Origin of the sequence: uncultured Pseudoteredinibacter sp., from assembly GCF_947500695.1 — a bacterium.
Classification (GTDB): Bacteria; Pseudomonadota; Gammaproteobacteria; order Pseudomonadales; family Cellvibrionaceae; genus Pseudoteredinibacter.
The window spans coordinates 115,343-230,685 of the sequence record NZ_CANMSS010000008.1 but is presented as its reverse complement, the minus strand read 5'-3'; the positions used below and the strand labels follow the sequence as shown (position 1 = coordinate 230,685).

At 46.9% G+C, this 115,343-nt stretch carries 96 protein-coding genes, 1 tRNA gene and 1 pseudogene (2 of these 98 running past the window's edge); 79 read left to right on the top strand and 19 right to left on the bottom strand.

Translation table 11 applies throughout. The annotated features are described in order from the left end of the window. The 12 genes from mazG to Q1A08_RS15280 form a co-directional block, all read left to right on the top strand. A protein-coding gene (gene mazG / locus Q1A08_RS15335) for a nucleoside triphosphate pyrophosphohydrolase (RefSeq protein WP_299774437.1) crosses the window boundary here: on the top strand, positions 1-8 show its end. The gene continues 787 nt to the left of window position 1, outside the view; only the last 8 of its 795 coding nucleotides appear in the window; its start codon lies off the left edge, out of view; the stop codon is at positions 6-8. A 345-nt stretch (positions 9-353) separates the two neighbouring features. Next, positions 354-1,004, top strand: a complete 651-nt coding sequence (gene adk, locus Q1A08_RS15330) for an adenylate kinase (RefSeq protein WP_299774435.1) — start codon at positions 354-356, stop codon at positions 1,002-1,004. Between the two features lie 179 nt (positions 1,005-1,183). Beyond that, complete coding sequence (gene hemH / locus Q1A08_RS15325) at positions 1,184-2,203, top strand: ferrochelatase (RefSeq protein WP_299774434.1); 1,020 nt, start codon at positions 1,184-1,186, stop codon at positions 2,201-2,203. Between the two features lie 365 nt (positions 2,204-2,568). Further along, positions 2,569-3,468: a hypothetical protein gene (locus tag Q1A08_RS15320; protein ID WP_299774433.1), complete on the top strand. Its 900-nt coding sequence runs from the start codon at positions 2,569-2,571 to the stop codon at positions 3,466-3,468. A 203-nt stretch (positions 3,469-3,671) separates the two neighbouring features. After that, the gene (tsaB, locus tag Q1A08_RS15315) at positions 3,672-4,430 is read left to right on the top strand and encodes a tRNA (adenosine(37)-N6)-threonylcarbamoyltransferase complex dimerization subunit type 1 TsaB (protein WP_299774432.1); all 759 of its coding nucleotides are present in this window, start codon (positions 3,672-3,674) and stop codon (positions 4,428-4,430) included. Between the two features lie 81 nt (positions 4,431-4,511). Then, positions 4,512-5,306: an undecaprenyl-diphosphate phosphatase gene (locus Q1A08_RS15310; RefSeq protein WP_299774431.1), complete on the top strand. Its 795-nt coding sequence runs from the start codon at positions 4,512-4,514 to the stop codon at positions 5,304-5,306. A gap of 122 nt (positions 5,307-5,428) precedes the next feature. Then, positions 5,429-6,313: an NAD(P)-dependent oxidoreductase gene (locus tag Q1A08_RS15305; protein WP_299774525.1), complete on the top strand. Its 885-nt coding sequence runs from the start codon at positions 5,429-5,431 to the stop codon at positions 6,311-6,313. 146 nt (positions 6,314-6,459) lie between these two features. Continuing rightward, positions 6,460-7,761 carry a M18 family aminopeptidase gene (locus tag Q1A08_RS15300; RefSeq protein ID WP_299774430.1) on the top strand — a complete coding sequence of 434 codons (1,302 nt, stop codon included), beginning with the start codon at positions 6,460-6,462 and terminating at the stop codon, positions 7,759-7,761. A 232-nt stretch (positions 7,762-7,993) separates the two neighbouring features. Further along, positions 7,994-9,055: a cyclic nucleotide-binding domain-containing protein gene (locus Q1A08_RS15295; protein WP_299774429.1), complete on the top strand. Its 1,062-nt coding sequence runs from the start codon at positions 7,994-7,996 to the stop codon at positions 9,053-9,055. Positions 9,056-9,119: 64 nt separating this feature from the next. Beyond that, positions 9,120-10,292, top strand: coding sequence for a DUF3524 domain-containing protein (locus Q1A08_RS15290; RefSeq protein ID WP_299774427.1), 1,173 nt, complete (start codon positions 9,120-9,122; stop codon positions 10,290-10,292). 80 nt (positions 10,293-10,372) lie between these two features. Then, positions 10,373-11,401, top strand: a complete 1,029-nt coding sequence (locus Q1A08_RS15285) for a tryptophan--tRNA ligase (protein ID WP_299774426.1) — start codon at positions 10,373-10,375, stop codon at positions 11,399-11,401. A gap of 80 nt (positions 11,402-11,481) precedes the next feature. Beyond that, on the top strand, positions 11,482-11,664 hold the full coding sequence (locus tag Q1A08_RS15280; protein WP_299774423.1) for a hypothetical protein: 183 nt from the start codon (positions 11,482-11,484) through the stop codon (positions 11,662-11,664). A gap of 96 nt (positions 11,665-11,760) precedes the next feature. On the opposite strand, the gene bioA is transcribed toward Q1A08_RS15280, so the two are convergent. After that, on the bottom strand, positions 11,761-13,062 hold the full coding sequence (gene bioA / locus Q1A08_RS15275) for an adenosylmethionine--8-amino-7-oxononanoate transaminase (protein ID WP_299774421.1): 1,302 nt from the start codon (positions 13,060-13,062) through the stop codon (positions 11,761-11,763). 158 nt (positions 13,063-13,220) lie between these two features. Here bioA and Q1A08_RS15270 point away from each other — a divergent pair, with 158 nt between their 5' ends. Together Q1A08_RS15270 and Q1A08_RS15265 are read left to right on the top strand one after the other, a co-directional pair. Continuing rightward, positions 13,221-14,063, top strand: a complete 843-nt coding sequence (locus Q1A08_RS15270; RefSeq protein ID WP_299774419.1) for a DUF547 domain-containing protein — start codon at positions 13,221-13,223, stop codon at positions 14,061-14,063. 96 nt (positions 14,064-14,159) lie between these two features. Further along, on the top strand, positions 14,160-14,378 hold the full coding sequence (locus Q1A08_RS15265) for a hypothetical protein (RefSeq protein ID WP_299774417.1): 219 nt from the start codon (positions 14,160-14,162) through the stop codon (positions 14,376-14,378). A gap of 21 nt (positions 14,379-14,399) precedes the next feature. Here Q1A08_RS15265 and Q1A08_RS15260 read toward each other — a convergent pair whose 3' ends face one another. The 4 genes from Q1A08_RS15260 to Q1A08_RS15245 form a co-directional block, all read right to left on the bottom strand. After that, positions 14,400-16,775, bottom strand: a complete 2,376-nt coding sequence (locus tag Q1A08_RS15260; protein WP_299774415.1) for an EAL domain-containing protein — start codon at positions 16,773-16,775, stop codon at positions 14,400-14,402. Positions 16,776-16,793: 18 nt separating this feature from the next. Further along, positions 16,794-18,038: a hypothetical protein gene (locus Q1A08_RS15255; RefSeq protein WP_299774413.1), complete on the bottom strand. Its 1,245-nt coding sequence runs from the start codon at positions 18,036-18,038 to the stop codon at positions 16,794-16,796. Between the two features lie 104 nt (positions 18,039-18,142). Next, the gene (locus Q1A08_RS15250) at positions 18,143-18,826 is read right to left on the bottom strand and encodes a hypothetical protein (protein WP_299774412.1); all 684 of its coding nucleotides are present in this window, start codon (positions 18,824-18,826) and stop codon (positions 18,143-18,145) included. A gap of 201 nt (positions 18,827-19,027) precedes the next feature. Then, positions 19,028-19,816 carry a flagellar brake protein gene (locus tag Q1A08_RS15245; protein ID WP_299774411.1) on the bottom strand — a complete coding sequence of 263 codons (789 nt, stop codon included), beginning with the start codon at positions 19,814-19,816 and terminating at the stop codon, positions 19,028-19,030. Between the two features lie 326 nt (positions 19,817-20,142). Here Q1A08_RS15245 and ttcA point away from each other — a divergent pair. Both ttcA and Q1A08_RS15235 read left to right on the top strand, forming a co-directional pair. Further along, positions 20,143-20,964: pseudogene (ttcA, locus tag Q1A08_RS15240) on the top strand (tRNA 2-thiocytidine(32) synthetase TtcA); the annotation flags it as partial. A gap of 212 nt (positions 20,965-21,176) precedes the next feature. Then, positions 21,177-21,587 (top strand): hypothetical protein, encoded by a 411-nt coding sequence (locus Q1A08_RS15235; RefSeq protein WP_299774410.1) that lies wholly within the window; start codon positions 21,177-21,179, stop codon positions 21,585-21,587. 66 nt (positions 21,588-21,653) lie between these two features. On the opposite strand, the gene Q1A08_RS15230 is transcribed toward Q1A08_RS15235, so the two are convergent. Continuing rightward, positions 21,654-22,139, bottom strand: a complete 486-nt coding sequence (locus Q1A08_RS15230; protein WP_299774409.1) for an Lrp/AsnC ligand binding domain-containing protein — start codon at positions 22,137-22,139, stop codon at positions 21,654-21,656. A gap of 213 nt (positions 22,140-22,352) precedes the next feature. On the opposite strand from Q1A08_RS15230, the gene ald reads away from it, so the two are divergent. Together ald and Q1A08_RS15220 are read left to right on the top strand one after the other, a co-directional pair. Beyond that, the gene (ald, locus tag Q1A08_RS15225; protein WP_299774408.1) at positions 22,353-23,465 is read left to right on the top strand and encodes an alanine dehydrogenase; all 1,113 of its coding nucleotides are present in this window, start codon (positions 22,353-22,355) and stop codon (positions 23,463-23,465) included. A gap of 262 nt (positions 23,466-23,727) precedes the next feature. Continuing rightward, positions 23,728-26,163, top strand: coding sequence for an EAL domain-containing protein (locus Q1A08_RS15220; RefSeq protein ID WP_363323540.1), 2,436 nt, complete (start codon positions 23,728-23,730; stop codon positions 26,161-26,163). 25 nt (positions 26,164-26,188) lie between these two features. Here the strand turns inward: Q1A08_RS15220 and Q1A08_RS15215 are convergent, their stop codons facing one another. Both Q1A08_RS15215 and Q1A08_RS15210 read right to left on the bottom strand, forming a co-directional pair. Next, the gene (locus tag Q1A08_RS15215) at positions 26,189-26,911 is read right to left on the bottom strand and encodes a 16S rRNA (uracil(1498)-N(3))-methyltransferase (protein ID WP_299774406.1); all 723 of its coding nucleotides are present in this window, start codon (positions 26,909-26,911) and stop codon (positions 26,189-26,191) included. A gap of 56 nt (positions 26,912-26,967) precedes the next feature. Continuing rightward, positions 26,968-27,042: transfer RNA gene (locus Q1A08_RS15210), tRNA-Arg, on the bottom strand. A gap of 166 nt (positions 27,043-27,208) precedes the next feature. Here Q1A08_RS15210 and arsS point away from each other — a divergent pair. From arsS to Q1A08_RS15195, 3 genes are read left to right on the top strand one after another with little or no spacing between them, the layout of a single operon-like run. Beyond that, positions 27,209-28,189 carry an arsenosugar biosynthesis radical SAM (seleno)protein ArsS gene (arsS, locus tag Q1A08_RS15205; RefSeq protein ID WP_299774405.1) on the top strand — a complete coding sequence of 327 codons (981 nt, stop codon included), beginning with the start codon at positions 27,209-27,211 and terminating at the stop codon, positions 28,187-28,189. After that, entirely contained in the window at positions 28,186-28,968 is a 783-nt protein-coding gene (locus tag Q1A08_RS15200; RefSeq protein WP_299774404.1) for a TIGR04283 family arsenosugar biosynthesis glycosyltransferase, read from the top strand. The genes arsS and Q1A08_RS15200 overlap by 4 nt, the downstream gene beginning before the upstream one ends. Beyond that, a complete protein-coding gene (locus tag Q1A08_RS15195) occupies positions 28,969-29,628 on the top strand; it encodes a TIGR04282 family arsenosugar biosynthesis glycosyltransferase (RefSeq protein WP_299774403.1) in 660 nt (219 codons plus the stop codon). Positions 29,629-29,732: 104 nt separating this feature from the next. Here the strand turns inward: Q1A08_RS15195 and Q1A08_RS15190 are convergent, their stop codons facing one another. The 3 genes from Q1A08_RS15190 to flgA form a co-directional block, all read right to left on the bottom strand. Beyond that, positions 29,733-30,251 (bottom strand): flagellar protein FlgN, encoded by a 519-nt coding sequence (locus Q1A08_RS15190; RefSeq protein ID WP_299774402.1) that lies wholly within the window; start codon positions 30,249-30,251, stop codon positions 29,733-29,735. A gap of 115 nt (positions 30,252-30,366) precedes the next feature. Further along, the gene (gene flgM / locus Q1A08_RS15185) at positions 30,367-30,687 is read right to left on the bottom strand and encodes a flagellar biosynthesis anti-sigma factor FlgM (protein WP_299774401.1); all 321 of its coding nucleotides are present in this window, start codon (positions 30,685-30,687) and stop codon (positions 30,367-30,369) included. Between the two features lie 184 nt (positions 30,688-30,871). Then, positions 30,872-31,582 (bottom strand): flagellar basal body P-ring formation chaperone FlgA, encoded by a 711-nt coding sequence (gene flgA / locus Q1A08_RS15180; protein ID WP_299774400.1) that lies wholly within the window; start codon positions 31,580-31,582, stop codon positions 30,872-30,874. Positions 31,583-31,806: 224 nt separating this feature from the next. On the opposite strand from flgA, the gene Q1A08_RS15175 reads away from it, so the two are divergent. The 13 genes from Q1A08_RS15175 (at position 31,807) to flgL (ending at position 47,613) form a co-directional block, all read left to right on the top strand. After that, the gene (locus tag Q1A08_RS15175) at positions 31,807-32,748 is read left to right on the top strand and encodes a chemotaxis protein (protein ID WP_299774399.1); all 942 of its coding nucleotides are present in this window, start codon (positions 31,807-31,809) and stop codon (positions 32,746-32,748) included. An 88-nt stretch (positions 32,749-32,836) separates the two neighbouring features. Continuing rightward, the gene (locus tag Q1A08_RS15170) at positions 32,837-33,682 is read left to right on the top strand and encodes a protein-glutamate O-methyltransferase CheR (protein WP_299774398.1); all 846 of its coding nucleotides are present in this window, start codon (positions 32,837-32,839) and stop codon (positions 33,680-33,682) included. Positions 33,683-34,226: 544 nt separating this feature from the next. Continuing rightward, positions 34,227-34,631, top strand: a complete 405-nt coding sequence (gene flgB, locus Q1A08_RS15165) for a flagellar basal body rod protein FlgB (RefSeq protein ID WP_299774397.1) — start codon at positions 34,227-34,229, stop codon at positions 34,629-34,631. 11 nt (positions 34,632-34,642) lie between these two features. Continuing rightward, on the top strand, positions 34,643-35,083 hold the full coding sequence (gene flgC / locus Q1A08_RS15160) for a flagellar basal body rod protein FlgC (protein WP_299774395.1): 441 nt from the start codon (positions 34,643-34,645) through the stop codon (positions 35,081-35,083). Positions 35,084-35,115: 32 nt separating this feature from the next. Further along, positions 35,116-35,853 (top strand): flagellar hook assembly protein FlgD, encoded by a 738-nt coding sequence (locus tag Q1A08_RS15155; RefSeq protein WP_299774393.1) that lies wholly within the window; start codon positions 35,116-35,118, stop codon positions 35,851-35,853. 164 nt (positions 35,854-36,017) lie between these two features. Then, on the top strand, positions 36,018-38,468 hold the full coding sequence (locus tag Q1A08_RS15150) for a flagellar hook-basal body complex protein (RefSeq protein ID WP_299774391.1): 2,451 nt from the start codon (positions 36,018-36,020) through the stop codon (positions 38,466-38,468). Between the two features lie 282 nt (positions 38,469-38,750). Beyond that, complete coding sequence (locus tag Q1A08_RS15145; RefSeq protein ID WP_299774389.1) at positions 38,751-39,506, top strand: flagellar basal body rod protein FlgF; 756 nt, start codon at positions 38,751-38,753, stop codon at positions 39,504-39,506. A gap of 55 nt (positions 39,507-39,561) precedes the next feature. Then, positions 39,562-40,347 (top strand): flagellar basal-body rod protein FlgG, encoded by a 786-nt coding sequence (flgG, locus tag Q1A08_RS15140; protein WP_299774387.1) that lies wholly within the window; start codon positions 39,562-39,564, stop codon positions 40,345-40,347. A gap of 20 nt (positions 40,348-40,367) precedes the next feature. After that, positions 40,368-41,081, top strand: a complete 714-nt coding sequence (gene flgH / locus Q1A08_RS15135; RefSeq protein WP_299774385.1) for a flagellar basal body L-ring protein FlgH — start codon at positions 40,368-40,370, stop codon at positions 41,079-41,081. A 14-nt stretch (positions 41,082-41,095) separates the two neighbouring features. Further along, positions 41,096-42,199, top strand: a complete 1,104-nt coding sequence (locus tag Q1A08_RS15130; RefSeq protein ID WP_299774523.1) for a flagellar basal body P-ring protein FlgI — start codon at positions 41,096-41,098, stop codon at positions 42,197-42,199. Continuing rightward, positions 42,199-43,251 (top strand): flagellar assembly peptidoglycan hydrolase FlgJ, encoded by a 1,053-nt coding sequence (gene flgJ, locus Q1A08_RS15125; protein ID WP_299774383.1) that lies wholly within the window; start codon positions 42,199-42,201, stop codon positions 43,249-43,251. The genes Q1A08_RS15130 and flgJ overlap by 1 nt, the downstream gene beginning before the upstream one ends. A 24-nt stretch (positions 43,252-43,275) precedes the next feature. Continuing rightward, a complete protein-coding gene (gene flgK / locus Q1A08_RS15120) occupies positions 43,276-46,341 on the top strand; it encodes a flagellar hook-associated protein FlgK (protein ID WP_299774381.1) in 3,066 nt (1,021 codons plus the stop codon). Between the two features lie 18 nt (positions 46,342-46,359). Continuing rightward, positions 46,360-47,613 (top strand): flagellar hook-associated protein FlgL, encoded by a 1,254-nt coding sequence (gene flgL, locus Q1A08_RS15115; protein ID WP_299774379.1) that lies wholly within the window; start codon positions 46,360-46,362, stop codon positions 47,611-47,613. 172 nt (positions 47,614-47,785) lie between these two features. On the opposite strand, the gene Q1A08_RS15110 is transcribed toward flgL, so the two are convergent. The 3 genes from Q1A08_RS15110 to fliS all read right to left on the bottom strand — a co-directional run bounded on the left by Q1A08_RS15110 (position 47,786) and on the right by fliS (position 50,999). Further along, positions 47,786-49,882 (bottom strand): methyltransferase domain-containing protein, encoded by a 2,097-nt coding sequence (locus Q1A08_RS15110; protein ID WP_299774377.1) that lies wholly within the window; start codon positions 49,880-49,882, stop codon positions 47,786-47,788. A 318-nt stretch (positions 49,883-50,200) separates the two neighbouring features. Further along, positions 50,201-50,542 (bottom strand): hypothetical protein, encoded by a 342-nt coding sequence (locus tag Q1A08_RS15105; protein WP_299774375.1) that lies wholly within the window; start codon positions 50,540-50,542, stop codon positions 50,201-50,203. Positions 50,543-50,615: 73 nt separating this feature from the next. Further along, positions 50,616-50,999, bottom strand: a complete 384-nt coding sequence (fliS, locus tag Q1A08_RS15100; protein WP_299774373.1) for a flagellar export chaperone FliS — start codon at positions 50,997-50,999, stop codon at positions 50,616-50,618. A gap of 800 nt (positions 51,000-51,799) precedes the next feature. On the opposite strand from fliS, the gene Q1A08_RS15095 reads away from it, so the two are divergent. The 9 genes from Q1A08_RS15095 (at position 51,800) to Q1A08_RS15055 (ending at position 66,934) form a co-directional block, all read left to right on the top strand. Then, positions 51,800-54,307 carry a flagellin gene (locus tag Q1A08_RS15095; protein ID WP_299774372.1) on the top strand — a complete coding sequence of 836 codons (2,508 nt, stop codon included), beginning with the start codon at positions 51,800-51,802 and terminating at the stop codon, positions 54,305-54,307. 74 nt (positions 54,308-54,381) lie between these two features. Further along, positions 54,382-54,759 carry a flagellar protein FlaG gene (locus Q1A08_RS15090; RefSeq protein ID WP_299774370.1) on the top strand — a complete coding sequence of 126 codons (378 nt, stop codon included), beginning with the start codon at positions 54,382-54,384 and terminating at the stop codon, positions 54,757-54,759. 404 nt (positions 54,760-55,163) lie between these two features. Next, the gene (locus Q1A08_RS15085; RefSeq protein ID WP_299774368.1) at positions 55,164-57,647 is read left to right on the top strand and encodes a flagellin; all 2,484 of its coding nucleotides are present in this window, start codon (positions 55,164-55,166) and stop codon (positions 57,645-57,647) included. 74 nt (positions 57,648-57,721) lie between these two features. Continuing rightward, on the top strand, positions 57,722-58,099 hold the full coding sequence (locus Q1A08_RS15080; RefSeq protein WP_299774366.1) for a flagellar protein FlaG: 378 nt from the start codon (positions 57,722-57,724) through the stop codon (positions 58,097-58,099). A 210-nt stretch (positions 58,100-58,309) separates the two neighbouring features. Further along, entirely contained in the window at positions 58,310-58,663 is a 354-nt protein-coding gene (locus Q1A08_RS15075; RefSeq protein WP_299774364.1) for a flagellar protein FlaG, read from the top strand. Positions 58,664-58,875: 212 nt separating this feature from the next. Next, the gene (gene fliD / locus Q1A08_RS15070) at positions 58,876-62,295 is read left to right on the top strand and encodes a flagellar filament capping protein FliD (protein WP_299774362.1); all 3,420 of its coding nucleotides are present in this window, start codon (positions 58,876-58,878) and stop codon (positions 62,293-62,295) included. A gap of 252 nt (positions 62,296-62,547) precedes the next feature. Further along, complete coding sequence (locus Q1A08_RS15065) at positions 62,548-64,005, top strand: sigma-54 dependent transcriptional regulator (RefSeq protein ID WP_299774360.1); 1,458 nt, start codon at positions 62,548-62,550, stop codon at positions 64,003-64,005. A gap of 238 nt (positions 64,006-64,243) precedes the next feature. Continuing rightward, on the top strand, positions 64,244-65,446 hold the full coding sequence (locus tag Q1A08_RS15060) for an ATP-binding protein (RefSeq protein WP_299774358.1): 1,203 nt from the start codon (positions 64,244-64,246) through the stop codon (positions 65,444-65,446). A 39-nt stretch (positions 65,447-65,485) separates the two neighbouring features. Next, positions 65,486-66,934, top strand: a complete 1,449-nt coding sequence (locus Q1A08_RS15055) for a sigma-54 dependent transcriptional regulator (RefSeq protein ID WP_299774356.1) — start codon at positions 65,486-65,488, stop codon at positions 66,932-66,934. Positions 66,935-66,992: 58 nt separating this feature from the next. Here Q1A08_RS15055 and Q1A08_RS15050 read toward each other — a convergent pair whose 3' ends face one another. Then, positions 66,993-70,988, bottom strand: coding sequence for an Ig-like domain-containing protein (locus Q1A08_RS15050; protein ID WP_299774354.1), 3,996 nt, complete (start codon positions 70,986-70,988; stop codon positions 66,993-66,995). Between the two features lie 574 nt (positions 70,989-71,562). Here Q1A08_RS15050 and Q1A08_RS15045 point away from each other — a divergent pair. The 32 genes from Q1A08_RS15045 to Q1A08_RS14890 all read left to right on the top strand — a co-directional run bounded on the left by Q1A08_RS15045 (position 71,563) and on the right by Q1A08_RS14890 (position 103,334). Further along, complete coding sequence (locus Q1A08_RS15045; protein WP_299774352.1) at positions 71,563-71,727, top strand: PA3496 family putative envelope integrity protein; 165 nt, start codon at positions 71,563-71,565, stop codon at positions 71,725-71,727. A gap of 217 nt (positions 71,728-71,944) precedes the next feature. Beyond that, the gene (gene fliE, locus Q1A08_RS15040; protein WP_299774350.1) at positions 71,945-72,313 is read left to right on the top strand and encodes a flagellar hook-basal body complex protein FliE; all 369 of its coding nucleotides are present in this window, start codon (positions 71,945-71,947) and stop codon (positions 72,311-72,313) included. 38 nt (positions 72,314-72,351) lie between these two features. After that, positions 72,352-74,037 carry a flagellar basal-body MS-ring/collar protein FliF gene (gene fliF / locus Q1A08_RS15035; RefSeq protein ID WP_299774521.1) on the top strand — a complete coding sequence of 562 codons (1,686 nt, stop codon included), beginning with the start codon at positions 72,352-72,354 and terminating at the stop codon, positions 74,035-74,037. 2 nt (positions 74,038-74,039) lie between these two features. Beyond that, on the top strand, positions 74,040-75,065 hold the full coding sequence (gene fliG, locus Q1A08_RS15030) for a flagellar motor switch protein FliG (protein WP_299774348.1): 1,026 nt from the start codon (positions 74,040-74,042) through the stop codon (positions 75,063-75,065). A gap of 69 nt (positions 75,066-75,134) precedes the next feature. Then, positions 75,135-76,031, top strand: a complete 897-nt coding sequence (locus Q1A08_RS15025) for a FliH/SctL family protein (RefSeq protein WP_299774346.1) — start codon at positions 75,135-75,137, stop codon at positions 76,029-76,031. Positions 76,032-76,082: 51 nt separating this feature from the next. Next, a complete protein-coding gene (gene fliI, locus Q1A08_RS15020) occupies positions 76,083-77,438 on the top strand; it encodes a flagellar protein export ATPase FliI (protein ID WP_299774344.1) in 1,356 nt (451 codons plus the stop codon). After that, positions 77,431-77,880 carry a flagellar export protein FliJ gene (fliJ, locus tag Q1A08_RS15015; protein WP_299774342.1) on the top strand — a complete coding sequence of 150 codons (450 nt, stop codon included), beginning with the start codon at positions 77,431-77,433 and terminating at the stop codon, positions 77,878-77,880. The genes fliI and fliJ overlap by 8 nt, the downstream gene beginning before the upstream one ends. 103 nt (positions 77,881-77,983) lie before the next feature. Further along, positions 77,984-78,325, top strand: a complete 342-nt coding sequence (locus Q1A08_RS15010; protein WP_299774340.1) for an Hpt domain-containing protein — start codon at positions 77,984-77,986, stop codon at positions 78,323-78,325. Positions 78,326-78,562: 237 nt separating this feature from the next. Then, on the top strand, positions 78,563-80,146 hold the full coding sequence (locus tag Q1A08_RS15005; RefSeq protein ID WP_299774338.1) for a flagellar hook-length control protein FliK: 1,584 nt from the start codon (positions 78,563-78,565) through the stop codon (positions 80,144-80,146). Between the two features lie 281 nt (positions 80,147-80,427). After that, positions 80,428-80,979, top strand: a complete 552-nt coding sequence (locus Q1A08_RS15000; protein ID WP_299774336.1) for a flagellar basal body-associated FliL family protein — start codon at positions 80,428-80,430, stop codon at positions 80,977-80,979. A 29-nt stretch (positions 80,980-81,008) separates the two neighbouring features. Then, positions 81,009-82,058 carry a flagellar motor switch protein FliM gene (gene fliM / locus Q1A08_RS14995; RefSeq protein ID WP_299774334.1) on the top strand — a complete coding sequence of 350 codons (1,050 nt, stop codon included), beginning with the start codon at positions 81,009-81,011 and terminating at the stop codon, positions 82,056-82,058. 39 nt (positions 82,059-82,097) lie between these two features. Continuing rightward, positions 82,098-82,592 carry a flagellar motor switch protein FliN gene (gene fliN, locus Q1A08_RS14990; RefSeq protein ID WP_299774332.1) on the top strand — a complete coding sequence of 165 codons (495 nt, stop codon included), beginning with the start codon at positions 82,098-82,100 and terminating at the stop codon, positions 82,590-82,592. A 33-nt stretch (positions 82,593-82,625) separates the two neighbouring features. Next, complete coding sequence (gene fliO / locus Q1A08_RS14985) at positions 82,626-83,090, top strand: flagellar biosynthetic protein FliO (RefSeq protein ID WP_299774330.1); 465 nt, start codon at positions 82,626-82,628, stop codon at positions 83,088-83,090. A gap of 67 nt (positions 83,091-83,157) precedes the next feature. After that, positions 83,158-84,060 (top strand): flagellar type III secretion system pore protein FliP, encoded by a 903-nt coding sequence (fliP, locus tag Q1A08_RS14980; protein ID WP_299774327.1) that lies wholly within the window; start codon positions 83,158-83,160, stop codon positions 84,058-84,060. A 10-nt stretch (positions 84,061-84,070) separates the two neighbouring features. Then, positions 84,071-84,340: a flagellar biosynthetic protein FliQ gene (locus tag Q1A08_RS14975; RefSeq protein WP_299774326.1), complete on the top strand. Its 270-nt coding sequence runs from the start codon at positions 84,071-84,073 to the stop codon at positions 84,338-84,340. Between the two features lie 3 nt (positions 84,341-84,343). Then, the gene (gene fliR, locus Q1A08_RS14970; RefSeq protein ID WP_299774324.1) at positions 84,344-85,123 is read left to right on the top strand and encodes a flagellar biosynthetic protein FliR; all 780 of its coding nucleotides are present in this window, start codon (positions 84,344-84,346) and stop codon (positions 85,121-85,123) included. Positions 85,124-85,147: 24 nt separating this feature from the next. Then, the gene (gene flhB / locus Q1A08_RS14965) at positions 85,148-86,281 is read left to right on the top strand and encodes a flagellar biosynthesis protein FlhB (protein ID WP_299774322.1); all 1,134 of its coding nucleotides are present in this window, start codon (positions 85,148-85,150) and stop codon (positions 86,279-86,281) included. Between the two features lie 176 nt (positions 86,282-86,457). Beyond that, positions 86,458-87,564 (top strand): SMP-30/gluconolactonase/LRE family protein, encoded by a 1,107-nt coding sequence (locus Q1A08_RS14960; RefSeq protein ID WP_299774320.1) that lies wholly within the window; start codon positions 86,458-86,460, stop codon positions 87,562-87,564. 317 nt (positions 87,565-87,881) lie between these two features. Next, entirely contained in the window at positions 87,882-90,092 is a 2,211-nt protein-coding gene (gene flhA / locus Q1A08_RS14955) for a flagellar biosynthesis protein FlhA (RefSeq protein WP_299774318.1), read from the top strand. Between the two features lie 56 nt (positions 90,093-90,148). Next, positions 90,149-91,744 (top strand): flagellar biosynthesis protein FlhF, encoded by a 1,596-nt coding sequence (gene flhF, locus Q1A08_RS14950; protein WP_299774316.1) that lies wholly within the window; start codon positions 90,149-90,151, stop codon positions 91,742-91,744. Between the two features lie 124 nt (positions 91,745-91,868). Beyond that, on the top strand, positions 91,869-92,696 hold the full coding sequence (locus Q1A08_RS14945) for a MinD/ParA family protein (RefSeq protein ID WP_299774314.1): 828 nt from the start codon (positions 91,869-91,871) through the stop codon (positions 92,694-92,696). A 26-nt stretch (positions 92,697-92,722) separates the two neighbouring features. Continuing rightward, a complete protein-coding gene (locus tag Q1A08_RS14940) occupies positions 92,723-93,451 on the top strand; it encodes an RNA polymerase sigma factor FliA (protein ID WP_299774519.1) in 729 nt (242 codons plus the stop codon). Positions 93,452-93,828: 377 nt separating this feature from the next. Further along, a complete protein-coding gene (cheY, locus tag Q1A08_RS14935; RefSeq protein WP_299774312.1) occupies positions 93,829-94,215 on the top strand; it encodes a chemotaxis response regulator CheY in 387 nt (128 codons plus the stop codon). 21 nt (positions 94,216-94,236) lie between these two features. Then, positions 94,237-95,034 carry a protein phosphatase CheZ gene (locus Q1A08_RS14930; RefSeq protein ID WP_299774310.1) on the top strand — a complete coding sequence of 266 codons (798 nt, stop codon included), beginning with the start codon at positions 94,237-94,239 and terminating at the stop codon, positions 95,032-95,034. Between the two features lie 10 nt (positions 95,035-95,044). Then, the gene (locus Q1A08_RS14925; RefSeq protein ID WP_299774308.1) at positions 95,045-97,192 is read left to right on the top strand and encodes a chemotaxis protein CheA; all 2,148 of its coding nucleotides are present in this window, start codon (positions 95,045-95,047) and stop codon (positions 97,190-97,192) included. A gap of 153 nt (positions 97,193-97,345) precedes the next feature. Next, positions 97,346-98,401, top strand: a complete 1,056-nt coding sequence (locus Q1A08_RS14920) for a chemotaxis response regulator protein-glutamate methylesterase (protein WP_299774306.1) — start codon at positions 97,346-97,348, stop codon at positions 98,399-98,401. Then, positions 98,401-99,147, top strand: a complete 747-nt coding sequence (locus tag Q1A08_RS14915) for a flagellar motor protein (RefSeq protein WP_299774304.1) — start codon at positions 98,401-98,403, stop codon at positions 99,145-99,147. The genes Q1A08_RS14920 and Q1A08_RS14915 overlap by 1 nt, the downstream gene beginning before the upstream one ends. Positions 99,148-99,167: 20 nt before the next feature. Continuing rightward, positions 99,168-100,157 carry a flagellar motor protein MotB gene (locus tag Q1A08_RS14910; RefSeq protein WP_299774302.1) on the top strand — a complete coding sequence of 330 codons (990 nt, stop codon included), beginning with the start codon at positions 99,168-99,170 and terminating at the stop codon, positions 100,155-100,157. Between the two features lie 261 nt (positions 100,158-100,418). Next, positions 100,419-101,273, top strand: coding sequence for a ParA family protein (locus Q1A08_RS14905; RefSeq protein ID WP_299774300.1), 855 nt, complete (start codon positions 100,419-100,421; stop codon positions 101,271-101,273). A 193-nt stretch (positions 101,274-101,466) separates the two neighbouring features. Continuing rightward, on the top strand, positions 101,467-101,964 hold the full coding sequence (locus Q1A08_RS14900) for a chemotaxis protein CheW (protein ID WP_299774298.1): 498 nt from the start codon (positions 101,467-101,469) through the stop codon (positions 101,962-101,964). 43 nt (positions 101,965-102,007) lie between these two features. Beyond that, positions 102,008-102,814, top strand: a complete 807-nt coding sequence (locus Q1A08_RS14895) for a DUF2802 domain-containing protein (RefSeq protein ID WP_299774296.1) — start codon at positions 102,008-102,010, stop codon at positions 102,812-102,814. 55 nt (positions 102,815-102,869) lie between these two features. After that, positions 102,870-103,334, top strand: coding sequence for a hypothetical protein (locus Q1A08_RS14890; RefSeq protein WP_299774294.1), 465 nt, complete (start codon positions 102,870-102,872; stop codon positions 103,332-103,334). Between the two features lie 174 nt (positions 103,335-103,508). Here Q1A08_RS14890 and Q1A08_RS14885 read toward each other — a convergent pair whose 3' ends face one another. The 3 genes from Q1A08_RS14885 to ubiG are packed head-to-tail and all read right to left on the bottom strand — an operon-like array spanning position 103,509 to position 105,735. Next, positions 103,509-104,294, bottom strand: a complete 786-nt coding sequence (locus Q1A08_RS14885; RefSeq protein ID WP_299774292.1) for a YciK family oxidoreductase — start codon at positions 104,292-104,294, stop codon at positions 103,509-103,511. A gap of 49 nt (positions 104,295-104,343) precedes the next feature. Beyond that, positions 104,344-105,009: an HAD-IA family hydrolase gene (locus Q1A08_RS14880; protein WP_299774290.1), complete on the bottom strand. Its 666-nt coding sequence runs from the start codon at positions 105,007-105,009 to the stop codon at positions 104,344-104,346. A 9-nt stretch (positions 105,010-105,018) separates the two neighbouring features. Next, the gene (gene ubiG, locus Q1A08_RS14875) at positions 105,019-105,735 is read right to left on the bottom strand and encodes a bifunctional 2-polyprenyl-6-hydroxyphenol methylase/3-demethylubiquinol 3-O-methyltransferase UbiG (protein ID WP_299774288.1); all 717 of its coding nucleotides are present in this window, start codon (positions 105,733-105,735) and stop codon (positions 105,019-105,021) included. A gap of 148 nt (positions 105,736-105,883) precedes the next feature. On the opposite strand from ubiG, the gene Q1A08_RS14870 reads away from it, so the two are divergent. Further along, complete coding sequence (locus Q1A08_RS14870; RefSeq protein ID WP_299774287.1) at positions 105,884-107,251, top strand: DUF11 domain-containing protein; 1,368 nt, start codon at positions 105,884-105,886, stop codon at positions 107,249-107,251. Between the two features lie 207 nt (positions 107,252-107,458). Here the strand turns inward: Q1A08_RS14870 and Q1A08_RS14865 are convergent, their stop codons facing one another. Further along, positions 107,459-108,778 (bottom strand): TRZ/ATZ family hydrolase, encoded by a 1,320-nt coding sequence (locus tag Q1A08_RS14865; RefSeq protein WP_299774285.1) that lies wholly within the window; start codon positions 108,776-108,778, stop codon positions 107,459-107,461. 526 nt (positions 108,779-109,304) lie between these two features. Between Q1A08_RS14865 and gyrA the strand changes: the two genes are divergently transcribed. The 3 genes from gyrA to Q1A08_RS14850 all read left to right on the top strand — a co-directional run. Beyond that, positions 109,305-111,878: a DNA gyrase subunit A gene (gyrA, locus tag Q1A08_RS14860; protein ID WP_299774283.1), complete on the top strand. Its 2,574-nt coding sequence runs from the start codon at positions 109,305-109,307 to the stop codon at positions 111,876-111,878. Between the two features lie 244 nt (positions 111,879-112,122). Beyond that, the gene (gene pheA / locus Q1A08_RS14855; protein ID WP_299774282.1) at positions 112,123-113,250 is read left to right on the top strand and encodes a prephenate dehydratase; all 1,128 of its coding nucleotides are present in this window, start codon (positions 112,123-112,125) and stop codon (positions 113,248-113,250) included. A gap of 23 nt (positions 113,251-113,273) precedes the next feature. Further along, a protein-coding gene (locus tag Q1A08_RS14850) for a bifunctional prephenate dehydrogenase/3-phosphoshikimate 1-carboxyvinyltransferase (RefSeq protein WP_299774280.1) crosses the window boundary here: on the top strand, positions 113,274-115,343 show its 5' portion. The gene runs 174 nt beyond the window's last position; the window shows 2,070 of its 2,244 coding nt (coding positions 1-2,070); its start codon is at positions 113,274-113,276; the stop codon falls past the right edge of the window.

Below are 115,343 nucleotides of genomic sequence, written 5' to 3'. Positions count from 1 at the left end.
CCAAGTAATTCGGGGCGCGAATTAAGTGCCTGAGAAGCTCGACTAATGTCCACTAATCCCGTGCGAGCTATCCTTATATAGTGACAACTATATGAGGCCGCCATTAAAGTTGTAAAGACAGCCAAAGCGCAGCTAAAGCTTCTAATTTGTAGGCAATTTGTAAATTTGTTCAAATATTGAGCGATAAGGCTGTCCCTTGGCGCTAATTCCCTTGTGATTGAAACGGCCTAAGTGTATGGTTACGGCCCTCTCAATCCCGTATTAGAAGAAGCTCCCAAGATGAGCCTCGGGAAGCCGAGCCGCTAAGCGGCCTCGCTATGAACAAGTTTCTACATAATTAGGAGAACTCCGTAATGCGAGTCATTTTATTAGGTGCTCCAGGCGCTGGTAAGGGTACGCAGGCCCAATTCATTATGGAACAGTACAATATTCCACAGATTTCTACTGGGGATATGCTACGTGCGGCGGTTAAAGCAGGCACCGAGCTGGGCTTGAAGGTTAAGGATATTATGGCCAGCGGCGGTTTGGTATCCGATGAAATTATCATTGCTTTGGTGAAAGAGCGTATTGCACAGGACGACTGCGCAAATGGTTTCTTGTTCGATGGCTTTCCTCGCACTATTCCACAAGCCGAAGCCTTGTTAGAGTCTGGAGTAGATATCGATCATGTTATTGAGATCGATGTTGATGATGAGGAAATTGTTTCTCGTCTAAGTGGCCGCCGTGTACATGAAGCTTCCGGTCGTGTTTATCACTTGGTTTATAACCCACCTAAAAACGCAGGTGTGGATGATGAAACTGGCGATGCCTTGGTTCAACGTCCAGACGATCAAGAAGATACTGTGCGTAAACGCTTAGCGGTTTATCACGATCAAACTAAGCCACTGGTTAACTTTTACCAAGACTTATCAAGTGCTGGTAAAGCTGATACTAAATACGCCAATGTTCCTGGTGTAGGCAGTATGGAAGATATTAAAGACAAGGTCTTCGCGGCTTTAGCCTAAGCCTTTTGTTGTCTCTAAAAACCCCGCCTAGCGGGGTTTTTTTATGTGTGTCGAAAACAGCAGTCCGATCTTGGGCTCTGACTCATAGTAGGCGAGAATTTTAGCCATATAATTGCACCAGTGTATGGCTTTTCGATAGTATGCAGCTTGAAAGAAAAGTACCTTTAAAGGAAGCCTATATGCCCTCTGATACAAAGCATCCAACCGCGCAAACTTCTAAAAATCTCGCTGTGTTGTTGGTAAACTTGGGCACACCAGAGGCTCCAGATGCACCTTCAGTAAGACGCTTTCTGTCAGACTTTCTAAGTGACTCTCGGGTCGTGGAGATACCTAAGCCTATTTGGTGGCTAATTCTCAACGCGTTTATATTGCCTACTCGCCCAAAAGCGGTCGCAAAAGCTTACCAAAGTATCTGGTGGCCAGAAGGTTCGCCATTACGGGTGATAACTGAGCGACAGTGCGGTGCATTGGAACAAAAACTAAACGCCCTTTATCCCGCCCAAAATATCATCGTCCGGCACGCTATGAGCTATGGCAAGCCAAGTATCGCTGAGCAGCTCCAAGATCTACAGCAAAAGGGGTTCGAACAAGTTGCGATAATACCTTTGTACCCACAATATTCGGCAACGACGACGGCGGTTGTTTATGATCAGCTTGCGGCATTTCAGCTAAAACAGAGAAATATCATTGATGCCCGAGTGAATAAACAATATTTCGAACGCCCTTCCTATATACAAGCTCTTGCACAGTCGGTTATCCAACATCGTCAGGAGCATGGCTCTGCTGAGAAGCTGTTGATGTCATTTCACGGCATACCACAGCGCTGTGTCGACCTAGGTGATCCTTATTACCAACAATGTTTGGCCACGGCAGAATCTTTGGCCCAGCAGTTGGGTTTATCAAAGGAGCAGTGGGGCATTAGTTTTCAGTCTCGTTTAGGAAAAGCGCAATGGTTGCAGCCATATACAGTGGATGTAGTAAAGCAGTGGGGTAAGGATAAACTAGCATCACTGGATGTGATTTGTCCGGCGTTTGCTGCGGATTGTCTCGAGACTTTGGAAGAGATCTCAGAAGAAATTCGAGAAGATTTTCAACATGCAGGCGGAGGGCGCTTCTCTTATATCCCTTGTCTAAATGACAATGAAGAGCATATAGATTGTTTGGCCGAGATATCTCAGGAATTATTAGCTTTAAATTAGATGCGATTCTCAACTCTCATTATCAGCGGCTAATAACAATTGCCTGTGATTAAGGCTCTGCATTTTCTTTTTTTGCAGTCCTTAAATGCTATTTTCTAAAACCTAAAAGATCTTTTTTGATGTTTTTATTAAAAAGCTCTTGTTAGAGTTTCTTCTTTTAATAAGAAAATTCTTAGAAACAGCCTGTTCTACTCCCTAAATTTTTAAAAAAATACAAAATTTTCTCTTCAAAACACAAAAAAACGTTGTAAAAACGTGCAAATTGGTTTTTTTTTAAATAATATCGGCTTTAGCCCTTGGGCTGTTGAATTTTTGTGCTATTGTTCTAATTGCTAGTGGACTGGCAAATATCGAGGAGAAACCTTATGGCCAAAGTTGCAAAAAAGACAGCAAAACGTAAAGCTGCATCAACAAAAGCAAGTGCAAGCAAAGCAAAGGTAGATGTATCGCCTGCAACCGCACGCGCACAAACCTCATTAGACAAATTAATAAAGGAGCTAACCGCGCAAGCCAAGAAAGTTGCTGCTGCTCGTAAGAAAGCAGTTGCTGCTAAAAAGAAATCAGCGAAAAGTAAAAAAGCAGTCGATAAGCGAGCAGCAAAATCAGCTGCTGCTGCGGTAAGCAAAGCGGCCGATAAGGCCAAAGCGCTTCGTGCTAAAGTGTCAACTTCCAAGCAAAACTTGGCGAAAGCTAAAAAAGCTGAAGCTGCCAAAGCTGCACAAGCGGCTGCTAAGGCAAAAGTTGATGATTTAGAGGCCAAACTGGCCGCCAAATCTGAAGCTGATTTAGCAAAAGCCATGAAAGCGTTCCAGAGTAAGTGGGAAGCTAAACGCAAAGCGGCTGATAAGAAGAAGGTGAGTTCTTTAGCTAAAAAGCTAGCGTCTAAGTTGAAGGCTGCTGAAAAGAAAGAAAAGGCAAAGACCAAAGCGGCAGAGAAGAAAGCGGCCGTCAAAGCTAAAGCTGCAGAGAAAAAAGCGGCAGCAAAAGCTAAAGTCGCTGCCAAGAAGGCTGCTGCTAAGGCAAAAGCCGCTGAAAAGAAAGCTGCTGCTAAAGCAAAGGCTGCTGAAAAGAAGGCTGCCGCTAAGGCAAAAGCCGCTGCTAAAAAAGCTAAAGCCAAAGCTAAACCTAAGGCGAAAGCCAAGCCAAAGCCAAAGGCGAAAGCTAAACCTAAGGCGAAAGCCAAGCCAAAGGCCAAAGCTAAGCCAAAGGCCAAAGCCAGCAGTGCAAAATCCAAAAAGCGCGGTCGTCCTGCTAAAAAGAAGTAAGCTCGCCTAGCCTATAGGCACTGACAAGCCCGCTGCGCTTAAACGCAGTGGGCTTTTTTATGCTTTTCCTCGCTCAAGCCTGCAATACCAGCTTCCAACTCCTTTTCTCTAGCGGCATTGTGGCTATAAGGTCCAATTTGGGGGTGAACAGTACTGCGTATTTGGAGTAAAATTGCTTTTTTAATTCCTTATTTGAATACCCTATGAGCTACATTCTTGCCCTGGACACAGCTTCGGATTATTGCTCCGTTGCCCTCGTGAACCCTTCTGAGCCAAGCAATCAATTGTTGGAAATTCGTCGCCAGGCACCAAGACAGCATACTCAACTGCTCTTGCCCATGGTTGATGAGTTACTCAATCAGGCGAATGTCGCTCGTAAAGATTTAATCGCTATCGCTTTTGGTGCTGGTCCAGGCTCTTTTACTGGTTTGAGAATCTGTTTCGCTGTTGTGCAAGGCTTGGCCTTTGGCTTAGGTATCCCGGTAATACCTGTTTCAACATTAGCGGCTATGGCTAATGCGCAACATCAACAGCTCTTTGATAGGCCACTTGATCAATCTTTAAGTGAAGACGCCCTCTATTTCAGTTGTTTGGATGCCAGAATGAATCAGGTCTATTGGGGCGCTTATCGCTTTGATGGTAGTGAGCTTGTCGCACTGCAAGATGATGCCCTAGACGATCCGGCTATAGCGCTAGAAAAAATGCAGACGCTCATTAAACAGCAGCAAGGCCAAGCAAAGTTGTATTGCAGTGGGCCAGGTTGGCACTACCCTGAATTAAATGCATTTTCCCAGCAGGCCGAGGGGCTAGATCAGAGCATTGAACCTTGGGCGGCCGATGTTTTAAATATTGCCTGTAAAGATTGGGCCGCAGGCGTGGCTGAAAATATTCGCCAGGTGCAACCAGTATATTTAAGAAATGAAATCAGTTGGGAAAAAAGAAAAAGAATCCGCCAACCCTAATTTGCTGATCAGGTGCTTAACTAGCTAGTTAAGCAAGTTGCTTACAAGGAAGACAACTTACTATTATCGTCAGGAGACAATATGGATAGCTTACAGGCTATTTTACTCGCTTTACTTCAGGGGCTAACGGAATTTTTGCCCATTTCAAGCTCGGGGCATTTAATTCTGCCCTCAGTTTTATTGGGGTGGCCTGATCAAGGTTTAGCTTTTGATGTTGCTGTGCATGTGGGCTCTCTGTTGGCTATTGTGTGGTTCTTTCGCGGGGAGCTTATTGCAATAGCCCTGGGCTCTGTGAATACCCTAAAAACTCGTCAACTCAATGAGCATAGCCAATTGCTACTGTTTTTGGCGATTGCTACTGTGCCGGCAGGTTTATCCGCTTTGAGTTTTAATGATTACATTGAAGCTCAGTTGCGCTCGCCGCTCGTTATAGCAACAACCACTTTAGTTTTTGGCTTGTTATTGCTGCTCGCCGATAAAACGGGTGCGCGACGTAAATCCATTATTGAAATGAGCCTGTGGGCAGCCTTTATTATTGGTTGCGCCCAAGCCATTGCGCTAATTCCAGGTACGTCCCGTTCGGGGATTACTATGACTGCCGCATTGCTGCTTGGTTTTCAGCGAGATGCGGCAGCACGTTTCTCATTTTTAATGTCGATTCCGATTATTTTTCTTAGCGGTGCTTACAAGGGCATAGAGCTGTTATCCATGCCTGCGCCAGCTTGGGACTTAATCGCTATTGGGGTAGTGGTTTCGGCGGTCTCAGCTTATGCCTGTGTTTACTGGTTTATGGCCGTTATAGAACGCATGGGAATGCTACCTTTCGTTTTATATCGAATAGTTTTAGCGGCTATTCTTTTTGCTCTGTTTCTATAATAGAAAGGCAGAAGAGGAGGCTTAATCAAGGCGAATCCTCTACGCTAGTCTATTATGAAATGAAATAATCCATTTATCTCTGGCCGTTCAAGGGGCGGCTGGTGAAGCTGACTTGCTTTTTATTGGAGGATGTTATGCATCAAAAAGTCGCATTTATAGGTTTGGGTGTGATGGGCTACCCGATGGCGGGACACCTGCAAAAAGCAGGCTGCACGGTAACTGTTTACAATCGTAGCAGCCAAAAAGCTGAACGCTGGGTTGAAGAGTTCGGTGGCTCGATGGCGCTTACTCCAAGAGAAGCTGCTGAAGGCGCCGAAATTGTCTTCACCTGCGTTGGAGATGACAATGATGTTCGGCAGGTATGCTTAGGTGAAAATGGCGCCTTTGCAGGCATGAAAGTGGATTCAGTGCTGGTAGATCACACCACCGCATCGGCAGAGCTCGCGCGCGAGCTTTACCAGGAAGCCAAGAATCGTAAGTTGCACTTTCTTGACGCCCCAGTATCTGGCGGCCAGGCTGGTGCTGAGAACGGAAGTTTGACCGTCATGGTTGGCGGTGATACCACGGTGTTTAATCATGTTGACCCGGTTATCGATCACTATGCTCGTTCTTGTCGCTTACTAGGGCCTAGTGGTTCAGGGCAGCTCTGTAAAATGGTAAATCAGATTTGTATCGCTGGCCTAGTGCAGGGCTTGGCGGAAGGTTTGAATTTTGCTGAAAAGGCTGGCTTAGATCCTCATCAAGTTGTCGATGTGATCTCTAAGGGCGCCGCGCAATCATGGCAAATGGAAAACCGTTACCGCACCATGTTGGCGGGCGATTACAATCACGGTTTTGCGGTTGACTGGATGCGCAAAGACCTTTCGATTGTTTTGCAAGAGGCCGCTCGAATCAATGCCTCTTTACCAGTAACGGCCACGGTTGATCAATTTTACAACGATGTACAAATCATGGGCGGTGGTCGTTGGGATACTTCGTCATTGTTGGCTCGCCTAAAACGCGGCTGATTTTGCTTAAGTCAGAAGAACGAGCCGCTTAACCCTAGAGATTAGCGGCTCTTTTGGTTTTATCTCTCTGATTTGCTGAGTCTTGGCGCCAAAGCTGCTAAGATCCATAAGCTTAGTTTTTAGTGATTTTCCTAAATTGAGGGCTTATGACTGCTCATGACTCTACCGCTGCGGCGGACTTTCTAAAGCGCTGTATCGCGTTTCTTGATGAATCTGTAACTCCTTTCCACGCTGTAAAAGCCATGGCCTCCCGTTTGGAGCAGGCAGGTTTTAATCAATTGCATGAGTCAGAGCATTGGCAACTTAGCCCTGGCAACAAATACTACGTTTGCCGCAATGACTCTTCCATAATCGCCTTTGTTTATGGCACTGAAGATCCCCTTGAAAGTGGCCTAAGAATGATCGGGGCTCACACAGATAGCCCTTGTCTAAAGGTAAAACCTCAGCCTGATTTGCACCAACAAGGCTATGCCCAGCTGGGCGTTGAAATCTATGGCGGCGTTTTATTGAACCCTTGGTTTGACCGTGATTTATCCTTAGCTGGTCGTGTCAGCTTTAGCGATAAAGATCAGCAGTTACAGTCTGCCCTGGTAGATTTCAAGCGCGCTGTGGCGACGATTCCAAGCTTGGCGATACACCTTGATCGCGGTGTTAATGACAAGCGTAGTGTCAATCCGCAAACCGATATGCCACCGCTGTTATGCCTTAGTGAAGCGGCCATATCCTTCGAAGATCTATTACGTGCAGAACTATTGGCGGCACAGTCAGATTTGGACATCGATAAAATCTTAGATTTCGAGATCAGTTGCTATGACTGTCAAGGCGCCGCTCAAATCGGTTTACATGGTGACTTTTTGGCCAGCGCTCGATTGGATAATCTACTGAGTTGCTTTATCGGCTTAGAATCAATGCTGCAAGCGGGCAGTGAGCAAAGTACTTTGCTGGTGTGTAATGACCATGAAGAGGTCGGCAGTGCTTCGGCCTGTGGAGCGCAAGGTCCAATGTTAGCGAGTTTCCTAGAGCGAATTTGGCCTGAAATAAATCCTCGCGAACAGATTATCAGCCGAAGCCTGATGATCTCGGCGGATAATGCCCATGGCATCCACCCGAACTTCCCCAATAAACATGATGGAAACCATGGGCCAAAGCTCAATGCAGGACCAGTGATCAAGATTAACGCAAATCAGCGCTATGCCAGCAATAGCGAAACCTCTGGCTTGTTTAAACTACTGGCTGAAGAGCTACCGGTACAAACTTTCGTAACACGTGCGGATATGGGCTGTGGCAGCACCATTGGGCCGATCACAGCAACTGAGATCGGTGTCAGAACCGTTGATGTTGGCGTGCCGACCTTTGGTATGCACTCCATTCGAGAGCTCGCCGGTAGCGAAGACTGTTATACCTTGCATCGTATTTTTAATAGATTTTTAGACAGACAAAGGGTATAACCTGAACCACAATATGGCATGGAAAGTGGTAATAACTGTGTAGTTACCCATGCAGTTACCAACATAAATTACTTGTGTAGTGACCTATGTAGTAACTGATTGAGTTACCTGGCCGGGCAAAAGCCAATGGAGTGGCCGTTTTAGCTAAGCTAGCTATTATTAAGTGTAAGTACCGTTGTTGGGGCAAACCTGGCAGCGGTGATCTCCACGGTTATGGATGTACGACTAAGTAATGACAATAAGTAAAGAAATATTACAAGAGTTTTCGCCATTTGATAGCCTTTCTAGTGATTTTCTAGAGCGTGCTTTGGGGCGTATCGGCGTCAGAGAGTTTAAAAAGGGAGATGTGCTGTTTCAGCGTGGTAAAAAACTCTCTGAAACCTTTTACCTGCTCAAAGGTGGCGTCGATTTATTGGCCGCTGATCTATCTCGTATTAGTGTAAACCACACCAGCCCCCAAGCTCGACACCCATTGTGCAATACTCAGCCCGCAAGAGTGTCAGCATTCGCAAAAACCGATGTTACGGCGTTGGTTATCGAGCGTGACTTTCTCGATCTTGTTATGGTGTGGAGTGAGTCGAGCCTTGTGGATGATGGCCTGTCGATTGATCCTGATGATCAAGTCGAAGCCGACCCTATTATCGAAGAGCAGATGAGCAAGGACTGGATGAGCGTTTTATTATCGGCGCCCTTGTTCTCGCGAATTCCCCCCGGCAATATTCAGGCCTTGTTTCAGCGTTTTATTCCACGAAATGTCACAAAAGGCGAAAAGGTCGTAGTGGTGGGCACCCAGGGTGATTATTTCTATGTCATCAAATCTGGTACAGCTCAGGTCTTAGATTCAGCCGGTTATTGCAAAGCTAATCTATCAACGGGCGATTACTTTGGTGAAGAAGCGCTGATCGGTAATACCACCCGCAATGCTACGGTTGAAATGAGCAGTGATGGGGAGCTAATGTGCTTAGGTAAAGAAAGCTTCGCGGAGCTGCTGCATAAGCCTTTAGTGAGCTATGTTTCCGTCGCTGAGTTTTTTAAGCTGCAACAAACAGGGCGCTCGATTCGCCTAATCGATGTTCGCCTACCTATCGAATTTAAACAGCAGCAGCTGTCGGGCTCTGTGAATATCCCACTATCTTATTTACGACCAAAACTCAGTGAAATGTCGAAAGATGTTTTGTACGTGGTCAGTGATTACGGTGGTCGTCGCTCAGAGGTGGCGGTTCAGTTAATGGTTCAATCGGGCCTGGATGTGTTATTACTGCGCAGCAGTGATGTACAGGAAGTAGAACTGTAACGCTGGCATTTTTCCATTAAAAGCCATGCCTCAAACATAAGCAATTATACGATTTGACCCTTAAATGACAGAGCCATGTGCAGCCCCTAAAGCTTTACTGTTGTCGGCTTATGATGCCCAAAGTCACGCCTATTGGAGAAGACAACTCAGCGAGGGTTTGCAGCAATGGCAGTGGACACAGCTGAGTTTAGCGCCGCGCTATTTTAGCTGGCGCCAGCGTGGCAATAGCTTGAGTTGGGCTTTTAATCAGCGTGAAACTCTGCAGCAGAATTACCAGTTTCTATTAGCCACCTCGATGGTGGATCTTTCAGCATTGCGTGGTTTTGTGCCTGAGCTGAGTCGTTTGCCCACTATTTTATACTTTCACGAAAATCAATTTGCCTATCCTAAGAGCGCCAAACAGCACAGTTTGCTGGAGCCGCAGTTAACCAGCATTTACAGCGCCTTGTGCGCAGACCGGCTGATCTTTAATAGCCAATACAATCAGCAAAGCTTTTTAAGTGGCGCAAAGAAGTTGCTTAAAGCGATGCCAGATAATGTTCCAAAAGGGCTGCTAGAGCTTTTAAGTTCAAAGTCAGAGCTTATACCTGTACCTATCGCAGCAGCCACAATTAGCGATAATGTGAGGTCCACGAAGCCGGGGGTATTGCGAATCCTATGGAACCACCGCTGGGAATATGACAAGGGGCCAGATCGTCTGCTGGCCTTAATCCAAACGTTACAGGCTAAGCTTGTGGCGCTACCTGTGGATAGGCGCCCAAGTATTGAGTGGTATATCGTCGGGCAGAGCTTTCGACAAGTGCCCCCTGAGTTTGAACAGATAAAAAAGCTTCTCAGTGCTCACGATAGCCCAATGAAACTGGCGGCTTGGGGCTATCAAGAGTGCCTTGAGAGTTATCGTGCCTTAATGGCGGCGGCGGATGTGGTCTTGTCTACCGCTGAGCATGATTTTCAAGGCCTGGCCGTACTAGAGGCCTGTAGCTACGGCTGCTTGCCATTGCTACCCAATCGTTTGGTCTATCCAGAATGGTTTGCTAAAGAGTGTTGTTATCAATCTGGTGATATTGAGCAAGAAGCCCGTGATCTGGCGGTCAGGGTGCTGGATATGGCCTTGTGCCGAGCTGCTGGCCAAACACTTGAGGTCGCCAAAGCTGCGGTCGATTTCAGCTGGTCGAGCCTTGGCCCTAGGTATCTGCGCTGTATCACTGAGCTGCTTGAGGGAGATAGTCCCGAGTGACTATGCGCCATGCTCTAAGCCCTGTATCATAGCGGCGCCCGGCGGCTATGGCTGCCCCTAAATAAGATTTTGGACCAAGCATGAGCAGCAAAGAAAAACAGCGTATTCTCACGGGGATTACAACTTCAGGTACCCCTCACATCGGTAACTATGTTGGCGCCATTCGCCCTGCCATTGAGGCGAGCCGCAACCAGGATAATCTTTCATTTTACTTTTTGGCGGATTTTCACGCGCTAATTAAATGTCAGGATCCAGACCTTGTTGCACAATCTACCAAAGAGATTGCTGCTAGTTGGCTGGCCCTAGGTTTAAACCCAGAAGAAGTGGTTTTTTATCGCCAATCTGATATTCCCCAGATCGCTGAGCTGTGTTGGATGCTTAATTGTGTGTGCGCCAAAGGCTTGATGAACCGAGCACATGCTTATAAAGCGGCTGTTGATCAAAATGCCGAAGCCGGTGAGGATACCGATTACGGTATCACCATGGGTTTGTTTAGCTACCCTGTATTGATGGCAGCTGATATTTTGATTTTCAATGCGAATAAAGTTCCGGTTGGGCGTGATCAGATTCAGCACGTAGAAATGGCTCGTGATATGGCCCAGCGTTTTAATCATTTATTCGCCAGTAAAAAACAGCCTGTTTTTACTTTGCCAGAATATCAAGTCGATGATGATGTCGCGGTTTTGCAGGGCTTGGATGGCCGTAAAATGAGTAAGAGCTACGGCAATACTATCCCTCTTTTCTTAGGTGAAAAGCAGCTGCGTAAACACATCAACAAAATTAAAACCAATTTGCTTGAGCCTGGTGAAGCGAAAGATCCAGATACCTCAACGGTATTTCAAATTTGGAAGGCCTTTGCTAATGAGCAACAGCAAGTGGAAATGCGACAAGCCTTTGCTGACGGCATTGCTTGGGGTGAAGCTAAGAAGCAACTGTTTGAGCTAATTAATGCAGAGCTGGCCGAGCCACGCGAGCGGTATAATGAGTTGTTGGCGAATCCTTCTTATATTGAAGATGTTTTACAGGCCGGAGCTGAAAAGGCCCGAGGGTATAGCGAGCCACTATTAGATAAATTGCGCAGCTCGGTTGGTATTCGTAAATTGTCTTAATAACTAGGGCACCTCTGAATAATGCAGGTTTGCTCAGCGGAGCCCTGAAGCGCTTAGCTACTAGGCGCGCTTCGCCGGCAATGGCCGCAGCCCTTGGCAAGAAGCGCAACAACGTAGATGAGCGCTTCAGGGACCGCCCTTCGGGGCTTCACGTCAATGTCGTACTCTTCGTTGCTCCTTTTCGACAGGCGACCAGCCTGCTTTCAAAGAAGCGCCTCGATTACGACATTGACGTGAAGCCTGAGCTAATCTGCATTATTTAGAGGTGCCCTTAGCGTCGTTAGAAATACAAAAAAGCCCTGATGAATATGCCATTCGCCAGGGCTTTTTAATTTCTGTCGTTCAAGGGAGCCTCTGATCTATTGGCTCAAAGTCTCCACCATAGCGGAGCAAAGCTGCTGTAATTCTTCATTTGTGCTTACAAATGGAGGCATGGTGTAAACCAGCTTTCCAAAAGGGCGCAACCATACGCCGTGCTCAATCAAAGCACTTTGCAAAGCCTCTTTATCAACTTCCTGTTTCATTTCAACTACTCCAATGGCGCCCAGTACTCGCACATCCGCAACTGAGCTTGCATCGTGTAATGGAGCTAAGCCAAGGTTTAGCTGTGTTTCAATGTTTTTAACACGCTCTTGCCAGTCCTGTTGAATGAGTAACTCAGTGCTGGCTAAGGCGGTAGCGCAGGCTAAAGGGTTCGCCATAAAAGTGGGTCCATGCATAAAAACTGAAGCTTCTCCATTGCATATGCCATCGGCTATTTTTTCGCTGCAAAGTGTCGCCGCCAAAGTCATATAGCCACCACTAAGCGCCTTGCCTAAACATAATATGTCGGGGCTAATGCCAGCATGTTCGCAAGCAAATAATTTACCGCTACGGCCAAAGCCGGTTGCAATTTCGTCGGCGATTAATAGCAAGTCATACTCTTCACACAGCGCTTTAATTTCTTGTAAATACGCTGGAGAGTAAAAGCGCATGCCGCCAGCACCTTGCACAATCGGCTCCAGTATAAAGGCGGCGATTTCATGGTGATGCTTAGCAATATAGTCTTTAATTTCTTGCAAATAACGAGGGCAAGGGGGCTTATCAAAACCCATGGGTGGTGCTTCTAAAAAATGATGCTGTGGCAGGTTAGTACTAAAGAGGTGATGCATGCCGTTTACCGGGTCGCAGCTGGCCATCGCGCCAAAGGTATCGCCGTGATAACCGTTCTTAATAGTTATTAAACGCTGTTTTTCAGCTCGGCCGAGGGAATACCAATACTGCAATGCCATTTTGATGGCGACCTCAACACTCACTGAGCCTGAGTCAGCAAAGAAGACCTTATCTAAACCGGCCGGTGTGATGTCTACCAAAAGCTTTGCTAATTTAATGGCGGGTTCGTGGGTTAAGCCTCCGAACATAACATGGGACATTTTATCAAGCTGGGCTTTGGCGGCAGCGTTTAGCACTGGGTGATTATAGCCATGCAGCATGCACCACCAGGAGGACATGCCGTCGATGACCCGTTCGCCACTAGCCAGCTTTAAATAGACGCCCTGGGCACTATCGACGATGGGTAGGGCAGGGCTTTGATCCTGGGCGACTTGGCTATAAGGGTGCCAGATATGCTGTTTATCGATGGCTTGCAGTTGTTCGGGGCTCATAGCCAAGTTATCACTCATGCTTAATGTTAACCAAATGTTATAAATTGGTTAACTATTCTAGAGTATCGATCTCCTATATGCCATGGCAAACTAGAACATAACCATTAGTCACCCATAAACAGGAGTTTATGGAGTGTGCTGGCAAGCTTGTTTACCTACAGAATGCTGGGAACCCTATGAAACCTAAACCCTCTCGATTTTTACTGAACCTTTGTCTAGCGGGCGTGCTTTGCTTTGCTATTACACTAGAGGCTGCCCCTAAGGCAGAGCTCTGGGAAGAGTGGTTGCCCAACAGCCGCACTACCAAAGAACAATCTGAAAAGCCTTCTTGGGAGCTTTGGCAGGCATTTTTAGAGCGTTACGTCATCACAGACAGCACTGGCTTAAATCGCGTGGACTACGCCGCTGTAACGGCAGAAGATGAGCTCGCCCTAGAGAGGCTGCAAACCTCTTTGGCCAGTATTGATCCGCGCGGCTGGAGCGCTGATGAACAGCAAGCCTTTTGGATTAACAGCTACAACCTGAGTGTGGTTAGCTTGGTGTTGCAGCATTATCCCGTCGCTTCCATCAAGGACATTCGATTAAGTTTTAAAAGCCTATTCAATGGCGGCCCCTGGGAAGACAAGTTGATTGAGGTCGCAGGCATTAAATTATCTCTCAACGACATAGAGCACCGAATACTTAGGCCTATCTGGAAAGATCAACGTTTTCACTTTGCCTTAAACTGCGCCAGCGTAGGTTGTCCGAATTTATCGAATGATATTTACCGCGCTCAGACACTAAACGAGCAATTAAATCTTGCTGAAAAAACATTTTTGCAGTCGCCCCGAGGTTTTTTGCGTACGGATAAGGCCTATCAAGTATCCAGCATCTTCAACTGGTATTGGCAAGATTTCAGCGATAAGAAAGCCAATCTATGGGAGTATTTTCAAGAGCAGGGGCTTATAGAAGGGCCCGTTAAAACCTTTCAGTATCAATATGATTGGAATTTGAATGAGGTTAGAAGTGAGAGAGGTTAGAAGTGAGAAGTGAGAGGTGAAGTGAACTATTGTTCCAAGAATGCGTCTAGATACTAACTCTTTCACCAATTAACTCAATTGCATTTAGGTTGCATCATGTCCATTAAAGCGAAGGCGCTATTTTTATTCTCAATGATATTGGCTGTGCAAGCCTGCACTCAGCAGGATATCTATGAGATTGCCCAAGATAATCGAAAGCAAGCTTGTGACAAAGAGCCCTTGGCAGTACAGGAGCAATGCCGCCAGCAATATGAACAGAGTTTTGATGAATATCAGCGTGAAAGAGAAACGCTGCTGCAAAATGGCGAGAAGTAAAGCAAAGGCTTTTAGCTTATTTTAATCGACGGCCGATTTTAAATTGCTTGTGTTTGCTTCTAGCTGCACTGACTTAATTGGGAAACTCGCCGCTTCTAACCAGCTTTGCATGGCGAGTTCATCCAATGGCCTTGCGATAAAATAGCCTTGCATATAGTTGCAGCCCCACTCAATCAATTGATTTAGTGTTGCTTCATCTTCCACACCTTCTGCCACTACTGATAAACCGATATTGTGAGCCAACTCAATGGTCGAACGGACAATCGTGCGGTCTTCTTCGTCTGTCGCCAAATCTTGCACGAAACTTTTATCGATTTTTAATTCATGTACCGGTAGCTGCTTTAATTGGGCTAAGGAAGAATAGCCAGTGCCATAATCGTCAATCGATAGCTTTATGCCGATATCTTTTAAGTGGCTTAGCTGAGCAATGGCTTGCTCTGGGTTTTCCACCGCAGCGCTTTCAGTGACTTCAATAATTAATGCACTGGATGGTAGGCCGGCATCTTTTAGCATATGGGCAACTTCTTTATCGAAGTTCTTTTGCGCTAAGTCCAAGGCTGAGATATTAACGGCGATGGCAATATCAAAGCCTTGCTGACGCCATTTGATGCATTGCTTTAGGGCATTTTTCAATACCCAGCGTGTAAGTTCTACGATGTATCCGGTTTTTTCAGCAAGGCCAATAAAATCATCTGGTGGAACAAATCCCAACTCGGGGTGCTGCCAGCGAACTAGACATTCAACGCCCTCTACCCGAGTGCAACTGCCAACATGTCTCAGCTTGGGTTGGTAATGCAGGCAAATCTGATTTTCCGCAATGGCTTTTGGCAGCTCTGCCATTAAAGTAAGCTTACGCACGCTGTCTTCATCGTGCATAGGGTCATAGGTTACCGTTGCCCTTTGGCTATGACAGGCTTCATTTAAAGCCACCCCAGCACGGCGTAATAAGCCTTCAGCATCTAGAGCGCTGAAAGGGTAGAGCACAATGCCCACTGAAATTCTTAGGGTTAAATCGATACCACTGACACAAAAAGGGTCTTCTAAAGCTTGGTGAATCTGGTCGTTGATCTCCTTGGCGCCCATGATGTCTTTGGTTTTGGCCAGTAACACAAACTCGTCGATGTTCAGATGTGCCAAGACTTGACGGTCGAGCCGGCTACGTAAACGTTCAGATACCAAGTTGATCAGTTTGTCGCCCCAGGAATAACCTAAAGCGTCCACAATGTCTTGAAAGTAATTCAGCCTGAAGTTGGCCAAAACCGCTATTTCTTTGCTGCTGTCGAGGCCTTTTATGGTGTCATCGATACATTCAATTAAACCTTCACGGTTCAAGAGCCCTGTGAGGCTGTCATGGCTCGCTTGATAGGTGATATGTTCTTCTCGATCAGAGACGGCTTTTTGCATTCGTGAAAAAGCTTTCGCCAAACGACCAATCTCGTCGCGCCGATAAATTCGAATCGGAGTGTTGTAATCACCTTTGGAAACATCATCGATGACGTGCAGTAGTTGGTTAAGCGGTTTTGAGATACCACGGGAAAAAATATAACCAAAGGCTAAAGCTAAGATAGAAATTAAACTGAAAATTGACAATAAGCTCAGCCACCACTGGCTAAACTTTTCTCTCGGTTCATTAAGCGATTGCTGAAATAAGATAGCCAGGCCGCTACTCGATTGTTCATCGAAGGGGCTGTAAAGCGCAAGATCTTCCCATTGACCTTGCTGGATCACCCATGGCTTATCGGTTATTTCCCCAGGAGTTGGGGGCATGCTCTTCATTCTTTCAGGGGGGAGGCTGCTGGCGATAAACTGCAAGCTATGACTCATCGGCAGTACAAAACTAATATTAACCCCGCTAATTTCACTGTAGCGATTTGCCATATCGTCATCAATTTCAAAGCCCATGCCCAGCCAGCCAACACGGATAGGCGCTTTGACTTCGGTGAGTACCAATTGATAGTGACGTTGATTGATTTCGGTAATGGTTTGGAAGGTAATGCTGCTGCTATTGTTGACCAGATCCAATATTTGCTGGGGAAGATCTTTGTTCTGGCGAATGGTGCTAACGGCTAAGGCCCCTTCATTATCAACGAACAACGCTACGTCGGCACCAACACGGTTGCTGTGATTTTGTAGCACACTTTGCAAGGTATCAAAGTCACGTTGGCCTATGGATTGGCGCAAACCCCAATCTTTAACAACGGTTTCCACACTGGTATTAAGCAGGTGATGCTGGTTGTCTAAGACGTCAAAGAAGGTCTTTTGTGCAACAAGTAACTTGTCTGAGGCGTCCTGCTCGACCTTCTGGCTGGAAGACTGGTATAGGAATACCATGCTAGAAATACACAAGCCTATCAGGGTAATAGCCAACAGTGCGAAGATTCGAATGTGCAGTTTCATAGAGCGAGACGCTTCTTGTTAAAAGTAATATCGCGCACTGAAGCTCAGCTGCTCTTCTTTGACGTAGATAGGCTCTTGGCGGTAACTACGCCTTGCTTGTCGAGAGCGTCTTTGCTGATATTCACTGCTAAATTTCCAGTGGGGTGCTAAGTAATAACTGTAGTTCAAATTAAAGCTATTGCCCGCTTCCTTATTATCATCCAGCGGGGTGTTGTCTAAATCATCCACAATGGCGCGCTCAAAACGGGCACTCAGTCGATGCGGGCCTTGGCTCTTTGAAATGGCAATGAAAGCAGATTCAAAGCGATTATCGACGAAGCCATTCCCCATGCTGGTACGGCCGCGAATATATTGACCGAAGGCCTCCAGCTCTTTTGTTAGAAAATAGTGAGCGCTAATATGGTTAAATGTCGTATGCCAGGCGTAATGCCCGTCTTCAAAGGCGGTGTCTTCAGCCTGATTGTCGTAGTGAAACCATTCCACTTTGAACGATCTTTTACGAGACAGCCCTAACCCTATATAGCCACCCGGGCGACCATCTATTTCTCTAAAGCTCTGGAAACTATTGGCTTGAATGTTATCAGCGGCTGCCACACCTGCTGGAGCTGCAAAGGGGAGCTTATTATTAATACCGCTTTGCAGGTCATGGTTAGACCAGCCTTTCCAGGCAAGTATGGCTCCTGTGGGGTCATTGTAAGCAAAAGCTGAGGCGGTAAGGTTGAGTTTCAGGGGAGCTTTCTCATTGGCTGATTTATCAATTTTCCAGCTCCAACGCCCTTCAACTCCGAAGGTGCGAAGTTCTTCACCTATCCAAGAATTAATGGCGGAGTAATTGAGGTTGTAAAGCGAGCTCCATACGCTGCCACGATTCTCTATGGATAATTTGGGGTAAAAGAAACCCACCCGCCAACGGCTGCGCATTGTTGAGGCATACAGCGGTCGATATTGCCAATAGAGCTCAGTAATTTCTAGCGCAGAGTTTTGTTCGGGATAAGCGTGTAGCTGAGTAATAATTTGGCTGCCCGCTTTTAAGTCTGCCTTAATCTCAGCTGCAAAATCCGCCAGCAAAGGGCGATTGTTATGGCTGTTATCAAATCGAGAATGACCAGTCCCTAAGTCTAGCCAGCTGTTATTGCCCTGAAAGTGCTGCCAACGAAAATCAATATAGCCCTTGCTTGAAATACGCTGACTTAAATTGGAGAGGGTATTATTAGAAGCACTGGCTTGGTTCACCGCCGTTATTAAAGCAAGACTTAACACCATACAGATATGCTGCCAATGAGTCGGCCTAAAAGTGTTGATATTGTCGTTTATTTTTATTGGCTTAATAAGCATAAGCTTAAACACAGATTAAGTTCTAAAGTGGTCTAGTAATCATCGTCTTCATCTAGCCGCTCAACCGGCGCTTTGATTTGTGCTTTAGCGTTAATTTTTTGGGGTATTGGCCATTGAAATTGTTTTTGCCCTTGATAATTCAATTGGGTTTTTAGAACTTGCGCTGAATTAATATCCGGGTGCCATAGCAGTGCTTGGTACTCGCCGTGGGGCAGCCCAGCAAACTCCACAACCTGATTGTGCAGTTGCCCGTAAAAAGGGCTGTCCACTACCACTAGATAGGCAATCATCCAATCATGAATGTTACAGCCCAAAGCAATAAGCCCAGGTTTTTCTACCCGAATAGGTGCCGGTGTGCGCTTTTTAAAAAGTGGCAGTTCAAAACTAAGTGGTTCTGAGAAGGAATAAACATGGTGGGCGGTATTGTCACGGTTTGGAAACTGAATATCTCTGCCAACTTGGGTAACGCTGATATAAGGGGAAAACTGTCGATCCCTTTGCTCGATAATATGGGCTGTGCTGGCCGCTTGCTCTGTTAGCTTGCCGCCTTCCTCGCTTACAGCTCCATTTGGCTTAGTTGCTCGCAGCCAAATCACAGCGCCCGGGGCAGATTGGAGCTGCCCTTGATGCGTTAACTGGATCTTGAGTGGCTCACTGAAGCTCCAGCAAGAATAAATACTGAGTAATATTGCGGCGAGCCTTGGAGTACGAAACACAAACCACCTCTAGGTACAAAAGACTATCGTTTAATGAATGTATTCTAGGCTTAAAGCTTAGTTTGTTTTCCATATGCTGCAAGTTAAGCAATCTAAATAGCGTTATTGTTATTCCAGTGGGATAGTTTTGTGATATTTATTGAAAACCGATAAGCCGTATCCAGTATCACTACAATTATTCCATCGTGGCCTTGTTATGTTCTAAGCGGCCACATCACAGCGTTGGCCAATGGCTTCAATTAGTCCTTCAAGTTGCTGTCGTTGCGCTGGGGCAAGATCTAGGAAGCTAAGGCTGATGCTGGTGTGACGGCGTGGCTGCCGTAAAAATTGAATGCCTTTGAGCTTGGCGCGACAGCGAATATTGAAACCTCCAGGAAAGGCGAGGTCGCACATGGGTAAAACCGCACCCGGGTAAAGATCTTTTAACTGATTACCAGAGAACCTTAGGCGCACACCGCCACAGGATAGGTTCTCAACGCCGCCGAATAACTTTTGTCCTACTGGAGTTTGTAAACTGGCGGCGATTGGGAAATCTTCATCAATGGCAATGCGCCTTTGCTTGCGCCTTTGGCCAAGCGCGATGCGCTCCGGTATCGCCAAGCTGTAGTAGGGCATAGCACTATGATGATGGTAGCTCATCACGGAGCATTCCATTTCCTGTACCTGGCCACCATTGTGGACACGGATATGGAGTGAATCACCGGCCCGAATTTGGCCATGGTATTGGCTGGGGAATAACTCATCAATCTCGAAGTAACCATTGGCCACATCTACGGCGAGTATCAGGCTTTGTTGGTATTCACTCTGGCGAGCACTTTTCACTTCGATTAACTGGCGTTGCTTTTGCCAAACTCTCAGCTGCCGAATAACCTCAGGGTTTATCACAGTGCTTTCGATCGGAGCTTGTTGACTCATTTCATTGAAAAAGCCTGGCATAGTGCGCTCTTCAGCCACGGGTGGTTTACCAAACATTTTTTGCCATAAAGTCATAGCGAGTCCTAGCGTTGCAACAGGGTTATAAAATTGGCCTTAGATCCAGGTAAAGGCACAAGTATTTGTAATACAGCAAAGGGCATGCCAAGAAAACTACTACGGTGAATGCCTATAGTTCGGGGCTGGGGACTAACCAGCGCTGCTTATCGAGCAGAGATTAAGGTTTAAATAAGGTTAAAGGGCTTGCCGTAGGAAAATCATTGCCGCTTTTTTAAAGAGCGCTGGGGAGTGCCTTATAGACTACAGAGTCATAGCGCCCTAGTTTCAAACACCGTACAATGCCGCCTTTTTGTAAGATGATCTAAGTACAGCAGCACAACACTATGAGTACAGCACAGCACGATGGGCGCCAGGCCCGAGTAGAGTTCAACAAGCTCCAAAAGCGTCTACGCCGCCACGTTGGTAGTGCCATTATCGATTTTAATATGATTGAGGATGGCGACAAGATTATGGTGTGTTTGTCGGGCGGCAAGGACTCCTATGCGATGCTGGATATTCTGATGAATTTGCAACGCACAGCGCCAATCAGTTTTGAGTTGGTCGCGGTCAATATGGATCAGAAGCAGCCGGGTTTCCCAGAAGAGGTTCTGCCCAACTATCTAGAAAAGATCGGTGTGCCTTACCACATTATCGAAAAAGACACCTATAGCGTTGTTAAAGAGGTAATTCCAGAAGGGAAAACCACTTGCAGCCTATGCTCAAGATTACGCCGCGGTACACTGTATGGCTTCGCTGAAGAGATAGGGGCGACCAAAATCGCTCTGGGACATCACAAAGACGATATCGTTGAAACTCTGTTTTTAAACATGTTTTACGGCGGTCGCTTAAAGGCGATGCCTCCAAAGCTGCTGGCCGATGATAAACGTAATATCATTATTCGCCCATTAGCCTACTGTCGTGAAAGTGATATTGCAGCTTATGCTGAATTAAAGGCTTTCCCCATAATCCCGTGTAACTTATGTGGTTCTCAAGAAAACCTGCAGCGTCAGGCGATCAAGCAAATGTTACAGGATTGGGATAAAACTCAGCCAGGACGTACCGATACCATTTTTGCCGCTTTGCAAAGAGTGTCGCCTAGCCAGCTTGCTGATCGTGATTTATTCGACTTCGTTTCTTTAACTCTAGACCGAAGTGGTGAGGCTAAGGCCAGCCGTGAGGACGAAGACCCCTTTAGTGCTCAAATCCCCGAAGTTGATAATAAAGAATCAGGCGTCCAGATAATGGAAATCATGCCTTCTTCTTAATTTTACCCAGCGGTAGGCACTATGTGACGCGTTTCACACTGATTGTGTTAGCTTAATAACATTAGCCGAATAAATCGGCCATAAGGTTCATTAAGCTTAGGTCTGCAAAACACATGAGTGCGATAGATATTGAGTACGCCGTCATCTTTCACAATACTTGTCCGCAAAGCCGCGAGGCAGAGCTTGTTTTAGAAAGGATACGCAAGCGTTTTGGGCTTAGTAGTGATCGTTTATCTCTATTGGCTCAAGGTAGCCCTGTAGTGGTTAAAAGAGCTCCTGAAGTAGTTCTCGCTAAGAAATTGAAAGATATGTTGCTGGAGCTTGGCGCCGTAGCTTGGGTGCAGCGGCTACAAAAAGGGCAGGAGTATGGCGATCGACGTGGTCAAAAGCGCCGTCAGCAGCCAGACCGCCGCAGTGCTTACCGTCATAACTTATCTATACCCGAGCGCCGTTTCGGCGGCGGTCGACGCCGCAGTGATATTGGCATGAGCAGTCGAGAATATTGGCGAGGCCTAGTGGTATAGCCGAGTTGATGTAAACCCCTGTTAATGTAATCCTCGGGCCTCTAATTTGCCGTTAAAAGCTAGGGCTCATCGGTTGTAGTGAACGGGAATTTCTAGCGTTTCTTTCACCTGCTCCATAACTACATAGCTCGTACATTCCTGTACACCCGGTAAAGTTAGTAAAGTTTCCCCATAGAACTTACGATAGGCACTCATATTGGCTACCCGAGCTTTAATAAGATAATCAAAGTTACCTGACACCAGATAACATTCCTGCACTTCTGGCAGCGCCGCGGCCGCATTGCGAAACTCTTCAAAGATATCTTGGGCCGAGCGCAATAGGCGAATTTGTACAAACACCACAAGGGCCGCGTCTAGGTATTCAGGGTTGATAATGGCCGAATAGCCTTGGATGACATTATCTTTTTCCAGCTTCTTAACTCGTTCCATGCAGGGCGTTGCGCTGAGCCCTACTTGCCTTGATAGCTCAGCATAGGTGCAGCGCCCATTGCGCTGTAGGACTCGCAGAATATTTCGGTCAATGGTATTGAGCTCTCGATCTCGTTTGGACATGGTTACCTCGGCACGGTTTACAGCATTCTATAAAAGCGGGTTTGTACTGTTGTTTTCCCGGTTCCCTCTAGTTGAATTCGCTGACTATAACCCAAATTCAGATGAAAACACTAATTTTCTAACTTTAGAATAGCGGCATCCTCTGTTGAGGCCGAGTTGATTAAGGTCTTCCTACTCCAAGGGCAGGCCATTACTTATTCTGGAGAAGCGATTATGTTGATCGGTGTACCTAAAGAGATTAAAAACCACGAATACCGTGTTGGACTAACCCCAGCCTCTGTTAAAGAGCTGATTAACAATGGCCACCAGGTCATTATTGAAACCGAAGCGGGCAGCTCAATTGGTTTTGATAATCAGCAGTATATCGATGCTGGCGCCACTATTATCGATACCGCTGAAGAAGTATTCGCTAAGGCAGAAATGATCGTTAAGGTTAAAGAGCCTCAGCCAAATGAATGCGAAATGCTGCGCCCAGATCAGATTCTTTATACCTATTTGCACTTGGCTCCGGACCCGCGTCAAACTGAGTTGCTGGTGAAATCTGGCGCAATCTGTGTGGCCTATGAAACCGTAACGGCACCCGACGGAACACTGCCTTTATTAGCCCCAATGAGTGAAGTAGCGGGTCGTATGTCCGTACAAGCTGGTGCACATCATCTTGAAAAAGCGCAGGGCGGCCGCGGTGTATTGCTAGGTGGTGTACCTGGTGTAGCACCTGCCAAAGTACTTGTGATTGGTGGTGGTGTTGTGGGCGATAACGCCGCAGCTATGGCGGTAGGCATGGGTGCCGATGTGACGATTATGGATCGCTCTTTGCCGCGCCTACGTCAATTGGATACTGAATACGAAGGTCACGTAAAGTGTGTTTATTCTACCGTTTCGGCGATCGAAGAATATGCACTAGACGCTGATCTAGTTATTGGTGCGGTATTGATCCCAGGTGCAGCCGCTCCTAAATTGCTAACTCGCGATATTATCAGCCGTATGAAGACAGGTTCTGTGGTTGTCGATGTGGCGATTGACCAAGGTGGTTGTTTTGAAACCTCCAAGGCGACGACTCACCAAGAGCCGACTTATGAAGTTGATGGTGTTGTGCACTACTGTGTTGCCAATATGCCGGGCGGCGTTGCTCGTACTTCCACTATGGCCTTGAACAACGCAACTCTGCCGTATGCCCTTGAGATTGCCAATCGTGGTGTTAAAGAGGCTCTAGAGCGCGATGCTGGCTTGATGGCGGGCTTAAATGTTTGCCGCGGTAAAGTGACCTATAAGGCTGTCGCCGACGTATTGGGTTACGACTATGTGGAACCAAGCGCCGCGTTATAAGTAAACAGTCGCAATATGCAGAAAAAAACCGCCATTTGGGCGGTTTTTTTCGTTCTGGGATGTTCTTTTTGTGCAAAGGACGTTATGTTCTCCCTCCGCTGGTCGACACAGTAGTAAAGGATTCATTTGTCCGCCGTTTAAGGCAATTTCTGTCTATAATTAGAGCTGGCCATAAAAAGAGTTAGTGACAGCTAGCTGGTAACTAAGTACTAATTTTTATAGGGTTGTTGTGCCGTTTTTTTTCTCTAGTATTTCATTCCGAATGATGCGCATTAGCGTACTGCTGGCTATGGTCTTGGGCCTGCTGACAGCTACCATGCAGTTTTATTTGGATTATAAAGAAGAAGTGGCTGAGCTCGACGACCTTATTGAGCGCATCATGGAGGCTTCTCGCCCTCCAACCGCAAAAGCAATCCATACCCTTGATCATGAACTTGCCACAGAAGTGGTTAATGGTATTTTGAGTTACGACTTCGTGCAGCGAGTTGTGATTCGAGATGAAATGGGCATGATCTTAGCCCAGGGGGAGCGTCCTCCCAGACAAAGTAATACTCTTTGGCTAACCACCCAGATTGTTGAACCCGTAAAGAACTACGAAAAACTGATTCGCTTTCCGGTCTTTGATAAGCAAAGTCACGGCAAAATGGAGTTGCTGGTCGATGTCGATTGGGGGTTGGCCAGTTTCTACCGTCGATCTGGCTTGGTGGCTGGTGCTGGCTTTTTACGAAATGTCATATTGATTCTTTTGTTGTTCACCGTTTTCTATCAAGTATTGGCTAAGCCATTGGCCAAGCTTGCCAGAGAGATTAAATCGATCAACCCTGATCATCCAGGTGAAAAGCGCTTAACGCCAATTAATTACAGCGGTGAGCACGAGCTGGCCCAGGTAATCGATAGTTCAAACAGTTTATTGGATGCTGTGGATCTATCACTAGCAAAGCGCAGGGCGGTAGAGCTTGCGTTGCGTAAAAGTGAGGAGCATGTCCGCCAAATCATTGATAGCCTGCCGGTTCTGGTAGGTGCAAGAAATCGCGATGGAATCTACATTTTCGCCAATCATGCCTTAGCAAAATTTTTGGGTAGTACCGTCGAAGATATGCAGGGTTGCAGCATCCATGATTTCTCAGAGTACTATTTATCGGATATCTCTCGGGTTCAGGCTTTAGATTTGAAAGTCATTGAATCTGGCAGCGGCGTTGAAGTAATCGAAGAGATTTATGTAATCAATGGCCGCCAACGCCACTATTTACAAACCCATATTATGCCTCTCGACTTTTACGATGAAGTTGTATCCTTGGCGGTTTCCACTGATGTCACCGAGCAGCGCCGTGCACAAGCTAAAATGGAGCACATGGCCTACCATGATTCGCTAACTAATTTACCGAACCGTTTGCATCTTGTTGAGCGTTTAGAGCATGAGTTGCGTAGGGCACAGCGCCACCATTATTTTGGGGCAGTACTTTTTATCGATCTCGATCAGTTTAAAAATATCAATGACTCCTTGGGGCACCCGGTTGGGGATGCCGTACTGAAGGAAATGGCTGCACGACTATTAGACTCGGTTCGCCAGGAGGATTTAGTGGCTCGGCAGGGAGGGGACGAATTCGTAGTCATCCTCACCGTATTGGATACCGAAGCCAGTACAGCTGCTATTAAGGCCGGTGAGGTTGCCGAGAAAATCCGTCAGCAATTATCAGCGCCTTTTTACTACGGCGATATGGAGCTACGGGTAACTTGTAGTGTTGGGGTGGTGATTTACCCAGATTTCAAATCCTCAGTGCATGAATTACTCAGCTTCGCCGATACCGCCATGTACCAAGTGAAAGACAAAGGCCGCGATGCTGTTGAGTTCTTTAACGAAGATATGGCTGACCAGGTAAGTCGTCAGCTCACCATGGAAGGTGATTTGCACCGGGCCATCGAAACCGATCAGTTTGAGTTGTATTTCCAGCCCAAAGTAAATACTGAGACGAATCGTATTGTCGGTGCCGAGGCCTTAATTCGTTGGCATCACCCTAATGATGGCATGGTTTCGCCTGCGGTATTTATTCCGGTACTGGAAACTTCAGGTCAAATTATCGAAGTGGGTAATTGGATTGTTGAGCAAGCCTGTACCAAACTGCGCGACTGGTTCGATCGTGGGCTTTGGCAAGAGGGCATGGCGCTTAGTGTAAACATCAGCCCAAGGCAGTTTAGGCATCAGGGTTTTGTGGATGATGTCTGCCAGATACTGGCGGATGTTCAAATCCCCCAAGGCGCTTTGGATATGGAAATTACTGAGGGTGTGGTGATTCAAGGTGTTGAAGAAACCATCAGTACCATGCGTGCTTTATCGGTATTGGGGGTGAGCTTTTCGCTGGATGATTTTGGCACCGGCTACTCGTCGATTAGTTATCTAAAACGTCTTCCAGTAGCAACCTTAAAAGTTGACCAGAGCTTTGTACGTGATATCCCGGAGGACCGCAGTGATAGGGTGTTGGTGGAAACCATTATCGCCATGGCAAGGCTGCTTGGTTTAAATGTGGTGGCTGAGGGCGTAGAAACCCGAGAGCAGCTGGATTTACTCCGACAGTACGGTTGCCACCAATACCAAGGCTATTATATTAGCCCTCCAATCCCTGAGAATGAATTCATTCAGTTATTGGCTGAGAGTCAGAAGCAGTTTCAAGGGGAAGAGCTCGATCTAAACAGTGACTAGTGCTTTATCAGTGACTCACTGTTATTTAGTCGGCCAGCTTAGCCAGTAACACAGGAACTGCTGTTTCGACCCGTAAGATTCTAGGGCCAAGGGATAAGGTTTGCATGCCTGCCTGCTCAAGTTTTTCTACCTCGTAATCGGTAAAGCCACCTTCCGGGCCAACTGCTAAATAACAATCTTCTTCGCTGGCTTTGGCTGCTTGTGCATGGGCACTGGGGTGGGCAACATAGGCTCTATGGTTTTGAATCAACCCAGGTAATAGATCCTCTACAAAAGGCCTAAAGCGCTGATGCTTGCTGATTTCTGGGAGTGCCGTATCAACCCCTTGCTCCAATCCCAGAAGGGCGTGTTGAAATATTTCCTCGTCACTAATTTGAGGGGATTGCCAGTAGCTTTTTTCAACTTTATTGCTGTGAATAAGGTGGATTTCTTTAACCCCCATGCTCACGGCACTTTGTAAAACCCGCTTTAACATAAGTGGGCGTGGCAAGGCCATAATCAGCTTGATAGGGTTAGGGGCTGGCGGTGCCTGGCACAGGGACACTTCAATAATTGTGCTGCTTTGATCTTGCTCGACAATAAGACCGCGGCCAATCTTGCCATCCAGTAGGCCAAGTTGTATTTCTTGCCCAGGCCCCAGTTTTTGAATCTTAACGATATGCTCGTGCTGGCGTTCTTTTAGGCAAACTCTGATGCAGTCACCGGTTTGCGATAAAATATTTTCAGTTTGGAAAATGGCAAGGTTCATTTGCTTAAGGCTATGGCTAAGGTCAAGTGCAGATGTGCTTGGGTCGGACCGAAAACTGGCGCCCCCGGCTGGAATCGAACCAACAACTAAGTCTTAGGAGGACCCTATTATATCCATTTAACTACGGGGGCGAAGCTGGCTATTCTATCAATAGCGCGGCAATTTTGAAATCTCTGTGAGGAATTCCCGCTCAGCTGGAGTACACTGACTGTTATAAGCAGACGTCAGTTTTATAAAAACATAACCCCAAAGTGCCTGCGGTCATCAAAATGACTATAGATTGATAAGAGGCTTGCCTTGAAAGATTCCCGTGATTTGTTATACCCCAGTGATTTTCCAAGCTTAAAGCGTGGCCGCTTGAGCATTCTTCAGCTTAACCTGGGGTATTTATGCAATTTGAGCTGTACCCATTGCCACGTAAACGCTGGGCCTAAACGAACCGAATTAATGGATAGCGGCACGATTGATATTGTCATCGAATTGCTCAAAGGTGGTGGCATCGAGTGCTTAGACCTTACAGGTGGCGCTCCAGAAATGAACCCTGAGTTCAAGCGACTGGTAATCGAGGCTAGAGCTTTGGGTGTTAAGATTATCGATCGCTGTAATCTGACCATTTTGCAAGAGCCGGGCTACGAAGATTTAGCTCAATTTCTTGCTGATAATGAAGTGGAAATCTGTGCTTCTTTGCCTTGCTATTCCGAGCAAAACGTTGACGCCCAGCGAGGCAAGGGCGTATTCGAGGAATCCATAGAGGCGCTGCAGAAGCTCAATAAGCTGGGCTACGGTCAGGGCACAGATTTAAGCTTAAACCTTGTCTACAATCCAGGTGGTGCGTTTTTGCCGCCGCCGCAAGCAAGCTTGGAAGCGGACTATAAGCGTGAGTTGGCGGAAAACTATGGCATTAGCTTTGATCACCTTTTGACCATTACCAATATGCCAATTAGCCGCTTTGGTGCCGTGTTGCACGCTAAAGGTGAATTTGAAAATTATCTGCAATTGTTAAAAGATAACTTCAGTTCGGAAAATTTAGCCGCGGTGATGTGTCGTCAATTAGTCAGTGTTGATTGGCAGGGCTTTATGTATGACTGCGATTTTAACCAGATGTTGGATATGCCAATGTCGACTACATTATCGTCAAAGGATTTGATTGTTAGTGATCAGCGTCTGCATATTCGAGAGTTGCTCGAGCAGTCATTAAATGGTTGGCCGATTCAAGTGGCCGAGCATTGTTATGGTTGTACTGCCGGGCAGGGCAGCAGTTGCAGTGGTGCGCTGTGACGCCCAAGTGCCCACCTTGCTTATCGGTCATCATACCGATCTACAATGAAAGCCAAAATCTTCACAGTGCTTTACTGGGCTTCCAGTGCTTAAGGGAGTTAGGCGCAGAATTAATCTTGGTCGATGGTGGCAGTAATGACGGTAGTCAGGCTTTATTGTGGCAGCATCGAAATTTGTGGGATCACTGTGTTGTGGGTAGCCCAGGGCGGGCTAGGCAAATGAATGCTGGTGCAGAGCTGGCTCGAAGCGAACTGTTAATGTTCTTGCATCTTGATTCCCAACTTTCTGCTCCACCCCCGATAAATAAAATGAGTGAACTTGCAGCAATGGGCAAGTGGTCCTATTTTACCTTGAAGTTGAGCTCTAAAAAGTTTCCCTACACTTGGATTGCCTCTTCAATAAACTGGCGTTCACGGATTACTGCCAACGTCACTGGCGATCAGGTATTTTGTCTGTCTAAGAAGCAATTCTTAGATCTTGGCGGCTATCAAGATATTCCATTGATGGAAGATGTGGCATTGTGTGATCGTTTAAAGCACCAAGCTCGCGGCGTTCGTTTATCTACTAAGGTAGAAACCTCGAGCCGTCGTTGGCAAAAGAATGGCATCCTTAAAACCATAGTGATGATGTGGTGGTTTCGATTTCTATATCGCTGTGGGGTCAGCCCCAACTCACTTGCGAAGCGATATTATCCAAATGTTAACTTTGATGTGTATGCAGCACCAAGTTATCAGTCTTTGGAGTCTATTATTCAACAAGCAACAGCTGAGGCCTCTTGAGTGTCCAAACAAAACCAAAGGTTGCTTATTCAGTTTGCCAAATGGCCAGAGTTGGGTCAGGTTAAAACAAGAATGCAGCCTCATCTAAACGTGCAACAAAGCAAAGCACTTCATAGTAATTTATTGAGATTTTGTGCGGGTCGTCTGTATCAGCCGCAGCGCTGGCAATCTCAACTTTGCTTGGCTGGTAGAAGCTTTGATCCGCAGCGTGACCGAGAAAAAGTTTTATCTGAGCTTGATATTCAACAAGCACTTCAATGCGCCACCCAAGGTGAGGGTGATCTAGGGGCGCGAATGAAGCTGGCCGCAGAATTAGGATTGGCATCTAATAAGAGTGTTGTTATTGTTGGCAGTGACTGCCCATTTATTGATCCGAGCTATATTGAAGATGCTTTTGAACAGCTCGAGTCATCTAGCGAAGTTGTTGTGGGCCCAGCTTTTGATGGCGGTTACGTTTTGATTGGTTTGGCTAGCAGCGCAGTGTTAAGTGTTGTTTTTGATAATATGCCATGGAGTCAAAGTCATTTATTTGAGAAGACCCTAGCTGAATTGCAAAATCAAAAGGTGAGCTATAGCATTTTAAACCGCTTAAATGATATTGACCGGCCAGAAGATTTGATTTTGCTTGATGATGTGGCTGAGGCAGCAGCCTGGTATTAGAACTCAGCCTTTAAACACTGATAAAAAGATAAGGCTGAGCTAAGGCGAGAATTAAATAGAAAAAGCTAGAATTCGCAGGGTCCTAAAGAGGGCCCTAGATAAATCTAAGCCTGAATAGCGGCGTTATTTATAAGGCCAGAGCGATTAGTTGTGCCGCTAGCGTTATATAAACCCTGCTTGCCATCCTCACCACGAATCAATTGCATTAAGCTGCGTACCGTCTGTTGGCTGCGGGCTATGATTTTGCCGTTGATTTCATTGAGTTGCTGGCATTGTGCAATGGTATCCTTGAGTGATTGCCAGTGATCTTTTAAATCATCGTCTCCCATGGCGTCAATCAAGCTTTCCCAAGCAAACTGGTCATTGGGTTGCTGCAGTTCTTTCAAAATTTCCGCACGCTGTAGAGAACCTGAGTCGAGCGTATTCAGAAGAGCGGTTTTTTCTTCAAGCAGCTCTCGAAGGTATTCATGGTCACGTTCCTGCAAGGCTTCCTGTTCTTTTTCCAGTAGGTGAAGCAGGGCGAGGCTGCTGGTTAGATCTTGATCCACCAAATCAGCAATAGCCATAGAAGAGGCGCTGCGGTTCTGTTGGCCTTGGCTATGTTGGGCTTGTAGTTGTGACATCTGTCTCTCCTGTAGAGCAATTATGTGTGCTGCTTGCACCAGTCCTTTATCTCTGGCCGGCCGAGCGAGACCGGCTCAGAATTTAACGAGTAAACACGAGCTGCTTATTCTGGCTTTAGCTGAATAAATCTTCTTGTTGCAGCATTTTGGCTGCAATGCGCTCTGGGTTTACTTCAAAGTTTCCTTCAGCGATCGCCTTCTTGATATTGGCTACCTTTTCACTGTCCACTTCGGGCGCTTGGGCGACGGCTGCAGATAGCTTGCCAAATGATTTTGCCTCTGAGCTCAACATAACCTTGTCGCCCATGTTAGCCGCTGTGGTACCTTCTTTGGCGCTGCTGCTTGGAGCTTTGGCATTGCTGTCTACGCCATTGCGTTCGCGTGTTGTATTGGTCTGATTGGCATTGTTAAAGCCGTTGTTTGTATTGATGACCATAATCGTAAGCCTCTGATAAATATCGTGTTTTTCGCTCGTTTCGATGTTGTATAAAGGGCTCAGTTGCTCTACTGAGAGTTTTCCTTACCCTTGTTGTCGGCTGCTCAAAAGTAATCTTTAGTATTTTTTTAACTTTTTTTACTTTTTATTGGAACGCCGCTTTTCGCTAGGCGTATTAAGCAGCTTATAGTACAACCTCCACTCGACCCGCGGCCACGACTCGTGCCTTTACTATCTGTTCTGAACGGTTATTTCTCACTCGGATATGTTGTCCAACTTTACCATCGGCCATAGCTGTGGCGGAGGTGCTGACGCTGGCGCTGCCCAAACGTGCTGCCAAGATCAGGCTATCCCCACGGCGGATCACTTTCGGTGCTGTCACATAAGTCTCTCTTAATGCTTCCCCTTGAGGGAGGGAGCGCTTCATTTGTTGGCCAATCAACTGCTCTTCTTGTAATAGCGTCTGATTGGGGCTCACGCTTTGGCTCTGCCAAGAAATATCAGCCTTTTCTATGATTTGCCCTCTGACCAATGGCTGCGCAGCCACGAGGATTTTGGCATAAGCTGAAATACGTGCACTTATAAATATCGCCCAAGGTTTGGGTGAGGCGCAGCTGAGCCTGACGCTGGTTTGATTGCGCAGCTTGCTAGGGTTGTTTTGTTCAAACTTTATTGGGCTTTCGCAAGGCGTTAAGCGCAGGCGTCGGTCTACCTGGTTTACTCGCACGTCGACACGTTCATAGCCTTGATCCAAAAGGTTGGCGTATTGGGATTCCAAGTAGAGCTTGGTTTGTTGCTGCAATAGTGTGTTGTATTCAGACTGGGCTGTAGATGCACAGGAAAACAAAAGGCCTGCGCACAGTAGCGCGGATCTAAAAAGTGGTTTCTGTGCCATGTCGAAGCCCTATTGAATATTTACATTAAAGTGTTGCTTTTGATCGCCGCTAACTTTGCTAATCGCTGTATCACAGCCACGCAAGGTTAAGCGCTGAAAAATTGACACTTTTGCCCTTTGGGACAGCTTGTTGAAGATTAAGCAATAAGCGTGCCCAAAATATTGGCAGCTGAGAGGCGAGAATTAATCCGGTACCAGGTTTACAGTTTCCGAAGGAATCCAAAATGACAAGATCAAATGCAGCTTATAAAGAAGCAATCAGTGCGGTTGGTAATACTATTGAGGTACTGCTGTTTAAGCTAACAGGTGATCAGCTGTATGGCATTAATGTTTTTAAGGTAAAAGAGGTTTTACCTTGCCCAGCTCTCAGCAGCATCCCTAACAGTGATGAAAGTGTCCCTGGCTGTGCCCATATTCGTGGGCAAACCATTCCGGTTATTGATTTAGCCAAAGCCGCTGGTATGGGTGAAATCACTGATTATGATGATCGTTTTTTGATCGTTACAGAATACAGTCGATCGATCCAGGGCTTCTTGGTTTACTCCGTGGATCGTATTGTGACTCTGCAGTGGAGTGATTTATCAAAAGCGCCTGCTGGGGTTGGTGAAGACAACTATTTGACTGCAGTGGCCAAGATAGATGAAAAGCTTGTCGAGATCATGGATGTAGAGAAAGTCCTTGATGAGGTTAACCCCGTCGATGAGGAAATCGAGGAAGATGTTGTACCGGATGAAGTGATGCATGAAGCCCATGAACGCAAGCTTCTAATCATTGATGATTCGGCGGTAGCGCGTAAACAGATCAAGCGGGTGGCCGATAAAATGAATATTGATTCTGTTCAGGCGATCAATGGCCAAGATGCTTTGGATTATCTCAATAAGCAATCTGCAGAAGGGCACAACCTTAATTCAGAAATCTATGCGGTGGTTTGTGATATTGAAATGCCAGGCATGGATGGTTACACCTTTGCCACTCGAGCCAAAGGGGATGAGCGATACAGTGAAATCCCAATTCTTTTACACAGCTCTTTGGGTGGTGTTTTAAACGAAGAGTTGGTAAAGAAATCTGGCGCTAACCAATTTTTGGCTAAGTTCGAACCTAATGAGTTGGCCAAGTGGATTAGTACACAGGTGATAGCTCGCGGAGGCGTTATAGAAGAGGCTTGATCATAGCTCTTACTATACAGAGCCCTACATTAACGATGGGGCTCTGCAAGCATGGCCTTAGATGCCGGCAGTCATAGGGTTTATAGGGATGGAAGTAGCATTGGCAATAGCACCAGAAGAAGCGATCGAGTTTGAGCGGTTCAGGCAGTTTCTGAAAACCGAGTGCGGTATTCATCTTGCCGAAAATAAACAGTATTTAGTGCAGACGAGAGTCAAACAGATTCTCGAGCACAATAAGCTATCGAGCCTATCGGAGTTGATCAGTCGCGCAAGTTTGTCGCCACAGCTTAGGCTTGAAGTGGTTGATGCGATGACCACTAATGAAACCTATTGGTTGCGCGACAGTTATCCATTTGAACTGCTTAAAGATAGCTTGCTGCTAGAAATTCAAGCCCGCAAGATGGCCTCTCGTGGACGTATTCGGGTATGGTCGGCGGCCGCATCCTCAGGACAAGAAGCCTATTCGATCAGTATGACGGTTGAAGAAACTCCGGCATTGCAGTTGCCGGTGGAGATTGTCGCCAGTGATATATCACCCTCAATGTTAGATCAGGCGGCAAGCGCTAAGTACGACGGCTTAGCGATGGCGCGGGGATTGAATCCAATATACAAAGATCGCTACTTTACTCAGCTCGGTGAAGATTCTTGGCAGGTAAACAGTGATATCCGCCGCCGGGTCAGCTTTCAAACCCTTAATTTAATGAGCAGTTACGGTGGCATGGGTAAATTCGATATTATCTTTTGCCGAAATGTATTGATCTATTTCGATCAGGACTTGAAGCAAGATATTTTGCGCCGGCTACATGCCTGCCTGAACCCTTCAGGCACTTTGTTTTTGGGGGCTTCAGAAGGCATCAGTGGGGTAGAAGATTACTATGAAATGGTAAATTGCCGTCCTGGTATCTGTTATGTCGCTAAGCCACTATCGGCCTAATAGGCGAATCAAGCTATCTCTTTAACATCCAGGGCACCTCTGAATAATGCAGGTTTTGCTCAGCGGAGCCCTGAAGCGCTTAGCTACTAGGCGCGCTTCGCCGGCAATGGCCGTAGCCCTTGGCAAGGAGCGTAACAACGTAGATGAGCACTTCAGGGTCCGCCCTTTGGGGCTTCACGTCAATCTCGTACTCTTCGTTGCTCCTTTTCGACAGGCGACCAGCCTGCCTTCAAAGAAGCGCCTCGATTACGACATTGACGTGAAGCCTGAGCTAATCTGCATTATTCAGAGGTGCCCTATGCCGCCAGTTTTGCTTTCTTAAGTAAAGCTGACGGCCAGGTTGCGCAAGCAATAGAGGCAATGCCTTGCCGCTTTCCTTTCTTGGGCGCTCTCATTCCTTTACCCTCTCGTCCGTACAAATACGCAAATTTCAATAAAGTCCCATAAAAACAATGGCTTAACAAGTTTCTATTTGTTTTGGCCCAGCTCTTGCTTTGTCTAATGCAAACGCCCATTAGGCAAATTGTTAAGCAGGAGATTCAACGTGGCTATTAGTTTTCAGAACGCCTTAGGAATTCATGATTCGGCCCTTCGCATTCGCGCTCAGCGAGCAGAAGTCATTGCTGAAAACCTAGCCAATGCTGATACCCCTAACTACAAGGCCAGAGATCTTGACTTCCAATCGATGCTGCAAAATCAACAGCAACTACAAAATCGTGGCCTAGAAATGAATGTGAGCAATGATGGCCATCGACCAGGTGGTGCGACTTTATTCAGTGAAGAAGAGCTTATGTATCGTAATCCATTGGCGCCATCGGTGGATGGAAATACCGTCGAGGCGCATGTGGAGCACGCCAAATACATGGAAAACTCCTTGGCCTTCCAGAGCAGCTTCACTTTTTTAAACAGCAAATTTAAAGGCCTGATGACGGCCATTCGCGGCGAGTAAGGGGAAGTATCATGTCTCTGAATAATGTATTTAATATTTCTGGTTCTGGCATGAACGCCCAAAGCGTTCGCTTAAACACTACCGCCAGTAACCTTGCCAATGCGCAGTCAGCAAGCTCGAGTATTGATGAGGTTTATCGCGGTCGTCATCCAGTATTTGCTGCGGCTCATCGCGATGCCATGAACGTAGATTTTGACACCTTAGACGATGGTTTACCGGCAGCGGCGGGTGTACAGGTGCTAGGTGTTGTGGAAAGTGATGCCCCGTTACAGCGCCGTTATGAGCCTCATCATCCTGAATCTGATGAGGAAGGTTATGTGTATTACCCCAACGTTAATGTCGTTGAGGAGATGAGTAATATGATTTCAGCTTCGCGTTCGTTTCAGGTCAATGTCGAAGTGATGAATTCAGCTAAGCAAATGGTTCAACGCGTTCTAACCCTCGGTCAGTAAATTAACTCTAAGTTTTATAGCAGGAAATTAACATGAGTACGGTGAATAGCAGTATTCAAGACAATCCTTATCTCAGCGGCTTGATTCAGGGTAATGGGACTCAGGCGACTCAGTCTGGCGGCACAAAAGAGGCTGATAATGAGTTGGGCAAAGATGCCTTCTTAGAGTTGATGGTTGCCCAGTTGAAAAACCAAAGCCCACTAAACCCTACTGAAAATGGCGAGTTTGTGGCCCAGCTAGCTCAGTTTAGTAGTGTTGAATCTTTGGATAACTTAAATACCAGCTTTGATACTTTTCAATCTAACTTTCAATCGAATCAAGCCTTGCAAGCGTCTTCATTGGTGGGCCGTTATGTCACGGTACCGGCCAGTGAAACTCAGTTGCCGCCTAATGGTGTTGTATCGGGTGTGGTCAAAATGCAAAACGCGGCGAGTGATGTTTTTCTTACTGTTAGTAATGAAGCAGGCGCAACGGTTGATCAAATTCCATTGGGTAGCTTGCCAGCGGGCGAACACAATTTCCGTTGGGATGGCAAACAGTTGGAACTTAATGGTCAGTTATTGGATTGGCAGTCGGAAAACGAAACTGTAAATCCAGGTGAGTACAGCTTTAGAGTTGCCGGCAGCAGCGGTGGCAATAGTGAGCAATTTGATACCTCTTTAAGTGCACAAGTTAGCAGTGTCACTATGGGTGCAAATAGTCAGCTGACTTTAAATCTGAAAGGAATGGGTTCCGTTGGTTTCGATCAAGTAGAGCAATTTAATTATTAATTGGGCACGATTATTGAATTGTATTAAGTGAATGTATTAAGCACCTAAAGCAGTAATCGTGTATCGCAGTAGATATAGAAATTTTTAGTGAAAATTTGCCGCAGCGGCAAAAAATGTCCCGCGGCGAGTAGAGTGAAATCTCTACTTAAAATCAGGAGTAGATTATGTCATCGTCTTTCAATATAGGTTTAAGTGGTATTCGTGCGGCAAACTCTGATTTGTCTATCACTGGTAATAATATTGCCAATGCCAGTACCGTTGGCTTTAAGAACTCCCGTGCAGAATTCGGGGATGTTTACTCCAATCAGCTTTTCGGTTCGGCTCTGAATCGTCCTGGTTCTGGTGTGGGTTTGCAGGCAGCCGCTCAGCAATTTAACCAGGGCAGTATTAACGAAACTTCTAACGTGTTGGATATGGCGATCAGTGGTGACGGCTTCTTTGTGATCAATCAAGGCGGTGAGCAGCTATATACTCGCGCTGGCACCTTCGGACTGGATAATGAAGGTTATATTATCAGTAATACCGGTGCAAAATTGCAGGGTTTTGACGTTGATGAAACCGGCAAGCCCAACGGTATTTTGGGTGATTTACAGATCGATGCGAGTTTGCAACAACCACAGCAAACCAGCTCTGTAGATTCCTCTGTTAACCTTGATGCAAATGAGCCAGTACTAGAGCGAATTGGTAAAAAATTCTCTACTGATGGTAACTCGGTAGCAGTTACCCAGGTAGGCATTAGTAACCCGACTCGAACCCAGGCTGATGGCGCGAGCACTGCTTTTCCTGGCGCTGGTTTTGATTTCTCTACTGATAATGTAACTTTCGATATCACTTTAGCGAATGCCGATTCCGGTAATAACGGTACTGTGAGTATCAATCTAAACTCCGCGACAGGTTTGCCTAACAACGTTAACAATTACAATGATGTTCGCACCTTGGTGAATGTCATTAATGCTCAGATCTCTTCTCCCGATTTGCCGCAAACCGCTATTGATGTACAAGCGGTAGCTGTTAATGACGGGGGCGGTAACTTCCATATCGAGTTTAGAGCGCTACGAGACGGTGACCCCTCGCAGGTTACTATTGATAATGGTAACGGCAATGTTGGCCAGCTTGGTTTAACCTTGCCGCTAACGGATAACTCCGGTACGCCGGCAGTAAACAATGGCTACCCAGCACAGTCCATTGATGTAACTGGCCCGGATGGCAGCACAATCACGTATCAAAGTACCCAGGGCGCGACCGCCGCGGCGACCTCAGCAGAATTGAATGCTTTGGCCGGAGTAACGGCAAAGGCGTCAACAGAGGCTAAAATTACGGCAACAAACTTTAATAACCCCAATGGCAATATGGTGCTGGAGCTAAATGGCGTTGCGCTAAATGCTGATGACCTTGAGGGTTTAGCGACCCAGATTAATAATCTTAGCGATACCACACTTTCCGGTATTTCAGCTGAGATGGATGCTGGCGACCTAGTGATTAAATCCAGCATCGGACACGATTTAAAATTCGCCTTAACAGCGGGTGACGATGAGACATCAATTCAGGTCATTGGTAACGAAGATGCGCCAGAGCAAATTTTAGAAATTGATTCTGCTGGTGGTCTGGCCATCGCAACAGCAACCAATGCGGCGGGCAATTCAATTGTTGTAGGCGGTAATATCGACATCCAATTGGAAGATGGTTATTCCGTCGATAATTTAAATCCGCCAGCATTGGGCTTGTTTCAGCCATTCAACGCCAATAGTTTTGAAGAGGTAGTACTTAACCCCTTCGATCCTAATGACCCGGATAGCTATAACCATACAACAGCGGTTAAAGTTTTTGACAGCTTGGGCAATGCCCACACCATGAACCAGTACTTTATTAAGCAGGACTACGACCCAGCAGTGGCGGGCAGCTCGCCAAACCATTGGAAAATGGTCGTCACTATCGACGGTAAAGACGTTGGTGACCCAGATACTTCTCTAGCGGCACCAGATAATCAACTGGCGACCCGTGCGGAATTTGATCTGCATTTTAAAGAGAATGGTGATTTTAACTCAGCCTTGTCAGATGACGTTTTGATTTCCAACTGGACTCCCTTGGACGCGCAGGGTCAGGAGCTCGGCACGTTGAAGCCTTTGCCGGTATTAGAGGGCGGGGTAGCGCCAGTGCCAAAGCCTTCGACCACCTCTAACTTCACTATTGATATGGGTGAGTCCAGCCAGTTTGGTGACAAATTCACCGTGAAATCTGTTGACCAGGATGGTTTTGCCACAGGTCGTTTAACCGGTGTAACGATCAGTGATGAGGGTATTATCTTTGCCCAGTTCAGCAACCAAGAATCAGAGGCCTTAGGGCAGGTTGCAATGGCTAACTTTACTAATAACCAAGGCTTGCAGCCACAGGGCAATACCATGTGGGCAGAGAGTTTTGATTCTGGCGTGCCTAGTATCGCCTCCCCGAAAAGTGGTGGGCTCGGCTCGATTAAAGCCTCAGCGCTAGAAGATTCAAATGTGGACTTGTCGACCGAGTTGGTGGATTTGATTATTGCTCAGCGTAATTATCAGGCAAATGCTAAAACCATTGAAACGGCTAACCAAACAACCCAGACCATTATCAATCTACGTTAAAGGTAGCGGCGGCAAAGCTTTGCCTAGGGGCTTTGCCGCTGTGTTTTCTTTTTTCTTGAGCTTCATTCTCCTCAGCGACCTAATTTGGGCTTATTCGCAAATCAGCTTCTTATCTATTTGAATTTTATAGAGTTTTTTGCGCTTTCCCCAGCGTGATTAATTCTGGCATCCATATTGCAATTAACTTCTTGAATGAAAAAATGCGGCGATAGTGTCGATTGTGTGACGCTTTTATTTGCCGGCCAAAGATTTCGAGAAATGCCCTAGAGCAGAGATATAGCAATGGATAGAGCCCTTTTTACGGCCATGACCGGCGCCAAGAATAATATGTTGGCACAGAGTAATCACGCCAATAACTTGGCTAATGCCAATACCCAAGGTTTTCGCGCTGACTTTACCCAAGCTCGCAGCATGGCTGTTTATTACGGCGAAGGTCACCCCAGTCGTGTGTTTTCGCTCACCGAAAACCCAGGCACCGATTTTCGTCCAGGCCCCATTGACTATACCGGCCGCGAATTAGATATCGCGATGAATGGCGAAGGTTTCTTTGCCATCACTGCGCCGGACGGCACCGAGGCCTACAGTCGCGATGGAGCGCTTAGTATTGATATTAACGGCATTTTGCGCAACAGCTCAGGCCATCCTGTATTGGGTGATGGTGGTTTTATTGCGATTCCACCGGCAGAAAAAATTGAGATCGCTTCTGATGGCACTATTTCAGCTGTCTTGTTAGGACAGGGCGTTGATCAGCCAGTTCAAATCGATCGCATTAAGATGGTCAGCATAGATCATCAAGAGCTGGAAAAGTTTGAAGACGGTTTAGTTCGCCTACGTGATGGCGGCCTTGAGGGAGCGACACGAGATGCGGACGTAAATCTACGTTTGCAATCAGGTTACATCGAGGCGAGCAATGTAAACCCTGTAGAAGAGTTTACCGATCTATTGAGCCTCGCTAGACAGTATGAAGTGCAGGTGAAAATGATGAAGACGGTAAAAGAGAACTCGGAAGCTTCTGCACGTTTATTGCAGAGCTCATAAGTAAATTTGTACGGCATTGCCTTTAGCTAATAGGCAATAGGAAATAGGTAACGATATGCACGCAGCACTTTATGTCAGTAAAACCGGTTTGGCTGCACAAGATAAGCAGCTAACCACTATTTCGAATAACTTATCAAATGCATCAACCGTCGGCTTCAAGCGTGATCGCGCGGTGTTCGAAGATCTGATGTACCAGATCCAGCGCCAGCCAGGTGGTCAGTCTACGGTAGATACCCAGCTACCATCCGGTTTGCAATTAGGTGCCGGTGTGCGCGTTGCGGGTACCAGCAAAGAGTTTACTGTGGGTAGTATGCAAGTAACAGATCAAACCTTAGATGTTGCCATCAATGGTCGCGGCTTCTTTCAGATTGTTCAGCCAAGCGGAGATATTGCCTATACCCGTAACGGCCAGTTTAGCCTCAACCGTGATGGTCAAATCACTGATGTAAACGGCTTACTACTAGAGCCTGCGATTACCATTCCAGAAGGCACTAACCGAGTAACGATTGGTACCGATGGTGTGGTTACCGCTTATACCGATGGCCAGGTTACCGGTCAGCAGCTGGGTAATATTCAGCTTGTAGATTTTGTTAACCCGGCGGGCTTACAGGCGATTGGTAGCAATATGTATTACCAAACAGCCGCCAGTGGTGATCCGATTAATTCAATTCCTGGTCAAAATGGTATGGGCTCTTTGCAACAAGGTGCATTGGAAAATTCCAATGTCGATATTGTTGAGGAAATGGTCAATATGATTACTACACAACGTGTCTATGAAATGAACTCAAAGGTGGTATCTACCGCTGATCAAATGCTGCAGTTTGTTTCTCAAAATATTTAATTTGAATAATGGTTAAGCCAATGAAATTGCTCAATATAAATAAAGTTCTCCGCTTCAGCGCTGCGGCCTTATTGTGCGGCTCATTGGCAGCCTGTGTCATTCAGCCGCCTGCGCAACCGGGTGCGGCTGCCTTCGCGCCTGCTCATGATGTGCCAGCGCCTCTACCAACACCTACTTCTGGCTCTTTGTATCGTGAAGGTGTCGGCTTGGCGCTGTATAGCGATCGGAAAGCCCATCGTGTTGGCGACATTATTGAAATTATCCTTTCTGAGCGTACAACCTCTACTAAATCATCCAGCTTGGTGACCAAAAAGGAAAACACTATCGATATCCAAGAGGCGCAGGGTGGTGTGGGCACCATCTTGGGTAGTAATGTCTCGGCAGCAAATCTCAGTTTATTAACCGATCTGATTGGTAAGCGTAACTTTAGTGGTAATGGTGATGCGGAGCAAAACAATAGCCTAGATGGCAGCATCACCGTAACGGTTTCGGGCGTACAAAGTAATGGCAATTTATTGGTGCGCGGCGAAAAGTGGATGACTCTTAATCAAGGCGATGAATATATTCGTATCAGCGGTATTTTACGCCCTGATGATATCGCGCCGAACAACACCGTTGCTTCTACCAAGCTGGCAAATGCACGCATTACTTATAGTGGCGAAGGTGCGGTTGCGAATTCTTCCAGAATGGGCTGGTTGTCTCGATTCTTTAACAGCGAATACTGGCCCTTTTAAAGGCAGTGGAAATGATGTTTATGAAGCATATTGGCCTAGCATTAATTTTATTACTTAGCTCAAGCTTGAGCTTTGCAGATCGTATTAAAGATCTGGCCTCGGTAGCGGGCGTGCGTAGCAATCAGCTAGTTGGTTATGGTTTGGTGGTTGGCCTTGATGGAACGGGTGATCAAACCAACCAAACGCCTTTTACTACGCAGTCATTCCTCAGCATGATGAAACAGTTTGGTGTCACTGTACCGGAAGGTGAGCGTGTGACCTTGAAGAATGTTGCGGCCGTCGCCATTCACGCTGAGCTACCTCCATTTTCTAAAGCGGGGCAAACCATTGATGTCACCGTTTCTTCTCTAGGAAATGCTAACAGCCTTCGTGGCGGCAGCTTGTTAATGGCCCCTCTAAAAGGTGTTGACGGCAATATTTACGCTTTGGCACAGGGCAACCTAGTTGTCGGTGGTTTCGGCGCAGAGGGTGCCGATGGATCTCGCATTACCGTTAATGTTCCAGTTGCTGGTCGTATCCCAGGCGGCGCCATTGTTGAAAGGGAAGTGCCAAGCAACTTCAATAATGGTCAGCCTTTGGTGTTCCATTTAAAACGCTCGGACTTTACTACTGCTAAACGTGTAGCCGATGTTATTAACACCACATTGGGCCCAGGTGTGGCGCGCCCAATGGATTCCACCTCGGTAGAGGTGGATGCTCCGATAAACCCATCTCAACGTGTTAGCTATTTATCGATGTTGGAAAATCTCGAAGTCACCCCAGGTGAAGAGGCGGCCAAGGTGATTATTAATTCACGCACTGGCACCATCGTGGTGGGCAAACACGTAAAAGTAGATCCAGTTGCGGTAACTCACGGCAACTTAACGGTCACTGTTTCAGAAAGTGTCGAAGTTAGTCAGCCCAATGGCTTGGCGGCGGGTACTACAGCTGTAGTTCCTGATAGTCAGGTAGCTATTGAGCAAGAAGATAACCCAATGTTTAAGTTTGCTCCTGGTCCTTCTTTGGAGGATATCGTTCGTGCAGTTAATAAAGTCGGCGCAGCCCCTGGTGATTTAATGGCAATTTTAGAAGCCTTGAAACAATCCGGTGCCCTAAAAGCAGAATTGGTGGTGATCTAATGAATAATCTAGATACCTTGTCGCGCCCAAGTTTGGTCAACGCTGGGGTTAATTATAATGATCTTAACTCCTTAAATAGTATTAAGCAGGCAGGGCGGGATAAAGATCCAGAATCTTTGCGTAAGGTAGCCCAGCAGTTTGAGGCCATGTTTATTCAAACCATGTTAAAAACCATGCGCCAAACCAATGAAGTATTTGGTAAAGACAACTTTCTAAACAGCAATGAAACCTCAATGTATCAAGGTATGCTCGATGATCAAATGAGCTTGACCTTGAGCAGTGGTCGAGGCCTAGGTTTGGCCGATGCCTTTTTCAATCAGATGAATCGCCAGTACAACTTCGCTAAAGCAGAAGCCGCAGGCGAAAATTCGAAGGCAGAAGTTGCCAATACCATGCTCAATCGCAACTCAGCTGCCGAAGGTAAGATTAACTGGCAGGCAATCACCAGTAGTTCAGCGTTTGAGGGTATTGATCTTGATACGATGCGAGTGAAGATGGCCGAAGCGGCTGATGCTCGCCGTGCCTTTTTTGAAGCCGGTGCCAATAAAGCGCGTGAGTTACAAAATGGTGTGTCGACTCAATCGATCGCCAGCAGCATTCAAGATTTTATCGAGCAACTGGCACCGGCCGCGAAACGCATTGCTAATTATCTTGGAGTCGAAGCCAAGGGCATCATTGCTCAGGCGGCCCTTGAGACCGGTTGGGGGCAGCATATTATTCAAGATTCCGAAGGCAAAAGTAGTTTCAATCTATTCAACATTAAAGCCCGAAAAGGTGAACCCAGTGTGCAAGTGGGTACCTTGGAGTATCGCGATGGTAAGCCGGTAACTGAGCAGGCCGAGTTTCGTAAATACGAGAGTATTCAAGAAAGCTTCAGCGATTATGCTCGCTTGCTGAAAAATAACGAACGTTATCAGGGTGCGTTGGCACAGGGCAGTGATGCTGGGGCTTTTGCTCAGCAGCTACAAAATGCGGGCTATGCTACCGATCCTAAATATGCTGAAAAGATCCAGCAAATTTTGCAACGTCAGGAATTCAAGCTGCTGGATTAATAGCAGTCTTGATGGGCACCGATTATGACAAACAGCCTCTTAAATATTGGACGCACTGGCTTACAAGTAAGTCAAAACCAATTAAATACCACCGGTAATAATATTACCAATGCCAATACACCGGGTTATAGCCGTCAGCGTGTCGATGTTGTCACGCAAGATAGCTTTTCCACTTCGGCAGGCTTTATTGGTACTGGTGCTAAAGCGGTTGATATTGAAAGGGTTGTTAATCAATTCGTTATCGAGCAAGTGCGAACCAGTGGTTCGGCTTTTAGTCAGCTAGAAGAATATTCCACCAAGCTTTCTCATCTAGATAATCTTCTCGCCAATGAATCTAGCGGCATGTCGGGTGTTTTAAATAGCTTTACTGCCGCTGTAGCAACGGCGTCCGATGATCCTGCTTCTTTGCCGGCACGTGAATCGGTATTGGCGCAAAGCCGTATCTTGGCAGAGCGTTTTAATACGCTTGATAAAACCATGAATGATATCGCTGACGGTATTAATGATGAGCTGGAAAGCACCACACAGCAAATCAATATCTTGGCCAATGCGATCGGCAGCTTAAACCAGCAGATTGTTGAATCTACGGGCAACAGCAATATACAAGCGCCCAATAGTCTATTTGATCAACGTGATGAGCTCTTACGAGAACTATCCAGTTTGGTCAATGTATCGGTAGTTAATGAAGGTAATGGTAACGCCAATATCTTTTTTGGCAATGGGCAGAGTTTGGTGGTGGGTTCTACCACTTATGAAGTGATGGCTATCCAAGGTGAAGAAGATCCTTCTCGCTACGATATCGCTATTCAAGATGGAGGCACCTTAAAGACCATTACCAAAGATGTCACTGGCGGTAAAATGGGTGGCTTGCTTGAGTATCGTCAAAATTTTCTAGATCCAGCGATCAGTGAGCTAGGTCAAATGGCAATCACCATTGCCGATACCATGAACCGTATACAGTCTGGTGGTTTAGACTTGGAAGGTCACTATGGCGCTGAGCTATTTCGCGACATTAATGACCGTGAGTCCACCTTGGAGCGGGTGGCTTACCACAGTGGCAATCAATCTCCCAATGATCGCGTAATAAGTGTCGAGATTACGGATACCAGTAAACTTTCATCCGGTAATTTTCAGATGCGCTTATCGGGTGGAGCCCCCAGCGTTTTTGAAGTATTGGATAGCAGCGGCAATGTGGTTAAGACGGGTGGTCTCGATGGTGTGTTTCCTCAGACCATTGAGATGGATGGTTTCAATATTAAATTAGAGAGCGGCAACTTTAGTGCTGGTGACCAGTTTCTAATTAAGCCCACTCATAATGGCGCGGCCAATATCAGCCTTACAGGCATCCAAGCCGATGGTTTAGCCTTTGCGCAGCCTATTGTGACAGGTACATCTTCGGGAAATACCGGCAACGGCAGTATCTCAAAAGGTAATGTGGTATCAGCGGTAGATTCCAAAACCGGTGAGCTTTTGCCAAGCTTTCAAAAAGCCGGTGAATTGGCACCGCCACTGATTATTCGTTTTACTTCAGAGACATCTTATGATGTCTTAGACAACACTGATCCATCAAACCCTGTCAGCTTGGTTCCACCATTAGAGAACCTGCCTTTTACCCCAGGCATCAGTAACGAGATATTGCCAGGGAATACTGGTCAAACCTTTATGATCAGTGACGGCTTTAATGCGGGCCGTACCCCTTTATCAACGGAAATCCAAAGCGGACCCATTGGCACCGAGGCAAGTAATGCCATTGTCGAAGAAGTGATAACCATTTCTAGACCCTTGGATAATGGCAAGATAGAAACTCAAAATTTAGTTATTCCCCAAGGGCAATCAGCACAAGCCGCGGCGGCATTATTGAGTGAAGCCAACGGAGTGAGTGCAACCGCATCTAGCTATGCCGAGCTTAATGTTAAAGACAACGGTACCGGAACAGATTTTGAGCTCTACTTGAATGGCAAACAGCTTACCTTATCTCAGCCTAATTTATTGGGTGACTTACCGTCTCCAATGACGAATGACTACTTGGCGGATGCCATCAATGCGGATGGCAATCTACAAGCCCAAGGTATACGTGCGGTCAGCGATGGCAATAGTGTAAAAATTTACTCCAATCAAGGTGTTGATCTTAAATTCCAGGTCGAAGGTGGTGGTGGCGATAGCGTTGAGTTCAAGGGAAATAAGCCTGCTTCGGCATTAGGTACAGTGGATGTAAATAACCCAATTAACTTTAACGCCGGTGGCCCAAACAGTTTTAATTTAGATCTATTCGATGGGCCAGGTGGCGCAAGCAACCCTAGAACAGTGGAGCTAGAGGGCAGTTTTAGTGATACCGAGCTACTACTGCAGCATGTGCAGACTCAGGTTGATAAAGCCTTTGGTGAAGCTGGTAAAGTTGTTGTTGCTCAAAATGCCGACGGCACGATTCGTTTTGATACTGTCGATAACGACATGTCCACTCAGTTGCGTGTTACAGGGCCATTGGGTGCCGATCCTCTGGGTATGGCCGCAGCGGTTGGGCAGGGTACACTTCGCCCGGATGATATTATAGAAGTTAATGGTGTCGGTGGTGGCAATGTACAAGCATTAACCTTTGCTGGTGAGGTATCGGTAACCATGGAGGATGGTTATAGCTTAAGCAGTGATGCCGCATCGCAAGGTAACTTCTTTGGTCAGAATAGTACGGCGCAATCTGCCTTTATGGGTTATGGCTTGACTATCAGTGGCAACCCAGACAAGGGCGACGAATTTACCGTCGATTTTAATACCGATGGCCATTCAGATAACCGCAATGCTCAAGCGCTTATCAATCTAATGAGTGAGCAGACTGTTGGCGGTCAAGCTAGTTTTCAAAAAGCTTACTCACAGATCGTTGAAAAAGTCGCGACGGAAACCTTCGAAGCAAAAAGTAATCGTGATGCGGCCAAGGTCGTTTATGAGCAATCGGTAGCGCAGCGTAATAGTATTTCTGCGGTTAACTTGGATGAAGAGGCGGCAAACCTTATCAAGTTTGAACAGATTTATAACGCGTCCTCCCAGGTGATAAGCGTCTCTAGACAAATTTTCGATACCTTACTGGGAATATTCTAGTATTCCGGGATTTAACTCATGAGAATTTCATCAATACAAACTTTTACTACCAGCGTTAATCGAATTGTTGATTTGACCGGGCAGGTAGGTAAGACCCAGAGTCAGATCTCGGCGGGTACTCGAATCCTGCAGCCTTCGGATGACCCAGTTAATGCCGCCAAAATTCTCGATTTAGAGCAAGAGCTGGCTTCTAGAGATCAATATGTAAAAGATATTAACCTACTGGAAAATAGAGCCAAACTAGAAGAATCTACCCTTAAAACGGTTAACGATACCTTGATTCGTATTCGAGAGTTGACCACCCAAGCGGGTAATGGTGCTTTGATCCCCTCGGATAAAGAAGCAATTGCAGCAGAGCTGCGCCAGCGCTTGGATGAATTACAAAATTTGATGAACACCAAAGATACCTCTGGTGAGTATCTATTTGCAGGTTATAAAGGCCAGGCTGAGCCCTTTGTCGATACGGGTAATCGCAACTTCGTATTTGAAGGTGATGAAGGTCAGCGCTTTATTAAAATATCCAATACGGTGAGTATTCCTGCCAGTGATTCCGGTAAAGATATTTTTGTGGATATCAAAAGTGCACAGAATACCTTTACCACTCTCGCTAGTGATAGCAATACCGCAGTGCCTCCGGCTACAGTATCTGTAGGCTTGGTGGTTGATCAAGAAGCTTATGATGAGTTCTACCCAGAAGACATTATCATTGAGTTTCAAAACCCAGATGAGCGCACTTTGGTAGGCTTACCGGCACAAGCTAATTTTAATATTATCTCTAAGTCTGATGGTCGCGTGTTACAAGAAAACCTGCCCTATATTTCAGGCAAGCCAATCGAAATTAATGGTGTGCAGGTACAGATTGAGGGCAACCCGAATACCGGCGATACCTTCTTAATTGAGTCTTCCGAAAACCAGGGCTTGTTAACCAGCGTTAGTCGATTGATTTATGGCTTGGAAACTCTAGGGGATAGTGAAGAAGACAAAAAGGCTTATACCCAGTTGATCGAAGACTCCATTACCAATTTGAAGGCAGCGGAGGATAGCGTACTAGAAACTCGCGCCGAAATTGGTGCGCGTCTTAATACCATGGACAGCACCCGAAAACTTCATGAAGATCTTAAAATTGTCAGTACAGAGCTATTATCCAATATTCGAGATTTGGATTTTGCTGAGGCCAGCAGTCAATTATCCTTTGAATCCTTTGTCCTTCAAGCAGCTCAGCAAAGCTATGTAAAAATAGCAGGCCTTTCTTTATTCAATAACCTTCGTTAGTTGTATAGCTCTCTTGCCCGGGCTTAATTGCTCGGGCTCTGTAAAACCTCCAGGCATAAAAAAGCCGCTCAAGCTAGCGGCTAAAATTTCCAAGAATATCTATTCCTACTGCGGAAATGTAATGGTACAGACTGCAGATTGCTCTGTATTAGGTTCCTAACCGACGTAACTGCTAGTTACGAACATAAAATTGATACATGGCTCCGAAGGTTTGTGGGTTTCTTTTTTCATAGGCATCCCAATAACTTAGATTACGCATTAGCTCATCACAGGGGTAGGTGGTCTTGTAGGCCTGGTGATGTTTAGCAGGCACTCGAACAAAACCTAGGAAATCCATATCAAGATCTTCACAAAAGGCCTCTAGTTCTAAGGGGGTGAAGCGGTGTTCTTGCTCATGAAACAAGAGATCACGACAACCACTAAGGCTGTAAAAATCCGGTGAGGCCAACACGGCTGGCCACTGATCTGGGCGCTCTAAGATTTGGCGACGAAGCTCGCGCATATCTTTTGGTCGGCTTTCTAAAGCTTGTTCGGCAATCATCTTGCGACAGCGGATAACTTCCTCGCGAGCACGTTCACTGTAGAGCCCAATTTTCATTAGGCCTCCAGGCTTAAGTAGGCGCTTCAACCTTTGAGCACCTTCAAGTGGGGAATTCATATGATGCAATACGCCGCTACATTCGATGATATCAAAGCGCGCCTCAAGGTTGGCAAGCTCAAGGATGTCGGCTTGCAAAAAGACGATATTGTTTAACTGGTACTGCTCAGCTTTTTTCTTGGCATAGGCCAGGCTAGCGTGACTGATATCAATTGCAGTAACTTGGGTGTTGCGAAAATAGCGCGCGCATTGCAAGGCATGTTTGCCTGTACCGCAGCCAGCTACTAGTACTTTTAGGTTCTTGTCTTGTTGATTGGGCATAAAGCCATGATCGGGCAAGGAGATATCAAGCGCATGCTGATATTCAGTGGGTGTCTGATAGGGTAAAGCTAACCAACGAGGGTAAGGGTTCTCCTCATACTGAGCTTTTACTTTGCAAGATACGCTGTCACTGATTATGCCGAGGCTTTCAATATCAACTTTTTTCTCGACGTCGCTAAAGCACAGTTTCAATAACTGCCCCAAGTTAGCCAATAGCTCACCGCCGGTATTGATACTGCTGGCAGTATCGATAAGGTTATTTAACAAAGCGCCGGTATAAAGGCTTGGAAAGTTTGCGCTGGGCTCGTACATCATTAAACTAACCCAGTTATCCAATAAGGCAAGCTGTTCAGCTTGTCCGACTTCGCTACTTTGCAGTATGAGTTCAGATTGTTGAATACGACTTTCAAGAATCATCCGCTCGCTATCATCGTAAGCCATGACATGTTCATTGTTATAGGCTTGAATGGCGAGGCAAATTTTTAGGTTTAATTCATCTAGGCTGCAGCGTCTTGCAAATAGCAGATGCTGCCTAACCGAGCTGTTTAAGTCCTCGATTAAATCGCTACTAAAAATAACAACTCTTAGCGCTTTTAAATAGAGTTCATCTACGCAAAGGCCGGCGATATCCACTTGGCTGTCGGCGTTATTTAGTTGATAGCGATGAATCAGTAGGGACGCGATTAAGCGAGAAAGGTCGCTGTGATCGACATCCTCTAAATTTAGATAGAAGCGCAGCTGCTCGTCCAGATCTTCGGTGTCCGCATCGGCGGTTAACTGCTTTAAGCAGGCGAAAAGATTGCTTTTAACGTGGGCGTCATCTGGGTTTTGATGAATCAGCTTTTTATAAATATTAAAAGCACTGACAATTTCACCCTGGTGAAAGCAGCTATAGGCATAGGCTGCCTTCGCGCGAAAGTGGCTGGGCTCTAGTTTTACAGTCCGCTGAAAACATTCACGGGCTTTTTGGTGTTCGTCTTCGGCTAAATAGATGTGGCCCAAGCTAAACCAGCAAACGCTGGCCTCAGGGGCGTGTTGCAAGGCTTGACGAATAAGCTTTTTGGCTTTACCCAATTCATTACAATCTAGAGCGATACGTGATAATAGGGCGAGGGCATCAGCACATTGTGGGTAAATATGCAGAATATTTTTGCAGTACTCACGGCATCGCTGACGTAACTCGGCGACTTCCTGCTGTGAAATTCCTGGTGCAAGGCTTTTGCCGTAGCAGTCTGAAGATTTCTTCAGCAACTTATTTAGGATTTTCCACTGCCCAGCGCTTAAATTGAGCTGCTGGTGCTGCTCGCTAAAGTCCCTAGGAGATGTCTGCTTTATCGCTGCTTGTGTCACAATCTAGCTTCCCATTGTTCTTTAAATGTACCTAACTTGCTGCCAAATTTTTAACAGTAATGCCAGGGCACAATTCATTGTTAGGGAATAAGCAAAATATTTGCCAATTACTTTGTTTTTGTTCGATGTTTTTGGTTGGTGATTATAATTTCAATAAAAACAATGGCTTATGCTGATTTTTTATCGGTGCTGGGAGGCTGGAGGAAATGGCAAAAGAAAGCCGCAGGCTAGGCTGCGGCAAAAAATTGCCATTGGCAATTGGGGGAGTAGTCTGTTTAAAATCTTTACGATTTATCCTGTATGGATATTTAGCGACGCTTATTTAGCAACGCTTAGATAGCTAATAGCGCCACGCTTGGCTTTGTTCAGTGCATCGGCTTGTTTGCTTAAATCTTCTTGCCTCTGCTTTAGATCTTCTATAACTGATTGGTAGCATTCCAGGATGCGGCCAAGCTCTAGGATATCTTGTTCAGTAGCAGCGCCTTGGCCCGCTATCTGTCCGCCATCCAGGATGGTTCTCAACTGCTGATCGATATCCAGTAATTGATTCCAGCTTTCTTCTTGCGCGGCATCGATAATGGCCAGGCGCAAATTGCGAATAGCGCTCATAAAAGTCCTATCTTTGTGTGCTGGGGCGTTTTGCCCTAAATTCTGTTTCACGGTGCTGTCCTTTTCCACCTGCAGCGCAGATGTTATTCAGGCAATTAGCGATATAGCAAATTGCAGGCCAAACTTAGCTATCAATTTCTTGCCAGGCGGTATAGATGCCATGTAGCAAGCTATACACTTCGTCGATCATCACAGGGTTGTTTTCGGCATTCGCGCTGAACAAGCGAAATGTCATATAGTCGTACAGCTGCTCTAAATCGCGGGTCATTTCAGGGCTATGTTTGTGATCTAAAGATTCACGCAAGCAATCAATCATTTCGGTCGCTTTACCAATAAAGCGGCTGCGCTGCTCGTGTTCGCCGCGTTCTGCGTGACCCTTGGCCTTAGCTAGACGATCAAGTGCGCCGCCCATTAATAAGCTGATCAATTTATGTGGCGATGCATCCAATGCGCTATAGCTGTTGTTTCGCTGATATTGCGCTGCTGCAGAACCTGAGCCGTAAAACATAAATTACCCCATTTTGTTTTTAACGATGTGACATCGCACCTGTGTCTTATATTTAGGTTTACGGCCGTAGGCGGGGTGGCTTTAACAAAAAGTGAGAAAAAGTTTAACCACTGGTCGAGCGGCAAGTTTTCGCTTAAATTCTCTTTCTGGGCGGTAGTGCCTTGCCGTTCATCGGCCATTTTTTGTTGGCAGCTAGTTTGAGTGTTACGCCTCTTTTTTCACCTTTCTTTCGTTTTCTAGTTTCTTTCTTCTTTATATAGCTAATTAAAAATCACATTCACCAGGCTAAAAACTGGCTCTAGATTAATCGCTAGAGCAGGGCAGAAGCTTAAAAATAATTCTAGAAAAACTGACAATCTAAAAATTCTTGTCTATATATAAGGTCCGTAAAAATAGTTTAGGCAATTATTGCTTTAGCTTAATTAGATAAGACAATGCTGCTAAAACAACTACTTTTAAAGGCTTTTTAAGAGGTCGACTATGAAATACCCTCTTATATTCACCACTTCTTCCATTTGTTTTGTGGGTGTTTTGTTTAAAAACACGACAAACGGTCAAATTCAAACTAAAGCATTTCCCTAGGGTGCCGTTAAGACCATTGAAACATTTTGCTTTGGCAAATATGGATCAGAGTGCAGTTACCTAATCTGGTATGGATTGTGCAACCGATGATTGTCCAATTATGGATGCATCAAAGATTGAGCAATCATCTTCGTCAGAACGCACGATTGAGCACTTTGATCAAAAAGGTCGCGAGCTTGCTTAGGCAGGAGCGCAGGTAATCTCTAAGGAGTAATGATATGGCTTCGGTTATTAATACAAATATGGCGTCGCTGACAGCGCAACGTAACTTGAGTAGTGCCCAGGGCGCTCAAGCGGATGCCATGCAACGCCTGTCTTCAGGTCTACGAATTAACAGCGCAAAGGATGATGCCGCAGGTTTGGCAATCTCGACTCGCTTCTCTTCACAGACCCAGGGTTTGGCGGTTGCAATCCGTAACTCAGGTGATGGTGTATCTTTAGCGCAAACCGCTGAAGGCGCGCTAGGTACCATGACAGAATCTCTACAGCGTGTACGTGAATTGGCACTGCAGGCTGCTAACGGAACCAACTCGGCTTCCGACCGTGAAGCATTGAATGCTGAAGCTCAGCAGATGATCGCGGAAATCACTCGTACGGCGGACGAAACCAACTTTAACGGCCAGAAGCTGTTAGATGGATCTTTTGATACCAAATTCCAAGTAGGTGCCAACGCTGGTGAAACCATTGATGTTAAGGTTTCTGATGTAGGTGCAGATACTTTAGGTGTTTCTAAGCAGGCTGGTGTCTCCGCTGTGGGTACAGATTCCGCTTTAGGTAATGGTGATTTGATCATTAACGGTGTTGAAATTTCTTCTTCATCAGCAGCTGATGATAACGCTTCAACCGCTGGCGCTGAAGCCAGTGCGATCGCCAAAGTTGCAGCGATTAATAAACACAGCGACGAATCAGGTGTTCGTGCGGTAGTTGACGAAAACACCGTGGCGGGCTCAACTCAGACCGCCGCTGCGCAAAGCGGTACGATTACTTTAAATGGTGTTGATATTGATATCGATACTACGGGAGATGCAGCAACAACGCGCGCAGCTGTGGCCTCAGCGATCAATGCGGTTTCCGAGCAAACTGGTGTGAAAGCTATTGATACTGGTGATGCAGCGACTGGTGTGACTCTTGAATCTGCAGATGGTCGTAATATTGAATTAAACCTAGCCACTGCAGGCAGCTTAGATTCTGCTAACACAGGTTTGGCCGCGAGCGATACCTATGAGGGTGGGTTTACTTTGGTTGCTGAAGGCGATACCAAAGAAATTAATGTTCAAGGTGGTAATGGCACTGGAAATGGCGATTTAGCGAACGCTGGTTTGTCTAAGGGCGATTATACCCCAGGGGTGAGTGCAGTAGCATCCTCAGCTAAAACCGGTACAACGGCTACTTCTGCCACTGCGGCTACGGGTGTCATTGATTTATCCAGCCTGTTCGCAGATAACTCATCTGGTACGCATACCGTTGATGTCGATGTTGATGGTGCGACTCAAACTTGGACCTTTAACGCGGATCTAAGTGGTGCCGTTGACAATGACGACCTTATCGCTGACTTGGCAGGCAATAGTGGAGTTACTTTAACTGCAGTGAATGGCGGCGCAGCGAATGACGGTTTATTTACTCTTACGTCTAGCAGTACGGGTGCGTCCTCGGCGCTGGCAGTTTCTGCTTCCGCGGGTAATGGTGCGACGACAGCGATTTCTGGCTATACCGCTGGTGCTGATGCTGGTGCTGCAGCTGATCGAGACTTAGATGCCGGTGACCTTGTCATTAACAATGTTGCTATCAAAGCTGCTCAAGCTGGCGATGATACGGCTTCATACTCTGATGCCTCAAGTTCTTCGAAAGAAGCTTCTGGTATCTCAGTGGCGGCGGCAATTAATAAGTCTACCGGTGAAACTGGCGTTTCAGCTGAAGTAAATGCTACGGAGTTTGTGGGTGGTTCAACGACTTCTGCAGGTACAGATGGAAATACGGGTGCTGTATGGGTTAACGGTGTTGAAGTTGATCTAACTGTACAGACCGACGCTGGATCCAACCGCGCCCACGCTCTTGAGCAAATTAACAAAGTAAGTGGACAAACTGGCGTTACTGCAACCGATAACGGTGAAAGTTTAACGTTAACCGCCGCTGACGGTCGCAACATTGTTCTAGCATTTGACACCAACGCTGCTGATAACGGTGGTGTAGCTGCCAGTAACTTTGGTTTAGGTGGCACGGCTATTTCCTCTAGCGACATCACTACAACAGGTACTGGTAAAACTGCAGCTGATGCGGAAGCTCTGACCACTTATTCAACGGTAACCCTTTCTGGAGCCGGTGATATCGAAGTAGGTGCTGGCATTAATGGCAGTACGGCTCTTGACGAAATTGGCTTTACCGCCGGTTCCTTCGGTGGCGGTGAAGACGGTACTTTCTTAAAAGATATCGACCTGTCTACAGTCGATGGCGCGAATGCGGCTCTTACTGCAATCGACAACGCTTTAGATACTGTGAATGCTCAGCGTGCAGACCTGGGTGCGATTCAAAACCGCTTTGAGACCACTGTGCAGAACTTGCAAGTGAACTCTGAAAACCTAACGGCTGCTAATTCTCGTATTCGTGATGCTGACTTCGCATCTGAAACCGCTGAGTTGTCACGTGCTCGAGTTCTACAGCAGGCCGGTACTTCTATCTTGGCCCAGGCCAACGCCCTGCCAAACCAGGTGTTGTCTCTACTTCAGTAATCCTGGGGTAGATAACCTAGAGGAAGAGGGGGCCACAAGCCCCCTTAACCAAGCAGCGGCCTGAGGAAAACATTATGAACGATTTGCAAACCTCCTATACAGCGACCCCGCTAAGCGTAAAGCCTAGCGATCCGATTCAATCGTCTGTAGCGAGCAATGCTGGTGTTCACACTCAGGTGTCTACTGCACCATCTTCTGAGCCAGTCGTAGCGAGCTCAGAATCCGTGCAGCAGGACTTGGAAAAGGCCGTTTCTCGTTTGAATGATTATGTGCAGTCCACTCAGCGGGATTTGAAATTTTCCATGGATGAGGAGACCGGGCAAACAGTTATTACTGTAACCGATCGTTATACATCCGAAGTCATTCGCCAGCTGCCAGATCAAGTAGTTTTAGATTTGGCAAAAAAGTTAAACCATGAAGAGCCTTTAAAACTTTTCAGCGCGCAAGCGTAAATTTCTAAAAAGCTGCTTAAAAATAATTATTCTTAAGCAGCTATTGATAAGTCAGCAAAATTACTTTTGCTGATTTGTCAGCCGAAGTGAAGTTTTTAAAAGCGGTTTTAATTTTTAAAATGAGGATTTTTAAAGAAGACATTTAACGATTAAGAAGTGCGATAAAAGTCATAATTTTCAGTTAGTTAAACAAATTTGTTAGCCATAACAAACACCGATTCGAAGACCCGTTTAGCCAATTGAAATAAAAATCTTTAGAGAACGTGATCTGTTTTATTCGATGAATGGTTCAGTGGCCGTCTAAATTTTCAACGATTTAGGCCGCCAAGGAATTTGAATCGGATGTAAATGGGTCGCGTGCTCGCGTTTGCGTGTACGCCTTTTTAAAGCAAAAGGTGTTTGTTATGGCTTCGATCATTAATACCAATATGGCGTCCATCATGGCGCAACGTAATTTAAACAAGTCGCAGGGTGCGCAGGCCGATGCCATGCAGCGCCTTTCTTCAGGTCTTCGCATTAATAGTGCAAAAGATGATGCGGCGGGTTTAGCAATTTCTACTCGTTTTTCTTCTCAAACTCAAGGTTTAGCCGTTGCTATTCGAAACTCAGGCGATGGAATTTCATTAGCACAAACCGCTGAAGGCGCCTTGGGCACTATGACGGAATCATTACAGCGCGTACGTGAGTTGGCTCTTCAAGCGGCGAACGGTACAAACTCTGCCTCTGACCGCGAAGCGTTAAATGCTGAAGCACAACAGATGATTGCTGAGATTACGCGCACTGCAGATGAAACCAATTTCAACGGCCAAAAGTTATTGGATGGCTCCTTTGATACCAAATTCCAAGTGGGTGCCAATGCCGGTGAAACGATTGATGTAAGAGTTTCCGATGTGGGCGCAGATACCCTAGGGGTTTCTGATCAATCTGGTGTGTCAGCGGTAGGTACTGATTTTGCCCTCGGCAATGGCGATTTGATTATTAATGGTGTGGAGATTTCGTCTTCTTCTGCAGCAGATGACAATGCTTCAACCTCTGGCGCAGAGGCCAGTGCCATTGCCAAAGTGGCGGCTATCAATAAACATACAGACGAATCTGGTGTGCGTGCGGTTGTTGATGAGAATACAGTGGCGGGCTCGACTCAAACTGCAGCGGCAGCCAGTGGCTCCATCACTTTAAATGGTGTTGATATTGCTATCGACACTACCGGTGATGCCGCGACCACCCGTGCGGCTGTTGCGGCTGCGGTGAACGCGGTATCTGAGCAAACAGGTGTTAAGGCGATTGATACAAAAGACGCCGCTACGGGCGTAACACTAGAGAGTGCGGATGGTCGAAATATTGAATTGGCGCTGACTGGCTTGACTGAAGCCAACACGGGTTTAACATCGGCGGGGACTTATGAAGGTGGATTTACCTTAATTGCTGAAGGGGATACTAAGGGTATTAGTGTTCAAGGCGGTAACGGTACCGGCAACGGAAACTTAGCCAATGCCGGTTTATCTAAAGGTGAATACACACCAGGCGTTAGTGCGGTAAGTTCTTCAGCTAAAACTGGCATTGCACCGACAGCCGCATCATCAGCAGTAACTTTTGACAGTGTCGTGACCGGTGCTGCAGTGCTTGCTACAACATTTGATGTGGCGGTTGATGGCGGTAGCGTTCAGAATATTACGATAGCTGGTGGTACTTACAGTACGAATGCTGACTTGGTTGCTGCCATAACAATTACAGGTGCTACTGTATCAGCCGCAGTGCCTACAGACACCGATGGTTTGATCACTATTACCTCTGATACGACTGGTGAGGAATCTACCTTGGTTCTAAGTAACTTCGGTGGTGTAGGTGCGGCTTCGACAGAAACTACCACTCCGGGTGCTGCGAATGACAGAGACTTGGACGCAGGCGATTTGGTCATTAACAATGTTGCTATCAAAGCTGCCCAGGCAGGTGATGATACAGCTTCTTATGATGGGGCTGATAATTCTTCCAAAGAAGCTTCTGGAATTTCTATTGCAGCCGCCATCAACAAGTCAACGGGCGAGACAGGTGTTACTGCAGAAGTGAATGCAACAGAATTTGTTGGTGGCTCAAGCACATCCGCAGGGACGGCTGGCAATACGGGTTCTGTTTGGGTGAATGGTATTGAAGTCAACTTAACGGCCCAAACTGACGCAGGTTCAAATCGCGCTCATGCTTTAGATCAAATTAATAAAGTAAGCGGCCAGACCGGAGTAACCGCGACCGATAATGGAGAAAGTCTTACCCTTACCGCAGCTGATGGTAGGAATATAGTATTAGCGTTCGATACCAATGCAGCCTCGGGTTCAGGTGTGACGGCGGAAAACTTTGGTTTGAACGGTGGCGCTAATATTTCTGAATCAGATATCACGGCCGATGCGGTTACAAACTCTCAAACTACTGTGGAAGAGGCCAATGACAATGCCGTCACAACCTATTCAACGGTAACCTTGTCCGGTGCGGGCGATATTGAAGTTGGTGCTGGTATTAACGGCAGTACGGCATTGAGTGAAATAGGCTTTACGGCGGGTAATTTTGGTGGTGGTACGGACGGTACTTTCTTAAAGGATATCGATCTCACAACAGTTGAGGGTGCTAATGCCGCTTTGACATCGATTGATAATGCTTTAGACAGTGTTAATGCGCAGCGTGCTGATTTGGGTGCGATTCAAAACCGTTTTGAGACCACAGTGCAAAACTTGCAGGTGAACTCCGAAAATCTAACGTCGGCGAATTCTCGAATTCGAGATGCAGACTTTGCCGCCGACACCGCTGAGTTGTCACGGGCGCGAGTCTTACAGCAGGCTGGTACGTCTATCTTGGCCCAGGCTAATGCCCTGCCAAACCAAGTGTTGTCACTGCTCCAGTAAGTTTGGGGTAGATAACCTTGAGGGTAGTTGGGTATTTTACCTACCTTCCCAAGCAGCGGCCTGAGGATATGACGATGAACGAAGTGAAAAACTCTTATACAGCGGTTCAATTTGGCGTAAAGCCGAATGAATTAAGCCAATCGGCTGTAACGAGCAAAGCTGGTGTTCTCTCTCAGGTGCCTGACGTACAGCTATCTGAAGAGGCAATAGCCGATCCAGAAGTAATACAACAGGACTTGGAAAAAGCCGTGTCCAGGTTGAATGATTATGTTCAATCAACCCAGCGTGACTTGAAGTTTTCCATGGATGATGAAACTGGCCAAACCGTCATAACGGTGGTGGACAGTTTTACCTCCGAAGTTATTCGCCAGCTGCCAGATCAAGTGGTTTTAGATTTGGCTAAAAAATTAAACCAGGAAGAGCCTATAAAGCTGTTTAGTGCACGGGCTTAACCTTACGTAGCTTAGAGCCTACGGGTTAGTTCGAACACGGAACAAAGTAAATAGAGGTTTAACCGAAATAACAGAGGAAACCTAGATGTCTTCTAGTAATAGGGGCATCTAATGAAAACGTCGAAACCCAATGTTCATATGCTTAGGCATCGGATCATTGGGTTTTTTTGTGTCTATAAAAATTGAATGATGCACAAACCACGAAAACCTGTGGCGCCCAAAATCGCTTCTGCCGATACGCCGGTGAAAAAACCGACCGATGGCGGCAAAGAGTTGCCACATGTGGAAGCCGATACTACAGAAATCGTAACGGAGGCCGTTAACCATAGTGAGGCTGTGCAAGAAGACTTGGAGCAAGCCGTCTCTCGTTTAAATGACAATGTACAGTCTAGCAAGCGAGAATTGCAGTTTTCCATGGATGAAAGCACTGTGCGTACAGCAATTACCGTGATTGACAGCAGTACATCGAAAGTAATTCGGCCGTTACCCAATAAGTTAGCCTTAGACTTGGCCCGAAAATTGAATAACGAAGAACCGATACGGTTGTTCAGTGCTCATGCCTAATTTGCCCACAAGGTAATCAGGTACGGGGCTTACCCAGCCCCTGAGCCGCTACAACCCCTGGTCTTTTTTAGGCCTTAAGTTGCCCCTAAGCGAAATTTAGAAAAGGGCGACAAAGCAAAAGCCCCACTTGGCAAGCCTGAGAGGGGCTTATTGCGTCAACAGGATTTACCAAAAAATAGTTGAATATCGTGTGGTATTCGGGGAGTTAGACAATGGCCAGTATATCCTCTGTAGGTGTTGGCTCGGGCGTTCTTAATAATGATTTGATCGATCAGCTGATTGAGGCTGAGCGTGCCCCCACCGATAACCGTTTAGACGTAGAAAAGGTCGACCTCGAAACCAAAATTTCTGAGTTGGGCAATATCAAAAGTGCGGTATCTAGCCTGCAGTCCACGGTTAGCTCACTGACCTTGGCCTCCTCATTTGAAACCAATACTACCTCCAGCAGCGATAGCAATAAGCTCACCGCCACCGCCAGTAGTTTGGCGAGCCCCGGCGTTTATAATATTGAAACAACACAATTAGCTCGCTCACAAACCATTGCCTCTAAAACCTACGATAATCTGAACGATGTTGTCGGTCAGGGTAAATTGGTGTTTAAGTTTGGTGAAGTAGAAACCACGCTAAATGCCGATAAATCAGTCGATACTTTTGGCAGCTTTACCGAAGATCCTTCCCAGCCCAGTAAGAGTATTACGATTAACTCGGGCAATCATACCTTGGCCGGTGTGCGTGATGCCGTGAACTCGGCCGATATTGGCATTCGCGCTTCTATTGTTGATACCGGTGATGGCTTTCGTTTGCTGTTTGAATCGGAAGATACTGGCAAAAGCAATGGCTTTACCATCGAAACTCAAAACGCCAATAATGGTTTGGATGATTTTGAATTTAATGAAACCAATTTCGATAATGTGCTGCATGCAACCAATGCTGTTGATGCCGAGCTCAAAGTAAATGGCTTGGAGATTACCCGTGAGTCCAATCAGGTAACAGGGGTGATCAATGGGGTAACCTTAAACCTGCGTCAAACCTCGGTAGGTGAGCCGGTAACCTTAACGGTGGAAGCCGATATGGAAACCATTAACAAGCGCATGCAGGATTTTGTGACGTCTTATAATGAGCTAAAAACCCTGACCAACGATCTCACGGCTTATAATTTAGAAGAGCAAGAGGGTAGTGTATTTACCGGTGACCCAAGTGTTCGAAACTTGGAAAATCAACTCAAACGTATTTTAAGCAGCGCTTTGCCGACAGGGGCGGGTGGCACTGTAAACTCGCTGGCTGAGATTGGTATTTCCACTAATGAAAAAACCGGCTTAATCAGTTTTGATTCTTCTGAGTTTACTAATTACGCTCAAAACGACCCTGAAGCCTTAACCAAATTGTTTGGTACTACAGGTGTAGGTGTGGACAATGTGGAATATATTCGCGGTAATAACCAAACTAAATCTGGCGATTATGATGTGGTGGTTACCGAGCTGGCCACTCAAGGTGAGTTCAAGGGCCATAGCTTAAGCCAGGCTCCAAGTGTCGGGCAGCCATTAATTATTAATGCGTTAAATGACAGTTTTACGGTAAACGTAGATGGCGTTAATTCCGAAGCGATTGAGTTGATTCATGGCACTTATGAATCAGGCGAGGAAGTTGCCAATCTACTACAAACCCAAATTAACGCCGACGAAAAGCTAAAAGCGAATGCTAAATCTGTTTCGGTTGAGTTTGATAGCAGCAATAACAGCTTTAATATTACTTCGGCAAGTTATGGCAGTAAGTCGTCGGTATCCTTTAACAGTATCGATAGTAATATGGCTCAGGATCTTGGTCTTTATCGCCCAGGTCAAGGCCCGCGAACTTTGGATTTAACTGATGCACTTCGTACCACGCCAGAGCTGCAAAGCGCGGTTGTCATTGATGACAGCAATGATAATTTCACCATAAGCGTTGGTGGCACTAGCAGCGCTGAGATTTCAATTGCCCAAGGCAGTTATAGTGATGGCGAGGCTTTAGCCTCCGCAATTCAAAGTGCAATTAATTCTGATAGCGCGCTATCGCAGCAAGGCTTGTCGGCAACCGTTAGCTACAGCGGCGAGCAAGACGGTGGCCAATTTAATATCAGCTTTAATAATCAAGAATCTTTTCAGGTGCTTAGTGCTGATGCGGCGCTCAGTGATATTGGTATTACTGCCAATGTTTCTTCTACCAGCAAAGTGGCTGGCTTAGCCAGCAATGATCAGTTAGCTGCGCCGCTTACTGTTGATGCCAATAACGATACTTTTAGTTTAAGTTTAAATGGCAAAAACTACGAAGATATTGAAATTGCCCAAGGCAGCTATACCACCGGACAAGCCTTGGCTACGGCGGTACAAGATGCCATTAACGCTCAAACCAGCACGGGTGAGGTAGCTAAGACAGCGGCCGGTAGTGTGGATCTATCGACCCTAATTGATTTTACCAGTGAAGAATACAGCTTTAAGTTATCGGTAAATGGTGACCCAGCGGTAGATGTTGTTGTCGATCAAAATGCGGGGACAACAAATTTGGAATCGATCCAAGCGGCGATCGACACAGCCGTAGGTGGTGCTGGTATCGTTACTGCATCATTGGATAACGGTAATTTGGTCCTTGAGGGTTCTACCATTGGGGAAGCAGGTACCATCGAAATCGTAAATGATGGCCGTGTAGCATCAACTAATGCCGGCACTGTAGATACCACTACAATCCCTGGAGCGACCAGCTTCGCGGCTGCGGAAATAGAATTCTCGTTAAATGGCGATACGTTTACCTTAGATTTGAGCAGTCTTTCTGACCCGCTAAGTTTGCCTGCAGACATTAATACCCTATTAAATGATCAGTTGACCGCCCATGCTGACTTCTCTGCTGGAGATATTGTTGCCAAGCTCGATGCAACAAACCAGCTTTATTTTGAGGGCAATACCGCAGCAGCAGGTGAGGCATTAAGCATTAGCAGTACCACTAACGATGTGTTCGGGGTAGATGGTGTGGCAAGCAACGCTGGAGCCAATGGCTTTGGTTTAGCCCAAACCACTAGCACAGGCCTAGATGGCAGCAATGCCACAGTGAGCTTTGTAGGTGGCAATGACGAAGGTGGTTTGCGAATCGCCTTTGATAATGAAGATACCTTCCGTATTACGGCGGCTGAAGACAATATGGCCGGTGCACTGGGTATTGCCGCCAGCGATGGTAGTGAAACCCAAGTAACTAAGGGCAAAGATGTGGTTGGCACCATTAATGGAGTAGCCGCCGTAGGTAGTGGTCAACGTTTGACCGGTGCCGAGGGTAACGATGCCTATGGTCTTGCGCTGAATATCAGTGGTGATGCGATTGGTAAGCGCGGTACCGTCAACTTTAACTTAGGCTTAGCAGAGCAAACAGAGCGATTCCTGCAAGCGGCGCTCAGTGCGACCGGCTTCCTAACTGAGAAAGAGTCGGGTTTACAGGCTTCTTTGAAGGAGATTGCCGAAGAGAAAGCTGAGCTAGAAACCCGTATGGAATCACGCCGTACTTCTCTAAGTCGACAGTTCACTTACTACGATACTATCGTGGCGCAATTAAACTCCTCTTTAGATTTTATTAAGGCTAATTTTGAGGCACTGAACGCTCAGAATAACTAGTCAAAACTAGTTTAGCTTTATGGACGGGCCTCAATAAACCAACAGTCAAAATTTCCTCTGGCTGTTGGTTTTTTCATCGTTTTGTAAAATTCTTCCTTAAATTATTGATTTTTCATGTCATTTAATTGACTCCCGCCAAGGTATTGACTATTAATTACCTTATGATTTCTGCAAAGTAATCGTGGTCAAGTATGTGACATGGGCCATGGACTGAGCATATAAGGGTACCTTGGAGATTGAGGAAGCAAGACGATGTGGCGAGACATCAAAGTATTAGTGGTAGATGATGACGCAGAGCGACGCCACAACCTAAAGGTGATTTTGGACTTTCTTGGTGAACCCAGCGTTGCCACGTCCTTATCGGGCTGGCGAACCTTTATTGATAGCTCGGGTGAGAACCCTGATGAGTTTGTCGCTGTTCTATTAGGTGATTGTCAGGCCGAAAGCCCAATTCAAGAGCAGATTCAAGAAGTCCATCAGTGGGATGCTGATTTACCCATCATTATGTTGGGCAAACGTTCCGCTGATTTAGAAGATTTGCGTAAAGGCCTGCCAGCGGAATTAAAGCACAGTCTAGTAGCGGCTATCACTACGCCGCCGACTTACAATCAGCTATTAGACACCTTACACCGTGCCCAGCGTTACCGCGAAGCTAAACGCTTGGCGGCCAGCAGCAATGGTCAGCGTCCATCGCATTTGTTTCGAAGCTTAGTGGGCACATCCCGCGAAATTCAAACCGTTAGAACTATGATGTCCCAGGTAGCCGATAAAGATGTATCGGTGCTGATTACCGGCGAATCAGGAACTGGTAAAGAGGTGGTTGCGCGTAATCTACATTACCATTCAGACCGCCGCGATGAGCCTTTTGTGCCGGTGAACTGTGGTGCGATTCCGCCAGATCTTTTAGAAAGCGAATTATTTGGCCATGAAAAGGGTGCCTTTACCGGAGCGATTAGCGCGCGAGCAGGGCGCTTTGAAATGGCTGAGGGCGGCACACTATTTTTGGATGAAATAGGCGACATGCCGCTGAATATGCAGGTGAAAATCTTGCGTGTTTTGCAGGAAAAAACCTTTGAGCGGGTTGGCGGCAACAAGAGCATCCCCACTAATGTACGTATTATTGCGGCAACCCACCGCAATCTTGAAAGCATGATCGAAGAAGGTAGTTTCCGCGAAGATTTATACTATCGCTTAAATGTGTTTCCTATCGAAATGCCTTCATTGCGCGAGCGAGACGAAGATATTCCGTTGCTACTCAATGAGCTGGTTTCTAGGTTAGAGAGTGAGAACCGTGGCTCTATCCGATTTAATTCGGCGGCTATTTTGTCTTTGTGTCGTCATCAGTGGTCCGGTAATGTTCGTGAGTTGGCCAATCTAGTAGAGCGTATGGCGATCATGTACCCCTATGGTGTTGTTGGCGTGCAGGATTTGCCGAGCAAATATCGCCATGTTGAAGTTGAGGAAGAAGATTTTGGCATCAGCGAAGATGCTACACCTCGCCAAACCAATGTGGTCAGTATGTTTGATACCACGTTGTTGCCGGAAGCCGGTATCAACTTAAAAGAGTATTTGGCGAGTTTAGAAAAGAGCTTGATTGAGCAAGCTCTGGACGATTCCGGTGGTGTGGTAGCCCGTGCGGCCGATCGTCTAACCATCCGACGTACTACACTGGTGGAAAAGCTGCGTAAGTACGGCTTGCAGCGCGGTTAGCTTATAACTGCATAGAAAATTAGCCCAATAAATCAATATCAAAGCCCGCATAGCGGGCTTTTTTATTTTTATAGCTTCTGTTTTTTGTCAGCAGCTGATTTCCTATACCCCCTTAAATCGCCATAGGGCAATTCACAAGCCAAATTGGCACTCGCTTTGCAGTAACCCTGATAAATCGATCAATCGCCAGTTTTTCGGCGTTTGGCTCAGCTTGTATTAAAAAGGGTTAGATACTCATATGCCTTCACCAACTGCCATGGAAGTTCCTGCATTTGCAAAGTCAGACATTGCCTTTGATTTTAATCCTGATGTGGAGCGCCTACAGGAGGCCTTTTCGCAGTTTAATGAGCTGTCCCAGCACCTCGCTGAATCCTATCAACTGCTAGAAGATAGAGTAACCGAGCTGACCGAGGAGCTTAACAGCGTTAGCCAACAAAGAATGCGAGAGTTGGCGGAAAGAGAGCAGTTAGCCAATCGTTTAGAAACGTTGCTATCGGTACTGCCGGGTGGTGTTGTGGTATTGGATGATAAAGGCCTAGTTAGCCAGTGCAATCCAGCAGCGACACAGTTATTAGGCGAGAGCATTGATGGTCGTCTGTGGCGAGATATCGTTAAAGAATGCTTTTCGCCAAGGCAAATTGACGGCCATGAGGTTTCCACCAAAGATGGTCGCTTTTTTAGTATTGCTACATCATCGATAGATGAGGGTGGTCAGATTATTCTGCTGACCGACCAAACTCCTACCCGCAAGCTTCAGGCTGAATTGAGTCGCCATGAGCGTTTATCAGCCATGGGAAAAATGGTTTCGGCCTTGGCTCATCAGATTCGTACACCGCTTTCGACGGCGATGCTTTACGCTGGGCATTTATCTACCAGTGAATTGCCTGTTGAGAAAAGCCAGCAGTTTGCACAAAAGCTTATGGGGCGTCTTAGCCATTTGGAGCAGCAGGTTCAAGATATGTTGCTGTTTGCCAAAGGCGAGTTGCCGCTGAACGATAGCATTACCTTAAGTGATTTGTATCAAGGCTTGCGTGAGGCCATGGAAGAGCCACTGCACAGCAGTCAATCAAGCTGTGAGTTTATGCCTCTGGCTGAGGAAAGATTATTACGTTGTAACCGTGAAGCGCTTATCGGGGCGATTCTTAATCTAGTAAACAATGCCATTCAGGCGGCGGGCCGCGAAGCAAACCTCAGTTTGCAGTTTAGTGTGCAAGATCAGCTGTTAGAAATTGTAGTAAAGGATCAAGGCCCGGGCATTGATCGCGCTGATGTAGAAAAAGTGCAGGAATTATTTTACACCACGAAATCCCATGGCACGGGCTTAGGTTTGGCCGTGGTGCACTCCGTTGCTAAAGCGCATGGCGGAGTATTTAGCTTGGATTCTGAACTGGGTCAGGGCACATGTGCGGCAATTTGTTTGCCGCTTTTAGAGAATTCTTAAAAATTGATAACTATAGAACATAAATAGACAGGCGAATTTATGATGGATAATCACAAAATCCTGGTAGTTGAAGATGATATGGATTTGCGCGAGGCGCTTTGCGATACCTTAGAAATGGCTGAGTATCGTGTAGTTGCCGCAGAAAGCGCGGAGCGTGCTTTGCAGGAGTTAGCGCTACACAGTGATATTCATATGATTGTTTCGGATGTCAATATGGGGGGCATGTCAGGCCATGAATTACTGGTTCATGTAAGACAGCAGTACGCCCATATTCCTATGTTGCTAGTAACAGCCTATGCCAGTGTGAGTGACTCTGTTGAGGCCATGCGTTTGGGTGCGGTTGATTACTTAGTAAAACCTTTCCAGCCAAAATTATTGCTCGATACTGTGGCTAAGTATGTTAAAGGGGCTTCATGCGATCAGAGTAGTGCGCCGGTAGCAGAATCAGAATCTAGCCAACAGTTGTTACGCTTGGCCAGTCGTGTTGCACAAACGGATTCCACCGTTTTAGTCGTTGGCGAGTCCGGAACCGGTAAAGAGGTATTGGCACGCTACGTTCACGAACAATCCCCTAGAGCCAATAAACCTTTTATTGCGATCAACTGCGCCGCCATTCCAGAAAATATGCTGGAGGCCATGCTATTTGGTCATGAGAAGGGTGCCTATACAGGGGCGACCAGCTCTGCACCGGGCAAGTTCGAACAAGCTAACGGCGGTACGCTCTTACTGGACGAGATTTCAGAAATGGATCTTGGCTTGCAAGCTAAGCTATTGCGAGTTTTGCAAGAAAAAGAAGTTGAACGCTTAGGTGGCCGTAAAACCATTAAGCTGGATGTGCGTGTTATTGCAACCTCTAACCGTGATATGCGCCACTATGTTGCTGAAGGCAAGTTTCGTGAAGATTTATATTATCGTCTCAGTGTATTGCCACTGCAGTGGGCGCCGTTGAGGGATCGAAAAGAAGATATTATTCCGCTTGCAAATAAGTTGCTGCAACGGCACGCAGAAAAACAACACCGTCGTGGTGTCGAATTAACCACATCGGCCCAAGAAACTATGCTGGCTTATGCTTGGCCGGGTAATGTGCGTGAGCTGGATAATGTGATGCAGCGCGCGCTCATTCTGCAGCCGGGTAGTCAAATAGCTGCTGAGGATTTAGGTCTGGAGTTTGCCAATAATTACAGCCCAAAGCCCAGTATTCTGCCCACAGCGCAATTAGAAACAGTGGCTGCGGTTCAAGAGGAAGTGCAGCCGGTTATTAGCCCACAAGAGCTTAAAGAAGAAGTGGAAGATGATTTACATTCGGCGATGCTGGGTGATGACCTCAAACGTCGTGAGTTTGAAATTATCGTACAAACCTTGAAGCAAGAGGGCGGCAGCAAGAAAAATACGGCGGGTAAATTAGGCATTAGCCCAAGAACACTGCGCTATAAAATAGCTCGATTTAAAGACTTGGGCTTAAATGTCGACGCACAACTGGCTTGCTAATACTTTTTAGATACAAATAAAAAAGGGGCTTTAAGAAGCCCCTTTTTTATTTTATTGATTAGATGATATCGATTAAGTACTGGTTATTAGCGAGGCTTAAAAGATCATTTAGCTCTAGGCTGCCGTCAAAATAGTTTGCTTGATCGGCGCTTAGATCGTTTGCAGATTGGGTATCGCCTAATACGACGCCGTCGTTTAGGCCTAGGTTGCTGTCAATCAGCAAATCATTAAAATCTACTGAGCTAAGGCTATCTAGATCAACATTGAATAATAACGCTTCAGTGCTGTAATTTAGTGCTAGATCTTGACCATCAGTCAATACGCCGCCGGAAGAAAGTAGTGCGTCAGTATCAGGTGGAAGGATTAGATCATTATCTACATCACTGTCTTGCTCACTACCTTGAACGCTATCTCCGCCACTTGAGGCTTGGCTTTCACCTTGATCTTCAACAGCGTTAGGGATTAGCTCTTCATTACTGCTTGTTGTGGCTTCGTTGCCATAATTGGCAACCTCACCAACTTCAAAAGCTGGTCCAGTAGCGCTATTATCGGCGTTAAACTGCTGCCCCCAAACAGACGATCGCCCTTCTTCTGCTTGCAGATCACCCCAAGTAATTAGATAGCCGCCATCGTTAAGGGCAACAATATGAGGTTCGGTTTGAACGCCGCTTTCTTCTCTATTGATCAGCTTGTTTTCATAAACCACTTCACCATTAGCGTTGTAGCGCGATGCAAATACACCTAATTGTTCACCATCGTCAGCAGTCCAGGTCACCACAATGTCGCCATTGGCTAGGCCTGCAACCTCAGGTTTGCTGGCTCCCGCACTGATGGAGCTGTGAACATCAATAGCGCTACTTAGGCTGGTAGTTCCGTCGCTGTTGAACAGTTGTACCTTGACCGCGGTATGTTCACCAGCTTGTTCTAACCAGCTCACCGCAAAACCACCATTGGCGGTTGCACTAACATGGCTTAGTGATTGGGCGCCACCATCGCTAGATAGGGTGAATTCGCCACTTTGACTACGACCTTGTGCATCGTAAATTTTCGCCATAGCCTGGGTTTGTCCAGCGCTGTTCTCGGTATCCCAAGAAACGATGAGTCGGCCATCACTTAGAGTTGTAATGCTTGGGTTCGCCTGGTTGTCGATGACGCTGTCATTCACGCGAACATCGCCAGTAATAGCAACACCTTCAGCGTTAAATAGACGCATATAGATGCCTTCACCACTGCCATCTTGCCCGTCACTCATCCAGGTAATGACATAACCACCATCAGCTAGGTCACTAACCGCAGGACGTTGCTGATCAGAATCTGTGTAAACATTAATCTGAGTTTCAGGGCCTACTAAGTTATTGTCAGCGTCGTAGCGTTGGGCGTAAATGCCGTCTAGGTCGCCATCTTGATCGCGTGATTGCCAAGTGACAACAAAGCCGCCATCTTTCAAACCGATGACGTCGGAATTGATCTGGTCGCCAGGCTTAAAGCTATTCACCATAAATGAATCGCCAGTGGAGTTACCTTCGGCATCATAGCGCTGGGCGAATACATCAAAACCTTGGCCTTCTGTGTCAGAAAGCTTGAGGTAGGTTACTAGATAGCCACCATCTGCCAAAGCAGTGATTGGATCAACCACGACTGGAGTAAGATCCATATCAAGCTCATTGCCTGCTAAATCTGTAAAAGCTGCATTAAATGTAAACCAGCCATGTGAATAGGTGGAAGTATACTTAGCGGCTACGGTGATATCGGAGGAGGTCGTACCTGTGGCCGTAATGCTGGTGCCCGGGTTGTACCAAACTCGTGAGCCCCAATGGAAGCCAACATCTTTGATGTGGTAGCTAACTTCTTCGTTTGCTGAAATTTGGAAGCGAACAGAAGCCGCAGAACCAAACCATGAACCGTTTTCTTGAGCCGATGGTAGCTGAGCCGAAGCCTCTACAATAGTGTCGATTTCTACAGCTAGATCAGCAGAGTTTTTACTGCTTCCGCCTAAACTGCTTTCAACGTGAAAATCGTAGATCTTATCGACTAGGTCAGTACTAGTGATAGTCCATTTTCCATTGTTGTTGGCTGTTGTCTCGCCCACTTTTTTATTGTCGGCATAAAGTACAACAGTAGAGCCCGCTGTTGCATCACCCGTAAAAGTAGGTGTTGTGTCATTGGTCAGGTTATCGTTATCAAATTTACCGCTGTCACTACTGGCTTTTAAATCGATGGTTGGCTTGATTAATGGGGCTAGCACTTCGATATTGACCGTTGCGGTGTCAAATCCGCCACGACCGTCGCTGATCTCATAAACAAGCGTGTCATTCACTGTTTGGGTGTTGTTGCCGTCAGGAGTATAGATTAACTCACCTGACTTAGTAATGCGTGCTGAGCCGTGATTACCTTGGCTGACGATACGAGTCAAAGTTAAGCTGTCGTTATCAGGATCGGTATCATTTGCTAAAACATCAAACTTAGAAGATTTGATAACAGTATAGCTGTCATCGTTTGCAACGGGTTCGGCATTAAGGACAATTTCAAACTCAAAGTTTTCTGATTCGCCACTTTGGTTGCCGGCTAAATCAAGCTGGGTGGCGTTGATTGAGTGATCACCTTCATCCAGGTCGCTGGTAAGCTGAATCGACCAAACACCTTTGTCATCGGCCGTTACGGCCGGCAGAAGCTGACCGTCAATAGTTACGCTAACTGTAGCCCCTGGCTCTGCAGTTCCAACAATAACAGGTTGCTGGTCATCGGTAGCTTCGCCGTGTTTAACATCATCTGTTTTGCTTCCCTGGTCATCAATCAAGTGTGTGATTTCAGGTGCTTCTACAGAGCGATCAACTGTGATCTGGAAGTCGTTGCTCTTTTCGCTAGTATTACCCGCAGCATCGCGGGAATAAGCCGCTATATTGTGGGTGCCTTCTAGAAAGCTCTTTGTGGGGCGAAACTCCCAGCTATCGTCACTTTTAACGACCGTTGCGCCTAAAAAGACGTTTCCATTGTAAATGGAAATGATCTCTCCAGCGGTACCTGTACCGTGGAAAGTAATTGTATCGTCGTCAGTGATAGCGGGGTGATGCAGTTCGCCTTGGTACAAACCAACATCATCGTCACCGTGTGAGATTACCGGTGGTGCCGAGGCTTCGGTATCAATGGTCAAACTGTATCCGGAAAAGTCCTCTTTGCCATCTTTATCGACTGCTCGAGCCTTAAAAATCGCCTTGCCCTCAGGTAGAACTTCCGCCGTTTGAATGCTCCACTGACCGGTTGGTGAAGAGGTGACAGGGCCGTAGGTTTTACCATTTACGGTTAAGGTTACACTTGCGCCAGGAGTTGCTGTGCCCTGAATTTGAGGTGTGTTGTCGTTAGTGAAGCCGCCATCTTTAATAATTGTTCCGGGGGGTAAAACAACTTCATCCGGGCCTGAATTTCCGCTAGAGTTGGCGGGCGAAGCGCTAGCATGCTGAAGTTGCGATGCATCAACATTTAGATTAATCGACATTGATTCAGCGCTTTCATTGCCGGCTTGGTCAACAACAATTGTGCTGATGTCGTGAGCTCCAGCAGGCAGATCAAGTTCGATATTCCACTGACCTTGGGCGTCGGCTTGAACGCTTGCAATTTTATTGCCTTGGTCGTAAATATCTACACGGGCGTTTGCTTCGGCTAGACCACTGATTTCTACCAAGCCATTACTGATGCTATCACCATTGTCTAGCAGGCCGGTGGCGCCTTTAAATTGTATGGATTTGGCAATAACCGCAGTCTGATCCACATTTACGACATGTTCGCTTGAGGGCAAAGACTCTTGGCCATTGGAATCTATGGCTGTCGCAGTGAAGCTATAGCTTCCTTCTCTAAGTTGCGACGCGGTATAGCTCCAGTTACCGTTGCTGTCAGCCGTAGTTTCCCCAATAACGCCCCCGTTCTGGTAAATGCGAACGGTCTCGCCGGGATTTGCTGAACCTTGCAGTTCAAGTTTGCTGTCATCGGTGCTAGCTAGGTGTTGGACTTGGCCTTGAATACTGCCGCTATCATCCAGAATGGCTGCGATGCTGGTCATAGTAGGATTCCATTGTTTACGCAGAAAATTGTTAGGGCAGCAAAAAATCCATGCCCTCAGTATTATTCATCAAGTGGATGATACGAATTTTGTTAACGGCTTCTATCTTTTGAGGAGAAAATACGAAGTAGTTATGAGGCTAAGGTTTGAGCGGTTTTTTTTGTTGGTATGTAAGTATTAGAGTGATTTCTCAAGCTTATCTCTAATGTACGAGCGGAATGTTGATGATGAAACTTTGTTCTTTGGGTTTTTATCTCAAAGCCTTTGTATAGGCTTTCACTACATGTACATCGATGTGTTGACCGAATAATTTGCTTTTGTCCAGAGCGAGAAGCCAACATCTTGCTTTAGGAGTTGATCGTTGCATGCCTAAGCAGGCATATAAATAGCTTAATGTTTGTCATTTAAATGTCATTCAGGCCGAGTAGATTGCACTTGACGGTGAGGGTAGTAGGGCGGTAAGTTTCGCCATGCAGCCTACTTAGCTGGCAACGATGAGAAGCCGGAAAATCTTCATCGTTCAACCACTTTTAGCCAACGTGCGCAGTGTGCATATCGCGACAGGAGTATCGGTATGAACTATCAAGCCTTAGATCAAGAGCAAGAATTTGACCCGCAACTAGAATCTGTAATCAGCCCTACGGTCGAGATATTAGATGCCCGCAGGCGCTTAGAGGATCGCCTTGAAGAAGCTCGCTTAAGGCGAGAAACTCAAGAATTTCCCTTTGATTTTGAATGACTTGGCCTCGTTTTCTTATTAGACAGCTTCAGCTTTGAAGCTGTCATAGCCAACCTTTTGTCCCCCCGGCTTTCTTGATTCCTATATCTGTAGCGGAAAGCATTCACCGCTAAGCTGTTTATGCGGCAACATCTGGCCCGCTTTGTGCATATATCCCGTAAAGGGCAGTTAACGCCAGCTTTTTGTCACTATAACTTTGCGAGCTTAAGGCCGAGTCATGACAGACCGAGTAGATATTAATCGCTTACTAGTAGAAATGCGGACTTTAAAATCACAAACCCAGGCTTTTAATGGCCCCGGCGCTGTCGATCAAGTCGCCTCTACCGTGCGTCCCGGTGTGAAGGTTCAAGGGGCCCAAGAAACTCCTTCCTTCAGTGAAATGATGGGGCAGGCCATCAATAAAGTGAATAGTGTGCAAAAAGAATCCGCTGCGTTGGCAACGCGTTATGAGCAGGGTGACAAATCGGTTGATGTGACTGATGTCATGATTGCTTCTCAAAAAGCCTCTGTCAGTTTTCAGTCAATGCTGCAGGTACGTAACAAGCTGGTAGACGCCTACCGCGACGTTATGAACATGCCAATGTAATTTAGGGGCTGATTGATATGTCTACTGCAGAAACGGATATGGGTGATTTCGCCGACGAAGGCGGAGTCGACGGCCCTAAGAAATCTTCCTCGGACCTGGTCGAAGGCTTTAATAATCTTAATTTAATGCGCCAGGTTGGCCTAATGGTAGGCATAGCCGCCAGCGTGGCCATTGGCTTTGCGGTGGTGTTATGGACCCAAGAAGACAACTATCGTCCACTCTTTAGCAGTAGCAATATTCTTGACGTTCCCGAAATTGCACGTTTGCTAGAAGAAAGTGAAATTGATTATAAGGTCGATCAAAAGAACAATACCATTTTGGTTGTCGAGCAAGATATTTATCAAGCCAGAATCAAATTAGCTGAAGTTAATAATGAAAGCCGTGACGGCACGGGCTTTGAGCTGCTTGACCAAGAGCAGCCACTTGGCACTAGCCAGTTTATGGAAAGTGCTCGCTACAAGCGCAGCTTGGAAGGCGAGTTGGCGCGCACAATTACCGCGATTAAAACGGTCAAGGCTGCAAGGGTTCACTTGGCAATTCCCAAGCGATCGGTGTTTGTGCGCGATGCACGTGAGCCAAGAGCTTCTGTGTTTATTGATCTGTATGCTGGTCGCAGCATAAAGCCCGAGCAAGTAAAGGCCATCGCTAATCTAGTTGCCTCAAGCATCCCTGAATTAAAGCTAGAAAACGTAACCGTAGTCGATCAGCGTGGCAGCCTGTTGTCCCATGGCGAGGACAATGAAGAGTTGCTGATGGCTGCTAAGCAACGTGAGTTTACCCGCAAGGTTGAAGACGATCTTACGCGTCGTATTAATAGTATTTTAGAGCCGGTGGTTGGTGCAGAAGGCTTCAAAGCTGAGGTCAGTGCTGATGTCGACTTTACGCAAGTTGAACAAGCTGAAGAAGTATTTAACCCTGATTTACCCGCCATTCGTAGTGAGCAAACCTTAAACGAACAGCGCGGGGCAGATCTTGTCGCAGGCATTCCAGGTGCGTTGACTAATCAGCCCCCGGGCATGGCAGAAGCGCCCGAAGAAGCGGAAGCTCGAGATGCCAATGGCCGTGGAGCTAATGATCGTGTGCGCAGCCAAGCAACCCGCAACTACGAGCTTGATCGAACGGTTAGCTACACGCGTCATCAGCAGGGCAATATCAAGCGACTCACCGTTGCAGTGGTTATTGATGACAAGGTCGCAATGGATGCCCAGAGTGGCCAGGCCAGTCGTGTGCCTTGGGCGCAGGATGAGTTGGACCGCATGACGATTTTGGTTCGCGACGCGGTAGGCTTTTCTTCAGCCCGCGGTGATAGCGTCAATGTTTTGAACTCGCCCTTTATCGCAAAAGACGAAGAGGTCTTAGAAGAACCTCCGGTCTGGGAGCAAGCTTGGTTTGGTAACTTAACTAAGCAGGCTGTGGGTTTATTGATTATCCTTATCTTATTGTTGGGCTTATTACGTCCATTGCTGAAGAACCTAGCAGAATCTGGACGTGAGCGTCGGGAAGCCGAAGAGGCCGCTCAGCTGGCTGAGCTAGCCGCTGTCGAAATGGAAGGCTTCGATTCGCTAGCTGATGATGCAGTGACCTTAACCGGTGGTGAAACCTTGGCATTGCCAAGCCCGGATGAAAATTACGAAACCCAGCTCAATACGGTGAAAGCGCTTATTGCTGAAGATGCCGGCCGTGTGGCTCTGGTAATTAAAGCCTGGGTAACTGAGGAAGAGTAGTAATGGCTGAAGATCAAAATCAAGTCGAAGGCAGTTCAACGCGTACCGAAATTGAGCAGGCAGCCATTCTGTTGATGGCGCTTGGTGAAGCTGATGCGGCTGAAATTCTAAAACATCTAGGGCCAAAAGAAGTACATCGCCTTGGTTCAGTGATGACCGACTTGGGCTATATCCACCAGAAGGAAGTGGAAGTCGTCATGGGTAAGTTTCTTGACGATGTGAAATCACTTACCGGGCTTGGTGTTGGCTCTGATGATTATATTCGTAAGATGTTGGTGGCCGCTTTAGGCGAAGATAAAGCGGGTAGCTTAATCGACCGCATCTTGATGGATGGTAATACCGCTGGCTTGGATACTTTACGTTGGATGGAGCCACGTTCCATTGCCGATATTATTCGCGATGAGCATCCGCAGATTCAGGCCATTGTAGTTGCCTACCTAGATTCAGATCAGTCGGCCGAAGTGTTGAGCTTTATGCCGGATAAGGTACGACTCGATATTATGATGCGCGTGGCCTCGTTAGAAACTGTACAGCCTTCTGCGTTGCAGGAATTTAACGATATTCTTGAGAAGCAATTCTCTGGCAGTGCGACCAGTCAAGGTAAGGATATGGGTGGTCTGCAGGTAGCCGCTGAAATCATGAACAACTTGGGCGGCGCTGTTGAAGGCGAGTTGATGGAGTCCATTAAGGAAATCGATGAGCAAATGGCGCAGCAGATCCAAGATCTGATGTTTATCTTTGATAACCTGCAAGAAGTGGATGACCGTGGTATTCAGGCCTTACTGCGTGAAGTTTCCTCCGAGATGCTGATCATTGCGCTGAAAGGTGCCGACGTTACCTTACAAGAGAAAATCTTTAAGAACATGTCTAAACGCGCCGCTGAGTTGCTGCGTGATGACCTTGAAGCGAAAGGTCCGGTGCGCTTGTCCGAGGTGGAAGCGGCCCAGAAAGAAATTCTGGTTATCGCTCGAAGAATGGCTGACGCCGGCGAGATTATGCTCGGCGGTGGCGGCGAGCAGATGCTTTAAAGTAGCATGAATGGCAGATATTAACGGCTCTGAGCAAAGCTGCTAATAGAGCTGTTAATAAAGGTGAGTGTGAGTAAAAAGGGTGATGGTGCAGTGTCAGTAAATAATCAGGAATATAGCAGTTGGACACTCCCGTCTTTTGATGAAAGCTCTTCATCAATTATCGCCTCTGAAGAAAAGCTCGCTCAAGATCGAGCCGCAGCTCAAGTGGGTGAAGACGAATCTATCGATGAGTTTGAGCAAGAGGTAGAGCCGTTAACGGCGCAGCAGCTCGAAGAGATACGTTTGCAAGCACATAAGGAAGGCTACCAAACAGGCTATGACGAAGGACAAAAGCATGGCTTGGAGGCAGGTCTTCAAGAGGGGCGCACGCAAGGTGAAAAAGATATTAGAGCCGAGCTTGAGCCCAGCTTAAGTGGCCAAACTAAACAGTTCTCCCAGATTGTTGATCAAATACAACGATGCCACATCGAGCAGCAAGATCAACTTAAGCCTTTAATCCTGAATATGGTTACAGGGCTTGCCCGTCAGTTTATTGAAAAAGAATTACAAAGCTCGCCAATTGTGCTTATTGATTTTATTAAAAAGGGCGTCGCTAGTTTGCCTGGCAAACCTCAAGAATTAACCATTAAATTACACCCGGGGTCGCTTGATTCTGTGAAGGCGGCTTTATCAATTGAAGATTGTCAATTGTCTTTCAGTACTGATGAGAGTTTGGGTAACTGGGATTGCGTTGTTAGTAGCGAGCACAGTCGTGTGGTGCTTGATTTTGAATCACGTTGGCAGGCTTTGCTGGAGCAGTTTTCCAATGCTGAACTGGCTGCAAGTGAAGAAGAAATTAAAATTCAAACGCAAGTTGCTCAGGTCCAAATTCAGCAAGAGCTTAATCAAGATTTAGAGCAAGCAATGGATGTCCTAGATGAAGAGGAGGCTTCCATTAGTCCAGCACCAGTAAATACCAATTGATATTTCTGATTCAGAAATTTCTATCGTAAAAATGTACGAGATGGCAATGCCATGAAAAATATTTGCGCTGAGTTAAGTGCTCTAACCCCACCCCAAAACACTGAAAAATTCAGCTACGACTATGTTGCCGAAGGCCGTCTAACACGTCTTGTAGGTATGACCCTAGAAGCTGAAGGCTTGCGTACAAGTCTTGGGCAAACTTGTCAGATCATTAATCAATCAGGTGTCGAGATTGAAGCTGAAGTGGTTGGCTTTAATGGACAAAAAGTTTACTTGATGCCGATTACGCATTTTGCCGGTGTTGAGCCTGGCGCGATTGTTCGTCCGGTCACCCAGGCTGCTCAAATTCCAATTGGCGATGAGATGCTAGGGCGGGTAATCAATGGTATTGGTAAACCTATCGATGGTCATGGGCCGCTGCGTGCAAAAGATCGCCTAAAGTTACTCCCTGAAATTATTAATCCTCTCTCACGGGATCCTATTAAAGAGCCAATGGATGTCGGAATCCGAGCGATCAATGCTTTGTTGACAGTGGGGCGAGGGCAGCGTTTAGGGCTTTTTGCAGGCAGTGGCGTGGGTAAAAGTGTGCTGCTCGGTATGATGACGCGTTTTACTAACGCCGATGTGGTTGTGGTGGGTTTAATCGGCGAGCGTGGTCGAGAAGTTAAAGAATTTATTGATCACAGTTTGGGTGAAGAAGGGCTCAAACGAGCCGTAGTGGTAGCCTCACCTGCTGATGATGCGCCATTGATGCGCCTGCGGGCCTCGGAACTTTGTTGCCGTGTGGCTGAGTATTATCGTGATCAAGGTAAAAATGTATTGTTGCTGATGGATTCACTGACTCGCTATGCCCAAGCCCAGCGCGAGGTTTCCTTAGCTGTCGGCGAGCCGCCTGCTACCAAAGGATATCCGCCGTCAGTATTCGCCAAACTACCGCAATTAGTTGAACGAGCTGGCAATGGTGAAGCAGGCGGTGGTTCAATTACGGCATTTTACACAGTACTGACCGAGGGTGATGATTTACAAGATCCGGTGGCCGATTCGGCGCGAGCTATTTTGGATGGACATATCGTCTTATCGCGCCGCTTGGCAGAAGAAGGGATTTATCCGGCTATTGACGTGGAGGCTTCTATCTCAAGAGCGATGCCGAATATTGTCGCGCCTGAGCAATTACAAAAGATGCAGGCCTTTAAGCGTCTATTGGCAATTTATCAAGAGAACAAAGATCTGATTAGCATTGGCGCCTACCGCCCGGGCAGTAATCCCGAGGTAGATTTGGCTATTGATAGAGCACCAAAATTGCGCCAGTTTGTGTGTCAGGGCATGAACGAAGCGGTGGGCTATAATTCGGCCCGCACTATGTTAGATGAGGTATTGTCAGTGTCAGAGGCAAACGCGGGTGGCTAAATTGCGTAGCAAACGTTTAGCCATTGTATTGAGTCTAAACCAAAAAGAGCTGGACACGATTGGTCAGCAGCTGTCGCAGCACCAAGAAAAGCTGGCCCAAGAGCAGGATAAGCTAAGCCAGCTAGAAAGCTATCGAGATGAGTATTTATCATCGGTTCGTTCGCTAAGACAAACCGATGTGCAGAGTATGCAGCGGCAAAGAAATTTTATTCAGAGGATGCAATTGGCCTGTGATCAGCAGGGTGCAATGGTTCAAAAGGTCAATGAACACTGCGAAGCCATCATGGAGTTGTGGCATCAGCAAAACCAGAAGATCAGTAAGCTGGAAGATCTGATTGCACGTTATCTTAAGGAAGAGCAAGCTCTTGTTGATCAGCAAGAACAAAAGCTCATTGATGAATTGAGTACTCAGAAGGCGTCACGGAGAATGTCGGCAGGGTAAACCTTGTAGCGATAAATACTTGTCCTAAAGGGTTAGGCTCGTTAAAGTGATGGCGTAGCTTTGCTAATCAAGGCGCAAATCTATCCAGGGCGGGAGTAGGAACATGGTGGCGGTGCTAAATGAACATCTGCTGAACGAATTACGTGATTTAATGGGCGAAGATTTTAATTTGCTTATTGATACCTACCGTTCTGACTCTGACTTCCGTCTTAAAAAAATTCAGGAGTCCATTGCGGCTTCAGAATTTTCCGATGTAGTAAGTGCCGCCCACAGCCTCAAGGGCAGTAGTGCAAATATTGGTGCTTTAACTATGGAAGAGCTATGCCACCAGCTGGTATTAGCAGGCAGGGAGGGTGACCAAAGTTCAATGACTTATTTGTTGCCTAAACTTAAAACCGAGTTCGAACATATACGCGCCTACTTTTCTGACATCCCGTCGCAGTAATTAGCCTAATCAATAATAAACTTCTTTAATACTTCGCTAACTTAGTCGGTTTTAATCGCTAAGGAATTCTGGCATCGGAATTGCAAATCCATTCAGCTAATAGCCGTGCTTACTCATAAATCACCCGGTTCGCGCTATAAATCATAAATGCGGTAGCGTTTTTCGTGCTCTGAGTGCTTCGAGCCTCAGATGCAGGCAAAAACTTGCCGCTGTTGAATCAATAGGAAATGAAAATCCATGCCAGCGACAACAAGTGATCTTCTTCTGAATAGTCTGTCATCGGTCAACCCGACGCCAAAGAACTCGTCTCGACAAACAGCTGGTACGAGCTTCTCTGAGCACTGGGCTGCGCAATCTCAGTTAGGGCAACAGACAGGCAGTGCCAGCGCTTCTGAGTTAGGAGAAGGGCCTGATTATTCGCGCCGCCAAGCCAATGATAACTCTAGAGATAAAAGTGATTCGGCTAATAGTAGCAGAGAATTGGACCACTCCCGAAATCGCAGCAACCATCGGCAGGACGTTTCGTCCAGTCGACGAGACAATGATCGCGCTGACAATCACCGGGCGCAGCCTGCTCAAGAAAAGCCTGATGGGGCTGTTGGAAGATCGGAAAAGCTGAATCGTTCAGAAGAAACCGAGCGCGGCACAGAGAGCGGAGCGGGCAAGCCAAACGAAACAAAAAGTGAACCCCAGTCAAATGAAGTGCCGTTAGTGCCTGATGAGACAACATACGGCGATATGAGTTCTGAGGAAAAATTTATTCTGGCCTTGCTTGGGGTGTCGATTCCTGAGTCCTCGGTCGAATCTGATACTATGACTACTAGCGATGAATTGCCCACTGGAGAAGATCTAGGGTTGGATTCGGGGGCTATATTATTTTCTGGTGAAAATACGGAAGTAGAGCTTGATGCCGAGGCGCTTGCGGTGGTTGAACTGCCAGATGATCAGCCGCTTACTGAAGAATCACAAACAGGGGATTTGATCCTAGATGACTCTTCGCTTTTACAAGCCGCAGCACCTGCAGCAACTGTTCAGGCTTCTGAAACAAACAGCGTCAAAACCATTGATGCGGAGCTGGCGGCTAAGCTAGCAAGCATAAACCGGCAGAATCAAAGCTCATCCATTTTGCCAGAGACCAGCAACAACCCAACGGAAGAGGGTGCTGAGGAACTAGCGTCTGACTTGAGTCTGTCTACCGTAAGCGATCCAAAACTAAAAAGCGCGAGTGCTGAGCTGGCGCCGATTTCAAAATTAACCACTAATCAGCTATTTAAGGAAGTATCAAGTGCCCCGAGTGCTAGCGCATATGGAGAAAGCACGGGTGTGAGCCATAGTCAAAGCCTAGGCCGAACCAGCGGTATGGAGCATAGTTTTCAGTTACAGCGCGGAGCCGATGTACAAGGTCGCAGTACCATGCAATCTGATATTGCTCAGCCCCAGTGGAAAGCTGAAATAGCTGAAAAGGTCGCCTGGTTCTCAGCTAGAAATATATCCAAAGCGGAAATACGTCTTGATCCTCCTGAGCTGGGAAGCTTGCAGATCAAAATTCAATTAAATCAGGAGCAGGCCCAGGTTAGTTTCAATAGCCCCCATGCCAGTGTGCGCGAAGCGTTGGATCAAAGCTCAAGCCGTTTGCGTGAAATGTTTCAAGAACAAGGCTTGAACCTTGCGGATGTAAACGTTGGCGGTGAAGGCGCGCAACAGCATTCTGAGGGTGACTCTGGTGGTTCGCGCGCAGCTTTTGATGATGATTTGGTCGAAACTGAAGCGGTTCAGCAGCCTTTGCGGCAGTCGCTTTCTCTGGTGGATTCGTATGTTTAAGTGCCATATTGGCGCTGTGTTTGTTTAATTTAACCGTCTCCAAAGCTCCTTCAGTAGCCTCCTTGTTAGCGATACCTCTGACTTGCTAGCAGGGGGCTTCTCAATTCCTTAATTGCCATCAAAGCCAGACTTCAGATTGCACATAAAAGCACAATCGACGCTGATATATGCTCATTGAACTATGCTGAAAGAGAGTAAGAAGCCCTAGGCAAAATAATGGCACGGCTCTTGCTCAACTATATGCGTAATCCAAGAAGTGACTGGAAATTGACGGAGAGCCCATGGCTGAAGAAAACGAATCCTCTGGCGGCGGAAAAAAGAAACTCATCATCTTTATTGTGTTGGGCTTGGTATTGATTGGCGCCTCAGTCGGTGGAACCTTGTTTGCATTGGGCTTCTTTGATGAAGCAAAGACAGAACAAACAGAAGAGGGTGAAGGTGAAGGCGAAGAAAATTCAGAGGAGGCTGAGGAAGGCGAAGAAGGCGATGAAATGGAAGCCGCTGAGCCGACTCCGTCGGCCATCTACTTGCCGCTCAAGCCTGCCATTATCGTAAATTTTGAAGCGCGTGGGCGTCAGCGTTACCTTCAGGCTGAGGTGACCTTAATGATGCGTACTGATCAGGCTCTATCTGCTGCAGAGCTGCATATGCCGATGATTCGCAACGCCTTGGTGATGCTGTTCAGCGGACAGATCTATGAAGAGTTGCAAACACCAGAAGGCAAAGAGCTGGTACGTCAATTGGCGCTGGAAGAAGTTCAAACCATGATGGACAGAGAAATTGGTGAGCCTGGCGTCGAGCAGGTTTTGTTTACCAACTTTGTTATGCAATAAATCATCAGCGAGCAGCGAGTGTATTCATAATGCAAGATTTACTCTCACAAGACGAAATTGATGCCTTATTGCATGGTGTTGATGATGGCGAAGTCGAGACCGAAGTCGAGGTTGAAGAAGGCGATGTTGTCCTCTATGACTTAACCGCACAAGACCGCATTGTTCGCGGTCGAATGCCATCGCTTGAGATGATTAATGAGCGTTTTGCGCGTTATACCCGGATCAGTGTTTTCAATCTCTTACGCCGATCCGCAGAGGTTTCTGTTGGCGGCATGCAAACCATGAAGTTTGGTGAGTATGTTCATACGCTGTACGTGCCAACCAGTCTGAATATGCTTAAGTTCCGCCCCTTGCGCGGCACTGGTCTTATTATTCTCGATGCCAAGCTGGTCTTTAAATTGGTGGATAACTTCTTTGGTGGTGATGGGCGCCACGCCAAAATTGAAGGGCGAGAATTTACCCCAACTGAGCTGCGTGTAGTGCAGATGGTGGTAGATCAATGCTTGATGGACCTAGCGGAAGCCTGGCGAGCCGTTATGCCGGTAGAGCTTGAGTTCTTAAACGCCGAAGTAAACCCGGCGATGACCAATATTGTTGGCCCGAATGAAATCGTTGTGGTGAGTAAGTTTCATGTCGAGCTGGATGGTGGTGGTGGTGAAATGCACATCACTATTCCTTACTCAATGCTGGAGCCGATCCGAGATCTGTTGGATAACAGCGCTCAAAGTGAAGCGGATGAAACTGATTCGCGTTGGGTGAAATCCATGCAGTCAGAGGTATTACAAGCCAGCGTTAACTTAGAGTGTGACATTGTTAGAAAGTCTCTATTACTGAGGGACGTGATGGATTTAAAACCTGGCGATGTTATCCCAATTGAACTGCCCGAAGAGCATGTGGTGACGGCGAATGGTGTGCCGGTTTTTCGCAGCACTTTGGGGCAATCGCGGGGAAATCTCTCTATGCGCATTGAAGGTGTTGTTGAGAATAAAGACGAAGAAACGGCAGACTTGTTGCGCATTGCTGGGGTAAGCACTGCAAGTGAAGAATTTAGTGAAGATCTTAATAAGGCTTCAGCCTAAGCGTAAAACAGGCAAATTGCCTAAGAGGTGGAGAAAACCATGAGTGATGACGATCAGAATGATTCGGGTGATGTAAATCAGGACGACATGGCTGATGAGTGGGCGGCGGCAATGGATGAGGCCGGCGAAACAGGCGGTGATGTTGAAGATGATTGGGCTGCGGCAATGGCAGAAGCGGGTGTCAGTGAAGAAGAGGCTGAGCCAGAACCTGAGCCTGCAGCTGACCCTATGCCATTACAGGATTTTTCGGCGCCCGCTGGTGGCTCGGCAGAACAACCAGACTTGCAAGTGGTTCTGGATATTCCCGTTTCTATGTCAATGGAGGTAGGCCAAACATCTATATCCATTAGAAACCTATTACAGCTGACCCAAGGCTCAGTGATTGAACTCGATCGTTTAGCCGGAGAGCCCTTAGATGTCTTGGTTAACGGAACCTTGATTGCTCACGGTGAAGTTGTGGTGGTCAATGAGAAGTTTGGCATTCGGATGACCGATGTAATCAGTCCACAAGAAAGAATAGCGCGTCTGCGATAGTAACTATCGGATGCGATTGAAGGAGTTTCAGAGATGAATTTCGCAAGTAACAAGTTTGGTCTTCAAATAAAGCTGTTTTGTACGATTTCTTGTGCACCGATATTGGCGCTTGCGGAACAAGCTGCTGTCGAGCAGCCAATTGCTAATATGCCCAGTGCCTCAACTCAACTACTGCAGGTATTTGTTGCGCTTGGATTTGTTCTTGCGATTATTTATGCCTTGGCATGGTTTCTAAAGCGTTTTTCGAACCAAAGTAGTCTCTCGGCCAGCCCGATCAAGGTGCTAAACAGTACCAGTATGGGGACCCGAGAAAAACTAGTGCTGGCGGAAGTTAATGGGCAGCAAATCTTGCTGGGTGTCACAGCGCACTCGATTAACGCTTTACACAGCTTTGAGCAACAGAGTATCCCTGAGCGCGTAGTAGAAAATCCAGAAGCTGTGGTTGATTTTAAGGCTAAGCTGGCGGGTTTAATGGCAGTCAATAAAAAGCCTGTTTAGGGCAGGATGAGCAACAAAGCCGGTAGAACTGATATTTACAAAGAGCTGCTATTTTAAAAGATTCACTATGCTAAAACAGATCCTAGACCGACTAATTCAACAAGCGCTGCCATTGTGTCGACTATGTGTATTGGTTTTTACAATGTCACTCGCTTGTGTAGGGCTGAGTGTTGCACAGCAAAGCGAAGAAACTTCACTGCAAGGTTCCGACGTGGCCACAGTGGCGCAAATCGCCAGTGAAGAGCTTAAAAGCAGTGAGCCTAGCGCGGCTAATATTCCACTCAAATCGATCCCAGGCTTACCTGCCTTAACCGTTACTACGAACCCAGATGGTAGTGAAGACTATACGGTAAGCCTACAGATCCTGGCGATCATGACAGGGCTTACTCTGTTGCCAGCACTGCTGATGATGATGACTTCTTTCACTCGCATCATCATTGTTTTTGCTATTTTGCGACAAGCTTTGGGCTTGCAGCAGTCGCCTTCGAATCAAATCTTAATTGGTTTGTCATTGTTCTTGACCATGTTCATTATGACGCCGGTGTTTGAGGTGGTAAATGAGCAAGCCTTACAGCCCTATATCGAAGAGAAGATGACTTCTCGTCAAGCATTGGAAGCGGCAAGAGAGCCGATTCACCAGTTTATGCTGGCGCAAACTCGTGAGTCTGATATTGATTTGTTTATGCGAATTGCGCAAAAGCCACCAGTGGCTACGCCTACCGAGATTCCATTGAATATTCTCATTCCGGCCTTTGTCACCAGTGAGCTAAAAACCGCTTTCCAGATTGGATTTATTATTTTCATTCCGTTCTTGGTTATCGATATTGTTGTAGCCAGTGTCTTGATGGCCATGGGTATGATGATGTTATCACCGCTGATTATTTCATTGCCGTTTAAAATTATGCTGTTTGTGCTGGTCGATGGCTGGGCGATGCTTATTGGCACCTTAGCTGCCAGCTACGGATATTGAGGAGCTTACTATGACCCCTGAGCTCGTAATGGATATACTTGGTGATGCGCTCTACTTAATTGTGTTAATCGTTTCTGTCATTGTAGGGCCGAGCTTGGCAGTTGGCCTTTTGGTTAGCATGTTTCAGGCCGCCACGCAGATTAACGAACAAACCTTGAGCTTTTTACCTCGATTACTGATCACACTTGCGACAATCATGGTGGGTGGTAGTTGGTTAATTACCAAGTTTACTGATCTTTTTGATCGTCTTTTTACCAATATTCCCTTGATGATTGGCTAAGCTGTGGAGGTTATTAGCGAACAGCAGATCCTTCAGTTTGTTGGCCAGTATATTTGGCCGCTGACTAGAATAAGTGGTGTGTTGTTGGCTATGCCTTTGATTGGCGCGAGAGTTGTTCCTGCCAGAGTTAGATTGGCTTTGGCCTTCGCGCTGGCTGTTTTGGTCACGCCGCTTTTACCTCCAATGCCCGAAGTTAAACTGATGTCCTTGCAGATGATGGTGATCAGCATGCAGCAGCTTGTCATCGGTTTGGCGATGGGTTTTTCACTGCAGGTGTTTATGCAGATCTTTGTCTTAGGTGGCCAAGTAATTGCGGGAAAATTAGGTCTAGGTTTCGCGGCCATGAATGATCCTTCTACTGGCGTTAGCATACCCTTAATTTCTCAGTTCTATTCGATTACCGTGACTTTGTTGTTCTTTGCCGTTGATGCGCATTTATTGGTTATTGAGGCATTAACCGCCAGTTTTTATTCAATCCCAATTGGAACTGTAGGGCTAGATCGACAGGCTATCTTAATGATTATCGGATTGGGCAGCTGGATGTTCAGTTCATCCTTAGTCATCGCTTTGCCCTTGTTAACCGCCTTATTGGTAGTGAATTTAGCTTTTGGTGTGATGGGGCGAGCGGCACCTCAAATGAATATTTTTGCTGTTGGCTTTCCCTTAACCTTGGTATTTGGCTTATTTCTAATGTGGGTGTCCCTTGTTAGCTTCTTGCCAAATTTCAATACTTTTATGTATGAGGCTTTGCAGTTTTTGCAAAACCTCGTACAGAACCCTTAATTTCTTTCTGGAGGCAGCGACAGTATGGCTGAAGATTCCAGTCAGGAAAAAACAGAGGAACCCACGCCCAAACGGCTGGAAAAGGCCCGGGAGGAGGGCCAGGTTCCGCGATCGCGTGAACTGACAACTTCGGTGTTGCTATTGGGTGGCACTATTTGTTTGTTTATGTTGGGTGGCTATATTACCGAGCGTATGGAAGCTATTATGCGCTTCAATTTAAGCTTGGATCGTAATGTTGTCTTCGATACAAACTTGATGTTCACCCAGCTAGGTGAATCTATATACGATGGTTTGTACATCCTTGTTCCCATTTTTTCCGTGTTGGCCTTAGCCAGTATTATTGGTCCGATTTCCTTAGGTGGTTGGTTGTTCAGTGCCAAATCACTAGCGCCCAAAGGCAGTCGCATGAACCCCTTGTCGGGCTTAAAGCGTATGTTTGGCGTTAAAGGATTGATGGAACTACTTAAGAGCGTTGGTAAAGTATCGGTTATTCTTATTCTTCTTATCGTTATATTACTGGCGCAACAAGAAGATATTTTGCGTTTGGCATACCAGGACGTAAATGTAGCCCTCGAAAACTCCATGGTCTTGTCTGGGATTGCAGCCATTATCTTGGCGGCTTCCACCATTCTTATTGCCATTGTCGATGTTCCTTTTCAGATATGGGATAACTCCCGCAAGCTGAAGATGTCAATGCAGGAAATTAAGGATGAGATGAAGGACTCTGAGGGTAAGCCGGAAGTTAAGGGTAGGATTCGACAGCTGCAGCGCGAAATGGCTCAAAATAGAATGATGTCGAATGTGCCAGAGGCGGATGTAGTTATTACTAACCCAACTCACTTTGCCTGCGCCTTAAAATACGACCCCAATAATATGGCTACACCTGTTTTGCTTGCCAAGGGCGGCGATAATATAGCCTTTAAGATTCGTGAAATTGCCAAGGCCAATGGCGTTGAAATTATTGAATCTCCCCAGTTGGCAAGGGCGATTTTTTACACCACCGAAATTGACGATGCAATTCCTGCTGGCCTCTATATGGCGGTTGCGCAAGTATTGGCCTATGTCTTTGGCTTGAGAAACTTCCGACGCGGTCAGGGTGAAAGGCCAATGTTCCCAAAAGATGTGCCGATTCCGCCAGATATGCGTTACGACAAATAAAATCACTATCCAAATAGCCTTTCTGGCTGTGGGGGCTAGCCCTGATGGGGTAGAATTCTTGTTGTGATATTCAGTTGCGATATTTACCCTTTCGGTGCTGGCAGTATTTGATAGTTTGCCCGCCTATCGACAAGACCCCATGAATCGCCCTAAAAAAAGTAAACAAAAGGCATCTTATGTTTCGCATCAGCTCAGTTATTGTCATCTTATTAATACTCTATTTTTGTTTCTGGCCGGTTCCGGTCGAGCCAATAGCTTGGCAAGCGCCTAAGGATCCTGGTTATCAGGAGATCTTTGAACAAAACCATAAACTTGCGGATCTAGAACATCTTGATATTGCTAAAGAACACGGCCCAGAGGATATGGATGCCGATGTGGAAGGAGCGATTTACGCCTCTGTTCATAGCGGTTGGGTCCTAAAAAAAGATCGAGGCTCGAACAGCTTTAAGCGCTGGGTGGATACCAAGGGTCGTCCATTGGGGATGGACTTTGATAGTGCTGGTAATTTGGTTGTTGCCGATGCCTATCGCGGTTTGCTGAGCATCGCAAAGGATAAAACCATCACGGTATTGACTGATCATATCGGCGATAGCCCAATTCTTTACGCCGATGATGTTGATATCGCGCCAGATGGCAAAATGTACTTCTCAGATGCATCTGTGCGTTTTGGTGCTGAAGTAAACGGCGGTACTTATGAGGCGAGCTTGCTCGATGTGATGGAACACTCGCGCTCGGGTAGAGTATTAGTTTATGACCCTGCAGATAAGAGCACCAAACTGCTTGTCGATGGATTAAGCTTTGCCAATGGCATTGCGATGGACCCAGCAGGGGAATTTATACTGATCAATGAAACCAGCGAATACCGTATTCATAAATACTGGATTGCGGGTGAAAGAGAAGGGCAGATGGAAGTCCTTATCGATAACCTACCTGGATTCCCGGACAATATCGTAACGGGGCAAGGTGGCCGTTTTTGGTTTGGTTTAGTCTCTCCACGCTTGCCCATTGTAGATGCTTTGGCCGATAAGCCTTGGCTGCGTAAAATGGTTCAACGCTTTCCTGCATTTGTAAGGCCGGCCGCGAAGTTTTATGGTCATGTTGTGGCGATAAACTCAGATGGCGAAGTTCAGGTTTCGCTGCAAGACCCAAGCGGCAATTATCCTGTTACCACAGGCGTTTTGGAAACTGATGATTATTTATACATCAGCAGTTTAATGGCGCCGGTTGCTGCCAGAGTCGAAAAGCGTGTCGACTTATTGGCACATAAAGGTACCGTGCAATAATCGACCAGTCAGACACTTTCTTGTTTGCCATAGAGATTTTCCAAAAGCCCGCTAGAGTCACTATTTAGCAGGCTGTTGAAAAACGTTTTCGAGGCAGTCAGCGCTAGGCAAAAACAAGCGAAAAAGCACAGTTTATATGTAATAAATGAGCATTTTGAGCTTGTTTTTAACAACGCGATGGCAACGCAGATAGTTTTTCAATAGCCTGCTAGCGGGCTTTTTTATTAGGTGGCAAAAATATTCCGCCCTGCGGCAATTTCGGTACACTTCTTGCGATACTCAATATTCAATCCATTTGAGTGTCAAAAAGCCGAATTATGCAGTTACCCAGTTTCGCCGATATCAGAGCCTTACCGCAGCAGTTCGATCGCGATACCGCCATCCACCAGGCGCGCAGCCTAAGCCAGGGTAACCTTGGTGTGCCACTGTTGTTGTTGATGCTGCTGGGCATGATGATTCTTCCGTTGCCGGCTTTTTTACTGGATTTGTTTTTCTCTTTTAATATCGCCTTGTCTATCGTGGTTTTATTGGTGGGTATCTATACGTTACGCCCCTTAGATTTCGCGGTGTTTCCTACCATTCTGTTGGTCGCCACCCTAATGCGCCTAGCGCTGAATGTGGCCTCTACTCGTGTCGTGCTGTTAGAAGGCCACAATGGTGGTGATGCGGCCGGTAAGGTGATTCAAGCCTTTGGTGAGGTGGTTATTGGTGGTAACTACGCGGTTGGTTTAATCATCTTTATCATTTTGATGATTATTAACTTCGTGGTGGTAACCAAGGGTGCTGGTCGAATCTCCGAAGTGAGTGCGCGTTTTACCTTGGATGCCATGCCGGGTAAACAAATGGCTATTGATGCTGATTTAAATGCTGGTTTGATCGATCAAGATCAAGCGCGCATTCGACGCGAAGAAGTTGCGGGTGAAGCCGACTTCTACGGGGCAATGGATGGTGCTAGTAAGTTTGTTCGTGGTGATGCAGTTGCTGGCATTCTAATTCTTGTTCTCAATGTTGTAGGTGGTCTTATCGTTGGCATGGCGCAGCATGAGCTGAGCTTTGCTGAGGCCGGTGAAAAATATGTATTGCTGACCATCGGTGATGGTTTGGTTGCCCAAATTCCTTCGCTGCTTTTGTCTACATCGGCCGCGATCATGGTCACCCGAGTTAACAGCTCTGAAGATATGCGTAGCCAGGTGATGGGGCAGATGTTTGACTCCCCCAAGGCTCTGGGCGTGGCGGCGGGTGTGTTGTTTTTGATGGGATCGATTCCTGGCATGCCACATTTCTCCTTTTTAAGTCTGGCCTTTGTGACTGGTACCGTGGCGTTTTTTATTCACAAGAGAAACACTGCCACAAAAGAGGGGGGCTCTGAGTCTACTGCTCGTTCTGCAGCACCAGCCTCGGCTGGGCAGGCTGGCGCTGGCGAATTGGTTCCTGTTGCTGGCGCTGTAGAGCCACCTGATATTAATGAAGAGATCAGCTGGGACGATGTGGTGCCTGTTGATGTGGTTGGCTTAGAGGTGGGCTATCGAATTATCCCATTGGTAGATACCAACCAAAATGGCGAGCTCTTGGGCCGTATTAAAGGTGTGCGTAAAAAGCTTTCTCAAGATGTCGGCTTTTTGATTCCTTCGGTGCATATTCGGGATAATCTAGACCTGAATCCAACCGCCTATAAAATTTCCCTAATGGGTGTCACTTTGGGTGAGGCAGAAGTCTATCCAGATTCATTCTTGGCCATCGACCCGGGTCAAGTTTTTGGCAAGCTAGAAGGTATTCAAACCCAAGACCCGGCCTTTGGTCTCGATGCGGTATGGATCGAAGAGTCCAAGAAAGATCACGCTCAAACCATGGGTTATACCGTGGTCGATGCAGCCACGGTTATTGCCACCCATTTAAATCAGATTCTACAAAAGCATGCTTATGAGCTATTAGGGCACGAAGATGTACAGAAGTTGCTGGATATCTTGAGTGAAAAGTCGCCCAAACTCGCTGAGGAATTGGTTCCCAACACCATTAGCTTGAACGTGCTTCTAAAAGTACTGCAGGGGCTTTTACAAGAAGGTGTATCCATTCGTGATATGCGCAGTATTGCCGAAGCGATCACCGCCAATTCTGATAAGAGTCAAGATCCCGTCGCTCTAAAAGCGGCGGCTAGAATCTCTTTGGCTCGCCAAATCGTGCAAGGCCTTGTGGGCTCTGAGCCAGAGCTGCCTGTTATGACTTTAGATCCACAGTTGGAACAGCTTTTGCTTGGTTCTGTACAGCAGGCACAAAAATCTGGCAACGATGATGGAGCGTTTATTGAGCCAGGTTTAGCAGAGCGTCTACAGCAAGCTCTGATTAATGCAGCACAGCAGCAAGAGCTGGCGGGCAAGCCCATCATTCTTTTAGTCGCTGCACCGCTTAGAGAATTGATGGTGAAATTTAACCGCTTCTCTGTGCCAGAAATGCGTGTTTTGGCTTATACCGAAATACCAGATAACAAACAGATTACGATTGAAATGGCCGTCAGCGTCGATGGCCCATAGATCGCAATTCACGATTAACCCGATGCTTCATTTGGCTGGGTGAGTAGGAGAGTACAATGCAAGTAAAGCGTTTTGTTGCAGCAGATATGAGACGTGCTTTGGAACTGGTGCGCCATGAGCTGGGCCCGGATGCCGTTATTCTTTCCAATCACCGCAATGAAAAGGGTGTAGAGGTGATGGCCTCATTGGAGCTGCCGCAAAAGCCAGCTCCAACTCCCACTAAACATCTACAGGATTCCCCTGCTGCCAATTACGATTTGCCGATGGCGAGCGATCAAGCTTGGCAGCAGCAAATGAACGGACAGCAGCTAGCGCAGCAAATGACTGGCGCCAGCATGGTGAGCGAACAAGCGCCTACGCGAGGTCAGGCCTCTGGTAAAACCCAAGAAGAGTTGGCTCAAGAGGTTGCCTCAGCGCGCGATAAAATGTTGGCGGCACGCCAGCGAGCTGAAACACAGGCTAGCAGAAACCAACGCCCCCAAGGGAGCGCGCAGCCAAATATTGCAGCTGTTAATGCCGTGGCCAGTGGCCCAGCAATTAACCATGCCAATAATGTAAACCCAAGTGAGGTGGCGGCACATTGGCAAGGTGGAAACACAGCCCAAGCAATGCCGCAGCCTCAATTACAAGTCGATCAGTACCCATTGCATAGCAATGTGCCGCATTCGCAAACCCGAGTGGATCATCGCGCAATGCAGGGCGAACTGCGCGCCCCTTCACATCCGGCTCCTGTTCAACCTCAGGCGATGGATGTTGATGACAAGATGAAACTGTTGATGTCTGAACTTTCGGATATGCGCAGTTTATTGGAAGAGCAGATCGCGCAAACCACTCATCAAAGTGGCGTCAAAAACCCAGTTGAAGATGCGGTACGTAGCCGTTTAGAAAAGTTAGGTTTGAGTCAGGGCGTTAGCAAACAGCTGCTAAATCGTTTGAGCCCAGGCCAAAGTATTTCAGATAGCTGGAACGAGGCGTTGTCCCATCTAACCCAGTCTATTCCCGTTTTGCCTAAAGATATTACGGAGCAGGGTGGTGTATTTGCCTTTGTTGGTCCAACCGGTGTGGGAAAAACCACCACCGTTGGAAAATTGGCAGCCCGCTACGTGATGAAGCATGGCCCGGAACAGGTGGCCTTGATCACTACCGATACTTATCGTATTGCTGCACATGATCAGCTACGTGCCTTAGGGGCGATTCTAAAAGTGCCTGTTAAAGTGGTTGAGGAAGATGAAAGTCTTAAGGACGTTATCGATAGCTTTAAACAGCGTTCCTTAATCCTGATTGATACTGCAGGTTTCCGTCATGGTGATCCAATGTTGCATCAGCAGCTCGCCTTGGTGCAGCAACACCGAGCTGTGCGCAGTTATTTGGTGATGGCGGCCAATAGCCAATGGCAAATGCTAAAAGCATCAGCCCATGCCTATGCTGGACGCGGTTTAAGTGGCGCGGTACTGAGTAAGTTAGATGAGACGACAGGTTTGGGTGAAGCCTTAAGTGTGGTGATCGAACATGATTTACCGCTTGCCTATAGCACCGATGGACAGAATATTCCGCAGGATATTGCTGTTGCTAGAAGCCAACATTTGATTTCATCGGCATTAGAACTTTCGGAAATGGATTCGCGACTGCTTAAACAGTCGGTGGAATTTTAATCAACAAAATACTGGCTTCGGAAAACTTTAATTTTTTTGGCCAAACGGCAGGATAAATGGAAATAGCCAACTATACTTAATGAGTTATTCCATATTCCCGCTAGATACAGGAGCGAATTATCCCATGAGTTATGGTCGACCGGTTCAAGTGATTGCAGTGACCGGAGGTAAAGGTGGGGTTGGAAAGAGTAATATCTCTGTTAACCTAAGCATTGCCTTAGCTGAACTGCATCGCCGGGTAGTACTTCTTGATGCCGACTTGGGATTGGCGAATGTGGACGTATTGTTGGGCTTAAAAGCTCAATACAATTTATCTGATGTGTTGTCAGGCGAGCGACGCCTAGCGGAGATAATGGTCCCCGGTCCAAGTGGTGTAGATATTGTGCCTGCCGCCTCTGGTGTGCAGCAGATGGCTACCTTAGGTGATCAAGAGCACGCCGCATTAATCAGGGCCTTCAGTGACATTGCCGACAATCTAGATGTCTTAGTGGTTGATACCGCTGCGGGCATATCAGATTCAGTGGTGAGCTTTGTGCGCGCAGCAAACGAAATTTTAGTTGTTGTTTGCGACGAGCCTTCGTCTATCACCGACGCTTATGCTCTCATCAAGTTGATGAATACCGAATATGGTACTTTCCGATTCCGCGTGGTTGCCAATATGACCCGCAGTAATCAGGAAGGTAGCAAACTATTTGCAAAGTTAAATGCAGTTTGCCAGCGCTTTTTGGATGTTTCTCTGCAGTACATAGGTCATATTCCCTTTGATGAAAATGTCCGTAAAGCAGTACAGAAGCAAACGCCTATCTTAGAGTATGCGCCTAGATCTAAGGCGGCCCAGGCAATTCGAACCTTGGCACAAAAAGTGGATGAACTTCCTCTGCCCAATAACCCAAGAGGGCATTTGGAATTCTTCGTTGAAAGGCTGCTCAATGTGGCAAACTCAGGATTTTAGAGATGGCAGTATCCGATAGCTTGGCAATGTACGGCCAGACACAGACACCTAGTGTCAATATTCGTGTAGAGGATTATGCGACTTTAGTTAAGCGTATTGCGCACCATATGATGGTAAGGATGCCGGCGTGTGTGCAGGTAGAAGACCTGATTCAGGCAGGCATGATTGGGCTATTAGAAGCCTCTCAAAAATACGATGCTTCACGTGGCGCTAGTTTTGAAACCTATGCCGGTATTCGAATTCGTGGTGCCATCGTTGATGAAATGCGCAAGGGCGATTGGGTGCCGAGGTCGGTACACCGTAATAATCGTAGAATTTCGGATGCGATTAATACCGTGGAGTCTCGCGAGGGACGCGATGCCTCTGATCAAGAGATTGCCGCTGAATTGGAGATGACGCTTGATGAGTATTACAGCGTCTTGAAAGACAATGCCAGCAGTCGCTTATTTAGCTTTGAAGAAGCCTTTGGTGGTGAAGATACTCGCATGAGCAGCGAGCAGACCAGCATGGCATTCATAGCGCCGCACGATAATATGCAGCGTGAAGGCTTAAAAGAATCCCTCGCCAAGGCAATATCTGAATTGCCTGAGCGAGAAAGAATGATCTTGGCGTTATATTATGATGAAGAGCTTAACTTAAAAGAAATTGGCCAGATCATTGGCGTAAGTGAATCTCGGGTCAGCCAAATCCACAGTCAAGCCACTGCAAGGCTTCGATCGAAGCTTTCTGACTGGCAAAAAAACGGCGCAAAGTAAAAGCGCCGGTTTTTTTGCGTTCTAGTGCCATTAAATTGTCATTAATGCTCGGTGTTTAGTTTCATTAATAAGTTTTCAGTAATAATTCCCTTCCTAAAAAAAGCAGATACAAACCATAAGTAATGCCCATTTCTTATGCGAATATTCCACAATCTGGCTAAATAAAGTGCTATTTAATTTAATTTCTAAAGAAATCCCAAATACGACCAATATAAGTACTTGAGTAAGCGTGGATTCTACAAATTCCAACACGTTAACTCGAGGTAATAAATTCGGACAAATATCGGACGCAACTGCGCAGATCGAGAATTACCAACTATCATCAAGTATATATTCACCGTTAGATGAGCCCGATTTTGGGCTGCCTGGAGGCTACATTGGATACCGATATGAAAATCCTAATTGTTGATGACTTTTCAACAATGCGTCGGATTATCAAAAACCTATTGCGTGATTTGGGGTTCAACAATACCCAAGAAGCTGATGATGGCATGACTGCCTTGCCCATGCTGAAAGCTGGCGGCATCGACTTTTTGGTTACAGACTGGAACATGCCTGGAATGACGGGCATTGATCTTCTGAAAGCTGTACGTGCTGACGACAATCTTAAGAGCTTGCCAGTACTTATGGTTACTGCAGAAGCTAAGCGTGAGCAAATTGTAGAAGCTGCGCAAGCAGGGGTGAACGGTTATGTTGTTAAACCTTTCACAGCGGCCGTTCTTAAGGAAAAGATCGATAAGATTTTTGAACGGGTCAATGGCTAAGCAATTCGCTGAGGACAGTCTATGAATACCCAATATATTGCCAGCCAATCAGACAGCTTTACTTGCGAACTACGTGAGTGCGCCAAGCTGCTTATCGAAAAGCTGGAATCAGATCAGATGGAAGAGGCGGGTCAGCTTATTCACGCCTTGATGGATGCGCGTGATCGACACCTGTTTACTTCAGTGGGCCGCCTAACGCGCGGCCTGCATAATGCTATAGTAAATTTTCATGTTGATGAGCAGTCAAACAATCAGCCAGCGCCTTTAGAAGGTACTGAAATTCAAGACGCTTCAGATCGTTTGCACTATGTCATTAAGATGACACAGCAAGCGGCCGATAAGACTATGGACAGGGTTGAAGCAACCGCTCCAGTGGCCGATCGCCTAGGTAGAGAAGCTGCTGAGTTACGATCAGAGTGGATGCGAATTAAAAGCCGAGAGATGTCGGCACAGGAATTTAACAAGCTCTACCCAAGAATGGATATGTTTCTGAGTCGCATGAGTGATGATGCGAATCTGATTAATTCTAACCTCCAGGGAATTATGATGGAACAGGAGTACCAGGACCTCACTGGCCAAGTACTGAATCGTGTGATGGCACTGATCAGTGATTTGGAAGGTGATTTGGTAGAGCTGATCAAGGTGGCGTCTCAAGTTGAAGATATCACTGGACTCATTCCAGATGATAATGCCCCAGCCGCAGTAGAGGCGAAGGCAGGTGAAGAATTGAGTGGACCACAGATCAATCCCGAGCAGACAGATGGTGTCGTTAGTAGTCAGGATGAAGTTGACGACCTACTGTCCAGCCTTGGATTCTAAGAGGTGAAATATGAGCTTTGGGGACGACGAAGAAATACTCCAGGATTTTCTTGTAGAAGCTGGTGAAATTTTAGAGCTACTTTCCGAACAATTAGTTGATTTGGAAAATAGCCCTGAGGATACCGATTTACTAAATGCCATTTTCCGTGGCTTCCATACCGTAAAAGGCGGTGCTGGATTCCTACAGATAGATGCCATGGTGGAGTGCTGCCATGTGACTGAAAATCTGTTTGATATTTTACGCAACGGAAAGCGCAAGGTATCACCAGCACTGATGGATGTGGTGCTGCAAGCACTGGATATGGTCAATCAGCAATTTGCCGAGCTGAGTGCAGGGCAAACGCCAAGCGCCGCTAGCCCGGAATTGTTAGAAGAACTTGGGAAATTAGCAACCCCTGAAGCTGAAGGTGAGGTCGCCGCTGAGGCGGCGCCTGCAGCTCCACCGGCTGCTGAGCCTGCCGCTGCTGCAACGCCTGTTGCCGAAGAGCCGGCCAAGGCAGCTACCAGTGATGAAATCACAGAAGAAGAATTCGATGCTCTGCTTGATGAGTTGGATGGCGCTAAAGCCAAGCCAGCCAGTGGTGGAAATGTCGATGAAATCATCAATTCTGATAACCCTGAAATTACCGACGCAGAATTTGAGGCATTATTGGATGGTCTGCATGGTGCAGCACCTAATCCATCGGCTGAAGCACCGGGGGCAGCTGCTGCATCGGCACCCGCAGCTTCAGCGGCGCCAGCATCAAGTGCTAGTGGTGAGGAAATTTCGGAAGCTGAGTTTGACGCTTTACTGGATAATTTGCATGGTAAAGGGCAAGGGCCGACGGCTAAGGCGGAATCAGCGCCGGCTGCTACAGAGCAGAAGGTCAGCAAAATCGAAGCGGCCAAGCCAAGTCCTAAAAAGCCAGAGCCTAAAGAGCCAGCTAAACCAGCTGCAAAAGCTAATGTCACCAACATAGCGAATGCGAAAAAAGCCAACGCTGGACAGAACGCACCGGCATCAGGTGAAGCATCGGTTCGAGTTGATACTCAGCGTCTAGATGAAATTATGAATATGGTGGGCGAACTCGTTCTAGTTCGCAATCGCTTAGTTCGAATTGGCGGTAAGTCGCAGGACGAAGCGCTATCAAAAGCTGTCGCTAACCTTGATGTGGTAACTGCCGACTTGCAATCTTCTGTAATGAAGACCCGCATGCAGCCAATTAAGAAAGTTTTCGGGCGATTCCCGCGTGTTGTTAGGGATCTAGCACGGAACTTGGGTAAAGAAATTAAATTAGAGCTGGTTGGTGAAGATACCGACCTCGATAAAAACCTAGTAGAAGCTTTGGCTGATCCATTGGTTCACTTGGTTCGAAATGCAGTAGATCACGGTATTGAATCACCAGAAAAGCGTGAGGCTTCAGGCAAAAGCCGAGTGGGTACGGTGACGCTGGCTGCGGAACAAGAGGGTGATCATATCTTATTGTCCATCACTGATGATGGCGGCGGTATGGATCCAGATGCCTTGCGTAAAAAAGCTGTTGAGAAAGGGCTTTACGATGAGGATTCTGCGGCACGTTTAACGGATGAAGAAGCATTTAACCTTATCTTTGCACCAGGCTTTTCTACCAAGGTAGAAATCTCAGATGTTTCTGGCCGTGGTGTGGGCATGGATGTGGTGAAAACCAAAATCTCCCAGCTCAACGGCTCGGTGGATATTAAGTCCCGCCTAGGTGAAGGCACTAGCTTGGTCATTAAGGTTCCGCTAACGTTAGCGATTATGCCTACCTTAATGGTAATGCTTGGAGATCAAACCTTTGCTCTACCTTTGATGAGTGTTAATGAGATCTTCCAGATGGATTTGACCAAAACCAATATCGTAGATTCGCAAGAGTGCGTCACCATTCGCGATAAGGCTGTGCCACTGTTTTATTTGAAGAAGTGGCTAGTTGAAGAAGATGTAGATCCTTTGGCTGAGTCACATGTGGTGATCGTCAGCGTGGGTACCGATCGCGTGGGCTTTGTTGTTGACCGATTGATAGGTCAGGAAGAAGTCGTTATCAAGCCGCTTGGTCAGATGCTACAAGGAACTCCAGGGATGGCCGGCGCAACGATTACCGGTGACGGTACCATGGCGCTTATCCTAGATGTGCCAGCCATGTTAAAGCGCTATGCCTAAAAGATTATTTGCCAGCATCGCTGGCAAATGTCTTGCTGTCGAATGATATAGAGAGCCAAGTCTGCCTCTGCCAACAGCTATTCAAGGAACGCGAGTTCCTTGCAAGCAGTTGCTACTTGGATTGATTGGGTCTGCTATAAGGGGAAGGGCGTAATGTCCGTTAAAGTACTAATTGTCGACGACTCTTTGTTTTTTCAAAACCGTCTGAAAGAAATGATTGGGGCGCACCCCGATATCGAAGTTGTTGCAGTGGCTAATGACGGCAAAGAAGCCGTGGCGAAAGCTGCTGATTTAAAGCCGGACGTGATCACCATGGACTATGAGATGCCTGAGATGGATGGCGTCACCGCGGTTCGTGAAATCATGGCCAACAATCCCATTCCCATTATTATGTTCTCTTCGCTTACTTATGAGGGCGCACAAGTTACTTTGGATGCCTTGTCGGCGGGTGCCGTTGATTTTATGGCAAAGAACTTTGCTGAGTTCTCGCGCGATTCAAGAAAGCTAAGTGCAACCTTGCAAGATCGTATTTTAGCGGTGGCTATGCGAGGAGACACGGCTGTCGCCAGTGCAGCGCCTGCAACTGGCTTTAACACTTCAGACAGCGCTTTTAAGAAGGCTGCGGCCAGCCAGGCACCCGCTCAGAAACCCGCAGTGGTAGTTATTGGTGCCTCGACAGGGGGCCCAGTAGCCTTGACCGAGGTTTTGTCCGCTTTGCCTGCAGATTTTTCGATACCCATAGTTTTAGTGCAGCATATGCCTGCTAACTTTACGATGGCTTTTGCTGAGCGATTAGATCGTGAATGCCAGATCAATGTTCGCCATGCTGAGCATGGCGTAAATATGGAGCCGGGCACGGCCTATTTAGCTCCAGGTGGTAAGCAGCTGCTTTTTAATAAATCTAATCCACTCAAGCTTGACGTAGTAGATGGCGACGAGTCTGTTAGTTATAAGCCATCTGTCGATCTGACATTTACTTCAGCATCTGAAGCATTTGCTAGTCGCTCTTTTGGTGTTGTTCTAACGGGCATGGGTAGTGACGGATGTGAGGGCGCTAGAGCGATTAAAAATCGTGGCGGTGTTATTTGGAGTCAAGATGAGGCCAGCTCCGTTATTTATGGTATGCCGATGGCAGTTGCCAGAGCCAATCTAAGCGATCATGTTTTGCCACTACACCAGTTTGCTTCGCAGTTATCAGAGGTTAGCTAATGGATTTATTAACTCTCATCGGGCTTGCCATTGGTACGGCAGCATTGCTCGGCGGGAATTTTCTTGAGGGCGGCAGCCTTCAATCATTGCTTAATGGTCCGGCCGCGTTAATTGTCTTGGGCGGCACCATTGGTGCAGCGGTTTTACAAACTCCACAGGCAAATTTGCAGCGGGCACTTCGCTTAGGCAAGAGAATCTTTATCGCCGATTACCCGGCTTTTGATAGCGGTATTAAGCAAGTCGTCAACTGGGCCGTTGTAGCCAGGCGTGATGGTTTATTGGGGCTGGAACCTTTAGCGGATAAAGAGAAAAACCGATTTGCTCGCAAAGCATTGCTGCTTTTAATTGATGGCAATAATACGCAGTCTATACGGCAAACTCTGGAAATAGACCTTATCGCTCAGGAGCAGCGGGATAACAATGCTGCAGGATTTTATGAGTCTATGGGGGGGTATGCGCCGACCATAGGGATCATTGGCGCGGTGATCGGCTTAATTCATGTCATGCAAAATTTATCCGACCCTGCTCAACTTGGCCCCGGAATAGCCGTCGCCTTTGTCGCAACTATTTATGGAGTTGCTTTTGCCAACTTATTTTTACTGCCCATTGCCAATAAGCTTAAGCAGTCGGTGAGTGCTGATTCGCTTTTCAAAGAATTGATTATCGAGGGTATTGTGGCCATCGCTGAAGGTGAGAATCCTCGCAGTATCGAACTTAAGCTGCAGGGATTCTTACCGCGTAATTGAGCGCGCGAGCAGGTGGCAATATGCGACGCAGACAAGCAAGTATCGAAGTAAAACAAGATCGCTGGATGGTTTCCTACGCCGATTTTATCACCTTGTTATTTGCCTTCTTTGTGGTGATGTATTCTATCTCTCAACTTAATGAAGCGAAGTACAAAGAGCTATCCACTAGTTTAAATGCGATCTTCACATCGCCGCCGCGCAACCCAGATCCTATCGCCCTGGAATCTTCTAATGGCTCAATAATACCAATCGAGCAACAAGGCGCCCGCTCGGCGAGTAGCAGCCCCTCTTTGGTGGCCGATCTAAATCAGATGGAAAGTGAACTTAGTAGTGAGTTTGCTGATTTAATCAATGATGAGCTTGTTGAGTTGGACAGCAATGAATTGTGGCTGGAAATAAAACTAAACTCGAATGTTTTATTTGCAAGCGCGAGCGCTGATGCCTCCGATGCAGCGAAATCCTTGTTTGAGCAGCTCGCCTTAAGATTGCGCGGCTACGACAATCAAATACAAGTGGAGGGCTATACCGATAATCAAGCAATTAGCTCCTTGCGCTACGCTAGTAACTGGGAGTTGTCTTCTGCAAGGGCCGCGGCGATTGTTAAATTGCTAATCAACTATGGTGTGCGGCCACAGAGATTGTCGGCGGTGGGTTATGGTGAATTTCAGCCGATAGCCGATAACAATACCGTAGAAGGCCGACAGCAAAACCGGCGTGTTGTTCTGATGATCTCGCGTCGAGCCCCGGAAAGGATTACCGTTAATGCTCGCACAGCTATGGAAATGGCCAGCAAAGATGGAAAAAGTTTCTTGAGTCAAAGCGAACTTAATAGAGCCGCTAGCCGTGCTTCGGCAATTGCCGAAATGCGGCAAATGGCCGAGCAGCGTTTGTTAAATGAGCTGGAAGCCGAAGCTGCTGCACAGGCACAAGAGCAAAGCTTGCCGCCGTTGATTCTTCAGCCACAAGCTACCGAAGAAGGTGTTCTCTATACCAATGATGAAATTCAGTAGGGCATTCTTTGCACCTAGTCCTAGTTTGGGATTTCAATTGTTGTTTTAAATGGTTGTCTCATCCCAGATTAACCATCTGTCTCATCCCTGCTGCTAATTTAAATATTGGTACAGGCCTTGCTCTAATCCCCATGTAATCCACGACGTATTTCCTGAATAGGGTGTTAGGTGGTTAATAGGCGGCCAAAGGGCAAGCTTTGGCCTATAGGGTGAAATGCAGGCGGCAAGTCATTACCGTCGTGGCAATGAGAGGATTCAATCATGCAAGTTTGGACCGTGGCCAACCAAAAAGGTGGCGTAGGCAAAACAACCAGTGCAGTAACTTTGGGTGGCTATGCTGCTCAGGCGGGTAAGCGCGTATTGCTGGTGGACTTAGATGCACAGGGCTCAATGAGCTGTTATTTTGGACTTAAGCCTCAATCGCTTCGTCAATCGTCGGCGGAGTTGATGAACCATGAGGGGCCGATTAGCCGAGACCTAATCAAAGATATTGTGGTGGAGCTCCCCTATGAGGGCTTAAGTTTGCTGCCATCTTCCCCAAGTTTAATTACCTTGGAGCGAACCTCACAGAATAAGCGCGGTTTTGGTCTGATATTAGGCCAGGTGCTCAGCTTGCTTGAAGAAGACTTTGATCTAGTGTTGATCGACTGTCCGCCGGCTCTAGGTGTGCTGATGATCAATGCCTTAGTCGCCAGTACTCGTTTGATTATCCCGGTGCAGGCTGAGTTTTTATCCTTACAGGGCTTTGCGCGTATGCAGCAAACCGTTGATATGGTGCAGCACTCATTAGATACGGTAATCGATAGGGTGGTTGTCCCAACTATGGTAGATCGCCGTACCCAGGCCTGCCAGCAGACAGTTAGATCGCTGCGCAATGAGTTCCCTGTTGACCTGTGGCCAGGGCATATCCCGATCGATACTAAGCTTCGTGATGCGAGTCGTCTGGGTGTACCAGCCAATTTGTATCAACCTTCAGCAAAGGGTGTACGGGCTTACGGTGCCTTGTATCGTTACTTAGAACAGCGGATTTCTAGCCAGCGTAGTGTTAGTAACGAAGATGAGCTGTACGCTAGCGCCGATAATGCAACAAAAGCTTATTGGGCTGAGGCTGTATAAATCTGAATTCCCGCCGATAACCCCCTTGGGTGGTCGTTTAATGTTCCGACCAAGGGGTGCACTTTTTCCAGTTTACTCCTGGCACAGAACCTGCAAACGACTATATTTAAAAACAGGTGCGTGAAATTTTTGACGCGAAATAATGCCTGTTGGGCCCAATGTGGCCAAAAATCGTATTGAGGGAGTCGAAATTATGTCGGCCAACGCCATTGATGAGAATGTAAATGATGATCCTACCTTGCAATGGGTGACTTTTAAGCTCGCCGGTGAGGTTTACGGGATCAACGTAATGCAGGTGCAAGAAGTCCTGCGTTATACCGAAATAGCGCCAGTTCCAGGGGCTTCAGAGTATGTTCTGGGAATCATCAACCTACGCGGTAATGTGGTAACTGTTATTGATACCCGTGAGCGCTTTGATCTTGATTCTACCGATATTACCGATAATACCCGTATTGTGATAGTTGAAGCCGATGGGCATGTGGTAGGTATTTTGGTGGATTCAGTGGCCGAAGTGGTCTACCTGCGTCAGTCTGAAATTGAGATAACTCCGAATGTCGGCAACGATGAAAGCTCCAAGTACATTCAGGGTGTTTGTCATAAAAATGACGAACTGCTTATTTTGATTGATTTAGATAAGTTGCTTACTGAGGAAGAGTGGGCAGAGCTTAATAACGAAGAGGTGGCGGTATAGGCCTGTCGCCGTACTCGTTACTGATAGCAATGAGGCATTTAATATGTTCGCAGCAATGTTGCATCCCACTGTTTATATAGGTGCAGGCTTGGCATTAGGAGTACTGCTTCTATGTGTCAGTTATTGGCGTCAGAACCGCCAAATCCAAAGACAGCTGCAGGATTTGCAACGTGCTCGGCAGGAGCTTAAATCTATCAATGCGAGCAATATTGGTCTGGGTCGCAGGATCAAGTCTTTAGAGGCTGATGGCGGCCCGCGCCTCAATCTGGTTGAACCTACTCAGTTTGCTGAGCAAGTCAGCTCAATTGAGCAATATACTAAAGAGCCATATCCAGCAGAGCAGGAGCATAGTGTTTCTGAAACGCCTGATACCGTGGTGGCTAAAGACCTTCGAGAGCTACAAGCTCAACAGCAGAGTTTGTTGGCCAGCCTAGCGGCGCTTGAACAAGAGTCTGGTTTATCTCAAGCAAAGCCAGTTGAACAAGTAAGTATCCCTGAACAAGCTTTTGCCGCAGAGCCAAGCTATCAGGAAGATCGACAAGAAAATGAGTTAGCCCCAAGCTTTCAAGACAGCCTAAGTGCTCAATTGGAACAAGATGCCTTATCTGAACAGCATTTCAATCACGAGTCTCTTGACTCAGAGTCGGCAGGGGATGCATTGCAGTCGCCTTATAGTTATGACGATGAGCCAGAGCCAGATTTAGAGCAAACGCCTTATACTCGAGCCTCAGCTATGTTGGATGAAGGTTTGGAGCTAGATGAAATTGAACGCCAGAGTGGTTTATCAAAGGCCGAAATAAAGCTCATGGCGACTATGCATAAAAATATGAGTAAATTTGCTTTAGCCTGAGGCCATAGCGGCCGATAACTCTATTACTATCTAAATTTGGGTAATAGGGGTCCATATGTCTCGTCTTATTCTGCTACTACTCAGTAGCTTCTACCTTGCGGCCTGTACCGTCGTAGATCTGTCCAAGGATGTGCAGTACTCCACCGCTACTCAACCAGTGTCGGCTCAGGCATTACGAGATATACGCCCAGGTAAAACCGACAGCCGTTGGTTGCTAAACAATATTGGTTTGGCGAGTGAAGTAGAGGCCTATGGCGAGAGAAAATCTATATGGCGTTATGATCTCAATGAGATCCGCCGTTCCAGCACCAAAGTTGCCTTGCTCTATAGTAATCACGAGCGTATCAAAAGCCGTTGCCAGCTGTCTTTGCTTTTAGTCGACGATATCGTCAGTGCCATGTGGAGCGGAAACTCTGCGGAAACCATGGCTAGAGTTTCTGAGTCTTTTAAGTTAAGCATGAGTGGTACGGCCCAAGATATGCCAATGTGCGAGAGCTTTAGTTATATTCAAGCCGATTAGGCAAGCACTGAGTTGTTTGCGATTTGCCCCATTGCACGGCGCTATTGGGGTTTGGCTTTGAAGGAAATGATCTACCGCAAAGGAAGGCTATAGGTTTGACCAGGGTAGATTTTAAAACTGCCTGCCTAATCATAATCGACTAGGCGGGCAGTGTTCATATTGGTGATCAGAAAGTTACTTCGGCTGCGCATCAATAGAGATACCGTTTACGCCTTCACTTTGCGAACTTAATAAGTAAAGGTAGCTTGGCATTATATCAGCGGCTGTTTTTAAAGTTTCAGGGTTCTCACTTGGGTAGGCCGAAGCTCTCATCTGAGTTCGTGTCGCACCAGGATTAATACAGTTAACTCGTACATTGTTAATACCATCCATTTCATCAGCAAAAACTTGCACCATGTTTTCAACGGCGGCCTTGCTAATGGCATAAGCACCCCAGTAAGCACGACCTTTTCGGCCAACAGATGAACTGGTAAAAACGACGCTGGCAGCAGTAGATTTTTCAAGCAACGGTAACAGTGCCTTAGTCATCATAAAGCCCGCTGTGACATTTACCTGCATAAGTTTCTGCCAAGTATCGATCTCATAATTACTTAGTGGAGTCTGTGGCCCAAGTTGTGCAGCATTATGCAGTAGACCATCCAAATGCCCGAATTCAGCATCTATAGCATCAGCCATATCGTTGTAGTCTTTTTCGACCGCACCTTCAAAGTTGATGGGAAATATCGCCGCTTGTGGGTGGCCGGCCGCTTCGATTTCATCGTAAACCTGTTCGAGTTTTGGAATAGTGCGACCTAGTAGAATCACGGTTGCTCCATGAGCTGCACAGCTTAAGGCGGCCACTTTACCGATGCCGTCGCCTGCGCCAGTAATAGCAATTACCTTATCTTTTAAAGCATCCCCAGGGGCAATAAATGCGGCTGCTGTTAGGCTTAATTCTTGGGGTGATTGTGTTTGATCCATAGTTGTCTCGGTGCTGCTACTCATAGTTTGTTGAGTAAAGTTGGATTAGTTAAATCAGTTCTTCAATGATTGGCCAGATGTCTCGGGCTGATTGAATGGTGTAATCAGCATTCCAGTCCTCGGCACTTTCGCCTACTGGGACATAGCCATAGGCCGCTGCGATTGTAGGCATGCTCGCTCTTTTACCGCATTCAATATCACGTTCATGATCGCCGATATAAATTGCCTCTTTTACAGAGCAGCCAATATGTTCACAGGCGATCAGTAATGAATCGGGAGCTGGCTTAGCATTGGGAACTTGATCGGGTGATAGAACAATTGCAGGGCTTGGATCCAATGGCAGTTGTTCCATCAATAGGCGAGTGTAATATTCAGGCTTATTAGTGGAGATACCCCAAGCAATATTGTGTTCACCTAGTTTTTTTAACAATTCATTGATTCCGGCAAATGGTCGGCTATCAATGGCAATTTGTTTCTCGTAAAGCTTTAACAGGCGTTCACGAATAGTTTCTACTTGTTCATCGCCAGCTTCTAAATTGTAAGCCAGTTGAACAAGCGCGCGCGACCCTGCGGAAACGGTTGCTCGAATACTAACATCAGAAATTGCTGGGCGATTATCTTCCGCCAATAACTGATTCACAACACGAATGAAATCTGGGGCGGTATCAATCAAAGTGCCGTCTAAATCGAACAATACGGCTTTAAGTTTTGACATAAAATTATCTTAAACAGGCTTTCTGGCGTGAACCAAATAGTTTACATCTACATCGTTAGGGTTGATCTTATAACGCTTAAGTAAGGGGTTATAAGTCATGCCGCTTACGTCAATAAGCTCGAGTCCAGCTGCACGAAGACCACTGGCTAATTCAGAAGGGCGAATAAATTTACTGTATTCATGGGTGCCCTTAGGTAACCAACGCATAATATATTCTGCGCCCACAATGGCTAGCGCGTAAGCTTTTGGGGTGCGATTTATCGTAGAAAAAAACAAATCGCCGCCAGGCTTACACAGTTTGGCGCAGGCCGCTATTACGGATGCCGGGTCGGGCACATGTTCCAGCATTTCCATGCAGCTTACGACATCATACTGCTCGGCTTCTTGCTCAGCTAATTCTTCTGCGGTACAGCGGCGGTAGTTTACCTCTACACCCGATTCTAAGCTGTGGAGTTTGGCCACTTGTAAGGGCGCTTCTCCCATATCAATTCCACTAACAATAGCACCACGCTGGGCCATTGCTTCGCTCAATATTCCGCCGCCGCAGCCTACATCTAAGTAGTTTTTAGTGGCGACTTTCGCTCGCTCGTCAATATAGTTCGCTCGCAGTGGATTGATATCATGTAGCGGCTTGAATTCGCCTTCTCGATCCCACCAGCGGCTGGCTAGGGCTTCAAATTTAGCGACCTCGGCATGATCGACGTTGGCGGAGGCGGAAGTGCTCATGGATTGTGCAACCTTACTTAAGTAAATTTCTAGAATTATAACACTGCCTAGGCCATGCGGGGATAATTAGCGCTAGCTTATATTTTGCTTTTGTTCAGTTATTAACTGTAGACTCGCGCGCAAATTAACGAGTGAGTAGGAAGTCGTTATGTTGTATCACCGTCTCTATCAAGTGGCAGTTTCTGCCGCGGCTCTATTAGTATCCTCTCTCGCCTCCGCGCAAGCGACGGAGTTTGCCGCATGTCCAAGCCCATTTTATCTAAGTCAGGGCAGCCCAGACAGTATCCAGCTCTTTAGCGGTAACCCAGGTGCTCTTGGAGGTGTTGATTTTGCCGAAGTTAACGCTCCTCAGGCTGCAAAGCTTGATTACAATGCGATTGCATTTCGAGAGTCTGATCGCTTTATGTACGGCTTGAGGTCAGTTTCAAGTGCGGCCGTCAGTGGTCCAGATGCGCATTTGATCAGGATTGGTGCCAATGCTGAGATCGAGGACTTGGGCGCGATTACCGGGATGCCTGACGCGTTTTACTTGGCTGGTGATATGTCGCCAGCTGGTGAGTACTTTGTCCTCTCGGGGACAGCAAGGGATACTCTGGTGACTCTAGATTTAGGAGCGGGGCCTGTTTCCGGCGCCGCGACTACGGTAAGCACTGTAGGTCTAAATGATGGCGCTGGAAGCCCTTTAGAGATCAATAGTGGTGATATCGCCTTTGCCGATGGCCGTTTATGGGGGCTGCATTTGGCTGGCAGCGGAGAATGGTATCTAGCCGAAATTAATGTAACAACCGGTGAGTTAACCCTAGCACCAAACCCTACGGGAATCAGCAACCCTTTCGGTGCGCTTTGGGGTACACCGGATGCGGTTTACGGAAACGCCAATGACGGGGCAGGTTTTTTCTACTTTGATTTAACGACAGGTATAGCAACACAAATTGCAACGTCTAGCGGAGCTGCACGAAATGACGCGGCTCGCTGTGTTTCCAATCGACCGGTTTTTCCTGCAGATATAGCAATCACTAAAGATAATGGCCAAAGTGAATACACCCCAGATCAAACGGTCGTGTATACCATTGATGTAAGTAATCAGGGCTTGTTTGGTGCCGTAGGGGTGCAAGTGGATGACCCCTTGCCAGCCAATGTTAACTCGGCAACTTGGACTTGTACTTCTCAAAGCGGTGGCGCGGCCTGTCGAACTGCAAGCGGCAGTGGTGCGATTAGCGCTGTCGTAGATCTGCCAGCCGGCTCTAGTGCGCGCTTTGAGTTAAGCTTTACCTTAGATCCTGGCTTTAGTGGAGATTTGGTGAACACGGTAACCGCAACATTACCTAATAATGCTGGCTCACCATTGCAAGCTCAAGACAGCGATACTAGCAATAATAGTGCTACCGACCGTGATCGTTCCCCGGCTGGCCCACAAGCCGTGCCAATACCGGTTTGGGTGATTGTGATACAGGGCCTATTTTTGCTGCTGCTTGGCGCGAGAGTTCTACCATTGATTCCTGCGCGTTTTCGATGATCTTTAGACATAGCTCTTAAGCAGAGTTAAACACGGCAAAGTGCTTGGTAGCAGCTTAATCGTTTAAGGAGCGGTGATTGGTGATAGGTACTGCGAGAGGGGGAGGTTAAGTTGAGTGTTTGGTAATTGCTGTAAATTTTACACATGGTTTAGTGAGGCTAGCGAACCGAGATATACGAGTTCGCTAGCACTGCATTATCCCAGCGTTTAATCGGCGCTGATTTTGGCTTGCCATTCCATTGCATTTTCGCGCAAAGCTTGCTCGTCAATGGTTTGTAATAGTCCAGCGGCTAATAGTCGCTCGCCCGCTACCCATACATCGCTTACCTGATGACTGCAGTTGGTGTACACCAAATAGCTTACTGGGTCATACATGGGTAAAGCATTTAAGGCGCTAAGCTCTACGGTAGCAATATCTGCAGCTTTACCAACTTCAAGGCTCCCAGTAAGGCTATCGATATTGAGTGCTTTGGCGCCATCAATGGTTGCCATTGCCACGCTGTCCATTGCTTTTAAAGCGCTGGCATTGTTATCGACCGCTTTGGCTAGCATCGAGGCGGTACGCATTTCACTGAGCATATCCAGATCGTTATTGCTGGCGGCACCATCTGTTCCGAGAGAAACGTTTACGCCGGCTTGGCGCAGCTTTTCTGTTGGGCAGAAACCGCTAGCAAGTTTTAAGTTGGATTCTGGACAGTGCACCACATGACTCTTGCTGGTTTGCAAAATGCTGATGTCTTCATCGCTAACGGCGGTCATATGAACACACTGGGTACGTTCATTCATAATACCCAATGACTGTAGGCGTTCGGTGGGGCGTTGGCCATATTGCTCAATCGAGTCATCAACTTCTTTTTGTGTTTCCTGCAGGTGAACCATGATGCCGCATTGGTATTTGGCTTCTTGCTTGGCAATTTCAGAAAACGCTTCGTTGCTGACGGTGTAAGGTGCGTGCGGGCCAAAACCGATATTGACCAAGTCGTGTTCTTGATATTGCTCGATTAGCGTACAGCTTTTGGCAATGGTTTCTTCAGGGCCGCTGCCCCAAGCGGTTGGAAAATTAAGGATTGGGCTATATAAACTGCCGCGCATGCCCACCTCAGCGCAGACTTCAGCTACGGCTTCAGGGAAAAAGTAGTTGTCACTAAATGCAGTAGTACCACCGCGAATCATTTCGGCCATTGCGAGTCGAGCGCCATCGGCGACAAACTCGTGACTGACAAACTTACCTTCCGCTGGCCAGATGTGATCATTTAGCCAGTCGTGTAGCGGGTAGTCATCGGCATAGCCCCGTAAAAGGCTCATAGCCAGGTGGCCGTGGGTGTTCACCAGGCCCGGTAGGGCAATGTGTTGCTCAAGTTTTATGCATTCATTGGCTTGGTATAAATCTTCGGCTTCACTATTTGGCACGATAGCGGCAATTTTGCCGTCTTTAACAGCAATGCTGTGGTGCTCAAGTACGCGACGCTCGCTATCCATTGTGATTAGCCAGCGACATTGAATAAGGGTATCAATCGGCTGTGTCATAAAAAGTGGTCGACCTCATTGTTGTAAGTATATGCCTAGGTCGAGCGCTAAAAGTTAGGCTCGTTGTATATAGCTTCATTATAGGATGTTCTTGCAGCGAAGGTGGGCTGCCAGCTTGTATGGCGATTTTTATGCCATTTGAGGGCCATTATACGCCCCTCATGGGCGTAGAATTATGTCAATTTTATCAAATCTTTAGGGATTCCTTTGGAAATGACCTTGAGCGCCCCAGAAATGCCCCAAGTGCATGATTTTATGGTAAGATTTACGGCTTTATGTGCCTGCCAAATGACGCGCCGCTAAAGGGGCTTAAATGCTTCTGAAATTGGGGGTGGCGATAAAGCGAAAATGGCAGGTAAATACTAAGCCAGGCAGCCTTTGCCTAATTTTTAAGCGTTTCCCTATTCGACGTGGTTCTATGTCGAATACAAAAGGCTTAATGCGCAAGCAAAGACTGACCACAAGAGTGACCGTACTACCGCAGTCGGGCATGACAAGATAGGCATAATAAGGAAAGCGATCGTTTATGGGCGATTTGGCAAAAGATATATCACCGATCAATATTGAAGACGAACTGAAGCAGTCCTATTTGGACTACGCCATGAGCGTTATCGTTGGGCGAGCACTGCCTGATGTACGCGATGGCTTAAAGCCGGTACACCGCCGCGTGCTGTTCGCCATGAATGAATTGGGCAATGATTGGAATAAGCCCTATAAAAAGTCGGCTCGTGTGGTCGGTGACGTTATCGGTAAATATCACCCGCATGGTGATTCTGCTGTGTACGACACTATCGTACGTATGGCTCAGCCTTTTTCTTTGCGCTATATGCTGGTAGATGGCCAGGGTAACTTTGGCTCGATTGATGGTGATGGCGCAGCAGCGATGCGTTATACCGAAATTCGCATGCAGAAGATGTCCCATGATCTGCTGGCTGATCTCGATAAAGAAACTGTCGACTATGTACCCAACTACGACGATACCGAATTAATTCCCGAGGTATTGCCAACTCGCGTTCCTAACCTATTAGTGAATGGCTCATCCGGTATTGCGGTGGGCATGGCGACCAATATTCCTCCCCATAACCTTACCGAAGTGGTAAATGGTTGTTTGGCGTTGATCGACAATCCTGAAATTAATGTCGATGAGCTAATGGAAATCATCCCGGGGCCAGACTTCCCAACCGCCGGCATTATTAATGGCCGCGCAGGTATTGTTCAAGCATATCGCACCGGTCGTGGTCGCATATATGTGCGCGCCAAAGCCGAAGTTATCCATAACGAAAAAACCAATCGCGACACCATTATTGTTCACGAGATCCCCTACCAAGTGAATAAGGCGCGTTTGATTGAGAAAATTGCCGAGCTGGTTAAAGATAAGAAGATCGAAGGTATTGCCAGTGACGGTCTTCGTGATGAGTCGGATAAAGACGGTCTGCGCGTTGTTATTGAAATGAAGCGTGGTGAATCCGGCGAAGTCTTGCTGAATAATCTTTACGCACAGACACAATTGCAGTCTGTATTTGGTATTAATATTGTTGCATTGGTTGATGGCCAGCCACGAGTACTAAATCTTAAGCAGATGTTGGAGTATTTTGTACTGCATCGTCGCGAGGTGGTTACTCGTCGCACTGTCTATTTACTGCGTAAAGCGCGTGAGCGTGGACATATCCTGGAAGGTTTGGCGGTAGCTATTGCCAATATCGATCCAGTCATTGAGTTGATTAAATCCTCACCTTCACCCGCTGAAGCGAAGCAGGGATTGATGGCTCGCGGTTGGGAAACCAGCGAAATTGGCGACTTTATTGAACGTCTAGAGCAGGGTGCCTGTAAGCCTGAAGGCCTAGGCCCTGAGTTTGGCTTGCGTGATGGTAAATACTATTTATCAGAAGCTCAGGCTCAAGCTATTTTGGAATTGCGTCTACACCGCTTAACCGGTATGGAGCACGACAAGCTACTGGCTGAATATAAAGAACGTTTAGAGCAGATTGCCGAGTTCCTAGAAATTCTAGGTAGCTCTACCCGTTTGATGGAAGTGATTCGCGAAGAATTACAAGAGGTTGTTTCTAACTATGGTGATGAGCGTCGCACCGCGATTCAGCATTCTCAGGAAGATCTCACTGTTGAAGATTTGATTGCCGAAGAAGATCGTGTTGTTACGATTTCTCACGGTGGCTATGCCAAGACCCAGCCGCTGACGGATTATCAAGCCCAGCGCCGTGGCGGCATGGGTAAGGCCGCTACATCGGTTAAAGACGAAGATTTTGTTGAACATCTTTTGATTGCCAGCACCCACGATACTATTTTGTGTTTTACCAATGCCGGTAAAGTGTATTGGCTGAAGGTTTATCAAATTCCAGTGGCGGGTCGTCAATCGCGTGGTCGCCCAATGGTGAATTTATTGCCACTAGAAGATGACGAGCGTATTACGTCGATTCTGCCTGTTAAAGAATACGATGAAGATCACTTTATCTTTATGGCCACGGCCAATGGTACTGTGAAGAAAACCTCTCTTATCCAATTCTCTCGTCCGCGTAGCTCGGGTTTGATCGCGATCGATTTAGAAGAAGGCAATGAGCTAGTTGGCACCGCGATTACCGAAGGTAGCAATGATGTGCTATTGCTATCTTCTGCGGGTAAAGCTGCGCGTTTTAAAGAATCTGATGTTCGTGCCATGGGCCGTACCTCTCGTGGTGTTCGCGGAATCCGCTTGCAAGAAGGTCAAACTGTTATTTCCATGGTTATTCCGCAGGACGGTGGCCGTGTGATGACCTTGAGTGAAAACGGCTACGGTAAGCAAACCAAGGTTGACGATTTCCCAACTAAAGGTCGTGGCACCCAAGGTGTGATCGCTATGCAGGTTACCGAGCGTAACGGTCCTTTAGTGGGCGGTGTTCAGGTATTTGAAGGTGATGAGATTATGTTGATCTCTGACCAGGGTACCTTGGTTCGCACTCGTACCGATGAAGTTTCAGTTATGAGCCGTAACACCCAGGGTGTGCGTATGATCAAATTGAAAGAAGGTGAGCACCTAATCGGAGTAGAGCGCATTGAAGAATCTGATGCTGAAGACGAAGAGGAGTCTGGCGCTGAAGAAGAATAGGGAATTGGGCCTAATGGCCCAGCTCTCGCTGCAAAATAAAAAGCCCGACAGTGAAGACTGATCGGGCTATTTAAATTCTATGGCCTGTTATTTGTAAGTCATTAAAATGATTTACAGCGTGATCATAGAGTGTATAGATAGAAACTACAGCTAGAAAATGTAGATAGAAATATAGAAAGCAAAACCCATAGAAATCACGGCTTAAGCAAAACGGTTTTGGCCGAACAATAGCAAAGTAAATATCATGTCAGAGCAAGAAAATAACCCCGCTAATGAAGCCCAGCTAAGTCAGCTGCGCGACGAAATCGATCGTATCGATAATGAAATTTGTCAGCTTATCAGCGACCGTGCACGCTGTGCTCAAAATGTTGCCGATGTTAAAAAGGCGGCATTAGAAGCAGCTGGAAGCAGTGAGTCCGTAGTTTATTATCGTCCAGAGCGTGAAGCCAAAGTGTTGCGTAAAGCCATGGCGATGAATAGCGGCCCGCTTGATGATGAAGAAATGGCGCGCTTGTTTCGCGAGATTATGTCAGCTTGTTTGGCCTTAGAAGAACCTACAAAGGTTGCTTATCTTGGCCCTGAGGGTACCTTTACCCAGCAGGCGGCTTTGAAGCATTTTGGCCACTCTGCAGTGGCTATGCCATTTTCGGCCATTGATGAAGTATTCCGTGAAGTTGAAGCAGGTGCGGTCAACTATGGCGTTGTTCCTGTTGAGAACTCTACCGAAGGTGTTGTAAACCACACCCTTGATAATTTCATGGGCTCGAATCTGCAGATATGTGGTGAAGTAGAGCTGCGTATTCACCAGCATCTATTGGTTTCGGATGTCACCAAAACCGATAGCATTACGCGCATATACTCCCACTCGCAATCTTTGGCGCAGTGTCGTAAATGGTTAGATGCCCATTACCCAAATGCCGAGCGCATTGCGGTTAGTAGTAACGCTGATGCCGCGAAGCGTTTAAAAGGTGAGTGGAATGCTGCGGCTATTGCTGGCCAGATGGCTGCCGATTTGTACGACTTAAAAGTACATGCGGAAAAAATCGAAGATCAGCCGGACAACTCCACCCGTTTCTTAATTATTGGTACTCAAAAAGTACTTGCTAGCGGCAAAGATAAAACTTCGGTTGTTGTGGCTATGCGCAACGAGCCAGGTGCGTTGCATGATTTGCTGCAGCCATTTCATATTTACGGTATCGATTTAACCCGCGTCGAAACTCGCCCTGCGGCATCGGGCACTTGGAACTATGTGTTCTTTATCGATTTTGCTGGTCATGTCGAAGATGCCGTAGTGAAAAAAGCCTTGGATGAAGTAGGCGCTAAAGCCGCTGATCTTCGTGTACTAGGTTCATACCCTGAAGCGGTATTGTAAAAGCATTCTGTAAAGAGGTTACTATGAGCCAATGTAAACGTTTGGTGGTCATTGGTATCGGTTTAATCGGCGGCAGTTTAGCGAAAGCAGCTCGAGAGCGATCTCTCTGCGATTCCGTAATCGGTATTGCTAGACGGGAACAAACCTGTCTTGATGCCGTTGAGCTGGCTGTTGTCGATGAAGCTTTTACTGATCTTGCTGATATCAAACCTGCCTTAGGCGCAGGGGATGTGGTTTTTGTTTCCGTGCCGACTTTGGCGGTTGAGGCCACTTTGGCTGATATTAAAGCGAAGTTATCCCCTGAGGTTACTATTACCGATGGAGCCAGTGTTAAAGGTAGCGTTATCGAAGCTGCCCAGCAGGTTTATGGGGAGTTGCCCAGCCAGTTAGTGCCCGGTCATCCCATTGCTGGTGCTGAAAAAAGTGGCGTCACGGCTGCTAATGCTGAACTCTATATTGATCATCGCGTCATTCTGACCCCCCATGCTAATTCCGGCGAAGAGCATATTCGACGGGTCCGTGAATTGTGGCAGGCTGTGGGGGCTGAGGTCTTAGAAATGGATGTGGCTGAGCATGATGAGGTGCTGGCGGCGACTTCCCACTTGCCCCATGTGATCGCTTATTCCTTAGTGGATACCCTGGCTCACGATTCGGAAAATGAAAATATATTCCGTTATGCCGCCGGTGGCTTTCGAGACTTCACTCGCATTGCCTCCAGTGATCCGGTGATGTGGCACGATATTATGCTGGCCAATAAGCGCAGTATTTTAGATTCCTTGACGATGTTTTCAGACAATTTAAACCGTCTGCGTCATGCCATTGAAAGCGAAAACAGCGAACATTTATTGGGCGTATTTACACGGGCGAAAGCTGCTCGCGATCATTTTACGACCCTACTAGAACAAAGAGCGTATACCCAAACCATGCAAGACTCACAGCAAGATATTATCGATTACCATGTAAAACCTGGTGGCAGTGTTAAAGGGACTTTAAGAGTGCCAGGTGATAAATCTATTTCGCACCGCTCCATTATGCTTGGCTCCTTGGCCGAGGGAATAACCGAGGTGGAAGGCTTTCTAGAAGGTGAAGACGCCTTGGCAACCTTGCAAGCCTTCCGAGATATGGGGGTGGTGATTGAAGGGCCAGATCAAGGCCGTGTTCGCATCCACGGTGTTGGTTTAAATGGTTTAGAGGCGCCTCCAGGCAAACTTTACGTTGGAAACTCCGGTACCTCTATGCGTTTATTGGCCGGTATTTTGGCTGGACAGCAGTTTGCCAGCGAAATGAGTGGTGATGTATCACTAAACAAGCGCCCAATGAATCGCGTGGCCATACCACTTCGTGAAATGGGTGCTGAAGTTGGTACCGCCGAAAATGGTCGCCCGCCCATGCTAATGAGTGCAAATAAAGGTCTAAGTGGAATTCACTACGACATGCCAATGGCCAGTGCCCAGGTGAAATCTTGTGTTTTGTTGGCCGGTTTATACGCGGATGGAGAAACCTCGGTGAGTGAGCCTGCGCCTACTCGTGACCATACCGAACGCATGCTGCGTGGCTTTGGCTATGAGGTGAAGCGTGAAGGTGATCGTATTAGCTTGCAAGGTGGCGGCAAGTTAACGGCTTGTCAGATAGAAGTTCCGGCAGATATCTCTTCAGCGACATTCTTTATGGTGGCGGCCGCGATTGCTCCTGGCTCTGATGTTACTTTGCAGCATGTTGGTATGAACCCAACCCGTGTGGGTGTGGTAAATATTCTACGTCAGATGGGTGCTGATCTAACGTTGCACAATGAGCGTGAAGTGGGTGGTGAGCCCGTGGCTGATGTGCGTATTCGCTACCAGCCGTTAACAGGCATCCGTATTCCAGAAGATCAGGTGCCACTAGCCATTGATGAGTTTCCAGCCTTGTTTATTGCGGCGGCCTGCGCTGAAGGCGAGACCGTATTGACCGGGGCCGAAGAGTTACGGGTGAAAGAGAGCGATCGTATCCAGGTAATGGCTGACGGTATGGTGAGCTTAGGTATCGATGCAAAGGCCACTGAAGACGGTATTATTATCCAAGGTAAGGGCGCTCAAACTGAGGTGTTCAGTGGT

Excerpts from the sequence above, each read along its gene's own strand:
- adk (WP_299774435.1), top strand. The coding sequence starts at position 354 with ATGCGAGTCATTTTATTAGGTGCTCCAGGCGCTGGTAAGGGTACGCAG.
- hemH (WP_299774434.1), top strand. The coding sequence starts at position 1,184 with ATGCCCTCTGATACAAAGCATCCAACCGCGCAAACTTCTAAAAATCTC.
- Q1A08_RS15320 (WP_299774433.1), top strand. The coding sequence starts at position 2,569 with ATGGCCAAAGTTGCAAAAAAGACAGCAAAACGTAAAGCTGCATCAACA.
- tsaB (WP_299774432.1), top strand. The coding sequence starts at position 3,672 with ATGAGCTACATTCTTGCCCTGGACACAGCTTCGGATTATTGCTCCGTT.
- Q1A08_RS15310 (WP_299774431.1), top strand. The coding sequence starts at position 4,512 with ATGGATAGCTTACAGGCTATTTTACTCGCTTTACTTCAGGGGCTAACG.
- Q1A08_RS15300 (WP_299774430.1), top strand. The coding sequence starts at position 6,460 with ATGACTGCTCATGACTCTACCGCTGCGGCGGACTTTCTAAAGCGCTGT.
- Q1A08_RS15295 (WP_299774429.1), top strand. The coding sequence starts at position 7,994 with ATGACAATAAGTAAAGAAATATTACAAGAGTTTTCGCCATTTGATAGC.
- Q1A08_RS15290 (WP_299774427.1), top strand. The coding sequence starts at position 9,120 with ATGACAGAGCCATGTGCAGCCCCTAAAGCTTTACTGTTGTCGGCTTAT.
- Q1A08_RS15285 (WP_299774426.1), top strand. The coding sequence starts at position 10,373 with ATGAGCAGCAAAGAAAAACAGCGTATTCTCACGGGGATTACAACTTCA.
- Q1A08_RS15280 (WP_299774423.1), top strand. The coding sequence starts at position 11,482 with ATGGCCGCAGCCCTTGGCAAGAAGCGCAACAACGTAGATGAGCGCTTC.
- bioA (WP_299774421.1), bottom strand. The coding sequence starts at position 13,062 with ATGAGTGATAACTTGGCTATGAGCCCCGAACAACTGCAAGCCATCGAT.
- Q1A08_RS15270 (WP_299774419.1), top strand. The coding sequence starts at position 13,221 with ATGAAACCTAAACCCTCTCGATTTTTACTGAACCTTTGTCTAGCGGGC.
- Q1A08_RS15265 (WP_299774417.1), top strand. The coding sequence starts at position 14,160 with ATGTCCATTAAAGCGAAGGCGCTATTTTTATTCTCAATGATATTGGCT.
- Q1A08_RS15260 (WP_299774415.1), bottom strand. The coding sequence starts at position 16,775 with ATGAAACTGCACATTCGAATCTTCGCACTGTTGGCTATTACCCTGATA.
- Q1A08_RS15255 (WP_299774413.1), bottom strand. The coding sequence starts at position 18,038 with ATGGTGTTAAGTCTTGCTTTAATAACGGCGGTGAACCAAGCCAGTGCT.
- Q1A08_RS15245 (WP_299774411.1), bottom strand. The coding sequence starts at position 19,816 with ATGACTTTATGGCAAAAAATGTTTGGTAAACCACCCGTGGCTGAAGAG.
- Q1A08_RS15235 (WP_299774410.1), top strand. The coding sequence starts at position 21,177 with ATGAGTGCGATAGATATTGAGTACGCCGTCATCTTTCACAATACTTGT.
- Q1A08_RS15230 (WP_299774409.1), bottom strand. The coding sequence starts at position 22,139 with ATGTCCAAACGAGATCGAGAGCTCAATACCATTGACCGAAATATTCTG.
- ald (WP_299774408.1), top strand. The coding sequence starts at position 22,353 with ATGTTGATCGGTGTACCTAAAGAGATTAAAAACCACGAATACCGTGTT.
- Q1A08_RS15220 (WP_363323540.1), top strand. The coding sequence starts at position 23,728 with ATGATGCGCATTAGCGTACTGCTGGCTATGGTCTTGGGCCTGCTGACA.
- Q1A08_RS15215 (WP_299774406.1), bottom strand. The coding sequence starts at position 26,911 with ATGAACCTTGCCATTTTCCAAACTGAAAATATTTTATCGCAAACCGGT.
- Q1A08_RS15190 (WP_299774402.1), bottom strand. The coding sequence starts at position 30,251 with ATGTCACAACTACAAGCCCAACATAGCCAAGGCCAACAGAACCGCAGC.
- flgM (WP_299774401.1), bottom strand. The coding sequence starts at position 30,687 with ATGGTCATCAATACAAACAACGGCTTTAACAATGCCAATCAGACCAAT.
- flgA (WP_299774400.1), bottom strand. The coding sequence starts at position 31,582 with ATGGCACAGAAACCACTTTTTAGATCCGCGCTACTGTGCGCAGGCCTT.
- Q1A08_RS15175 (WP_299774399.1), top strand. The coding sequence starts at position 31,807 with ATGACAAGATCAAATGCAGCTTATAAAGAAGCAATCAGTGCGGTTGGT.
- Q1A08_RS15170 (WP_299774398.1), top strand. The coding sequence starts at position 32,837 with ATGGAAGTAGCATTGGCAATAGCACCAGAAGAAGCGATCGAGTTTGAG.
- flgC (WP_299774395.1), top strand. The coding sequence starts at position 34,643 with ATGTCTCTGAATAATGTATTTAATATTTCTGGTTCTGGCATGAACGCC.
- Q1A08_RS15155 (WP_299774393.1), top strand. The coding sequence starts at position 35,116 with ATGAGTACGGTGAATAGCAGTATTCAAGACAATCCTTATCTCAGCGGC.
- Q1A08_RS15150 (WP_299774391.1), top strand. The coding sequence starts at position 36,018 with ATGTCATCGTCTTTCAATATAGGTTTAAGTGGTATTCGTGCGGCAAAC.
- Q1A08_RS15145 (WP_299774389.1), top strand. The coding sequence starts at position 38,751 with ATGGATAGAGCCCTTTTTACGGCCATGACCGGCGCCAAGAATAATATG.
- flgG (WP_299774387.1), top strand. The coding sequence starts at position 39,562 with ATGCACGCAGCACTTTATGTCAGTAAAACCGGTTTGGCTGCACAAGAT.
- flgH (WP_299774385.1), top strand. The coding sequence starts at position 40,368 with ATGAAATTGCTCAATATAAATAAAGTTCTCCGCTTCAGCGCTGCGGCC.
- Q1A08_RS15130 (WP_299774523.1), top strand. The coding sequence starts at position 41,096 with ATGTTTATGAAGCATATTGGCCTAGCATTAATTTTATTACTTAGCTCA.
- flgJ (WP_299774383.1), top strand. The coding sequence starts at position 42,199 with ATGAATAATCTAGATACCTTGTCGCGCCCAAGTTTGGTCAACGCTGGG.
- flgK (WP_299774381.1), top strand. The coding sequence starts at position 43,276 with ATGACAAACAGCCTCTTAAATATTGGACGCACTGGCTTACAAGTAAGT.
- flgL (WP_299774379.1), top strand. The coding sequence starts at position 46,360 with ATGAGAATTTCATCAATACAAACTTTTACTACCAGCGTTAATCGAATT.
- fliS (WP_299774373.1), bottom strand. The coding sequence starts at position 50,999 with ATGTTTTACGGCTCAGGTTCTGCAGCAGCGCAATATCAGCGAAACAAC.
- Q1A08_RS15095 (WP_299774372.1), top strand. The coding sequence starts at position 51,800 with ATGGCTTCGGTTATTAATACAAATATGGCGTCGCTGACAGCGCAACGT.
- Q1A08_RS15090 (WP_299774370.1), top strand. The coding sequence starts at position 54,382 with ATGAACGATTTGCAAACCTCCTATACAGCGACCCCGCTAAGCGTAAAG.
- Q1A08_RS15085 (WP_299774368.1), top strand. The coding sequence starts at position 55,164 with ATGGCTTCGATCATTAATACCAATATGGCGTCCATCATGGCGCAACGT.
- Q1A08_RS15080 (WP_299774366.1), top strand. The coding sequence starts at position 57,722 with ATGAACGAAGTGAAAAACTCTTATACAGCGGTTCAATTTGGCGTAAAG.
- fliD (WP_299774362.1), top strand. The coding sequence starts at position 58,876 with ATGGCCAGTATATCCTCTGTAGGTGTTGGCTCGGGCGTTCTTAATAAT.
- Q1A08_RS15065 (WP_299774360.1), top strand. The coding sequence starts at position 62,548 with ATGTGGCGAGACATCAAAGTATTAGTGGTAGATGATGACGCAGAGCGA.
- Q1A08_RS15060 (WP_299774358.1), top strand. The coding sequence starts at position 64,244 with ATGCCTTCACCAACTGCCATGGAAGTTCCTGCATTTGCAAAGTCAGAC.
- Q1A08_RS15055 (WP_299774356.1), top strand. The coding sequence starts at position 65,486 with ATGATGGATAATCACAAAATCCTGGTAGTTGAAGATGATATGGATTTG.
- Q1A08_RS15050 (WP_299774354.1), bottom strand. The coding sequence starts at position 70,988 with ATGACCAGCATCGCAGCCATTCTGGATGATAGCGGCAGTATTCAAGGC.
- Q1A08_RS15045 (WP_299774352.1), top strand. The coding sequence starts at position 71,563 with ATGAACTATCAAGCCTTAGATCAAGAGCAAGAATTTGACCCGCAACTA.
- fliE (WP_299774350.1), top strand. The coding sequence starts at position 71,945 with ATGACAGACCGAGTAGATATTAATCGCTTACTAGTAGAAATGCGGACT.
- fliF (WP_299774521.1), top strand. The coding sequence starts at position 72,352 with ATGGGTGATTTCGCCGACGAAGGCGGAGTCGACGGCCCTAAGAAATCT.
- fliG (WP_299774348.1), top strand. The coding sequence starts at position 74,040 with ATGGCTGAAGATCAAAATCAAGTCGAAGGCAGTTCAACGCGTACCGAA.
- fliI (WP_299774344.1), top strand. The coding sequence starts at position 76,083 with ATGAAAAATATTTGCGCTGAGTTAAGTGCTCTAACCCCACCCCAAAAC.
- Q1A08_RS15010 (WP_299774340.1), top strand. The coding sequence starts at position 77,984 with ATGGTGGCGGTGCTAAATGAACATCTGCTGAACGAATTACGTGATTTA.
- Q1A08_RS15005 (WP_299774338.1), top strand. The coding sequence starts at position 78,563 with ATGCCAGCGACAACAAGTGATCTTCTTCTGAATAGTCTGTCATCGGTC.
- Q1A08_RS15000 (WP_299774336.1), top strand. The coding sequence starts at position 80,428 with ATGGCTGAAGAAAACGAATCCTCTGGCGGCGGAAAAAAGAAACTCATC.
- fliM (WP_299774334.1), top strand. The coding sequence starts at position 81,009 with ATGCAAGATTTACTCTCACAAGACGAAATTGATGCCTTATTGCATGGT.
- fliN (WP_299774332.1), top strand. The coding sequence starts at position 82,098 with ATGAGTGATGACGATCAGAATGATTCGGGTGATGTAAATCAGGACGAC.
- fliO (WP_299774330.1), top strand. The coding sequence starts at position 82,626 with ATGAATTTCGCAAGTAACAAGTTTGGTCTTCAAATAAAGCTGTTTTGT.
- fliP (WP_299774327.1), top strand. The coding sequence starts at position 83,158 with ATGCTAAAACAGATCCTAGACCGACTAATTCAACAAGCGCTGCCATTG.
- Q1A08_RS14975 (WP_299774326.1), top strand. The coding sequence starts at position 84,071 with ATGACCCCTGAGCTCGTAATGGATATACTTGGTGATGCGCTCTACTTA.
- flhB (WP_299774322.1), top strand. The coding sequence starts at position 85,148 with ATGGCTGAAGATTCCAGTCAGGAAAAAACAGAGGAACCCACGCCCAAA.
- Q1A08_RS14960 (WP_299774320.1), top strand. The coding sequence starts at position 86,458 with ATGTTTCGCATCAGCTCAGTTATTGTCATCTTATTAATACTCTATTTT.
- flhA (WP_299774318.1), top strand. The coding sequence starts at position 87,882 with ATGCAGTTACCCAGTTTCGCCGATATCAGAGCCTTACCGCAGCAGTTC.
- flhF (WP_299774316.1), top strand. The coding sequence starts at position 90,149 with ATGCAAGTAAAGCGTTTTGTTGCAGCAGATATGAGACGTGCTTTGGAA.
- Q1A08_RS14945 (WP_299774314.1), top strand. The coding sequence starts at position 91,869 with ATGAGTTATGGTCGACCGGTTCAAGTGATTGCAGTGACCGGAGGTAAA.
- Q1A08_RS14940 (WP_299774519.1), top strand. The coding sequence starts at position 92,723 with ATGTACGGCCAGACACAGACACCTAGTGTCAATATTCGTGTAGAGGAT.
- Q1A08_RS14930 (WP_299774310.1), top strand. The coding sequence starts at position 94,237 with ATGAATACCCAATATATTGCCAGCCAATCAGACAGCTTTACTTGCGAA.
- Q1A08_RS14925 (WP_299774308.1), top strand. The coding sequence starts at position 95,045 with ATGAGCTTTGGGGACGACGAAGAAATACTCCAGGATTTTCTTGTAGAA.
- Q1A08_RS14920 (WP_299774306.1), top strand. The coding sequence starts at position 97,346 with ATGTCCGTTAAAGTACTAATTGTCGACGACTCTTTGTTTTTTCAAAAC.
- Q1A08_RS14915 (WP_299774304.1), top strand. The coding sequence starts at position 98,401 with ATGGATTTATTAACTCTCATCGGGCTTGCCATTGGTACGGCAGCATTG.
- Q1A08_RS14910 (WP_299774302.1), top strand. The coding sequence starts at position 99,168 with ATGCGACGCAGACAAGCAAGTATCGAAGTAAAACAAGATCGCTGGATG.
- Q1A08_RS14905 (WP_299774300.1), top strand. The coding sequence starts at position 100,419 with ATGCAAGTTTGGACCGTGGCCAACCAAAAAGGTGGCGTAGGCAAAACA.
- Q1A08_RS14900 (WP_299774298.1), top strand. The coding sequence starts at position 101,467 with ATGTCGGCCAACGCCATTGATGAGAATGTAAATGATGATCCTACCTTG.
- Q1A08_RS14895 (WP_299774296.1), top strand. The coding sequence starts at position 102,008 with ATGTTCGCAGCAATGTTGCATCCCACTGTTTATATAGGTGCAGGCTTG.
- Q1A08_RS14890 (WP_299774294.1), top strand. The coding sequence starts at position 102,870 with ATGTCTCGTCTTATTCTGCTACTACTCAGTAGCTTCTACCTTGCGGCC.
- Q1A08_RS14885 (WP_299774292.1), bottom strand. The coding sequence starts at position 104,294 with ATGGATCAAACACAATCACCCCAAGAATTAAGCCTAACAGCAGCCGCA.
- Q1A08_RS14880 (WP_299774290.1), bottom strand. The coding sequence starts at position 105,009 with ATGTCAAAACTTAAAGCCGTATTGTTCGATTTAGACGGCACTTTGATT.
- ubiG (WP_299774288.1), bottom strand. The coding sequence starts at position 105,735 with ATGAGCACTTCCGCCTCCGCCAACGTCGATCATGCCGAGGTCGCTAAA.
- Q1A08_RS14870 (WP_299774287.1), top strand. The coding sequence starts at position 105,884 with ATGTTGTATCACCGTCTCTATCAAGTGGCAGTTTCTGCCGCGGCTCTA.
- Q1A08_RS14865 (WP_299774285.1), bottom strand. The coding sequence starts at position 108,778 with ATGACACAGCCGATTGATACCCTTATTCAATGTCGCTGGCTAATCACA.
- gyrA (WP_299774283.1), top strand. The coding sequence starts at position 109,305 with ATGGGCGATTTGGCAAAAGATATATCACCGATCAATATTGAAGACGAA.
- pheA (WP_299774282.1), top strand. The coding sequence starts at position 112,123 with ATGTCAGAGCAAGAAAATAACCCCGCTAATGAAGCCCAGCTAAGTCAG.